The organism is Spirillospora sp. NPDC127506 (assembly GCF_040302145.1).
GTDB lineage: Bacteria > Actinomycetota > Actinomycetes > Streptosporangiales > Streptosporangiaceae > Spirillospora.
In genome coordinates, this window is record NZ_JBEORG010000020.1 from 1 (window position 1) to 114,386 (window position 114,386).

The 114,386-nt window shown below is 73.4% G+C and carries 101 protein-coding genes and 1 pseudogene (1 of these 102 running past the window's edge); 43 read left to right on the plus strand and 59 right to left on the minus strand.

Translation table 11 applies throughout. The features are described 5' to 3' along the window. Positions 1–1,346: pseudogene (locus tag ABTW95_RS19760) on the minus strand (multicopper oxidase domain-containing protein); the annotation flags it as partial. A gap of 148 nt (positions 1,347–1,494) precedes the next feature. Here ABTW95_RS19760 and ABTW95_RS19765 point away from each other — a divergent pair. From ABTW95_RS19765 to ABTW95_RS19790, 6 genes are all read left to right on the plus strand, one after another. Beyond that, positions 1,495–2,463: an Acg family FMN-binding oxidoreductase gene (locus tag ABTW95_RS19765; protein ID WP_396445025.1), complete on the plus strand. Its 969-nt coding sequence runs from the start codon at positions 1,495–1,497 to the stop codon at positions 2,461–2,463. Positions 2,464–2,579: 116 nt separating this feature from the next. Next, the gene (locus ABTW95_RS19770; protein WP_500227027.1) at positions 2,580–3,077 is read left to right on the plus strand and encodes a hemerythrin domain-containing protein; all 498 of its coding nucleotides are present in this window, start codon (positions 2,580–2,582) and stop codon (positions 3,075–3,077) included. Beyond that, positions 3,070–4,482 carry a beta/alpha barrel domain-containing protein gene (locus ABTW95_RS19775; RefSeq protein ID WP_396445027.1) on the plus strand — a complete coding sequence of 471 codons (1,413 nt, stop codon included), beginning with the start codon at positions 3,070–3,072 and terminating at the stop codon, positions 4,480–4,482. The genes ABTW95_RS19770 and ABTW95_RS19775 overlap by 8 nt, the downstream gene beginning before the upstream one ends. 14 nt (positions 4,483–4,496) lie before the next feature. Beyond that, positions 4,497–5,693: a TIGR04053 family radical SAM/SPASM domain-containing protein gene (locus ABTW95_RS19780; RefSeq protein WP_396453776.1), complete on the plus strand. Its 1,197-nt coding sequence runs from the start codon at positions 4,497–4,499 to the stop codon at positions 5,691–5,693. Positions 5,694–5,784: 91 nt separating this feature from the next. Then, complete coding sequence (locus ABTW95_RS19785) at positions 5,785–6,138, plus strand: PRC-barrel domain-containing protein (RefSeq protein WP_396445029.1); 354 nt, start codon at positions 5,785–5,787, stop codon at positions 6,136–6,138. 29 nt (positions 6,139–6,167) lie between these two features. Beyond that, positions 6,168–6,338 (plus strand): hypothetical protein, encoded by a 171-nt coding sequence (locus tag ABTW95_RS19790; RefSeq protein ID WP_396445030.1) that lies wholly within the window; start codon positions 6,168–6,170, stop codon positions 6,336–6,338. Between the two features lie 13 nt (positions 6,339–6,351). Here ABTW95_RS19790 and ABTW95_RS19795 read toward each other — a convergent pair whose 3' ends face one another. Then, positions 6,352–6,771 carry a hypothetical protein gene (locus ABTW95_RS19795; protein WP_500227028.1) on the minus strand — a complete coding sequence of 140 codons (420 nt, stop codon included), beginning with the start codon at positions 6,769–6,771 and terminating at the stop codon, positions 6,352–6,354. A 138-nt stretch (positions 6,772–6,909) separates the two neighbouring features. On the opposite strand from ABTW95_RS19795, the gene ABTW95_RS19800 reads away from it, so the two are divergent. From ABTW95_RS19800 to ABTW95_RS19820, 5 genes are all read left to right on the plus strand, one after another. Then, positions 6,910–7,107 carry a hypothetical protein gene (locus ABTW95_RS19800; protein WP_500227029.1) on the plus strand — a complete coding sequence of 66 codons (198 nt, stop codon included), beginning with the start codon at positions 6,910–6,912 and terminating at the stop codon, positions 7,105–7,107. Positions 7,108–7,265: 158 nt separating this feature from the next. Then, a complete protein-coding gene (chvE, locus tag ABTW95_RS19805; RefSeq protein ID WP_500227030.1) occupies positions 7,266–8,396 on the plus strand; it encodes a multiple monosaccharide ABC transporter substrate-binding protein in 1,131 nt (376 codons plus the stop codon). A gap of 73 nt (positions 8,397–8,469) precedes the next feature. Next, complete coding sequence (gene mmsA, locus ABTW95_RS19810) at positions 8,470–10,008, plus strand: multiple monosaccharide ABC transporter ATP-binding protein (protein ID WP_500227031.1); 1,539 nt, start codon at positions 8,470–8,472, stop codon at positions 10,006–10,008. Continuing rightward, complete coding sequence (gene mmsB, locus ABTW95_RS19815) at positions 10,005–11,246, plus strand: multiple monosaccharide ABC transporter permease (protein WP_500227032.1); 1,242 nt, start codon at positions 10,005–10,007, stop codon at positions 11,244–11,246. Before mmsA ends, mmsB begins: the two co-directional genes overlap by 4 nt. A gap of 44 nt (positions 11,247–11,290) precedes the next feature. Then, positions 11,291–12,301, plus strand: coding sequence for a LacI family DNA-binding transcriptional regulator (locus ABTW95_RS19820; protein WP_500227033.1), 1,011 nt, complete (start codon positions 11,291–11,293; stop codon positions 12,299–12,301). 50 nt (positions 12,302–12,351) lie between these two features. On the opposite strand, the gene araB is transcribed toward ABTW95_RS19820, so the two are convergent. From araB to ABTW95_RS19840, 4 genes are all read right to left on the minus strand, one after another. After that, entirely contained in the window at positions 12,352–13,980 is a 1,629-nt protein-coding gene (gene araB / locus ABTW95_RS19825) for a ribulokinase (protein ID WP_500227034.1), read from the minus strand. A 10-nt stretch (positions 13,981–13,990) separates the two neighbouring features. Further along, on the minus strand, positions 13,991–15,487 hold the full coding sequence (gene araA / locus ABTW95_RS19830) for an L-arabinose isomerase (protein ID WP_500227035.1): 1,497 nt from the start codon (positions 15,485–15,487) through the stop codon (positions 13,991–13,993). Positions 15,488–15,491: 4 nt separating this feature from the next. After that, the gene (locus ABTW95_RS19835) at positions 15,492–16,157 is read right to left on the minus strand and encodes an L-ribulose-5-phosphate 4-epimerase (RefSeq protein WP_396445038.1); all 666 of its coding nucleotides are present in this window, start codon (positions 16,155–16,157) and stop codon (positions 15,492–15,494) included. Between the two features lie 68 nt (positions 16,158–16,225). Beyond that, positions 16,226–17,230, minus strand: coding sequence for a LacI family DNA-binding transcriptional regulator (locus ABTW95_RS19840; protein ID WP_396445164.1), 1,005 nt, complete (start codon positions 17,228–17,230; stop codon positions 16,226–16,228). 230 nt (positions 17,231–17,460) lie between these two features. Between ABTW95_RS19840 and ABTW95_RS19845 the strand changes: the two genes are divergently transcribed. From ABTW95_RS19845 to fdh, 3 genes are all read left to right on the plus strand, one after another. Beyond that, the gene (locus ABTW95_RS19845; RefSeq protein WP_500227036.1) at positions 17,461–18,198 is read left to right on the plus strand and encodes an SCO6745 family protein; all 738 of its coding nucleotides are present in this window, start codon (positions 17,461–17,463) and stop codon (positions 18,196–18,198) included. A 119-nt stretch (positions 18,199–18,317) separates the two neighbouring features. Beyond that, complete coding sequence (locus ABTW95_RS19850) at positions 18,318–20,075, plus strand: hypothetical protein (protein ID WP_500227037.1); 1,758 nt, start codon at positions 18,318–18,320, stop codon at positions 20,073–20,075. Positions 20,076–20,145: 70 nt separating this feature from the next. Continuing rightward, a complete protein-coding gene (gene fdh / locus ABTW95_RS19855; protein ID WP_500227038.1) occupies positions 20,146–23,397 on the plus strand; it encodes a formate dehydrogenase in 3,252 nt (1,083 codons plus the stop codon). 8 nt (positions 23,398–23,405) lie between these two features. Here fdh and selD read toward each other — a convergent pair whose 3' ends face one another. The 3 genes from selD to selA are packed head-to-tail and all read right to left on the minus strand — an operon-like array spanning position 23,406 to position 27,489. Then, complete coding sequence (selD, locus tag ABTW95_RS19860) at positions 23,406–24,401, minus strand: selenide, water dikinase SelD (RefSeq protein WP_500227039.1); 996 nt, start codon at positions 24,399–24,401, stop codon at positions 23,406–23,408. After that, a complete protein-coding gene (locus ABTW95_RS19865; protein ID WP_500227040.1) occupies positions 24,398–26,173 on the minus strand; it encodes a SelB domain-containing protein in 1,776 nt (591 codons plus the stop codon). The genes selD and ABTW95_RS19865 overlap by 4 nt, the downstream gene beginning before the upstream one ends. Then, positions 26,170–27,489: an L-seryl-tRNA(Sec) selenium transferase gene (gene selA / locus ABTW95_RS19870; RefSeq protein WP_500227041.1), complete on the minus strand. Its 1,320-nt coding sequence runs from the start codon at positions 27,487–27,489 to the stop codon at positions 26,170–26,172. Before selA ends, ABTW95_RS19865 begins: the two co-directional genes overlap by 4 nt. Positions 27,490–27,725: 236 nt before the next feature. On the opposite strand from selA, the gene ABTW95_RS19875 reads away from it, so the two are divergent. Then, positions 27,726–28,967, plus strand: coding sequence for a PucR family transcriptional regulator (locus ABTW95_RS19875; RefSeq protein ID WP_500227042.1), 1,242 nt, complete (start codon positions 27,726–27,728; stop codon positions 28,965–28,967). Between the two features lie 3 nt (positions 28,968–28,970). On the opposite strand, the gene ABTW95_RS19880 is transcribed toward ABTW95_RS19875, so the two are convergent. From ABTW95_RS19880 to ABTW95_RS19890, 3 genes are read right to left on the minus strand one after another with little or no spacing between them, the layout of a single operon-like run. Further along, positions 28,971–30,731, minus strand: a complete 1,761-nt coding sequence (locus tag ABTW95_RS19880; RefSeq protein ID WP_500227043.1) for a fatty acyl-AMP ligase — start codon at positions 30,729–30,731, stop codon at positions 28,971–28,973. Continuing rightward, positions 30,728–31,690, minus strand: a complete 963-nt coding sequence (locus ABTW95_RS19885) for an acyl-CoA desaturase (protein WP_500227044.1) — start codon at positions 31,688–31,690, stop codon at positions 30,728–30,730. The genes ABTW95_RS19880 and ABTW95_RS19885 overlap by 4 nt, the downstream gene beginning before the upstream one ends. An 18-nt stretch (positions 31,691–31,708) precedes the next feature. After that, positions 31,709–32,980 (minus strand): lipase family protein, encoded by a 1,272-nt coding sequence (locus ABTW95_RS19890; protein WP_500227045.1) that lies wholly within the window; start codon positions 32,978–32,980, stop codon positions 31,709–31,711. 187 nt (positions 32,981–33,167) lie between these two features. On the opposite strand from ABTW95_RS19890, the gene ABTW95_RS19895 reads away from it, so the two are divergent. Next, positions 33,168–34,376, plus strand: a complete 1,209-nt coding sequence (locus tag ABTW95_RS19895) for an MFS transporter (protein ID WP_500227046.1) — start codon at positions 33,168–33,170, stop codon at positions 34,374–34,376. A gap of 10 nt (positions 34,377–34,386) precedes the next feature. Here the strand turns inward: ABTW95_RS19895 and ABTW95_RS19900 are convergent, their stop codons facing one another. After that, on the minus strand, positions 34,387–35,067 hold the full coding sequence (locus ABTW95_RS19900; RefSeq protein ID WP_500227047.1) for a hypothetical protein: 681 nt from the start codon (positions 35,065–35,067) through the stop codon (positions 34,387–34,389). Positions 35,068–35,246: 179 nt separating this feature from the next. Between ABTW95_RS19900 and ABTW95_RS19905 the strand changes: the two genes are divergently transcribed. Further along, positions 35,247–36,686, plus strand: coding sequence for a hypothetical protein (locus ABTW95_RS19905; protein WP_500227048.1), 1,440 nt, complete (start codon positions 35,247–35,249; stop codon positions 36,684–36,686). On the opposite strand, the gene ABTW95_RS19910 is transcribed toward ABTW95_RS19905, so the two are convergent. Then, positions 36,679–37,524, minus strand: a complete 846-nt coding sequence (locus tag ABTW95_RS19910; RefSeq protein ID WP_500227049.1) for an IPT/TIG domain-containing protein — start codon at positions 37,522–37,524, stop codon at positions 36,679–36,681. The two genes, ABTW95_RS19905 and ABTW95_RS19910, sit on opposite strands and share 8 nt — an antisense overlap. A gap of 180 nt (positions 37,525–37,704) precedes the next feature. Here ABTW95_RS19910 and ABTW95_RS19915 point away from each other — a divergent pair, with 180 nt between their 5' ends. From ABTW95_RS19915 to ABTW95_RS19925, 3 genes are all read left to right on the plus strand, one after another. Continuing rightward, positions 37,705–39,396 carry an ExeM/NucH family extracellular endonuclease gene (locus ABTW95_RS19915; protein ID WP_500227050.1) on the plus strand — a complete coding sequence of 564 codons (1,692 nt, stop codon included), beginning with the start codon at positions 37,705–37,707 and terminating at the stop codon, positions 39,394–39,396. Positions 39,397–39,499: 103 nt separating this feature from the next. Next, positions 39,500–39,793: a hypothetical protein gene (locus tag ABTW95_RS19920; protein ID WP_396445054.1), complete on the plus strand. Its 294-nt coding sequence runs from the start codon at positions 39,500–39,502 to the stop codon at positions 39,791–39,793. A gap of 69 nt (positions 39,794–39,862) precedes the next feature. Continuing rightward, the gene (locus tag ABTW95_RS19925; RefSeq protein WP_500227051.1) at positions 39,863–40,849 is read left to right on the plus strand and encodes an LLM class flavin-dependent oxidoreductase; all 987 of its coding nucleotides are present in this window, start codon (positions 39,863–39,865) and stop codon (positions 40,847–40,849) included. 46 nt (positions 40,850–40,895) lie between these two features. Here ABTW95_RS19925 and gabT read toward each other — a convergent pair whose 3' ends face one another. Further along, on the minus strand, positions 40,896–42,245 hold the full coding sequence (gene gabT / locus ABTW95_RS19930) for a 4-aminobutyrate--2-oxoglutarate transaminase (RefSeq protein ID WP_500227052.1): 1,350 nt from the start codon (positions 42,243–42,245) through the stop codon (positions 40,896–40,898). A 91-nt stretch (positions 42,246–42,336) separates the two neighbouring features. On the opposite strand from gabT, the gene ABTW95_RS19935 reads away from it, so the two are divergent. Together ABTW95_RS19935 and ABTW95_RS19940 are read left to right on the plus strand one after the other, a co-directional pair. Beyond that, positions 42,337–43,800 carry a PucR family transcriptional regulator ligand-binding domain-containing protein gene (locus ABTW95_RS19935; RefSeq protein WP_500227053.1) on the plus strand — a complete coding sequence of 488 codons (1,464 nt, stop codon included), beginning with the start codon at positions 42,337–42,339 and terminating at the stop codon, positions 43,798–43,800. Between the two features lie 5 nt (positions 43,801–43,805). Then, positions 43,806–45,233 (plus strand): aldehyde dehydrogenase family protein, encoded by a 1,428-nt coding sequence (locus ABTW95_RS19940; RefSeq protein WP_396445058.1) that lies wholly within the window; start codon positions 43,806–43,808, stop codon positions 45,231–45,233. 6 nt (positions 45,234–45,239) lie between these two features. Here the strand turns inward: ABTW95_RS19940 and ABTW95_RS19945 are convergent, their stop codons facing one another. From ABTW95_RS19945 to ABTW95_RS19960, 4 genes are all read right to left on the minus strand, one after another. Next, positions 45,240–46,280: an alpha/beta hydrolase gene (locus tag ABTW95_RS19945; protein WP_396445059.1), complete on the minus strand. Its 1,041-nt coding sequence runs from the start codon at positions 46,278–46,280 to the stop codon at positions 45,240–45,242. Between the two features lie 39 nt (positions 46,281–46,319). Further along, entirely contained in the window at positions 46,320–46,967 is a 648-nt protein-coding gene (locus ABTW95_RS19950; protein ID WP_500227054.1) for a hypothetical protein, read from the minus strand. A gap of 181 nt (positions 46,968–47,148) precedes the next feature. Continuing rightward, positions 47,149–47,766, minus strand: a complete 618-nt coding sequence (locus ABTW95_RS19955) for a class I SAM-dependent DNA methyltransferase (RefSeq protein ID WP_500227055.1) — start codon at positions 47,764–47,766, stop codon at positions 47,149–47,151. Further along, positions 47,763–49,229, minus strand: coding sequence for a carboxyl transferase domain-containing protein (locus ABTW95_RS19960; RefSeq protein ID WP_500227056.1), 1,467 nt, complete (start codon positions 49,227–49,229; stop codon positions 47,763–47,765). Before ABTW95_RS19960 ends, ABTW95_RS19955 begins: the two co-directional genes overlap by 4 nt. A gap of 102 nt (positions 49,230–49,331) precedes the next feature. Between ABTW95_RS19960 and ABTW95_RS19965 the strand changes: the two genes are divergently transcribed. Continuing rightward, positions 49,332–50,753, plus strand: coding sequence for an amidase (locus ABTW95_RS19965; RefSeq protein WP_500227057.1), 1,422 nt, complete (start codon positions 49,332–49,334; stop codon positions 50,751–50,753). A 14-nt stretch (positions 50,754–50,767) separates the two neighbouring features. Here ABTW95_RS19965 and ABTW95_RS19970 read toward each other — a convergent pair whose 3' ends face one another. Continuing rightward, entirely contained in the window at positions 50,768–52,132 is a 1,365-nt protein-coding gene (locus ABTW95_RS19970; RefSeq protein ID WP_500227058.1) for a sensor histidine kinase, read from the minus strand. 379 nt (positions 52,133–52,511) lie between these two features. On the opposite strand from ABTW95_RS19970, the gene ABTW95_RS19975 reads away from it, so the two are divergent. Then, entirely contained in the window at positions 52,512–53,807 is a 1,296-nt protein-coding gene (locus ABTW95_RS19975) for a serine/threonine-protein kinase (protein WP_396445065.1), read from the plus strand. 15 nt (positions 53,808–53,822) lie between these two features. Here ABTW95_RS19975 and ABTW95_RS19980 read toward each other — a convergent pair whose 3' ends face one another. Next, positions 53,823–54,941, minus strand: a complete 1,119-nt coding sequence (locus ABTW95_RS19980) for a SpoIIE family protein phosphatase (protein WP_396445066.1) — start codon at positions 54,939–54,941, stop codon at positions 53,823–53,825. Between the two features lie 141 nt (positions 54,942–55,082). Here ABTW95_RS19980 and ABTW95_RS19985 point away from each other — a divergent pair, with 141 nt between their 5' ends. Then, positions 55,083–55,298 carry a hypothetical protein gene (locus tag ABTW95_RS19985; RefSeq protein WP_396445067.1) on the plus strand — a complete coding sequence of 72 codons (216 nt, stop codon included), beginning with the start codon at positions 55,083–55,085 and terminating at the stop codon, positions 55,296–55,298. Positions 55,299–55,365: 67 nt separating this feature from the next. Here ABTW95_RS19985 and ABTW95_RS19990 read toward each other — a convergent pair whose 3' ends face one another. The 8 genes from ABTW95_RS19990 to ABTW95_RS20025 all read right to left on the minus strand — a co-directional run bounded on the left by ABTW95_RS19990 (position 55,366) and on the right by ABTW95_RS20025 (position 61,439). Continuing rightward, the gene (locus tag ABTW95_RS19990) at positions 55,366–55,836 is read right to left on the minus strand and encodes a ribose-5-phosphate isomerase (protein WP_396445068.1); all 471 of its coding nucleotides are present in this window, start codon (positions 55,834–55,836) and stop codon (positions 55,366–55,368) included. Between the two features lie 76 nt (positions 55,837–55,912). Then, positions 55,913–56,965, minus strand: a complete 1,053-nt coding sequence (locus ABTW95_RS19995; RefSeq protein WP_500227059.1) for a hypothetical protein — start codon at positions 56,963–56,965, stop codon at positions 55,913–55,915. A 45-nt stretch (positions 56,966–57,010) separates the two neighbouring features. Next, on the minus strand, positions 57,011–57,970 hold the full coding sequence (locus tag ABTW95_RS20000) for an ATP-binding protein (RefSeq protein WP_396445070.1): 960 nt from the start codon (positions 57,968–57,970) through the stop codon (positions 57,011–57,013). Between the two features lie 100 nt (positions 57,971–58,070). Next, positions 58,071–58,823, minus strand: a complete 753-nt coding sequence (locus ABTW95_RS20005) for an energy-coupling factor ABC transporter ATP-binding protein (protein ID WP_396445071.1) — start codon at positions 58,821–58,823, stop codon at positions 58,071–58,073. Beyond that, positions 58,820–59,584, minus strand: a complete 765-nt coding sequence (gene cbiQ / locus ABTW95_RS20010) for a cobalt ECF transporter T component CbiQ (protein ID WP_396445072.1) — start codon at positions 59,582–59,584, stop codon at positions 58,820–58,822. Before cbiQ ends, ABTW95_RS20005 begins: the two co-directional genes overlap by 4 nt. Continuing rightward, complete coding sequence (locus ABTW95_RS20015) at positions 59,584–59,946, minus strand: PDGLE domain-containing protein (protein WP_500227060.1); 363 nt, start codon at positions 59,944–59,946, stop codon at positions 59,584–59,586. The genes cbiQ and ABTW95_RS20015 overlap by 1 nt, the downstream gene beginning before the upstream one ends. A 13-nt stretch (positions 59,947–59,959) precedes the next feature. Further along, positions 59,960–60,670: an energy-coupling factor ABC transporter permease gene (locus tag ABTW95_RS20020; protein WP_500227061.1), complete on the minus strand. Its 711-nt coding sequence runs from the start codon at positions 60,668–60,670 to the stop codon at positions 59,960–59,962. Positions 60,671–60,824: 154 nt separating this feature from the next. Next, complete coding sequence (locus tag ABTW95_RS20025) at positions 60,825–61,439, minus strand: mycothiol-dependent nitroreductase Rv2466c family protein (protein WP_396445075.1); 615 nt, start codon at positions 61,437–61,439, stop codon at positions 60,825–60,827. A 178-nt stretch (positions 61,440–61,617) separates the two neighbouring features. Between ABTW95_RS20025 and pepN the strand changes: the two genes are divergently transcribed. Together pepN and ABTW95_RS20035 are read left to right on the plus strand one after the other, a co-directional pair. Further along, complete coding sequence (pepN, locus tag ABTW95_RS20030) at positions 61,618–64,152, plus strand: aminopeptidase N (RefSeq protein ID WP_500227062.1); 2,535 nt, start codon at positions 61,618–61,620, stop codon at positions 64,150–64,152. A gap of 160 nt (positions 64,153–64,312) precedes the next feature. Continuing rightward, positions 64,313–65,308: a hypothetical protein gene (locus tag ABTW95_RS20035; RefSeq protein ID WP_396445077.1), complete on the plus strand. Its 996-nt coding sequence runs from the start codon at positions 64,313–64,315 to the stop codon at positions 65,306–65,308. A 21-nt stretch (positions 65,309–65,329) separates the two neighbouring features. Here ABTW95_RS20035 and malQ read toward each other — a convergent pair whose 3' ends face one another. Together malQ and ABTW95_RS20045 are read right to left on the minus strand one after the other, a co-directional pair. After that, a complete protein-coding gene (malQ, locus tag ABTW95_RS20040; protein ID WP_500227063.1) occupies positions 65,330–67,420 on the minus strand; it encodes a 4-alpha-glucanotransferase in 2,091 nt (696 codons plus the stop codon). A gap of 28 nt (positions 67,421–67,448) precedes the next feature. After that, positions 67,449–68,873 (minus strand): amidase, encoded by a 1,425-nt coding sequence (locus tag ABTW95_RS20045; protein ID WP_396445079.1) that lies wholly within the window; start codon positions 68,871–68,873, stop codon positions 67,449–67,451. A 348-nt stretch (positions 68,874–69,221) separates the two neighbouring features. Here ABTW95_RS20045 and ABTW95_RS20050 point away from each other — a divergent pair, with 348 nt between their 5' ends. From ABTW95_RS20050 to ABTW95_RS20060, 3 genes are all read left to right on the plus strand, one after another. After that, on the plus strand, positions 69,222–69,971 hold the full coding sequence (locus tag ABTW95_RS20050) for a nuclease-related domain-containing protein (RefSeq protein ID WP_396445080.1): 750 nt from the start codon (positions 69,222–69,224) through the stop codon (positions 69,969–69,971). 336 nt (positions 69,972–70,307) lie between these two features. After that, complete coding sequence (ilvD, locus tag ABTW95_RS20055; protein WP_396445081.1) at positions 70,308–72,161, plus strand: dihydroxy-acid dehydratase; 1,854 nt, start codon at positions 70,308–70,310, stop codon at positions 72,159–72,161. Positions 72,162–72,258: 97 nt separating this feature from the next. Next, positions 72,259–72,606, plus strand: coding sequence for a DUF1330 domain-containing protein (locus ABTW95_RS20060; protein WP_396453770.1), 348 nt, complete (start codon positions 72,259–72,261; stop codon positions 72,604–72,606). On the opposite strand, the gene ABTW95_RS20065 is transcribed toward ABTW95_RS20060, so the two are convergent. Then, the gene (locus ABTW95_RS20065; RefSeq protein WP_396453769.1) at positions 72,603–72,818 is read right to left on the minus strand and encodes an FmdB family zinc ribbon protein; all 216 of its coding nucleotides are present in this window, start codon (positions 72,816–72,818) and stop codon (positions 72,603–72,605) included. The two genes, ABTW95_RS20060 and ABTW95_RS20065, sit on opposite strands and share 4 nt — an antisense overlap. 22 nt (positions 72,819–72,840) lie before the next feature. Beyond that, positions 72,841–73,350, minus strand: a complete 510-nt coding sequence (locus ABTW95_RS20070) for an HNH endonuclease (RefSeq protein WP_396445084.1) — start codon at positions 73,348–73,350, stop codon at positions 72,841–72,843. Positions 73,351–73,618: 268 nt separating this feature from the next. On the opposite strand from ABTW95_RS20070, the gene ABTW95_RS20075 reads away from it, so the two are divergent. Together ABTW95_RS20075 and ABTW95_RS20080 are read left to right on the plus strand one after the other, a co-directional pair. Beyond that, entirely contained in the window at positions 73,619–75,730 is a 2,112-nt protein-coding gene (locus ABTW95_RS20075; RefSeq protein ID WP_500227064.1) for a prolyl oligopeptidase family serine peptidase, read from the plus strand. Continuing rightward, on the plus strand, positions 75,727–76,491 hold the full coding sequence (locus tag ABTW95_RS20080) for a class I SAM-dependent methyltransferase (RefSeq protein ID WP_396445086.1): 765 nt from the start codon (positions 75,727–75,729) through the stop codon (positions 76,489–76,491). The genes ABTW95_RS20075 and ABTW95_RS20080 overlap by 4 nt, the downstream gene beginning before the upstream one ends. A gap of 161 nt (positions 76,492–76,652) precedes the next feature. Here the strand turns inward: ABTW95_RS20080 and ABTW95_RS20085 are convergent, their stop codons facing one another. Beyond that, positions 76,653–77,243, minus strand: coding sequence for a GNAT family N-acetyltransferase (locus ABTW95_RS20085; protein ID WP_396445087.1), 591 nt, complete (start codon positions 77,241–77,243; stop codon positions 76,653–76,655). A 6-nt stretch (positions 77,244–77,249) separates the two neighbouring features. After that, positions 77,250–78,854, minus strand: coding sequence for an NsdA family TPR-like regulatory protein (locus ABTW95_RS20090; RefSeq protein ID WP_500227065.1), 1,605 nt, complete (start codon positions 78,852–78,854; stop codon positions 77,250–77,252). A 413-nt stretch (positions 78,855–79,267) separates the two neighbouring features. Here ABTW95_RS20090 and ABTW95_RS20095 point away from each other — a divergent pair, with 413 nt between their 5' ends. The 4 genes from ABTW95_RS20095 (at position 79,268) to ABTW95_RS20110 (ending at position 82,966) form a co-directional block, all read left to right on the plus strand. Beyond that, complete coding sequence (locus tag ABTW95_RS20095) at positions 79,268–79,552, plus strand: hypothetical protein (protein ID WP_396445089.1); 285 nt, start codon at positions 79,268–79,270, stop codon at positions 79,550–79,552. A 217-nt stretch (positions 79,553–79,769) separates the two neighbouring features. After that, positions 79,770–80,825 carry a mechanosensitive ion channel family protein gene (locus ABTW95_RS20100; RefSeq protein ID WP_396445090.1) on the plus strand — a complete coding sequence of 352 codons (1,056 nt, stop codon included), beginning with the start codon at positions 79,770–79,772 and terminating at the stop codon, positions 80,823–80,825. Between the two features lie 49 nt (positions 80,826–80,874). Beyond that, complete coding sequence (locus tag ABTW95_RS20105; protein ID WP_396445091.1) at positions 80,875–81,270, plus strand: globin; 396 nt, start codon at positions 80,875–80,877, stop codon at positions 81,268–81,270. A gap of 121 nt (positions 81,271–81,391) precedes the next feature. Then, positions 81,392–82,966, plus strand: a complete 1,575-nt coding sequence (locus ABTW95_RS20110) for a glycoside hydrolase family 13 protein (RefSeq protein ID WP_500227066.1) — start codon at positions 81,392–81,394, stop codon at positions 82,964–82,966. A gap of 135 nt (positions 82,967–83,101) precedes the next feature. On the opposite strand, the gene ABTW95_RS20115 is transcribed toward ABTW95_RS20110, so the two are convergent. The 20 genes from ABTW95_RS20115 to ABTW95_RS20210 all read right to left on the minus strand — a co-directional run bounded on the left by ABTW95_RS20115 (position 83,102) and on the right by ABTW95_RS20210 (position 105,266). Continuing rightward, positions 83,102–84,496 carry a S28 family serine protease gene (locus tag ABTW95_RS20115; RefSeq protein ID WP_396445093.1) on the minus strand — a complete coding sequence of 465 codons (1,395 nt, stop codon included), beginning with the start codon at positions 84,494–84,496 and terminating at the stop codon, positions 83,102–83,104. Positions 84,497–84,657: 161 nt separating this feature from the next. Beyond that, a complete protein-coding gene (locus tag ABTW95_RS20120; protein WP_396445094.1) occupies positions 84,658–85,251 on the minus strand; it encodes a GNAT family N-acetyltransferase in 594 nt (197 codons plus the stop codon). Then, the gene (locus ABTW95_RS20125) at positions 85,248–85,679 is read right to left on the minus strand and encodes an acyl-CoA thioesterase (protein WP_396445095.1); all 432 of its coding nucleotides are present in this window, start codon (positions 85,677–85,679) and stop codon (positions 85,248–85,250) included. The genes ABTW95_RS20120 and ABTW95_RS20125 overlap by 4 nt, the downstream gene beginning before the upstream one ends. Before the next feature lie 54 nt (positions 85,680–85,733). Beyond that, complete coding sequence (locus ABTW95_RS20130) at positions 85,734–87,062, minus strand: enolase C-terminal domain-like protein (protein WP_396445096.1); 1,329 nt, start codon at positions 87,060–87,062, stop codon at positions 85,734–85,736. Next, on the minus strand, positions 87,059–88,570 hold the full coding sequence (locus tag ABTW95_RS20135) for an aldehyde dehydrogenase (NADP(+)) (protein ID WP_500227067.1): 1,512 nt from the start codon (positions 88,568–88,570) through the stop codon (positions 87,059–87,061). The genes ABTW95_RS20130 and ABTW95_RS20135 overlap by 4 nt, the downstream gene beginning before the upstream one ends. A 97-nt stretch (positions 88,571–88,667) precedes the next feature. Beyond that, positions 88,668–89,315 (minus strand): hypothetical protein, encoded by a 648-nt coding sequence (locus tag ABTW95_RS20140; RefSeq protein WP_500227068.1) that lies wholly within the window; start codon positions 89,313–89,315, stop codon positions 88,668–88,670. Then, complete coding sequence (locus tag ABTW95_RS20145) at positions 89,299–89,787, minus strand: RNA polymerase sigma factor (protein WP_396445099.1); 489 nt, start codon at positions 89,785–89,787, stop codon at positions 89,299–89,301. Before ABTW95_RS20145 ends, ABTW95_RS20140 begins: the two co-directional genes overlap by 17 nt. Before the next feature lie 339 nt (positions 89,788–90,126). Beyond that, positions 90,127–90,309: a hypothetical protein gene (locus ABTW95_RS20150; RefSeq protein WP_500227069.1), complete on the minus strand. Its 183-nt coding sequence runs from the start codon at positions 90,307–90,309 to the stop codon at positions 90,127–90,129. 445 nt (positions 90,310–90,754) lie between these two features. Further along, on the minus strand, positions 90,755–92,419 hold the full coding sequence (ettA, locus tag ABTW95_RS20155) for an energy-dependent translational throttle protein EttA (RefSeq protein ID WP_396445100.1): 1,665 nt from the start codon (positions 92,417–92,419) through the stop codon (positions 90,755–90,757). A gap of 145 nt (positions 92,420–92,564) precedes the next feature. Continuing rightward, complete coding sequence (locus tag ABTW95_RS20160) at positions 92,565–93,857, minus strand: sensor domain-containing diguanylate cyclase (RefSeq protein ID WP_396445101.1); 1,293 nt, start codon at positions 93,855–93,857, stop codon at positions 92,565–92,567. A gap of 421 nt (positions 93,858–94,278) precedes the next feature. Further along, positions 94,279–94,743 (minus strand): single-stranded DNA-binding protein, encoded by a 465-nt coding sequence (locus ABTW95_RS20165; protein ID WP_396445102.1) that lies wholly within the window; start codon positions 94,741–94,743, stop codon positions 94,279–94,281. Between the two features lie 83 nt (positions 94,744–94,826). Further along, complete coding sequence (locus ABTW95_RS20170) at positions 94,827–96,524, minus strand: GTPase family protein (protein ID WP_500227070.1); 1,698 nt, start codon at positions 96,522–96,524, stop codon at positions 94,827–94,829. After that, positions 96,521–98,503 carry a GTPase family protein gene (locus ABTW95_RS20175; RefSeq protein ID WP_500227071.1) on the minus strand — a complete coding sequence of 661 codons (1,983 nt, stop codon included), beginning with the start codon at positions 98,501–98,503 and terminating at the stop codon, positions 96,521–96,523. Before ABTW95_RS20175 ends, ABTW95_RS20170 begins: the two co-directional genes overlap by 4 nt. Next, entirely contained in the window at positions 98,500–99,738 is a 1,239-nt protein-coding gene (gene cobA / locus ABTW95_RS20180; protein ID WP_500227072.1) for a uroporphyrinogen-III C-methyltransferase, read from the minus strand. The genes ABTW95_RS20175 and cobA overlap by 4 nt, the downstream gene beginning before the upstream one ends. Positions 99,739–99,893: 155 nt before the next feature. Next, positions 99,894–100,970 (minus strand): nicotinate-nucleotide--dimethylbenzimidazole phosphoribosyltransferase, encoded by a 1,077-nt coding sequence (cobT, locus tag ABTW95_RS20185; protein ID WP_396445106.1) that lies wholly within the window; start codon positions 100,968–100,970, stop codon positions 99,894–99,896. A 60-nt stretch (positions 100,971–101,030) separates the two neighbouring features. Then, entirely contained in the window at positions 101,031–102,044 is a 1,014-nt protein-coding gene (gene cobC / locus ABTW95_RS20190) for an Rv2231c family histidinol phosphate aminotransferase CobC (RefSeq protein ID WP_500227073.1), read from the minus strand. Continuing rightward, positions 102,041–102,727, minus strand: coding sequence for a precorrin-8X methylmutase (locus ABTW95_RS20195; RefSeq protein ID WP_500227074.1), 687 nt, complete (start codon positions 102,725–102,727; stop codon positions 102,041–102,043). Before ABTW95_RS20195 ends, cobC begins: the two co-directional genes overlap by 4 nt. 52 nt (positions 102,728–102,779) lie before the next feature. Next, complete coding sequence (gene cbiE, locus ABTW95_RS20200) at positions 102,780–104,054, minus strand: precorrin-6y C5,15-methyltransferase (decarboxylating) subunit CbiE (RefSeq protein WP_500227075.1); 1,275 nt, start codon at positions 104,052–104,054, stop codon at positions 102,780–102,782. A gap of 97 nt (positions 104,055–104,151) precedes the next feature. Next, positions 104,152–104,637, minus strand: coding sequence for a hypothetical protein (locus ABTW95_RS20205; protein WP_396445110.1), 486 nt, complete (start codon positions 104,635–104,637; stop codon positions 104,152–104,154). Next, positions 104,634–105,266, minus strand: coding sequence for a GNAT family N-acetyltransferase (locus tag ABTW95_RS20210; RefSeq protein ID WP_500227076.1), 633 nt, complete (start codon positions 105,264–105,266; stop codon positions 104,634–104,636). Before ABTW95_RS20210 ends, ABTW95_RS20205 begins: the two co-directional genes overlap by 4 nt. 60 nt (positions 105,267–105,326) lie before the next feature. Here ABTW95_RS20210 and ABTW95_RS20215 point away from each other — a divergent pair, with 60 nt between their 5' ends. Beyond that, positions 105,327–105,956, plus strand: coding sequence for a TetR/AcrR family transcriptional regulator (locus ABTW95_RS20215; RefSeq protein WP_396445112.1), 630 nt, complete (start codon positions 105,327–105,329; stop codon positions 105,954–105,956). Here ABTW95_RS20215 and ABTW95_RS20220 read toward each other — a convergent pair. Beyond that, positions 105,953–106,591 (minus strand): ATP-binding protein, encoded by a 639-nt coding sequence (locus ABTW95_RS20220; RefSeq protein ID WP_500227077.1) that lies wholly within the window; start codon positions 106,589–106,591, stop codon positions 105,953–105,955. The genes ABTW95_RS20215 and ABTW95_RS20220 overlap by 4 nt on opposite strands. 229 nt (positions 106,592–106,820) lie before the next feature. Between ABTW95_RS20220 and ABTW95_RS20225 the strand changes: the two genes are divergently transcribed. The 5 genes from ABTW95_RS20225 to ABTW95_RS20245 all read left to right on the plus strand — a co-directional run bounded on the left by ABTW95_RS20225 (position 106,821) and on the right by ABTW95_RS20245 (position 112,122). After that, entirely contained in the window at positions 106,821–107,666 is an 846-nt protein-coding gene (locus ABTW95_RS20225) for a helix-turn-helix domain-containing protein (protein ID WP_500227078.1), read from the plus strand. Then, positions 107,663–107,863, plus strand: a complete 201-nt coding sequence (locus ABTW95_RS20230) for a DUF397 domain-containing protein (RefSeq protein ID WP_500227079.1) — start codon at positions 107,663–107,665, stop codon at positions 107,861–107,863. Before ABTW95_RS20225 ends, ABTW95_RS20230 begins: the two co-directional genes overlap by 4 nt. A gap of 116 nt (positions 107,864–107,979) precedes the next feature. Beyond that, positions 107,980–108,999 carry an LLM class F420-dependent oxidoreductase gene (locus tag ABTW95_RS20235; RefSeq protein WP_500227080.1) on the plus strand — a complete coding sequence of 340 codons (1,020 nt, stop codon included), beginning with the start codon at positions 107,980–107,982 and terminating at the stop codon, positions 108,997–108,999. 93 nt (positions 109,000–109,092) lie between these two features. After that, positions 109,093–110,802 carry an acetolactate synthase large subunit gene (locus tag ABTW95_RS20240; protein ID WP_500227081.1) on the plus strand — a complete coding sequence of 570 codons (1,710 nt, stop codon included), beginning with the start codon at positions 109,093–109,095 and terminating at the stop codon, positions 110,800–110,802. Positions 110,803–110,946: 144 nt separating this feature from the next. After that, positions 110,947–112,122, plus strand: a complete 1,176-nt coding sequence (locus tag ABTW95_RS20245) for a cytochrome P450 (RefSeq protein ID WP_396445118.1) — start codon at positions 110,947–110,949, stop codon at positions 112,120–112,122. Here the strand turns inward: ABTW95_RS20245 and ABTW95_RS20250 are convergent, their stop codons facing one another. The 3 genes from ABTW95_RS20250 to ABTW95_RS20260 all read right to left on the minus strand — a co-directional run bounded on the left by ABTW95_RS20250 (position 112,123) and on the right by ABTW95_RS20260 (position 114,113). Beyond that, on the minus strand, positions 112,123–112,923 hold the full coding sequence (locus ABTW95_RS20250; protein WP_500227082.1) for an SAM-dependent methyltransferase: 801 nt from the start codon (positions 112,921–112,923) through the stop codon (positions 112,123–112,125). It abuts the gene before it with no gap. 55 nt (positions 112,924–112,978) lie between these two features. Next, positions 112,979–113,770: a methyltransferase domain-containing protein gene (locus ABTW95_RS20255; protein WP_500227083.1), complete on the minus strand. Its 792-nt coding sequence runs from the start codon at positions 113,768–113,770 to the stop codon at positions 112,979–112,981. Between the two features lie 139 nt (positions 113,771–113,909). Further along, complete coding sequence (locus tag ABTW95_RS20260; RefSeq protein ID WP_396445121.1) at positions 113,910–114,113, minus strand: hypothetical protein; 204 nt, start codon at positions 114,111–114,113, stop codon at positions 113,910–113,912. Positions 114,114–114,374: 261 nt separating this feature from the next. Between ABTW95_RS20260 and ABTW95_RS20265 the strand changes: the two genes are divergently transcribed. Further along, on the plus strand, positions 114,375–114,386 hold the start of the coding sequence (locus ABTW95_RS20265) for a sensor histidine kinase (protein WP_500227084.1). It continues 1,182 nt past the right edge of the window; 12 of the gene's 1,194 nt are visible here — the first part of the coding sequence; it begins with the start codon at positions 114,375–114,377; its stop codon lies off the right edge, out of view.

Here is a 114,386-nt window from a genome sequence, read left to right on the forward strand (position 1 = left end):
CGCGTCCCCGGCGCCGCCTCGATCGTCTTCGGGGAGATGCGCATGTTGACCAGGCTCACCTCCACCACCCGCGTCCCCGACGCGGCCACCGTCTGCACCGGCGACGCGGTCTGGCCGCTGGCCGCGAACACGACCGCGGCCGCGGTCAGCAGGCAGCCGGCCGCCGTGCCGGCGATCGCCGGGGACACCCGGACGCCCAGCGACCGGACGAGGGCGGCGCCGGCGAGCAGCACGAACGCGGCCAGCGCGACGAGCAGCAGGATCCAGCCGGTGCGCGACAGCCATCCGGGCACGGGCAGCGCGAGCAGCGGCACCGCGACGTTGATCATGCCGACGTGGATCGTCCAGCCGCGGGCCGGCGGCGCCGGGAGCAGATGGGTGAAGACGCCGAGGAGCGTCTGCCCGACGAACCCGGCGAGGACGAACGGCATCAGCGGCTCGATGCCCTGGGCGACCTCGGCCGGCGGGCGGGTCGCGACGATGGACAGGTCGGCGGCCAGCGCCACGAGGAACCAGCCGGTCCCGGCGGCGAGCAGCCACGCGGCCGGGCTGCGCGGGCGCCGCCGCCGCAGGGCGCGGGCGAACGGGACGAGCGACACCGCGGTCCCCGCCGTGTAGAGCAGCAGCCCGGCCAGGGCCGCCCACCGCGCGTCCGCGGCGAGCCCCGCCACGGCGACGGCCAGGCCCGGCGCGGCCAGGCGCAGGGACAGCCGCGCGATCGCCGGGGTGTGCTCGGTGGCCGGGGTGCGCAGCACCGCGGGCCACAGCGTGAACAGGGTGCCGAGCACGGCCAGGCCGACCCAGCCGAGCAGGTTCGCGTGGATGTGCGCGGCCTCCAGGCGCATGTGCCACATGGCCGGGGCATGGCCCGAGGCCATCCACCCGCCGAGCGTCCCGCCGGCGATCAGGGCGAGGCCCGAGCAGGCGTACCAGGGCACCACGTGCCCGAACCGGCCGGGCCGCGCGCGCCGCGACCGGACGACCAGCACGGCGACATGGGCGCACACGACGCCGACGACGAGCACGGCCCCGGCCGTCGCCAGCTCCGGGTGCCCGTCGGTGGCGCCGCGCAGCACGGCGGCGACCCCGGCGTTGAGGGCGGCGAGCCGGACCGCCGGCCACCACCGGGGCGGGGCGGGCAGCCGCAGCACGGCGATGGCGAACTGGTCCGTCCAGGCGACGACGGCGTTGGTCACCGCGCCGAGCAGGAACACGTGGATGAGCAGCCACTGCGGGGCGGGCAGCCGGTCGCGGGCGACCACGGCGAGGGCGGTCAGGACGAGCCAGGCGAGCACGACGGCGTGCGCGGCGGCGTACCGGGGCGCGCGCAGACGATGAACGATCACGGCCCCAGAGTTCCGGGCGGGCGCGCGGCGTCAGGAGGGCCCAAGGTCCCGTCCTTGGTCCCCACCGGGCGGGACCTTCGGCCCTGTGTCGCACGCGCCGCAGGCCGGAAGCCTGTGAGGGCACAGCGGCAGCACGTGGAGGTGCGCCATGCCCCATCCGTTCGCGACCCGTGTCGGTGTCCGACGCCTGGTGACCGCGGCCATCGCGGCGCCGTCGGTGCACAACACGCAGCCCTGGTTCTTCCGGCTGGACGGGAGCGCGGCGGTACTGGAACTCCACGCCGACCCCGACCGCGCGCTGCCGGTGATCGACCCGCACGGCCGCGCCCTGCACATCAGCTGCGGCGCGGCGCTGTTCAACCTGCGGCTCGCGATCCGGGTGACCGGGCACCGGCCGCTGGTCGAGCCCCTCCCGGACCCCGCGCGGCGGCCGACCCTGCTCGCCGCCGTCCGGGCCGAGCCGGCGCCGATGCCGTCGCCGAGCCAGTCGGAGCTGTACGCGACGATCCCGCACCGGCGCACCAACCGCAGGCCGTTCGCCAAGCGGCGGGTGCCGCAGGTCGTCCGGGACGAGCTGATGGCCGCGGCCCGGGAGGAGGGCGCGGTGCTGAGCCTGCCCGGCCCGCAGACCACGGCGTACCTGCTCAGCCTCATCGCCGCGGCGGACGCCAAGCTCGTCGCCGACCCCGCCTACCTCGCCGAGCTGGCCCGCTGGACACCGGACCGCACCCGCGGCGACGGCGTCCCGTGGTACGCGTTCGGACCGCGGCCGAGCGGCCGGGGCCTGCCGCTGCGCGACTTCGGCCCGGCGGCGCCGTCCGCCGGGCGGGACGTCGACGACTTCGCCGCCCGCCCGCAGCTCGCCGTCCTGCTCACCCGCGGCGACGGGCCCGCGGACTGGCTGCGGGCCGGGCAGGCGCTGCAGCGGGTCCTGCTCACCGCCGCGCGGCGCGGCGTGTCGAGCTCGCTGATGACCCAGCTGCTGGACGTGCGCGGGTCAGGGAGGGACGAGCACCGGTCGCACGGCCACATCCAGTCGATCATCCGGTTCGGCTACGGGCCGGTCGTGCCCGGCACGCCCCGCCGCCCCTACCCGGAAGTCCTCGAACGCGTCTGACCCCGCACACAGAGCCCGCACACAGAGCCCGCACACAGAGCCCGCACACAGAGCCCGCACACAGAGCCGGCACAAAGACCCCGCACACAGAGATTCCGCACCCAGAGAGGCGAACGATGCCCACACCCGTCCAAGAGTTCACCGACGCGTTCCGTACGGAGCACCGCGGTGTCCGCGACCTCCTGCTCGACCTCGTGGAGGCGTTCCGGGCCCGCGACACCGGGCGCGTCCGCGAGCTGGTCGCGGCGGTCGACGCCGCCACCGGCCCGCACTTCCGGTACGAGGAGGAGTCGATGTACCCGCGGCTCGTCGACATCTTCGGCGACGAGTACGTGGACAAGCTGCTCGCCGACCACGACGGCGCGATCCGCAACGTCCGGAGCCTCTACTCGCTCGCCGAGCACGACCGGCTGACGCCCCGGCAGGCCGAGGACGGCATCGAGCTGACCCGGCGGATCCTCCCGCACGTCAGCGACTGCGACGGGCTGTCGATCATGGTGGAGACGCTCCCCGAGGACACGGTGAACGCCATCCTGGCCACCCGGCGCGACGCCCGCGCCGCCGGCCTCGACCTGCTGACGTGGGCGGAGACCGCGCGGGAGCGGGATGTCTGAGCCGGAGCGGCCCCGCATCATCCAGGGCGGCATGGGCGCAGGCGTGTCCGGGTGGCGGCTGGCGAACGCCGTCGCCCGGACGGGCCAGCTCGGCGTGGTCTCGGGGGTGGCGCTGGACGCCCTGCTCGCCCGCGGCCTGCAGGCGGGCGACGAGGGCGGCCACCTGCGCCGCGCCCTCGCGCACCTCCCGCTGCCGGGGGTGAGCGAGCGGATCCTGGAGCGCTACTTCGTCCCCGGCGGGCTCGAGCCGGGGCAGCGGTTCCGGCCGGTGCCGAAGCTCGGCCTGCGGCCGAACCGGACCCGCGACGAGCTGACCGTCGCCGGCAACTTCGCCGAGGTGTGGCTCGCGAAGGAGGGGCACGGCGGCCCGGTCGGGATCAACTACCTGGAGAAGATCCAGCTCGCCACCCCGCCCGCCGCCTACGGGGCGATGCTGGCCGGCGTGGACTACGTCCTGATGGGCGCCGGGATCCCCAGCGAGATCCCGGCGCTGCTGGACGCGCTGGCCGCCGGGTCGCCCGGGCGGGTGACGGTGGCGGTCGCGGGCGCCGCGGAGGGCCGCCCGTTCTCCTTCGACCCGGCGTCGCTGTCCGGGGTCACGACGAAGCGGCCGCAGTTCCTGGCGATCGTGTCGTCGTCCGTCCTCGCCATGTATCTGCACCGGTCCCCGGCCACCCGCCCGGACGGGTTCGTGCTGGAGACGGCCGTCGCGGGCGGGCACAGCGCGCCGCCGCGCGGCCGGCTGCGCCTGGACGAGGGCGGCGAGCCCGTCTACGGGCAGCGGGACCGGATCGACCCGGCCAAGGTCGCCGCGCTCGGCCTGCCGTTCTGGCTGGCGGGCGGCTACGCCCGGCCCGGCACGCTCGCCGAGGCGCGCGCCGCCGGCGCCGAGGGCGTCCAGGCGGGCAGCGTCTTCGCGCTGTGCCGCGAGTCCGGCCTGGAACCCGGCCTGCGCAAGGAGCTCATCGGGCGGGCGCTGGACGGCACGCTCCGGGTCCGCAACGACCCGCGCGCCTCGCCGACCGGGTTCCCGTTCAAGGTCGCCGCGCTGCCGGGCACGCTCTCCGAGCCGGAGGTCTACAACAGGCGGCCCCGGCTGTGCGACCTGAGCTACCTGCGGACCCCCTACCTGAAGGAGAACGGGACGGTCGGCTACCGCTGCCCGGCCGAACCCGTGGACGCCTACGTCCGCAAGGGCGGGGCCATCGAGGACACCGACGGCCGCCGCTGCCTGTGCAACGCCCTCGTCGCGAACATCGGCTACGGCCAGCACCGGCCGGACGGCTACGTCGAGCAGCCCCTGCTCACCCTCGGCCAGGACCTCGGCTTCCTGCCCGACCTCGTCCGCACCGCCGGCGACGACTACTCCGCCGCCGACGCCGTCGACTACCTGCTGCGCACATGAGAGCCGCCGGAACCATGAGACACATCCGCGTGCCCCGCCACGACACCGCCGACCGGCCGTTCATCGTCATCTGGGAGGCGACGCAGGCGTGCCCGCTCGCCTGCCGGCACTGCCGCGCCGAGGCCAGGCCGGACCGGGACCCCGGCGAGCTGAGCACCGCCGAGGCGTTCGGCCTGATGGAGCAGGTCGCCGCGTTCGGCAGCCCGCCGCCGGTGTTCGTCATCACCGGAGGCGACCCGTTCCAGCGGCCCGACCTGACCGCCCTCGTGCGGCACGGCACCCGGATCGGCCTGCCCGTCGCGGTCTCCCCGTCGGGCACGCCGACGCTCACCGAGACCGGCCTCACCGCCCTGCGGGACGCGGGCGCGCGGGCCATCTCGCTGAGCCTGGACGGGTCGGACGCGCGGATCCACGACGACTTCCGGGCGACCCCCGGCGTCTACCGGTGGACGCTCGACGCCTGGCGGGCCGCCCGCGACCTCGGGCTGAAGGTGCAGATCAACACCACCGTCACCGGGCACAACCTGACCGACCTGCCGGAGATCGTGCGGATCGTCCACGAGATGGGCGCGCTCACCTGGAGCGCGTTCCTGCTCGTCCCGACCGGGCGCGGCAGGCTGCTGCCCGCCCTCGACGCGGACCAGGTCGAAGACGTCCTCAACTTCGTCTACGACGCGGGGGCGCACGTCCCCGCCCGGACGACCGAGGCCCACCACTTCCGCCGGATCGTGGTCCAGCGGGACATCCTGCGGCGGCACGGCGCCGACCACGTCGCAGCGCTCGGCCTCGGCCCGCTCTACAAGGAGCTGCGCGAGCGCCTCGCCGAGCTGGACCTGCCGGTGCGGCGCGCCCGGCGCGCGCCCATGGACGTCGGCTCGGCGCGCGGGTTCGTGTTCGTCTCGCACCGGGGCAGCGTCCATCCCAGCGGTTTCCTGCCGACGCCCGCCGGGAACGTCCGCACCGGGCGGCTGACCGACATCTACCGGACGTCGCCGCTGTTCACCGGGCTGCGCGACCCCGACAACCTCAAGGGGAAGTGCGGCGCGTGCGAGTTCCGGACGATCTGCGGCGGCTCCCGCTCGCGCGCGCTGGCCACGTCGGGCGACCCCTTCGCGGCCGAGCCCTGGTGCTCCTACGTCCCCGGCTCGTTCCCCTACCAGGAGGAACTCGCCGCCTACGGGGCCGTCGCGCCCCGCGAGCGGCGCGCGTGAGAACGGAATCTCAACGTCCCGGACATATCCGCCGTGAGCTGGGTAGACGACGTTTGAGAAGGCTTTCCGACGCAAACGGCTGGACAGTGACATGTTCGAGATCGAGGACATCCGGGACTGGCGCGGCCGGGCGGTGATCGACGAGGCCGGGAGCAAGATCGGTCAGCTGGAGGCCGTCTACGTCGACACCCTCACCGACCAGCCCATCTTCGCGACCGTGAAGACCGGCATGCCGATGCGGCAGCGGCTGGTGTTCGCGCCGCTCGACGGCGCGACGCTGGGGCCGGAGCACCTGCGCGTCGCCCGCCCGAAGAAGCAGATCAAGAACGCGCCCGCCATCGACATGGACGGGGAGCTCCTCGCCGGCGACGAGAGCGCGGTCTTCGCCCACTACGACCTGGCCTACGAGGCCGCGCCGGACGAGCGCCGGCTCGCCCGCCGCTGACGCGGCCGCCCCCTCCGGGAGGGATCACCATGGCCCTGTTCCTGTTCATCCTGCTCGTCGCGGTGGCGCTCGGCATCATCGGCGTCGTCGTGAAGGGCCTGTTCTACCTGCTGATCATCGGCATCGTGCTGTTCCTCATCAGCCTCGTGCTGAGCGGGATCCGGATGGGCCACCGCCGCGGCTCCCGCCCCGCCCGGTAGGCCGGACGGGGCGTCAGACCCGCCGCACGAAGCCGTGCCGGACCAGCAGCTCGGTGAGCTGCCGCCCGGCGGCGGTCAGCTCCCGGCCCATGCCCGCGCAGGCCGCGCAGTCGTCATCCTCGGGCTCGGCCGGGCGCGCCCGCATGTGGTCCTCGATGGCGCGGTCCACCGCGGCCACGATCGCCGGCTCGGCGGACGCGTCGGGCTGGGTGGGCGCGGGCGCGCCGCCGGAGGGCGGCCCCGGCGCGACCACGCGCAGCTCGTGGGCGCGGCGCGCCGCCTGCGCGACCGCGACCAGCTCGGCCGCCCGCCGGTGCCACGCCAGCCACCGCGGGTTGGCCGTCCGGCCGGTCCCGCCGCACGCCGCGCAGTCGGCCTCCAGCGCCGCCGGCAGCAGCGCCGGCCGGTCACCGCTCCCGCTCGGGTCGCTCACACGGACCACCCCTGCAGCTCGTACGCACGCTGACCTCGCCGGGTTCGGGGAGGCGGGGCTTAACGCCGGCGCCGCCGGGTAGCCCGTAGCGCGACCGCCGGACCCGCCGGCGGGCCAGTCGACAGATCGGGGGCACGGATGACCACGCCCGAGGAGAACGCGCCGAAGACCGACGACGCCGATCAGGTGGTCATGGAACCGGGCGGCGCACCGGACCGGGACGCGGGACGCAAGAAGCCCCGCCGGGGTCCCGACACGCGCAACGAGCTCGGCGCCGAACTCGAGGACAAGATGGCGGAGAAGGGGCTCTCCCGGGACGACTTCAGCGAGTCCTGACCGGCGCGGGCCGGCCGCGGGCACGCCTCCACGTCCGCGCCCGGTGCCCGGTGTCCGCGAGGTCACGGTTGTGGCGCGGCCCGCTCTACCCTCTTGACATGGCAGTGTGACCGGTAACAGTGTATCCGGGGACACCGGCACCACCCCCGAGGTGAGACGTGAAGCGTAGGAAGTTCGTCAGCCTGGCGCTGGGCCTCGGCCTCGCGCTCGGCATGACCGCGTGCGGCTCGACGCAGAAGACCGTCGACAAGGAGAAGGCGGAGAAGAAGCCGGCGGCGGGCGCGCTCGTCGGCGTCACGATGCCGACCCGCTCGTCGGAGCGCTGGATCCACGACGGCGACAACCTCAAGAAGCAGCTGGAGCAGCTCGGCTACAAGGTCGACCTCCAGTACGCCGAGAACGACATCCCGACCCAGGCCAACCAGATCGACAACCAGATCACCAAGGGCGCCCGGCTGCTGATCATCGCGTCCATCGACGGCACCGCGCTGACGACGCAGCTGCAGAAGGCGGCCGACAAGGGCGTCCCGGTCATCTCCTACGACCGGCTGATCCGCAACTCCCCGAACGTCGACTACTACGCCACCTTCGACAACTACAAGGTCGGCGTGCAGCAGGCGACGTCCCTCCTCGTCGGCCTCGGGCTGAAGAAGGAGGACGGCTCGGAGGGCTCGGCGAAGGGCCCGTTCAACATCGAGGTGTTCGCGGGCTCGCCCGACGACAACAACGCGACGTTCTTCTACAACGGCGCGATGGACACCCTGAAGCCGTACCTGGACAAGAAGACCCTCGTCGTCAAGAGCGGCCAGACCGAGTTCAAGACGATCGCGACGCTGCGCTGGGACCCCGAGCGCGCGCAGAAGCGCATGGAGGACGTCCTCACCCGCTACTACCGCGGCGGGACGAAGGTCCAGGGCGTCCTGTCCCCCTACGACGGCCTGTCGATCGGCATCCTGTCGGCGCTGAAGTCCAACGGCTACGGCACGCCCGGCCAGCCGTACCCGATCGTGACCGGCCAGGACGCCGAGGTCGCGTCGGTCAAGTCGATCATCGCGGGCGAGCAGTACTCGACCATCTACAAGGACACGCGGCAGCTCGCCGCCGTCACGGTGAAGATGGCCGACGCCGTGCTGAAGGGCGAGAAGCCCGAGGTGAACAACACCAAGGACTACGACAACGGCGAGAAGGTCGTCCCGTCCTACCTGCTCAACCCGGTGATCGTGAACAAGGACAACTACAAGAAGGAACTCATCGACACCGGCTACTACACCGAGGCCCAGCTGAAGTAACGCCTCGGGTGGGGCGGTCCGCCGGCTAATCCTCCCCCGGCGGGCCGCCCCGCCCCTCCCCGCGAGGAGCACCATGAGCGACGTGATTCTGCGGATGCGCGGCATCACCAAGACCTTCCCCGCGGTCAAGGCCCTCCAGGACGTGAACCTGGAGGTGCGGCGGGGCGAGATCCACGCGATCTGCGGCGAGAACGGGGCCGGCAAGTCGACCCTGATGAAGGTGCTGTCCGGCGTCTACCCGCACGGCGAGTACAGCGGCGAGATCGAGTTCGAGGGCGAGCCGTGCCGGTTCTCCGGCATCCGCGACAGCGAGCAGCGCGGGATCGTCATCATCCACCAGGAGCTGGCGCTCAGCCCGTACCTGTCGATCGCGGAGAACATCTACCTCGGCAACGAGCGGCGCGGCCGGTTCGGGCTCATCGACTGGAACCGGACCAACGCCGACGCGGCGAAGCTGCTGGAGCGGGTCGGGCTGAAGGAGAACCCGGTGACGCCGGCGATGGAGCTCGGCGTCGGCAAGCAGCAGCTCGTGGAGATCGCCAAGGCGCTGTCGAAGCGGGTGAAGCTGCTCATCCTGGACGAGCCGACCGCCGCGCTGAACGACGCCGACTCCGCGCACCTGCTCGACCTGCTGCGCGGGCTCCGCGACGAGGGCATCACCTGCGTGATCATCTCGCACAAGCTGAACGAGATCCGCGCGATCGCCGACTCCACCACGATCCTGCGCGACGGCCGGACGATCGAGACGCTCGACATGAGCGGCGACGTGTCCGAGGACCGCATCATCTCCGGCATGGTCGGCCGCGACCTGGACCACCGGTTCCCCGACCGCGTCCCCGACATCGGCGACGAGGTGCTGCGCATCGAGGACTGGACCGTCCACTCCCCCACCCAGCACGACCGGATCGTCGTGGACCGCGCCTCGCTCACCCTGCGCCGCGGCGAGATCGTCGGGCTCGCGGGGCTGATGGGCGCGGGCCGCACCGAACTGGCGATGAGCGTGTTCGGCCGCAGCTACGGCACCGGGATCAGCGGCCGGATCTACAAGGACGGCAAGGAGATCTCGGTCCGCACGGTCACCGACGCGATCCGGCACGGGATCGCCTACGCCACCGAGGACCGCAAGACCTACGGGCTGAACCTCATCGAGGACGTCAAGCGCAACGTCTCCGCCGCCGGGCTGCGCAGCCTCGCGAAGGCCGGCTGGGTGAACGACAACCGCGAGTACGAGGTCGCCGAGCGGTTCCGCAAGGAGATGAACATCAAGACGCCGAGCGTCCTGGCCCCGACCGGGCAGCTGAGCGGCGGCAACCAGCAGAAGGTCGTCCTGTCCAAGTGGATCTTCACGGACGCGGACGTGCTGATCCTGGACGAGCCGACCCGCGGCATCGACGTCGGCGCCAAGTACGAGATCTACTCGATCATCAACCGGATGGCCGACCAGGGCCGCGCGGTGCTGGTGATCTCGTCCGAGCTGCCGGAGCTGATCGGGATCTGCGACCGCCTCTACGCGATGGCGGAGGGCCGCATCACCGGCGAGGTGAGCCGCGCGGACGCGACGCCGGAGCGCCTCATGCAGTACATGACCCAGACCGAGGAGACCAGAGCATGAGCAGCGTCGTGTCGGCCGACAAGGCCGTGTCACCGCCGCCTGCCGAGCGGCCGAAGCCGGGCCGGACCCTGCCGGTCAACCTGCGGCAGAGCGGGATCTACATCGCGTTCGCGCTGATCGTGGCGCTGTTCGCGGCGCTCACCGGCGGGCAGCTGCTGTCGCCGCAGAACATCTCCAACATCATCGTCCAGAACTCCTACATCCTGATCCTGTCCATCGGGATGATCCTGATCATCATCGGCGGGCACATCGACCTGTCGGTGGGGTCGGTGGTGGCGGTGACGGGCGCCATCGCGGCCGTGCTGATGGTCGAGCACGACGTGCCGTGGCCGCTCGCGGTGCTGCTGACGATCCTCGCGGGCGCCGCGATCGGGGCGTGGCAGGGCTACTGGATCGCCTACTTCGAGATCCCGGCGTTCATCGTGACGCTGGCCGGGATGCTGGTGTTCCGGGCGCTGACGCTGACCGTCCTCGGCAACCAGGGCATCGGCCCGTTCCCCGACGAGGTGCGGACGATCGCCAACGGCTTCCTGTCCGGCTACCTCGGCAACATCGGGCTCGGGCCGCTCGGCGGCGCCGACCTGTTCACGCTGCTGGTCGCGCTGGCGCTGGTCGGCGGCTACGTCGGGCTCGGCTGGCGGAACCGGCAGGGGCGCATCCGCTACGGCCAGAAGGTCGAGCCCCTCACCCTGTTCGCGCTGAAGTACGGCCTCGGCGTCGTGGTCGTCATGTTCATGGCCGTGCAGCTCGCCCGGTTCAAGAACATGCCGTGGGTGCTCGTCCTGCTGGGCGTGCTCGTGCTCGGCTCCACGCTGGTCATGAACCGGGCCGTGTTCGGCCGGCACGTCTACGCCCTCGGCGGCAACCCCCTCGCGGCGCGGCTGTCCGGCATCAAGGTGAAGTCGGTGTCGTTCTGGCTGTTCGTCAACATGGGCGTGCTGTCGGCCATCGCCGGGATCGTGTTCGCCGGGCGGCTCAACCAGGCCGGTCCGACCGCCGGGAACATGTTCGAGCTGGACGCGATCGCGGCGGCGTTCATCGGCGGCGCGGCCGTGCAGGGCGGCGTCGGCAAGGTGGTCGGCGCGATCACCGGCGGCCTCATCATGGGCGTGATCAACAACGGCATGTCGCTGCTCGGCGCGCCGAGCGAGCGGGTCATGCTGATCAAGGGCCTGGTCCTGCTGGCGGCCGTCGCGTTCGACATCTGGGCCAAGCGGCGCGCCGGGACGTCCCGCTGACCGGGCGGCCCGGGGACGGCGGACCCGGTATGTTCCGAGGTGACATGACCTCCACACCACCCGCCAGACCCGGGCTCCGCGACGTCGCCCGGCTCGCAGGGGTCTCCCACCAGACCGTGTCGCGGGTGTTCAAGAACCATCCGATGGTCAGCCAGAAGACCCGCGACCGGGTGCTGGCCGCCGCCGCGCAGCTGGACTTCCGGCCGAACGCGGCGGCGCGGGCGCTCGCCACCGGCCGGTCCCGGACGCTCGGCGTCGTCAGCTTCGACACCGCGCTGCACGGCCCCGCGTCGATCATCGCGGCGATCGAGCGGAACGCGCGCGCGGCCGACTTCTTCACCAGCGTCGCCAGCCTGGAGTCGCCAGGGCACGGCGCGGTCGCCGGAGCGGTCGACCGGTTCCGCGACCAGGGCGTGGACGGCATCATCATGATCCCGGGGCACGTCCCGCCGGACGAGGCGCTGCGGCACCTGCCCGGCGACCTGCCGACCGTCCTGCTCGGGCCGCCGGCCGCCGTCCCGACCGTGTCCGCCGACCACTACCTGGCGCCGCGCGAGGCGACCCGGTACCTGCTGGAGCTCGGGCACCGCACCGTCCACCACCTGCCCGGCCCGGACGACTGGTCGGAGGCGACCGAGCGGACCCGCGGCTGGCGGGACGCCCTCATCGAGGCGGGCGCGGACGTCCCCGACTGCGCGCCCGGCGACTGGAGCGCCCGGTCCGGCTACGAGCGCGGCCGGCTGCTCGCCGCCGACGGCGACGTGACGGCGGTGTTCGCGGCCAACGACCAGATCGCGCTCGGGCTGCTGTGGGCGATCCACGAGAGCGGCCGCCGGGTGCCGGACGACGTCAGCGTCATCGGGTTCGACGACATACCGGAGGCGGCGTTCCTCACCCCGCCGCTCACCACCGTCCGGCAGGACTTCACCGCCCTCGGCCGGCACCTCGTGGAGCTGCTCATCAGCCGGCTCACCGGCGAGGCCGCCGAGCCGGACGACCCGAAGCTGGTGCCCAGCAAGCTGATCGTCCGGCGCAGCACGGGGCCCGCCTCCTGACCGGCGGCCCCTGACCGGGCGCCCCCTGACCGGCGGCGCCCGGCCGGGCGCTACCGCAGCGCGCGGAGGCGGTGCATGATCGCGCCGTCCGCGAAGTGGTCGTGCAGGCTCAGGTAGATCTCGTAGAGGTCGTCGTAGGCGTCGGCGCGGGCCCGGTCCGGGACGTAGGCGGACGGGATCCGGCGCCCCATCGCCGCGGCGGCCGAGGTGATGTCGGGGTGCGCCCCGGCGGCGACGGCGGCGTGGATCGCCGAGCCGAGCGCCGGTCCCTGGGCGGACCCGATGACCGACAGCGGCCGGCGCAGCACGTCGGCGTACACCTGCATCAGGAAGGTGTTCTTCATCAGGCCGCCCGCCACGACCAGCTCCTCGACGGGCACGCCGGACGCCTCGAACGTCTCCACGATCTTGCGCGCGCCGAACGCGGTCGCCTCGATGAGCGCGCGGTAGACGTCCTCGGGCCGGGTCGCGAGGGTCTGGCCGACGATCAGGCCGGACAGGTCGTGGTCGACGAGGACCGACCGGTTCCCGTTGTGCCAGTCGAGCGCGACCAGCCCGTGCCGCCCCACCGGCTGGGCCTCGGCGAGGGCGGTGAGGTGCTCGTGCACGGTCCGCCCCTCGGCCGCGGCGACCTGGCTGTAGTAGCCGGGCACGCAGTTGTCGACGAACCAGGCGAAGATGTCGCCGACGCCCGACTGGCCGGCCTCGTAGCCCCACAGGCCCGGCACGATGCCGTCGGCCACGACGCCGCACATGCCGGGGACCTCGGCGAGCGAGTCCGACGACATGACGTGGCAGGTGGACGTGCCCATGATCGCGACCATCTGGCCGGGCCGGACGGCATCGGCGGCCGCGGCGGTGACGTGTGCGTCGACGTTGCCGACCGCGACCGCGATGCCCTCGGGGAGGCCCGTCCATCCGGCGGCCCGCGCGGTCAGCCTCCCGGCGAGGCCGCCGAGCGGCGCGAGATCGTGGCCGAGCTTCGCCGGGAAGCCGGCGAAGTCCGGGTGGAGCGCGGTGAGGAACTCGCCGGACGGGTACCGGCCGTCCTGGTAGATGCCCTTGTAGCCGGCCGTGCAGATGTTGCGGGACTCGGTGCCGGTCAGCTGCCAGATGATCCAGTCGGCGGCCTCGATCCAGCGTTCGGCCTCCGCGTACAGCGCGGGGTCCTCTTCGAGGAGCTGGAGCCCCTTCGCGAACTGCCACTCCGAGGAGATCTTCCCGCCGTAGCGGCGCAGCCAGGGCTCCCCGCGCTCGGCGGCGAGCGCGTTGATCCGGTCGGCCTGCGGCTGCGCGGCGTGGTGCTTCCAGAGCTTCGGCCAGGCGTGCGGGCGGTCCGGGTACCGCTCGCAGAGGGGCGTGCCGTCGGCCGTCGCCGGCAGGACGGTGCAGGCGGTGAAGTCCGTCCCGATGCCGATCACCTGCGACGCCGGGACGCCCGCCACCGCCAGCGCCTTGGGCACGGCGTAGCGCAGCACGTCGATCCAGTCCTGCGGCGCCTGGAGGGCCCAGTCGGGACCGAGGCGGGTCCCGGAGGGCAGCGCCTCGTCGATCACCCCGTGGCCGTACTCGTGCACGCCGTCGCCGAGCTCGGCGCCGTCCCGGACGCGGACGACCACCGCGCGCCCGGACAGCGTCCCGAAGTCGATCCCGACGACGTACCGCTCGTCCCCGCTCATAGGGCTCCTCTCATAGGCCCTGGGCCAGGCGGTGGTACGCCTGGTTCCAGCGGATCTCCTTGGTGAACTGCCGCAGCGTGGTGCCGGCGTCGATGGTGAGCAGCTCGACCCCGGCCATCTCGGCGAGGTCGGCCAGCTCCTCGGTGCCCAGCGCGGCGGACAGGACGGTGTGGTGCGGCGCCCCGGCCGTCAGCCACGCCTCGGTGGACGTGCGCAGGTCGGGCAGCGGGCGCCACACGGCGCGGGCGACCGGCAGCATCGGCAGCGGCTCCGGCGGCGCGACGACCTCGATCTCGTTCGCGACGATCCGGAACCGGTCCCCCATGTCGGCGAGCCCGGCCACGATGGCGCGCCCCGGCTCGGCGTCGAACACCAGCCGCACCGGGTCCTCGCGGGCGCCGATGGAGAGCGGGTGGATCTCCAGCGACGGCCGCCCCGCCGCGATCGACGGGCAGACCTCCAGCATGTGGGCGCCGAGGATCAGCTCGTTGCCGGGCTCCAGGTGGTAGGTGTAGTCCTCCATGAACGACGTGCCGCCGGGCAGCCCGGCGGCCGCGGCCTTCAGCGTGCGCAGCAGCGTCGCCGTCTTCCAGTCGCCCTCGCCGCCGAACCCGTAGCCGTCCGCCATCAGCCGCTGCACGGCGAGGCCGGGCAGCTGCCGCAGCCCGCCGAGGTCCTCGAAGTTCGTCGTGAACGCCTTGAAGCCGCCCTCGCCGAGGAACGTCCGCAGGCCCAGCTCGATCCGCGCGCCGTAGCGGAGCGACTCGTGCCGGTCGCCGCCCGCCCGCAGCTCGGGGGCGACGTCGTAGACGTCCTCGTACTCCTTGACCAGCTCGGTGACCTCGACGTCGGGGACGGCGTCCACCACGTCCACCAGGTCGTTCACGCCGTAGGTGTTGACGGAGACGCCGAACCGCAGCTGCGCCTCGACCTTGTCGCCCTCGGTCACCGCGACGTCCCGCATGTTGTCGCCGAACCGGGCCAGCTTCAGCGTGCGCAGCTCGTGGTAGCCCGCCGCCGCGCGCGCCCACCCGGCGATGCGGGAGCCCACGGACGGGTCGGTGACGTGCCCGGCGACCGTCTTGCGGGCGACGCCGATCCGCGACTGGATGTAGCCGAACTCCCGGTCGCCGTGCGCGGCCTGGTTCAGGTTCATGAAGTCCATGTCGATCGAGTGCCAGGGCAGCTCGACGTTCGCCTGCGTGTGCAGGTGCAGCAGCGGCTTGGTCAGCACGTCCAGGCCCGCGATCCACATCTTCGCCGGGGAGAAGGTGTGCATCCACGCGATCACGCCGATGCAGGAGTCGTCGGAGCTCGCGTCCAGGCAGACCCGGCGGATCGCCTCCGCGTCGGTCAGCACGGGCGTCCAGCGCAGCGCGACGGGCAGCGCCCCGCCGAGGCGCGCGGCGATCGCACCCGACTGCTCGGCGACCTGGCGGAGGGTCTCCTCGCCGTACAGGCCCTGGCTGCCGGTGAGGAACCAGATCTCGCGGTTCGGAAAGCTCATGTGGTCAGCCCCTCTGCCCGTAGACGTTCTGGTAGCGGTCGTACAAGCGGTCGATGTCGCCCGCGTCCATCGGCAGCGGTTCGCCGAGCTGGCGGGACAGGTGGACGGTGCGGGCGACGTCCTCGCACATCACGGCCGCCTTCACCGCGGCGCGCGCGTCGGCGCCGATCGTGAAGACGCCGTGGTTGCGCATGAGGACGGCCGGGCTGCGGTGCCCGTCGAGCGTCTCGACGATGCCCCGGCCGATGTCGTCGCCGCCGATCAGCGCGAACGGGCCGACGGGGATCTCCCCGCCGAACTCGTCCGCCATCGCGGTCAGCACGCACGGGATGGGCTCGTTGCGCGCCGCCCACGCGGTCGCATAGGTCGAATGGGTGTGCACGACTCCGCCGACGTCGGCGCGGTGCCGGTACACGTACGCGTGCGCGAACACGTCGCTGGACGGCTTGAGCGGCTGGTCGCCGATCGGCTTGCCCTCAAGGTCGCACAGCACCATCGAGTCGGGGGTGAGGTCCTCGTAGGGGACGCCGCTCGGCTTGATCAGGAAGGCGTCGCCGCTGACCCGGGCGGACACGTTCCCGGCCGTCCACACCACCAGCCCGCCCTCGACGAGCAGCTGATGCAGGACGGCGAGTTCGGTGCGGAGCGCGGCGGTCTCCTGGGCTGTCATGTCCGCTCCTTTGTTAGCGCTAACATCAATGGCCGACGAACGGGATCTCCGGTTCCGGTCATCAGTGGTCAGGTACCGCGGCGCACCCCGGTGCTCTCCCGGACCACGAGCTCGGGTTCCACCACGCGGCGGGTGCCGGCCGGCTCGGGAACCGGCCGGGAGGCTCCCTCGATCCGGTCCAGGAGCAGGCGGAACGCGCGCCGCCCCACCTCGCCGAAGTTCTGCCGGACGGTCGTCAGCGGCGGCGGGAAGTAGGCGGCCTCGGGCACGTCGTCGAAGCCGACGACGCTCACCTCGCCGGGCACGTCGCGGCCGGCCTCGCGCAGCGCGCGCAGCAGCCCGAGCGCCATCGCGTCGTTGGCCGCGAACACGGCGGTGACCTCGGGATCGGCGGCGATCTGCCGGCCGTGCTCGTACCCGGACCGGGCGCTCCAGTCGCCCGAGGGGCCCTCCGGGACCTCCCGCCCGGCGGCCTCCAGCGCGGCCCGCCAGCCGTCCGCGCGGCCGCTCGCGTCCACCCAGTCGGCGGGCCCGGCCAGGTGCACGACGGTCTCGTGGCCGAGGCTGAGCAGGTGCCGGACGGCCCGCTCGGCGCCGGCCCGGTGGTCGACCGCCACCACGGGGAACGGCACGTCGCCGCCCGCGCCGACCGCGACCAGCGGGGTGTCGGACGGCAGCTCCTTCAGCCCGTCGGCGGCCGACTCGTGCGGCGCCACGACCATGATCCCGTCGGCGGACTGGGCGCGCAGCCGCTCCACGCCCTCCCCGATCGACCGCCGGTTCAGCGAGCTGAGGCTGACGATGCTGACGTTGTAGCCGTGCTCGCGGGCGGCCTGCTCGATGCTGAACACCGTGGACGCGGGCCCGTAGAGCGTGGTGTCGAAGCTGACCACGCCGAGCACGCCGGACCGCCCGGTGGCGAGCACCCGGGCCGCGGAGTTGGGCCGGTAGTCGAGGGCCTGCACGGCCGCCATCACCCGGGCGCGCGTCTGCGGCCGCACCTTCTCCGGGGTGTTGAGCACGCGCGACACGGTCATCGCGGAAACGCCCGCCATCGCGGCCACGTCCTCCATCACCGCCAGCCGCCGGCCGTCGGGCGCCTCCGGTGATTCGGCCGCCACATCGCCTCCCCGAAGTCATTGCTACGCCCCGAATGTTTGCGCTAACTCCCGCGAATGTCAACAGCCGGTCGACCCGCCCGCCGCACCGCCCGGCGCCGCGCCGATCCGCCCCCGGATGGCACGGTCTCGCAGGCAGGAGGTAACCTCCCGCTTACCTCACCCCCCGGAGCCGAGGAGCGCCCATGCCGGACCTGACCGCCGCCGAGACCGTCCGCGCCGCCGACGAGATCGTCCACGACATCGGCTCGAAATGGATGCTGGACCCGGCGGTCTCCGAACACGGGAGGGAACTCGGCTACGCCAACCCGTTCGCCTTCTACTTCGCGGGGCGCGGCGGGGTGCTCGGCGACGTCGACGGCGGCGTGGTCTGGGCCGCGCTCGGCTTCTTCGAGGCCGGGGTCGTGCGTGCCATGTGGGACGAGGGCGTCGCGGTCGCCGGGGCGCGGGAGGCGGCGCGCCGGTACGCCAAGGCGTTCCGGGCCTGGGGCGAGGAGCACCTCCCCGACGACCCGCGCCTGTGCGAGCTGGCCGAGCGGGTCGCGAACGCGGCCGACGGCGCGGGGCTGCCGCTGTTCTGCGGCTGGCGCGCCGAGCCGCTGCCGGAGCGCGGGCCGGGCCGGCTGGTGCAGGTGCTCCAGGTGCTGCGCGAGCTGCGCGGCGGGCAGCACCTGGTCGCGACGACGGCCGTCGGCCTGTCGCCGCTGGAGGCGATCCTGATCCACGAGGGGGAGGGCAAGGCCAGGTTCTGCGGCTGGCAGGGCGACTTGCCCGACTGCTCCGACCGCGAGCCCCTGCGCGCGGAGGCCGAGGAGATCACCGACCGCCTGTCGGCCGCGGTGTACGAGAAGGCGCTGTCGCCGTCCGAGCGCGCGGAGTTCGCGGAGCTGGTGGAGAAGGCCGGCTCGGCCGTCCTCGGCTGACCGGTTTGTCAGCCGGAGACAAGAGCCGCGCGGAGATTGCGCAAACAAACGACTGTCGTAACAAGAACGACTGAGTTCATTGTTGCCCCATCACTCGACCGCTCCGAAAGGAGTCCGCGATGGGGCGACCCACCCTGTCGGCCGCGGGGGGACGACCCCGCGGCCCGCTTCGCTCGTTCGTGCCCCTCACCGTCCTCGCGGCTTCGGCCCTGGCCGCCGGGGCGCTCGCCGGCCCGGTGAGCGCGCGCGAGGCCGGCCGGTCCGAGACGCCCGTCCCGTCCGGCTCGCCCGTCACCGACGTCGTCGAGTCGGCGGTGCGCGTCAAGGTGCCGCTCCCGGCCTCCGCCGGCCCCCATCCCGAAGCCTGCGACTGGCTGTCCTACCTGCGGTTCCGGCACGAGGACGGGCCCGCCGAACCGGCGCGGGCCGACAGGATCCTGGTCGCCCAGCCCGGCATCCTCGAAGGCGCGGGCGCGTTCGACAGCGTCGCGCGGAACACGGTGTCGGCCGCGGCGAAGCGCGGGAAGCACATCGAGTTCTGGGCGCTCGACCGGCGCTCCAACTGCCTTGAGGACCGCACCGGGCTCCAGGCCGGGCTCAGGGCGAAGGACGTCCACCTCGCCGTGGACTACTACTACCGGCAGAAAGAGGTGGACGGCCGCAAATTCGCCGGATACCAGTCGAACGACCAGGTGAAATGGCTGCAGAATGTCGGGCTCGAACAGACCGTGCGCGACCAGTACGACCTGATGGTCCATGAGCTTCCGGACCAGGCGGCCCGAAAGCAGAAGATGCTGTGCGGCGGCCATTCCCTCGGCGGCGTCCTGACCGCCTACTTCGCCGAATGGGACTTCGACGGGAACCACGCCACCACGGACGACGCCGGCTACAACCAGTGCTCCGGCTACTTCGCGCTCGACACCCGCATCGCGAAGGGGCTGCCGGGGATGGGCGGCGAGGTCCCGGAGGACTGGGTTCCCCTCGTCGAGTTCGGCGCGGGCGCCGTCCAGGCCGGGCTGGAGACGGGCGTGATCCCGCGCGCGCTGTCGGCCCCGGCCGTGGTCAACACCGAGACGATGAACCTGCTGGGCATCGCCGGTCTCGCGGCCAACCTCGACCCGGACGGCGTCTCCGACCTCGCGGCCTACGTCCCGTCCGGGTTCAACCAGGACATGACGTACCGGCTGCTGTTCTCCAAGGACTACCCGACGTTCCTCAAGGGCTCCCCGACGGTGAAGGACTTCCGCTTCACCAACGCCGCGGCGCTCGGCGGGCTGCTGGACGACAACTCCCAGCCGCTCGCGTTCATGCAGGCCAGCGTCGGCTTCTGGGACGGCGGCAGGATCGTCGACAAGGAGTTCCCGGCGCCGAACAACCTGGACGAGCTGGGGCTCGGCGGCCTGTCCCGGCTGCTCGGCAAGGAGAAGAAGGCGATCCCCGACGAGCCGGGCGGCCCGCTCTACACGTGGCGTAACTACGACCGCGTCGGCGCGCCCGACGACCCGGTGTACAAGTCGAAGGACGGCACCCCGTTCACGTCCGCCGGCAAGGAGGTCACCGACATCGCCGAGCTGGCGCGCAGCCTGTCGGAGCACCCGCTCGACTTCACCGAGCACTACTTCCCCACGAAGATGGTCACCGACATCGCGCTGGCGGGCGCGCCCGGCATCGCGGACGACGCCGTCCACGAGGGAGGCATCGCGGCCAACCCGATCCTCAACCTGGAGGCGGGCGACGGCCTCGGGTTCAGCGACCCGCAGCCCGGCGACGTCGTCGCGCCCGGCTACCAGCACCTCGACGTGCTGACGGCCTCCGCCGTGCAGAACGGCGGCGAGCCGGAACCCGTCTCCACCGCGCTGGCCGCCTTCGCGGGTTAGCGCAGCGGTTTGTTTTGCCGGACGGGCGCCGGGTAGGTGGACGGCGCGCGAAGGTGAAGGGTGGTGTGACGTGGGCGTTCGTACATGGATCGGGTCATGGCCCGTCTACCGCCAGTTCACCGGCGACGATCCGCTCGGCCGCGGCTCCGCGGCGAAGAGCGCGGGGACCGAGCGGATCAAAGCCAGGGTGGGCACCGCCGACCAGGTCGTGAAGTCCGTCTGCCCGTACTGCGCGGTCGGCTGCGGGCAGGACGTGTACGTCAAGGACGGCGAGGTCACCCAGATCGAGGGCGACCCGGACTCGCCGGTCAGCCGGGGGCGGCTGTGCCCGAAGGGCTCGGCCAGCCTCCAGCTGACCACCGGGCCGGCCCGCGAGCACCAGGTCCTCTACCGGCGCCCGCACGGCACCGAGTGGGAGCGCCTCGACCTCGGCACGGCGATGGACATGATCGCCGACCGGGTCGTCGCGGCCCGCCGGCACGGCTGGCAGTGGGAGCAGGACGGCCTGCGGGTGCGGCGCACGCTGGGCTTCGCGAGCCTCGGCGGCGCCACGCTCGACAACGAGGAGAACTACCTGATCAAGAAGCTGTTCACCGCGCTCGGCGCGGTGCAGATCGAGAACCAGGCGCGCGTTTGACACTCCTCCACCGTTCCCAGTCTGGGAACCTCGTTCGGCCGCGGCGGCGCGACCACCTTCCAGCAGGACCTGCAGAACTCGGACTGCATCGTCATCCAGGGCTCGAACATGGCCGAGTGCCACCCGGTCGGGTTCCAGTGGGTGATGGAGGCGAAGGCGCGCGGCGCGAAGCTGATCCACGTGGACCCGCGGTTCACCCGGACCAGCGCGCTCGCGGACGCGCACGTCCCGCTGCGCGCGGGCAGTGACATCGCCTTCCTCGGCGGGATCGTCAACTACGTCCTGGAGAACGACAAGTACTTCCGCGACTACGTGGTGGCCTACACCAACGCGCCGGTGATCCTCACCGAGGACTTCCGCGACACCGAGGACCTCGACGGCGTGTTCTCCGGCCTCGACCCGGAGAACCGCAGCTACGACTTCAGGACGTGGCAGTACGAGGGAATGCAGGTGCAGGCCGCGTCCGGCCGGCGGGACATGGAGTACGAGGAGCGCGCCGGGTCGGTCGCGGAGGCGGGGCGCGGCGAGGCGCACGGCTCCGGCGGCGCGGCGATCGGCACGGGCGCCCCGGAGCGGGACCCGACCCTGCGGCACCCGCGCTGCGTGTTCCAGGTGCTCAAGCGGCACTACTCCCGGTACACGCCGGAGATGGTGGAGCGGATCTGCGGCGTCCCGCGCGACCAGTTCCTGCAGGTGTGCGAGATGCTCACCGAGAACTCGGGGCGGGACCGGACGTCCGCGTTCGTCTACGCGGTGGGCTGGACGCAGCACACGGTCGGCGTCCAGTACATCCGGACGGCGGCGGTCCTGCAGAGCCTGCTCGGCAACATCGGCCGGCCCGGCGGCGGCATCATGGCGCTGCGCGGCCACGCGTCCATCCAGGGGTCGACGGACATCCCGACGCTGTTCAACCTGCTGCCCGGCTACATCCCGATGCCGCACGCGCACAGCAACGAGGACCTGGACGCGTTCGTCAAGGCGGAGGCGGCGAAGAAGGGCTTCTGGGGCAACATGCGGGCCTACACCGTGAGCCTGCTGAAGTCGTACTGGGGCGACGCGGCGACCGCCGAGAACGACTACTGCTTCGACTACCTGCCCCGGCTGACCGGCTCGCACAGCACGTACGAGACGGCGATGGCGCAGATCGGCGGCCAGTGCAAGGGCTACTTCCTGATGGGCGAGAACCCGGCCGTCGGGTCCGCGAACGCCAAGATCCAGCGGCTCGGGATGGCGAACCTGGACTGGCTCGTCGTCCGCGACTTCTCGCTGATCGAGTCGGCGACGTGGTGGAAGGACGGCCCGGAGATCGAGTCGGGCGAGATGCGCACCGAGGACATCGGCACCGAGGTGTTCTTCCTGCCCGCCGCCGCGCACACCGAGAAGGACGGCAGCTTCACCAACACCCAGCGCATGCTGCAGTGGCACCACCAGGCCGTGGAGCCCGCCGGGGACGCGCGCAGCGACCTGTGGTTCATGTACCACCTGGGCCGCATCATCCGGGAGAAGCTCGCCGGGTCGGACGACGAGATGGACCGCCCGGTCCTCGACCTGACGTGGGACTACCCGACGCGCGGCCGGCTGGACGAGCCGGACGCGGAGGCGGTGCTCGCCGAGATCAACGGCTTCGACGCCGACGGGAACCCGCTGTCGTCCTACACGCAGCTGAAGGACGACGGGTCGACCAGGTGCGGCTGCTGGATCTACTGCGGCTGCTACGCCGACGGCGTCAACCAGCCCGCCCGCCGCAAGCCCGGCAAGGACCAGCACTGGGTCGCGCCCGAGTGGGGGTGGGCGTGGCCGTCGAACCGGCGCATCCTCTACAACCGGGCGTCCGCCGACACGGACGGCAACCCCTGGAGCGATCGCAAGGCGTACGTCTGGTGGGACGCCGAGCAGGGGAAGTGGACAGGCCACGACGTGCCCGACTTCATCGCCGACCGCCCGCCCGACTACAAGCCGCCGAGGGACGCCACTGGCCCGGACGCGCTCGCCGGCGACGACCCGTTCATCATGCAGGCGGACGGGAAGGCGTGGCTGTTCGCGCCGGCGGGGCTGACCGACGGCCCGCTCCCGACGCACTACGAGCCGCAGGAGTCGCCGTTTACGAACCCGCTGTACAAGCAGCAGCGCAACCCCGTCCGGCACCTGCTGCCGCCGCATCCCGACAACCGGTACGCGCCGGCGGACGGGGCGCCGGGCGCGGAGGTGTACCCGTTCGTGACGACGACCTACCGGCTCACCGAGCACCACACGGCGGGCGGCATGTCGCGCTGGCAGCCGTACCTGGCCGAGCTGCAGCCGGAGTTCTTCTGCGAGGTGTCCCCGGAGCTGGCGGCCGAGCGGGGCCTGGAGCACGGCGGCTGGGCGACGATCGTCAGCCCGCGCGCCGTCATCGAGGCCCGCGTCCTGGTCACCGACCGGATGCAGCCGCTCGTCGTGGACGGCCGGACGGTGCACCAGATCGGCCTGCCGTACCACTGGGGCCCGAACGGCTACAGCACCGGCGACGCGGCGAACGAGCTGCTGCACCTGTCCCTGGACCCGAACACCCACATCCAGGAGGCGAAGGCGCTGTCGGTCGACATCCGCCCGGGGCGCCGCCCGCGCGGCCCGGCCGCCGTTGCGCTGGTCCGGGAGTACCGGGAGCGGGCCGGCATCACCGCGGAGACCGGCACCGAGGTCTAGCCGGGCGGCTAGCGGACGACGAGCGGGTGCTGCCCGGCGGGGACGAGCTCGCCGATGACCGGCTCGCCGGGGATCTCGCCGGCGACGAGGAGGCCGCCTGACGTCTGCGCGTCGGCGAGGAGCAGCCGGTCCTCCTCGGACGTGCCGCGGAAATCGGTGTGCGGGGCGACCCAGCCGAGGTTGCGGCGGGTGCCGCCGCTGACGTACCCGGCGCGCAGGGACTCGCGGGCGCCGTCCAGGTAGGGGACGGCGGCGGCGTCCACCACGGCGGTGACGGCGGACGCGCGGGCCAGCTTGTACAGGTGCCCGAGCAGCCCGAAGCCGGTCACGTCGGTGGCGCAGACGGCTCCGGCGTCGAGCGCGGCGGCGGACGCGTCCCGGTTCAGCCGCGTCATGGCGGCGACGGCGTGCGGGAACACCTCCCCGGTCGCCTTGTGCCGGTTGTTCAGGACGCCGAGGCCGAGCGGCTTGGTCAGGGTGAGCGGCACGCCCGGCTTGCCGGTGTCGTTGCGGAGCAGCGCGGCGGGGTCGGCGACCCCGGTGACGGCCATGCCGTACTTGGGCTCGGGGTCGTCGACGCTGTGGCCGCCGCCGACATGGCAGCCCGCCTCGGCGGCGACGTCCAGCCCGCCGCGCAGCACCTCCCGGGCCAGGTCGAACGGCAGCACCTCGCGGGGCCAGGCGAGCAGGTTCACCGCGACGAGCGGCCGGCCGCCGACGGCGTAGACGTCCGACAGCGCGTTCGCGGCGGCGATCCGCCCCCAGTCGTAGGGGTCGTCGACGACGGGGGTGAAGAAGTCGGCGGTGGCGACGGCGGCGAGGCCGCCGCGGGAGCCCGGCAGCCGGACGACGGCCGCGTCGTCGCCGGTGTCGAGGCCGACGATCATCTCGGTGTTGGGCGCCTCCGGGACGGTGCTCAGCCCGGCGAGGACGTCCTCCAGCTCGCCGGGCGGGATCTTGCAGGCGCAGCCGCCGCCGTGCGCGTACTTGGTCAGCCTCTTCATCCCGCCTCCTCGGTGCAGCGCCGCCGGAGGTCGTCCACCCGGACCGTGTAGCCCTTCGCGTCCAGGTGCTCCAGGAGCGGGACGGCGACGCGGCGGGTGGTGCCGAGCGCGCGGCGCGCCTCGCTCAGCGTGAACGGGCCGCCGAGGCCCGCGAGCAGCGCGGCGGCGCGGGCGTCGTCGCCGGGCAGCAGCACGATGCCGTCGCCGACCTTCAGCAGCTCGCCGGCCGCGACCGCGGCGGCGAGCATCCGCGGCGTCAGCCCGAGGTCGGCGAGCCGGTGCGCGTCCGGCGCCCGGAACGGCGCGCCGGCCAGCTCGCGGCGCACCGCGTCGACGGCCCGCCGGACCGGCGGGGGCAGTTCGGGCGCGGTCGCCCGCCCGTAGATACGGCCGTTCCGCCGCCGCAGGCCGGCGCCGGCCTCGGCCAGCGCCTCGACGAGGGCGCGGTCGGGCAGGCCGAGGGCGCGGCGGGCGGCGTCGGCGGGCAGGCCGGGGTCGGCGGGGTGGGCGGCGGCGTGCTCCTCGACGGCCGCGGTGAGGCGTTCGCGGAGGTCCGCCCAGTGGCCGGGGTCGGCGAGCCAGTCCCCCGCGACCGGCTCGGACGGGGCGGGCACGCCCATCGCGGCCAGCTCCGCCCGCGTGATCAGCCCGCGGCGGCGCAGCTCGGCGGCGCCGTCGGGGCGGCCGCTCATCGAGGCCAGCTCGCGGGCCCGCGCCGCCGCCGCGCCGCGCCGCCGGAACGGCTCCGGGCGGACGTCCAGCACGGTGACCCCGGCGGGGACGCGGTGGGCGCCGGGGTCGCGCAGCAGCGCGACGTCGCCGACGCGCAGCGGCAGCGGCCGGCGCAACGCCAGGCGCGCGGTGTCGTCGCCGAGCGGGCGCACGTGCACCGGCACCGCCGCCGTCCCGACGTGCAGGGTCAGCTCGCGCGGCAGGTCGTGCGCCGGCTCCCCGCGCAGCCGCACGTCGACGAGGCCGGCGGCGAGCCAGCGCCCGGGCGCGAGCAGGGCGCGGCCCCGGCGCAGCTCCCGCACGTCCCCGTGCAGGTTGAGGGCGACGCGGGCGACGGCGCCGACGCGGTCGCGGTCCTCCTTGAGGCTCTGCAGGCCGCGCACCCGCACGAGGCCGCCGCCGGCGGCGAGGCGGTCGCCGGCGGCGATCGTCCCGGCGCCGAGGGTTCCGGTCACGACGGTGCCCCTGCCCCGGACGGTGAAGACGCGGTCGATCCACAGCCGCACGTCGGCGTCCGCGTCGGGCGCGGGCAGGGACGCGGTGAGCCGTTCCAGCGCGGCGCGCAGCCCGTCCAGCCCGTCCCCGGTGGCGCCGCTGACCATGACCGGCTCGACCTCGCCGAGCGAGGTGGCCGCGATGCGGGCGAGCGCCTCCTCCCGGGCGAGGGCGGCCGTCCCGGGGCCGGCGAGGTCGCAGCGGGTCACGGCGAGGAGGCCGTGCCGGACGCCGAGCGCGTCCAGCACCGCGAGGTGCTCCTCCGACTGCCGCTGCCAGCCCTGGTCGGCGGCCACCACGAACATGACCGCGGGGACGGGGCCGACGCCGGCGAGCATCGTGCCGACGAGCCGCTCGTGCCCGGGGACGTCGACGAACGCGAGGCGGTCGCCGCCGGGCAGGGCCGTCCAGGCGAAGCCCAGCTCGATCGTCAGGCCGCGCCGCCGCTCCTCCTCCAGCCGGTCGGGCTCCATCCCGGTCAGGGCGCGGACGAGGGTGGACTTGCCGTGGTCCACGTGCCCGGCGGTGGCGACGACGTGGGTCATCGGGCCGCCGCCCGGACCGCCTCGGCCAGCTCGCCGTCCCGCGCGGGCGGCACCGCCCGCAGGTCGAGCAGGCACCGCCCGTCCTCGACCCGCCCCAGCACGGCCGGGACGCCGCGCCGCAGCCGGGCCGCGCAGCGCTCGGGCACCGACACGGCCGCGCTCGGCAGGACGACGCCGGGCGCTCCGCCGCCCCCGACCGCCGCGTCGCTGTCCACGGCCGCCGCGTCGACCCCGCCGTCCCGCAGCCGCGCGGCGATCCGCTCGGCCCGCTCCCGCAGGCCCGCCGCGCCGGCGCGCAGGGCCTCCTCGGTGGGGGTGCGCGGCCCGCGGACGGTCGCCTCCAGCGCCGCGAGCGTCGTCTTGCCGACCCGCAGCGCCCGCGCGAGCGGATGCCGCGCCAGCCGGCGCACCAGGTCCTCCCGCCCGAGGACGAGCCCGCACTGCGGGCCGCCGAGGAGCTTGTCGCCGCTCGCCGTGACGAGGTGCGCGCCCGCCTTGAGCATGGACGCGGCGTCGGGCTCGTCCGGCAGGAGCGGCTCGTGCGCGAGCAGCCCGGACCCGATGTCGGAGACGACCGGGACCCCGAGCCCGGCCAGCTCCGCGACGCCGGCGCTCCGCGTGAACCCCTCGATCCGGAAGTTCGAGGGATGCACCTTCAGGATGAACCCGGTCTCCTCGCCGACGGCCGCCGCGTAGTCGTCCGGCGCGGTCCGGTTGGTGGTCCCCACCTCCCGCAGCCGCGCGCCCGTCGCCGCGAGCAGTTCGGGGATGCGGAAGCCGTCGCCGATCTCCACCATCTCGCCGCGGCTGATGACGATCTCCCTGCCGGGCGCGAGCGCGGTCGCGGCCAGCACGAGCGCCGCCGCCCCGTTGTTGACGACGTGGGCGGCCTCCGCCTGCGGCACCCGCTCCAGCAGCGCCGCCAGCGCGGACCGTCCCCGGCGCGCCCGCCGCCCGGTCTCCAGATCGAGCTCCACGTCGGTGGCGCCCGACGCGCGGGCCGCGGCCTCGCGCGCCGCGTCCGACAGGGGCGCCCGCCCGAGGTTCGTGTGCAGCAGGACGCCGGTCGCGTTGATCACGGGACGCAGCCCGGAGGCGGTCGCCGGCAGCGACGCCACGGCGGCGTCCGCCACCGCGTCCGGCGGGATCTCGCCGTCGCGCGCCCGCCGCTGGGCCGCGACCACCGCCGCCTTGACCACGCCGCGCCCGAGCCGCTGCACCGGCCCGGCGAGCCGCGGATCGGCGAGCAGCACGTCAGTGCGGGGGATTCGCCGCCGCCCGTCCTCCCCCGCGCCGGGTGCGGCTCCGCGATCCATCAGGCGACCTCCGAACACCAGCGTTACCCGCCGGCATCGCACGCAAACGGGGCCGCGCCGGGGCGGACCGGAAGCCGGTGCCCGGCCCTCGCCCGGCCCCGGGTCGTGACGGCGGAGCAGAATTCCATACGCCGCGCATGAAAGGAAGCCGGGCGCCTTGTCACCGGGGTGAGTGTCGCGTGTGATTCCTCTTACCTAGCCTGGCGGCCCGGGTGTTCGCTGACGGAGGTGGCACTTTGACGGAGCTGTACGAGGGAGCCGCGGAGACCGGCGAACTGTCCGGGGAGCCCTGGCGGGACGTACCGCGCGAGGAGGCGCAGTGGATGCGCCCGCACCTTCCCGCGCTGGTCGACTCCATGGTGGAGGGAGTGCTGCGGCACGTCCCCGAGTACGCCCGGCCCGACGACCCCGTCTACACCGAGACGATCCGGGTCGCGATCGAGCGCGGCATGGGGCACTTCGTGCAGATGATCGCCGACCCGGACGTGTCCTGGAAGGAGGTCCACCAGGTCTTCTTCGACGTCGGGTACGGCGAGGCGATGGAGGGGCGCTCGCTGGAGCACCTGCAGAACGCGCTGCGCGTCGCGTCCCGGACGGCCTGGCGGTACCTGTCGCGGGAGGCCGACCGGCTGCAGAAGCCGCGCGAGCTGGCGATCGCGCTGACCGAGGTGAACTTCGCCTACCTGGACCTGCTGGCGTCCGCCGCCGCGCAGGGCTACGCGCGGGCGCGGGAGAAGGCGGCGGGCGAGCGGGAGCAGCGGCGCGGCCGGCTGCTCAGCCTGCTGCTGACGGAACCGGCGGCGCCCAAGGAGATCGTCGTCGAGCAGGCGAACCTGGCCGGGTGGGCGCTGCCCGAACGGCTCGCGGTGATCGTGCTGAGCCCGCGCCCCGGCAGCGGCGGCGAGGGGCCCGCGGGGCTGCCGCCGTTCCTGCTGAGCGGCCTCGACCGGGGCCGGCCGTGCCTGGTGATGCCCGACCCCGACCGCCCCGGCGGTCCCGACCGGCTCACCGCCGTCCTCAGCGGCTGGACCGGAGCGGTGGGGCCGTCGGTGCCGACGGACCAGGCCGGCGTGTCGCTGCACTGGGCGCACCGGACGCTGGACCTGCTCGCGGCCGGGCGGCTCGGCCGCACCGGGCCGGGCCTCGTGCACGCCGACCGGCACATGCCTGACCTGCTGCTGCAGGAGGGGTGGACGCTCGCGGAGGCGGCGGCCAGGCGGCGGCTGGCGCCGCTCACCGAACTCGGCGCGCACCGCGGGTCCCGGCTCGCGGTCACGCTGCTGGAGTGCCTCAAGCACGGCTTCAACGCGACGGACGCCGCCGAGGCGCTGTGCGTCCACCCGCAGACCGTCCGGTACCGGCTCGCGCAGCTCCACGAGCTGTTCGACTACGACATCGAGGACCCGGCGATCCGGCTGGAGCTGATGCTGCTGCTCCCCGTCTGGCTGCGGGACAACGCGGACGGGGAGCAGCCGTGAGCGTCACTCGCTCCTTGCGGGGACCCCGGTGACCGGCAGCTTCCCGTCGAGGTAGGCCCGCCGGCAGGCGGACCTGGCGATCTTCCCGCTGCTGGTGCGGAGCAGCCCGCCCGGCTCGATCAGCACGAAGTCGTGGACGCGCAGGTCGTGCGCCTGCTTGACGGCCGTCCGCACCGCCTGCGCCACCTCCTCCGGGTCGAGGAGCGCGATCGGCACCCGCCGGTTCCGCTCGGCGATCACCACGAGCCCCTCGGTGTCGCCCGTGTCGACCGACACCGCGCACGTGTACTCGCGGCGGATCCCCTTGTGCGCGCCGGACACGGTGAACTCGATGTCCTGCGGGTAGTGGTTGCGGCCGTCGACGATGACGAGGTCCTTGATCCGGCCGGTGACGAACAGCTCGCCGCCGTGCACGACGCCGAGGTCCCCGGTGCGCAGCCACGGCCCGCGCGGCAGGTCGCCGATCGTCCCGGACAGCTCCGCCTTGAACGTCTCCTTGGTCGCCTCCGGGCGCCCCCAGTAGCCCGCGGCGACGTTCGGGCCGTGCACCCAGATCTCCCCGACCTTCCCGTCGGGGAGACGGACGCCGGTCTCCGGGTCGGCGATGACGGTGTGCTGGCCGTAGGACGTCCCGCACGCGATCAGCTGGATCGAGCCGGGCGCGTCCGCGTCGCACGGCTCGGCGGAGCCGCGGCGCAGCCGCTCGTGGTCGAACGCGACGCGGGTCGGCGGCCGGAACCGCGACGACGCCGACACGTAGACGGTGGCCTCCGCCAGGCCGTAGGCGCACACCTGCGCCTCGGGCCGCAGCCCGCAGTCCTTGAACGCCTCGTAGAAGCCGGTGAGCGTGCTCTCCCGGATCGGCTCCGCGCCGTTCATGAAGACCTGCACGCCGCTCAGGTCGAGCTTCTCCTTCTCCTCCTCGGTGACCTGCGCGGTGAGGTACTCGTAGGCGAAGTTCGGGCCGCCGGTGAACGCGTGCTTCTGCTCGCTGAGCAGCTCCAGCCAGCGGACGGGGCGCATGATGAACGCCACCGGGTCCATGATCACGCCCGGGTTGCCGTAGACGAGCGGCAGCGCGACCGTGGTGACGAGGCCCATGTCGTGGAACACCGGCAGCCAGTTCACGCCGGACGACTCGCGCGGGATGCCCTCGAACGCCCGCCACAGCTGCTCGGCGTTCGTCGCGAAGTTGCCGTGCGTGATGATGACGCCGGCCGGGGTGCGGGTCGAGCCGGACGTGTACTGCAGGTAGGCGATGTCGTCCGGGTCGATCGGCTCGGACGTCCAGTCGAGCGCCGGGTCCACCCGGTCCGCGACGATGACCTCCAGCGGCGGGCGCACGAACTCGCCGCTCAGGAACGACTCGACGGCGGGCAGCGACGCGCTCGTGGTGACGACGACGTCGGGCTCGGCGTCCTGGTAGACGGCGAGCAGCCGGTCCCCGTGGCCGGGCAGGTCCGGGGAGAACAGCGGGACGCCGATGGCGCGGGCGTACATCGCGCCGAGGAACCCGGTGACGTAGTGCAGGTCCTGCGGGGCGAGCAGCGCGACCCGCCGCCCCGGCCCGGTGGCGTCGCGGATCGCGGCGGCGATCGAGCGGGCGCGCCGGTCCAGCTCGCCCCACGTGACGTGCGCGGCGACGCCGTCCGGGTCGGACACGTAGTCCATGAACGTGTACGCGCGGTCGCCGGGGAAGTCCTTGGCGAACCGGGCGAGCCGCTCGATCAGCGGGGTCCGGTCGAGTTCGGGGAGGTCCTTCATGCCGTTTCTCCAGGGGAGGTGACGCGCCGGGACGCGAGGCGCTCGGGGTCGGGCCAGCGCACGTCCCAGACCCAGCCGAGCTTCTCGAAGAGCCAGATGACGCGGGCGCTGATGTCGATCTGGCCTTTGAGGACGCCGTGCCGCGCGCAGGTCGGGTCGGCGTGGTGCAGGTTGTGCCAGGACTCCCCGAACGACGGGATGGCCAGCCACCACACGTTGCGGGCCTTGTCGCGGGTCCTGAAGTCCTCCTTGCCGAACACGTGGCAGATCGAGTTGATCGAGAAGGTGACGTGCTCGCCGACGAACACCCGCATCAGGCCCGCCCAGAACAGGGCGGTGACGGCCCCGTGCCAGGAGAGCGTGAGCAGCGCGCCCAGCCCCATCGGGACGAGGAACGTCGACAGCACGATCACCGCGTACACCGGGTCGAGCGACAGGAACCGGATGTCCCGGTCCTTGAGCAGGTCGGGCGCGTACTTGCTGCGCGAGGTGCGGTCCTTGCTGAACAGCCAGCCGATGTGCGCGTGGTACAGGCCCTTGGTGAGCCCCCAGACGCCCGGCCCGTACGCCCACGGCGAGTGGGGGTCGCCCTCCTGGTCGGAGTACTTGTGGTGGCGGCGGTGGTCGGCGACCCACCGGACCACCGACCCCTGCATCGCCTGCCCGCCGAGGACGGCGAGCACGATCCGCAGCCACCGCTTGGCCTTGAAGCCGCCGTGCGTGAAGTGCCGGTGGTAGCCGACCGTGATGCCCAGCGCGTTGAGCGGATAGAGGAACGCGAAGATGGCCACATCCGTCCAGCCGATCCCCCAGCCCCACAGGAAGGGGACGGCCGCCAGCAGCCCGAGGATCGGCGCGACGACGAACACCACGACCGCGATGCGCTCGGGCAGCGGGACGGTTCCGGAGATGTCCGGCTGGGGGGTGCGGCCGCCGATGTCGGCGACGCCCGCTGTCATGTCGTAGTTCTCCTTGGCTCAGCAGTTGCCGGTGACGGGCTTGCCCTGGAAGCGGTCGCCGAGGAAGTTCGTCACGTCCCCCGCGGCGCCCCAGTCGGTCGACAGGTGCTCGGTCGGGTAGGTGTTCTTCCAGGTCGTGTTGATGCCGGCCGCGCAGTACGCCTGGCGGGTGCCGTCCTCGGTCTCGTGCGGGATGATCTCCTCCAGCCAGCCGCGGTACTGGAACACCGGGAAGCCGATCTCGTACCTGGCCCCGGACGACGGCGGGCCGACGTCCACGCCGAGCTTCTGCCGGTCGACGACCTCTCCCCAGGTCACTCCGCCCGGCCCCTTCACCGCGTACAGCTGGTCGAGGGTGAGCTTGTCCGTGGAGAAGTTCTCGACGCGGGCGCCGAGGAACACCGCGAGCGTCCCGAACAGGCAGTTGGACCGGACGTCCTTCACCGCCTGCGCGCCCCGGTCGTTCATCAGCTCGGTGAACGGCATCTCCGGGTAGGCGGCGTTCAGGCCGACGAGCGCGTCGGCGAGGAAGCCCGCGAAGAAGCTGCCGTTCAGCTGCTTCGCGGTCAGCCTCAGGTCGCCGGGCACGCCGCCCGCCGCGGCGCCGGCCACGTCCAGCTCCGGCGCGTAGGACGAGGCGAGCTGCGCGCCCCACAGCGCGGCGGCGCCGCCCTCGGAGTAGCCGGAGATGCCGACCTTGCCGTCCGCGGTGAGCGTTCCGCCCGGGATCTGGCGGGACGTCCGGACGACGTCGAGCAGCGCGTGCCCCGCGTTCGCGCCGATCATGTACGTGTGGACCTGCCCGTCCAGGTACCCGACCCCGTCGGTCGCGGCGACCGCGAACCCCGCCTTGAGGAACAGCTGCAGGTTGCCGCCCTCGTACATGTCGACGTACTGGCCGGCGAGCTGCTTGGAGAAGGCGCACTGCGGGCCGGAGCCGAGCGTCCCGGGGTTGAACGCGACGGTCGGGCGGGAGCCGCCCTTCGTCCAGGCCGCCTCCGGGATCGCGACCGTGCCCGTCACGACGTTCTTCGCGCCCTTGACGTCCGTCGACACGTACCGGACCTTCCACGCCTTCATCGGGACGTCGCCGGGGATGTTCGTCAGCTTCACCGGCCGGCACGCGAGCAGGTCGCCCGGCTCGCCCGGGACGGTCGCCGGCGGCGCCGCGTAGATGTCGGCGTCGGTGGCGTCGCAGCCCGGCGGCGCGGCCAGGGCATGGGGCGCGGTGACGGGAACGGCCAGGGCGGCGCCGAGCACGGCGGCGCCGAGGAGGGGGCGAAGGCGCATTCTCGCTCCAGGGGTGGGCTGGAAACCGAATGCTGACGACTGTGCCGATCACGCTCCGGGCGCGGAATGAAGTCTCCTCACATGGTCGGGCCGCGTTCTTAGCAACGAACTCAACAACGGCCCCGCCGTCCCGCCGCCGGCCCCGCCGCCGATCGAGATGTCCGGCCGGTCACCTAATGTCGGCCTCATGAGCGAGTCGCTACGGGACGCCGGCCGGGCGGCCGGGCCGCGCCCGCGCCTGGTCACCCGGCCGCTGGCGCTGGTGTTCGCGGCCACCGTCACCAGCCTGACGGGGGTCTTCCTGCTGCTGTCGGTCGTCCCGATGTACGCGGTGGACGGCGGGGCGGGCCGCGCGGGCGCGGGCCTCGCCACCGGCGCGCTGATGCTGACGACCGTCCTCGCCGAGCTCGCCCTCCCCCGGCTGCTCACCCGGTTCGGCTACCGGACGGTGCTCACGGCGGGGACCCTGCTGCTCGCCCTGCCGCCGCTCGCGCTGCCGTTCTCGTCCGGGACGGCGATGGTCGTGCTGACGAGCCTGGTGCGCGGCCTCGGCTTCGGCGTCGCCGTGGTCGCGCCCAACGCGCTGGTGGCGGCGCTCGCGCCGGCGGAGCGGCGCGGCGAGGCGCTCGGGGTGTTCGGCATCACCGCCGGGGCGCCCTCGGTGCTCGCGCTGCCGCTCGGCGTGTGGCTCGCCGACCGGATCGGCTATACCCCCGTGTTCGTGGCGAGCGCGGCGGTCGCGCTCGCCACGCTCGCGGTGCTGCCCGGCATCCCGAACCGGCCGCCGCGGCCGTCAGCGCCCCCATCAGCGTCTGCGTCGGCGTCGGCGTCCCCGCCGGCGGAGGGGCGGCCGCTGGGGATGGTCGCGGCGCTGCGGTCGCCGGCGCTGCTGCGCCCGGCCCTGGCCTTCGCCTCGACCGCGATGGCGGCGGGCATCCTGATCACCTTCCTGCCCCAGGCGGTGCCCGGCGGGGCCGTCGCGGCGGCGGCGCTGTTCGTCCAGCCCGCCGCGACCACGGCGGCCCGCTGGTGGGCGGGGCGGGCCGGCGACCGGCGCGGCGCCGCGCGCCTGCTGCCGCCCGCGCTCGCCCTCGCCGCGGCCGGGATCGCGCTGCTGGTCGCCGTCCCGCACCCGGCGGCGGTGTTCGCCTCGATGGCGCTGTTCGGCACGGGCTTCGGCATCACGCAGAACGCGAGCCTCTCGATGATGTACGAGCGGACGCCGGCGTCCGGCTACGGGACGGTCAGCGCGCTGTGGAACATCGGCTACGACGGCGGCATGGGCGTGGGCGGCGCCGCGTTCGGCGTGGCCGCCGCCGGCGCCGGCTACCCGGCCGCGTTCGCCATGACCGCCGCGGTGATCCTGCTCGCGCTGCCGCTGGCCCGCCGCTCCTGATCCCGCGCGGTCAGCCCCGCGCGGGCCGCGGGCGGTCGCGCGGCCCGGCCCGGCGGGCCGGTTCCGCGCCGCGCGGGACGGCGTCCGCGTCGGCCGAGCGCCGGGGCCGCTCGGCGGGGCGGTCCGGATCGGGGTCGGCGGGCATCAGCCCCGAGGTCTCCAGGTAGTGGCGCCCCCGGGGGGTGAGGTCCCAGGCGTTGTGGCGCCACTCCTTGCGCCGCCACACCACGCCCGCGGACAGCAGCTTGCGGCCGACCCGGCTGATCTCGGTCTCGTCGGTGCCGAGCTCGGCGGCCAGCTGCTGGTTGGACAGGCCCTGGCGGCGGGCCACGGCCACGAGGAAGCGCGCCGCGTACCCGTCGGGCTGCAGCGCGAGCTGGAGGCCGGACGGGAGCCGCTTCAGCGCCCAGTGCACGACGTCGATCAAGCCGAGGATGCGGCCGCGCTGCTCGCGCTGCGCGCCGTCGAGGGCGTCGACGTCGAGATAGTGGCGGTGCAGCCACTGGAGCCCGTCCTGGCATTCGGTGAGGGCGGGCTCGTCGGCGCTCAGCGAGGCATCGGTGATCAGCATGCCGAGCGCTGAGAAGTGGCCGTCGCTGATGACCTTGGCGTTCTCCATGGCGTCGATGAGGCGCCGGATCTCGGTCCGCCGATCGCGGCGGTCGGGGGCGGTGTCGGTGGACGGGTTCACGGCTCACTCCTCGGCGACGGGCATCCCCGGACATGTCCAGCGTGCGCCCATGCCAAGTGAATGTCAAGTGACGCGCGTCTCTGTTGCGGACGACACGGTGTCCCCGGCCCGCGAGCGTTAGCATCGAGCCACTAGCCGTGACCGTGCCTTGACCCCCGGGGGCGCTGATGGAGGATCAGTTGGCCGCAGCCGTGCATCCGGCAGAACCAGCTGATCTCTTCGTCCGGCTCTACGACGCCATGCCGGACGAGGTGTTCCGCGGCTGGACCGCCACCCGCTGGTACGAGGACGCCCAGGTGCGGCGGCGCGCGAACGAGATCGGCGAGATCGTGCTGGAGCACGGCGTCCTCGACCCGGCGATCACCGAGGAGATGATCGCCGAGTACGGGGACCGCGGCCGGTTCATGATCCTCCTCGGCCTCGACACCGCGCTCGCGCACGCCAGCCCGTACTCCCCGTACCACGGCGCGCCCGCGCTGGCCGGGGTGCTCGTCACCTACCTGACCGAGGGCAAGTTCAACGGGCCGGGCACGACGGGCGCGCTGCTCCCCCGCTGCGCCTACCCGGGCCGGCCCCGCGGGCTGCGGTCCAAGGCGGAGTTCTTCGGCGTCCACCGCGTCCCGCAGGCGGAATGGGACATGATCGAGCACTCGGTCCTGCCCGCCGCGCACGACCCGCACTTCAGCCGGGACGAGCCGGTCGCCGTCGGCTGCGCGCCGGTGCTGGAGACCTACGACGACGTCGAGATCGAGTTCGCCGAGCGGGACGGCACGACCGTGTACCGGCTGCGCCCGATGGACTCCTCCGGGCTGCGCAGCCGGATCAAGGCGATCGTCCGGCGGCTGGACGAGTCCGGCGCGCAGCTCGCCGTGATGCCGGAGGCGTCGCTGTCGGACGCGCTGCTGGAGCACTGGAAGGAGGTCGCGTTCGACACCGCCGGGCGCGACCGGAGCCGGCGCCCGCTGCGGTTCATCCTGCTCGGCAGCGGCCCGCTCGGCGGCGGCGACCCGCCGCCGAACCGCGCCGTCCTGCTCGACCGGTGGACGGGGCGGGAGCTGCTGGTCCAGGACAAGCTGTCCGGCTTCACGCTGGACGCCGCGCAGATGCGGCTGTGGCGGCTGCCGGACGCGCCGGACGCGGGCACCGCCGCCGAGCACATCCGGCCCGGCCGCAAGATCAGCGTGCTCGACTCGTCCCTGGGCCGGCTCGCCGTGCTCATCTGCGAGGACCTCGGCCGCTCGATCCGCTGGGAGCGCGAGCTGCTGGCGTGCGGGGTGTCGCACCTGCTCGTCCCGATCTTCTCCAAGCCGATCCTGGAGTACCGCTGGGAGGACCAGGGCGCCGAGCGGCAGGTCGCGGAGCTGGGCGCCTGGGTCACGGTGTCCAACAGCCTCGCGGTCGGCGCCGCGATCCCGGACATCGACCTGCCCGGCCCCCGCTACACGTGCCTGGTCGCGGGGCCGCGGAGCCTGCGCCGCACCGCCTACGCCGGCGACCGGCAGTTCGGCGTCGCGCGGACGGGCGCCGAGCTGGGGCGGCTGCCGACGTCCGAGCTGCCGCGCGTGTACCCCGGCGCCGCCTACGACGCCTGGCACGACCACTGGCAGGACGCTAAGTAGCGGCCCGTCCGGCGGGGTCCTCGACGGTGAACGTCTCCGGGCTCGCCACGCTGCCCGCCGGCATGTACACGATGGGGCAGCCGGAGGCGGCGCCCACCGGGACGGTCGTCCGGAGCCGGGTGTCGGTCACGTCGGAGACCGCCGCGCGGGCCGGGCCGAAGCGGACGCCCATCGCCGCCGCGAGGCCGGTGCCGTGGACCGTGACGGCCGTGCCCGGCGGGCCGCCGAGCGGCTCGATCGCGGTGACCGTCGCCGCGGGGGCGTGGTCGCGGCCCTGCGGCGCGGGCGCCAGCAGGGTCGAGAAGACGCTGTGGAACTTCTCCGCGGTCTCCCGCGAGAACTGCCCGACGAGCGCGGCGATGGCGGTGATCCCGTACGGGTTGATGTCGGCCGCACCGCCGGCCGGCGAGGTCAGGCCGCCCCGCACGACCAGGTACACGATCAGCCCGAAGAGCGCGCCGACGAAGGGCAGCAGCAGGTACATCGGCAGCCAGCTCCGGCGCAGCGCCCGGTTCCCGATGTACCAGTAGAACGAGCGCAGGACGTGCGCGATGCCGCCGAGCGCGCCCGCGGCCATGACGATCACGAACAGGCTCGTCTCCCGCGACAGCGTCGGCGACCAGCCCGGGAAGCGGGCCGTCTTGGCGGCCGGGGTGATCTCGGTCCGCCCGTCCGGGCCGATCCGGGGGCTCGCCGGCCACGCCTGGACGAGCACGATCACCAGCACCGCCGTGACGATCAGCAGGACGGCGAACACGGCGACGATGTCGCGCGTGCGGGCGTACGTCCCGCCGGGCGACTCCGATTCGGCGGACGGTTCGGCGGACGGTTCGGTCACGGCCCTCCTTCGGGGGGTTCGGTTCGCGCGGGCCTCCAGCCGGTTATCCGCCCGGGCCCGCGCGCCGTTTCGCGAAGGGCGGGCCGGGCGCCGCCCACAATTACGACAATCCGTTGCAAATTGGTGGAGTCTTCATTAATGGTTCGCCGGCCCGCCGGCGCCCCGCCCTACGCTCCGCCCATGCGCCGAACAGCAGCAGCACTCGCGACCGCCCTGACCGCCGGCCTGGCAGCCGGCGCGCAGCCGGCCGCCGCGGCGGAGCCGCCGCCCACCTGCGGCACACCCGCCGACCACCAGATCGCCGACGTCCAGGGCGACGGGGAGGCGAGCCCCCTGGCCGGGCGGACCGTCCGGGTCGAGGGCGTCGTCACCGCGGACTTCCAGCGGCCCGACCAGCTCAAGGGCTTCTTCGTCCAGGACCCGACGCCCGACCGTGATCCGCGTACGTCCGACGGGCTCTTCGTCTACTCCACCGAGGAGGTCGCGGTCGGCGACCGGGTCCTCGTGACCGGCAAGGCCGTCGAGTTCAACGGGCTCACCGAACTGTCGCCGGTCTCGGCCGTGGACGTGTGCGGGAAGGGGCGGATCGCGCCGACCCCCGTCCGGCTCCCGCTGCGCGGCGGCGCGACCCTGGAGCGGTACGAGGGCATGCTGCTGCGGTTCGGGCAGCGCCTCACCGCCACCGAGGTCTACACGCTCGGACGGTACGGCGAGGTCACCGTCTCCGCCGGGGGCCGGCTCTTCCAGCCGACCGACGGGCACGGCTCCACGCAGGCGGGCAACGACGCGCGCAAGCTGCTCGTCGACGACGCGTCGAACGTCCAGAACCCGGACACGATCCCGTACACCGACCCGCGCGTCCTGCGGATCGGCGACTCGGCCGCCGGGCTCACCGGCGTCCTCGACTACGGGTTCGGCGAGTACCGGCTCGAACCCACCGAGACGGCGCACTTCGCGAACACGAACCGGCAGCCGAAGAAGCCGCGGCACGTCGGCGGCGACGTGCGCGTGGCCAGTTTCAACACGCTGAACTGGTTCACGACGCTGAACCGGCGCGGCGCCGACACCGCGGAGGAGCAGGAGCGCCAGCTCGCCAAGCTGACCGCCGCGCTCAAGGGCCTGAACGCCGACGTCGTCGGGCTCATGGAGGTCGAGAACAACGGCGACACGGCGGTGAAGGCCATCGTCGACCGGCTGAACCAGGAGACCGGCGCCGGGACGTACGCGTGGGTGCGGCACCCGTACCCGGGCGCGGACGAGATCCACGTCGCCCTCATCTACAAGCCGGCGAAGGTCGTGCCGGCCGGCGCGGCGACCTCGTCGCAGGACCCGGTCTTCGACCGGCCGCCGCTGGTGCAGACGTTCCGGCCCGCCGCCGGCGGGACGGCGTTCACGATGATCGTGAACCACTTCAAGTCGAAGGGCTGCGGCGACGCCACCGGCCCCGACGAGGACCAGGGCGACGGGCAGGGCTGCTACAACGCGCGCCGCGTCGAGCAGGCCGAGGCGATCCGGGCGATCGCGGACGGCGTCGTCAACCCCCTCGTCGTCGGCGACCTCAACGCCTACACCGCCGAGGACCCGGTGAAGGTGCTCACCGCCGCCGGGCTCGTCTCGCAGACCCGGCGGTTCGTCCGTCCCGCCGACCGGTACAGCTACGTGTTCGACGGGCAGTCGGGCGAACTGGACCACGCCCTCGCCGGACGGTCCCTGTCGCGGCGCGTGACCGGCGCGACGATCTGGCACATCAACAGCGACGAGCCGGTGTTCCTCGACTACAACACCGAGTTCAACCCGCCGGAGTTCTACCGGCCGGACGCGTTCCGCTCGTCCGACCACGACCCCGTCCTGCTGGGTCTGAACCTGCGCTGACGCCCGTCGGGCCGGCCGCCCGGAAAGAGGCGGCCGGCCCCTCGCGCGGGGCGGACACGAAGCGTATGATCCGGGTCACATTTCTAGAGATCGGTGCGCTGAGATGACCGAAACCGCCCCCGCGGCACCCGCCCCCTCGCTCGCCTTCGGCATCGGTCCCGACGGGACGTACACCCTGGCGGGGCAGATCGCCGCCTTCGTCCTCGGCCTTCTCACGACGTTCGTGTTCCTGCCGCTGGTCGTGGTCGCCGCGCTCCTCTACACCCGCGCAGAGACCCGGTTCGCCGAGGACCCGGCGCGGGCGCGCACGCTCGTGAACTGGTCGTGGCTCTGCATCACGCTCCCCCTCCTGCTCGCCGTCGTCGCGTTCAACGCCGCCTGGTTCCTGATGCGCTGAGTCCCCGGCGCGGCCGGTCCCGGGGCGGCGGCGGGAAGACGACCGCCGCCCGGCGGGTTGGCACAGGGTATGAGCGTGCGCTTCTCCGTCCTCGACCTCGCCCCCGTCGTCAGCGGCTCCACGTCCGGCCAGGCCCTGCGCAACACCCTCGACCTGGCCCGGCACGCCGAACGCCTCGGCTACCACCGGTACTGGCTCGCCGAGCACCACGCGATGCCCGGCATCGCCAGCTCCGCGACGGCCGTGCTGATCGGGCAGGTCGCGGCGGCCACGTCCCGGATGCGGGTCGGGTCCGGCGGGGTCATGCTGCCGAACCACGCGCCGATGGTGATCGCCGAGCAGTTCGGGACCCTTGAGGCGCTCTACCCGGGGCGCATCGACCTCGGCCTCGGCCGCGCGCCGGGCACCGACCAGGCGACGGCGCGGGCGCTGCGCCGCTCCCCGGACGCGCTGTCGGCGGACGACTTCCCCGAGCAGGTCATCGAGCTGCGCGGCTACTTCGGCGCGGACAGCAAGGTCACGCCCGCCGCCGGGAACGAGCCGCCGATCTGGCTGCTCGGCTCCAGCGGCTACAGCGCCCGCCTCGCCGGGCTGCTCGGGATGCCGTTCGCGTTCGCGCACCACTTCAGCGCCGAGAACACCGTGCCCGCGCTGGCGCTCTACCGCGACTCGTTCCGCCCGGGCGCGCTGGAGGAGCCGTACTCGATGATCGGCGTGTCGGTGACGGCGGCCGCCTCCGACGAGCGGGCGCGCGAGCTGGCGGCCCCGCAGGCGCTGGCGTTCCTGCGGCTGCGGCAGGGCCGCCCGGGGCCGCTGCCGACGCCGGAGGAGACCGCCGCGCACCCGTACACGCCGCTGGAGCGGCAGATGATCGACGCGCGGCTCGCCGACCAGGTGATGGGCGGGCCGGAGACCGTCCGCAAGCAGCTGGACGCGCTGATCGAGCGCACCGCGGTGGACGAGGTCATGGCCGTCACGCAGGTCTTCGACCACGCCGACCGGCTGAGGTCCTACGAGATCCTCGCCGGCCTCTACCCGGAGAGCTTCCCGGCCTAGACCCCGCCGGCCCCGCGCGGGGCCGGCGGTTCCCGGTCCGGGCGGATCAGCCCTCGAAAGCCTCGGCAAGGATGTCCAGGCCCTCGTTCAGCAGGTCCTCGGGGATGACGAGCGGCGGCAGGAAGCGCAGCACGTTCCCGTACGTGCCGGTCGTCAGGACGAGCAGGCCGCGCTCGTGGCAGCGCCGCGCGACCCGCGCGGTCAGCTCGGGATCGGGCTCCTTGGTGCCCTCCCGCACCAGCTCGATCGCGATCATGGCGCCGCGGCCGCGGACGTCCCCGATCGCCGGGTGCCTGCCGGCGAGGTCGCGCAGCCGGGGCAGCATGATCTCGCCGATGCGGCGGGCCCGCTCGGTGAGCTTGCCCTCCTCGATCTCCTCCAGGACGGCGAGCGCCGCCGCGCAGGCGAGCGGGTTGCCGCCGTAGGTGCCGCCGAGGCCGCCGCCGTGCACCTTGTCCATGATGGCGGCGCGCCCGGTGACGGCGGCCAGCGGCAGCCCGCCCGCGATGCCCTTCGCGGTCGCGACGAGGTCGGGGACGACGCCCTCGTGCTCGCAGGCGAACATGTCGCCGGTGCGGGCGAAGCCGGTCTGCACCTCGTCGGCGACGAACAGGATGCCGTTCGCGCGGGCGAACTCCGCGAGCGCGGGCAGGAACCCGGGCGCCGGCTCGATGAACCCGCCCTCGCCCTGGATCGGCTCGATCAGCAGCGCCGCCACGTTCGTCGCGCCGATCTCCTTGGTGATCCGGCCGATGACCTGCGCCGCGGCCTCCGGCCCGCAGTTCTCCGGGCCGGTGGGCCAGCGGAACGGGTACGCCAGCGGCATCCGGTACACCTCGGGCGCGTACGGGCCGAACCCGTGCTTGTACGGCATGTTCTTCGCCGTCAGCGTCATGGTCAGCAGCGTCCGGCCGTGGTAGCCGTGCTCGAACACCACGACCGCCTGCCGCCCCGTCGCGTACCGGGCGATCTTGACCGCGTTCTCCACCGCCTCCGCGCCGCTGTTCACCAGGAACGACCGCTTCTCGTGGTCGCCGGGCGTGATCCGGTTGAGGTTCTCGCACACCGCGACGTACGACTCGTACGGCGCCACCATGAAGCAGGTGTGCGTGAACCGGTCGGCCTGCTCCTTCACCCGCGCGGCGACCCGCGGGTTCGCGTTGCCGACGTTCGTGACCGCGATGCCCGAACCGAAGTCGATCAGCGAGTTGCCGTCCACGTCGACGACCACGCCGCCGTCGGCGTCCGTCACGTAGACGGGCAGGACGCTGCCGACGCCCGGCGGCACCGCCGCGGTACGCCGTTCTTGCAGCTCCCGGGAGCGCGGCCCGGGGATCTCGGTGACGACGCGGCGTTCCTGCGGCAGGCGGGAAGTGCTGGAGTCTCGGCTGGTCATGGCCTGAACATAAGCCGGGCGCCGCCTACGATGAACCGTACGCGGCGGCGAAAACCGCCTCGCGAGATGGACACTTTGCACAGGGATTGCGATGCCGCCCACCCTGGCCGCCGTGGCGGCCCTCCCCCAGCTCGGCCTGCGGTCGCGCACCGGCCCGCTGCCGGACGCGCCCGTCGTGTGGGTCGCGGTCAGCGAGCTGGAGGACCCGACCCCGTTCCTGGAGGGCGGCGAGCTCGTCCTCACCACCGGCATGCGGCTCACGCCGGCGAACGCCGCCGCGTACGTGTCGCGCCTGGTGGGGCGCGGCGTCGCCGGGCTCGGGTTCGCGGTGGGCGTCATCCACGACGACGTCCCGCCCGAGCTGCTCGCGGCGGCGCGCGGCCAGGGGCTCGTGCTGCTGGAGGTGCCGCGCCCGACGCCGTTCATCGCCATCGGCAAGGCCGTGTCGCGGATGCTGGCCGCCGAGTGGTACGAGGACGTCACCCGCGCGTTCCAGGCCCAGCGGGAGCTGACCCGCGCCGCGCTCACCGGCACCGGCGCCCTCGTCGCCCGGCTGGCGCGGCTGCTCGGCGGGTGGGCGCTGCTGCTGGACGCGTCCGGGGACGTCCGGCACGCCGAGCCCGCGAGCGCCCGGGGCCGCGCCGCGGAGCTGGCGCCCGAGCTGGCGCGGCTGCGCCGCCGCCCCGCCGCGAGCGCCTCGCTGGCCCTCCCGGACGGCCACATCGCGGTGCAGCGGCTCGGGGTCGGCGGGCCGCCGCGCGGGTTCCTCGCCGTCGGGACGGACGCGCCGCTCCCGCCCGCCGCGCACACGATCGTCGGCGCGGCCGTCGCGTTGCTGACGCTGCACACGGAGACGCCGCGCACGGGCCGCGACCTGCGGGCCTCGCTCGCCGCGCTGCTGCTCGGCCGCCCGGACGCGGGGCCGCTCGTGCCGGACGGGCCGGTCCGCGTGCTGGCCTGCGCGGGCGGGGCGGCCGTGCTGGACGCGCTGGACTCCGAACCAGTCGGGGCGCGCTGCCTCGCGCTTCCGCTGGACGGGCGCACCGCGGTGATCGTCCCGGACGAGCCGGCCGGCGCGGTCGAGGCGCTGCTCGCCGGGACCGGCCCGATCGGCGTGAGCGCTCCGGCGGCCGGCGACCTGGCGGCCGCGCTGCGGCAGGCGGAGGAGGCGCTCGCCGCCGCCGAGCGGACGAACCGGGACGTGCTCCACTACACCGACCTTCCCGGGCAGGGCGTGCTCGGCCTGCTCGACCCCGGGATCGCGCACGCCTTCGCCGACACGCTTCTCGCACCGCTCCGCGAGGAGGACCTGGTCGAGACCGTCCGGGCGTACGTCGCGGCCAACGGGCAGGGAGAGGCGGCGGCGCGGGCGCTCGGCGTCCACCGGCACACGCTCCGCGCGCGGATGCGCAAGGCCGCGGAACTCCTGGGGCGCGACCCCGACGACCCGGCCGTCCGCGCCGAACTGTGGATCGCGCTCGCCGTCGCGTCCAATCAGGGCGGCCGGATTGGACACCGTGGAGACTCGAAATCGGGCGCGCCGCGACTAGCGTGAACGGTATGAACGTGACCCCATTCTGGCTGGCCGGCCGGCCCGAGACCGGCGACGGTGAGCTGACCGTTGCGCATCCCTACGACGGCCGCGTGGTCGGGACGGCGGCCGTCCCGACGCCCGCGCAGGTGGAGGAGGCGGTCGCCGCCGCGGACGCGGTCCGCCGGAAGGCCGCGGCGCTGCCCCTGCACGTGCGGGCCGAGGCGCTCGCGCACGTGTCCGCGCGGATCGCCGAGCGGGCCGAGGAGATCGCCCGGCTGATCACCGCGGAGAACGGCAAGCCGCTGCTGTGGGCGCGCGGCGAGGTGACCCGCGCGATCTCCACGTTCCGGTTCGCCGCCGAGGAGGCCCGCCGGTTCAGCGCCACCACGCAGCGGCTCGACACCGACCCGGCCGCCGAGGGCCGGATGGCCTACATCACCCGCGTGCCGAAGGGCCCGGTGCTCGGCATCTCGCCGTTCAACTTCCCGCTGAACCTCGCCGCGCACAAGATCGCCCCGGCGATCGCGGCGGGCACCCCGATCGTGCTGAAGCCGGCCCCCGCGACGCCGCTGTCCGCGCTCCTGCTGGGCGAGCTGCTCGCCGAGACCGACCTGCCCGCGGGGATGTTCTCCATCCTGCCGGTGCCGAACGACCGCGCGTCCGCCCTGGTGGACGACCCGCGCCTGCCGATCGTGTCGTTCACCGGCTCGGTCCCCGTCGGCTGGGCGATCAACGACCGGGCGCCGCGCAAGCACGTCACGCTCGAACTCGGCGGGAACGGCGCGGCCGTCGTGCTGCCGGACGCCGACCTCGACTGGGCCGCCAAGCGGATCGGGCTGTTCTCCAACTACCAGGCCGGGCAGAGCTGCATCGCCGTCCAGCGCGTCTACGTCGACCGCTCCGTCCACGACGAGTTCGTCCCGAAGCTGGTCGAGACGGTCGCGTCCCTCGTCACCGGCGACCCGTGGGACGACAAGACCCAGGTCGGCCCGCTCGTCAGCCAGGAGGCCGCCGAGCGCGTCGAAGCCTGGGTGGACGAGGCCGTCGCGGCGGGCGCGAAGGTCCTGACCGGCGGCACCCGCGAGGGCGCGGCGTACGCGCCCACGGTGCTGGCCGACGTCCCGCCCGACGCCAAGGTGTCCCGCGAGGAGGTGTTCGGGCCGGTCATGTTCGTCCAGCCCGTGGACGGCGTCGACGAGGCGTTCGCGCTGGTCAACGACTCCAAGTTCGGGCTGCAGGCGGGCGTGTTCACGCGCAGCCTCGACATCGCGTTCCGCGCGCACCGCGAGCTGGACGTCGGCGGCGTCGTGATCGGCGACGTCCCGTCCTACCGCGCCGACCAGATGCCGTACGGCGGCGTGAAGGACTCGGGCGTCGGCCGCGAGGGCCTGCGGTCGGCGATGGCCGACTACACCGAGGAGAAGGTCATGATCCTCACCGGCCTGCCCCTCTGACGCCCGCTAGCGGGGCCTTGCGTACAGCCCGGTGCGCAGGGCCCCGGCCGCCTCCGACAGCGCCTCCTGGAAGCGCCCGCCCAGCGACCACGTGTTCGCGAACCCGTGGATGAGGTCCTCCTGCCGGCGCAGCGCGACCCGCACCCCGGACTTCTCCAGCCGCTTCGCGAACTCCTCGCCCTCGTCCCGCAGCGGGTCGAAGCCCGCCGTGACCAGGTACGTCGCCGGGAACCCGCTGAGGTCGCCGGCGAGCAGCGGCGACGCCTTCACCTCGGCGCGCCGTTCCTCCGGGCAGTAGCGGTCGCCGAACCACGTCATGTCGTCGTCGGTCAGGTAGAACCCCTCGGCGAACAGGTCCCGCGACCTCCGCCGGGCGGACAGGTCGGTCGCCGGGTAGAACAGCAGCGCGAAGTCGGGCGTGCGCTCGGCCAGCAGCCCGACGACCGCCGCGAGGTTGCCGCCCGCGCTGTCGCCGCCGACCGCGACGGCCGCGGGGTCGGCGCCGAGCTCCGCCGCGTGCGCGACCGCGTAGGCGTAGGCCGCGAGCGCGTCGTCCGGCGCCGCCGGATACGGGTGCTCGGGGGCGAGCCGGTACTCGACCGTCAGCACCCGCACCTCGGCGTGCACCGCCAGATACCGGCAGACGGTGTCGTGCGTGTCGATGTCGCCGATGACCCAGCCGCCGCCGTGGTAGAAGACGAGCAGCGGCGACCCCTCGGGCAGGCCCTGCGGCGTGTAGAGCCGCGCCGGCACGCCGCCCGCGTCGACGTCCCGCGTCCGCACCGGCCGCCTGGGCCGCTTCGTCAGGTACACCTTCGACCTGGCGAGCCCGCGGCGCGCGTCCTCGACGGTGCCCCCGGCGAGCCTCCGCTCGCCCTCCAGCCGCATCATCAGGAGCAGCAGCTGCGCGTCCACCGACAGCTCCTGCCCGTCCCGGCGCACCGGCGGCCCGACGATCAGGCGCTTGACGGGCTCCGGCAGCGCGAAGACCCCTCGCAGCATCCGCCCCGCCACCGAGGGCGGCACCAGCTCGACCAAGGACGCCATGTGATCCTCCAAGCCCACGGGTTGCGCACACCGTACCCCTCAGTTGCCTCCGCGTCCCGCGCCGGGGGAGCCCGCCCGCGTCCGCCGCCGGTAGTACGCCACGGTCACGGCGCCGAGCAGCGGCCCCCACGCCACCAGCGGCAGGTAGGCGACGACCCCGAGAACGCCTTCCCAGCTCCCGAAATGTATGGGGAACCCGTCCGGCAACGGCCGCCCCTGGATCGTCTCCCTGAAGACCAGCACGTTGACGGTGGACACCGTCCACAACACGGTGAGGAACGCCGCACCCAGCGCCGCGGGTATCACCGCCGCCATGACCGGCACCCGCCGGCCCCGTACCCACGGCACCCACCGGGGGAACACCTCGCCCCACCGCGCGATCAACCCGACCGCGGTGAAGGCGGCCAACTCCGAGAAGACCGACAGCAGCACGACGTAGATCTCCATGGGGAACCAGCCCGGCAGGTCCCCCTGCGCGTCCGCCGACCCCAGGTCGCTCTCCCCGATGATCGGAAGATGGACGGCGAACGCCGCGATCCGCCACACCCCGGACGGCAGCACGGTGAACGGCACGGCCAAGGCCGCGATCCGCGCCCACCGCGGCACCCCCTCGACCGCCTCATGCGCCACGCGCCAGCCGCCCCGCAACCGCCCGAACGGCCTCGCGGCCACAGCACCAACGGTCATGCCTGCCTCCCTCATCGCGCACGTACGAACGCCACGATCACACCCGGGCACCGCCCTCCGAATCCCCCGCGGGCACCGCCCGCCTCCCCCGCGAGGGTGAATCCAGCAGGCTCAAATCCAGCGTGCTCAGGGGAAGCATCGGCTCAACGCCCCCGAAGTCCTCGCGGCGGCGGCGCGTCGCCTATGCCTTGCGGAGGAGGAGGTGGCCGGCCGGGGAGTGCTCGGTCTCCGTCGGGCGGCGCAGGAGGCGGGCGACTTCGGCCAGGCCGGTCCGGCGGGCGACGTCGGCGATGTGGTCGATCGGCCAGCGGTGGGCGCGGACGACCTTGTGGTCGAACGGGTCGGGGACGTCGCCGTCGGTCGACTGGAAGGCCAGGAGCAGGTGGCCGCCGGGGGCCAGGACGCGGTGGAGCTGGGCGAAGGCGTCCGGCAGCTCGGCCGGGTCCAGGTGGATGATCGAGTACCAGGCCAGGACGCCGGCCAGGGATGCGTCCGGGAACGCGAGCGCCTTCATGGTGCCCTCGGCGAAGCGCAGGTGCGGGTGGTCCGCGCGGGCCCTGGCGATCATGGCGGGCGACAGGTCGACGCCGGACGCGTCGAGGCCGAGCGCGTGCAGGCGCGCGGTCACCTGGCCGGGGCCGCAGCCCACGTCGGCGACCGGTCCGCGGCCCCGCACGAGGTCCGCGAACGCGGAGATCAGCGCGCGGTCGACGGGCAGGCCGTCGAGATGGTCGCGGAACATGTCGGCGTAGAGCCCGGCGACGGCGTCGTAGGCGGCTCGCGTGGCGGCATCGGTCATGGGCTCCGACGGTAGCGGGCCTGGCGGGCGGCGGGCCCGGTCGGCGCGAGGCCGGACAGGCCGGCCTCGATCGCGGCGGCGGCGCGGCGGCAGAACGCCTCGGGCTCGTCGGCGGCGTCCGGACGCTCGTCCACCAGGGCGTCCGCGATGCCGGCGCGGAGCAGGTCGGCGGAGCGAACGCCCTGGGACGCGGCCATCTCGGCCGCGCGGGACGGGGTCCGGTGGACGATCACCGACGCGCCCTCCGGCGGGAGCGGGGACAGCCAGCCGTGCCGGGCCACCAGGACGCGGTCGGCGGGCAGCAGCGCCAGCGCCGCGCCGCCGGTGCCCTCGCCGAGGAGGAGGCAGAGCGTCGGCGCGGACAGCGTGATCAGGTCGGCGAGGCAGCGGGCGATCTCGCCGGCCAGGCCGCGCTCCTCGGCCTCGGCGGACAGCACGGCGCCGGGCGTGTCGACCACGGTGACCAGCGGCAGGCCGAGCTGGGCGGCCAGCCGCATCCCGCGCCGCGCGACGCGCAGGCCGGCCGGGCCGAGCGGACGGCCGTCGCGCTGGCTGGCGCGGTCCTGGCCGACGAGGACGCAGGGCGCCGCGCCGAACCGGGCGAGGGCGAGCTCCAGGCCGGGGTCGGCCTCCCCCTGGCCGGTGCCCGACAGCAGGGTCACGTCGGCGGCCCCGTACCGGAGCAGCTCGCGGACGCCCGGACGGTCCCGGCGGCGGGACCGCTCGATCGACTCCCAGGCCGTCCCGCCGGGCGCCGCCCCCGAAGGCAGGGGCGCCGGCGCCGCGGGCGGCCGCCCGCACAGGACGCTCAGCGCCCGCGACGCGGCCTCGGCGAGGTCGTCGATGGCGACCACGGCGTCCAGCAGACCCTTGGCCGCGAGGTTCTCGGCCACCTGCACGCCCGGCGGGAACGGCTCCCCGTAGAGGCCCTCGTACACGCGCGGGCCCAGGAAGCCGATCAGCGCGCCCGGCTCGGCGGCCGTCACGTGGCCGAGCGACCCCCACGACGCGAACACCCCGCCGGTCGTGGGGTGCCGCAGGTAGACCAGGTACGGCAGCCCGGCGGCGCGGTGCGCGGCGACCGCCGCCGTTATCCGGGCCATCTGGACGAACGCCGCCGTCCCCTCCTGCATGCGCGTGCCGCCCGAACACGGCGCGGCCAGCAGCGGGAGCCGCTCGGCGGTGGCGCGCTCGACGGCCGCGACGATCCGGTCGGCGGTGGCGAGGCCGATCGAGCCGGCGAGGAAGCGGAACTCCGACACGACGAACGCGACGCGGCGGCCCCGCAGCAGCCCCTCGCCGGTGAGGACGGCCTCGTCGCAGCCGCTGCGCTCCCGGGCCGCGGCCAGATCCCGGCCGTAGGAGGACGAAGGCTCTTCCGCCGGCGGCTCGTCCCAGGACGTCCAGGCGCCGCCGTCCAGCACGCGGCGCAGCAGTTCCCGCGCCCCGACCCGTTCCGTCACGCGGCCCCTTCCCTCGGTCTTCCCAGCATGATGGCCGCAAGCGGGGCCCTCCCGGCAGCCGGGGGTGGACACTGGGAGGAACCCGGCAGAAGGGAAGCGCACATGTCCGAGGAGATCTGTTTCGCGTCCGCCCGGGAGCTGGCCCGCAGGATCCGCGCCCGCGAGCTGTCGGCGCGCGAGGTCCTGCAGGCGCATCTCGACCGGATCGAGCGGACGAACCCGCAGGTCAACGCCATCGTCACGCTCGTCGCGGAGCAGGCGGCCGAGCAGGCGCGGCAGGCCGACGAGCGGCTCGCCGCCGGGGAGCCGCCGGGCCCCCTGCACGGCCTGCCCGTCGCGCACAAGGACACGCACGCCACGAAGGGCATCCGCACGACGTCCGGCTCGCCGATCTTCGCCGACCACGTGCCGGACGAGGACGAACTGGTCATCGAACGGATCCGCGCCGCCGGCGCCGTCACGCTCGGCAAGACGAACGTGCCGGAGTTCGCCGCCGGGTCGCACACGTTCAACCCGGTCTTCGGCCTGACCCGCAACCCCTACGACCTCTCCCGGTCGGCGGGCGGCAGCAGCGGCGGCGCGGCCGCGGCGCTGGCGTGCGGGATGCATCCGCTCGCGGACGGCAGCGACATGGGCGGGTCGCTGCGCAACCCCGCCTCGTTCTGCAACGTCGTCGGGTTCCGCCCGTCCCCCGGGCGGGTGCCGTCCTGGCCGGTGCCGGCGGGCTGGGCGACGCTCGGCGTGCAGGGCCCGATGGCCCGCGAGGTCGCGGACGCGGCGCTGCTGCTGTCCGTGCTGGCCGGTCCCGACCCGCGCAGCCCCATCGCGCTGGAGACGCCCGGCTCGGTGTTCGCCGGGCCGCTCGACCGCGACCTGCGCGGGCTGCGCGTCGCCTGGTCCCCCGACCTCGGCGGGGCGGTCCCGGTCGACCCGGCCGTCACCGGTGTCCTCGAACCGGCCGTCAAGGTGTTCGAGGAGCTGGGCTGCGGGGTCGAGGAGGCGTGCCCCGACCTGGCCGGCGCCGACGAAGTGTTCCGGACGCTGCGCGCCTGGCACTGGGACATCGCCCTCCGCCCCCTGCTGGACGAGCGCCCCGGCGACTTCAAGCGGTCCCTCGCCGAGAACATCGAGGCGGGCCGGTCCCTCACCGGCGCCGACCTCGGGCGGGCCGAGGTCCTGCACACCGCGCTGTTCCACCGCGTCCGGAAGTTCTTCGAGCGGTACGACGCGCTGCTCCTGCCGGTCAGCCAGGTGCCGCCGTTCGACGCCGGCGCCGAGTACCCGGACGAGGTCGCCGGGCAGCCCATGCACGACTACCTGGAGTGGATGCGCTCCTGCTTCCTCGTGTCGGCGACCGGGTGCCCCGCCCTGTCGGTCCCGGCCGGGTTCACCTCGGGCGGCCTGCCGATCGGGCTGCAGATCGTCGGCCCCCACCACGCCGACCTCGCCGTCCTGCAGATCGGGCACGCGTTCGAGCAGGCCACCCGGCACGCGGCGCGCCGTCCGCCGGTCGCCGCGGGCTAGCCCGCACCCGCCGCCTAGCGCGGGTGGAGCGGGAGGCGCAGAACGAACCGGGCGCCCTCGTCGGTCTCCGCGGCGACGAGCGTCCCGCCGTGCGCGCGGGCGATGTCGCGGGAGATGGTCAGGCCGAGCCCGGTGCCGGCGGCGTCCCGCGCCCGGCCCTCGGGGAGCCGCTGGAACCGCCAGAAGATGCGCTCGCGGTCCTCGGGCGCGATGCCCGAGCCGTCGTCGCGGACCTCCAGCACGGCGTCCGGCCCGTCCTCCGCCACCGTCACCCAGACCCGCGACGCCGCGTGCCGCTCGGCGTTGTCCAGCAGGTTCGTCAGCACCCGCGCCAGATGGTGCGGGGTGGCCCGCACCGTGACGCCCGCCGCCGCGTCGACCTCGACGGGGACGCGGCGGGCGCGCCGGCTCGCCTCCGCACGCGCCAGCTCGCCGAGGTCGACGCGCTCCCGGTCGACGTGCACGCCGGCGCCCAGCCTCGCCAGGATGAGCAGGTCGCTGACGATCCCCTGCAGCCGGTCGGCGTCGCCGAGCGCGGCCCGCGCGACCGCCGGCCAGTCCTCGTCCTCCGGATGCTCCAGCGCGACCTCCAGCTGGGCGCGCAGCCCGGTCAGCGGGCTGCGCAGCTCGTGCGTGACGTCCGCGACGAACGCGCGCTGCCGGCCGAGGACCTCCGCCAGCCGGTCCAGCGTCACGTTCACCGACTCGGCCAGGTCGGACACCTCGTCGTTCGGGCCGGGGACGGTGACCCGGCGGTCCGACTCGCCGCCGGTGATCTCCGCCAGCTGGGCGCTCATCACCCGCACCGGCCGCAGCGCCCGCCGCACCGACAGCGACACGATCCAGCCGACCCCGGCCGTCGCGATCAGCGCCATCGCCACGAGCAGGCTGATGAAGGCGCCCTTGTACCGCGTGAACTCGTTGATGGCCGCGCCGGCGTACAGGATCCGGACGCCCTCGCGGGTGTTCACCCTCTCCGAGACGAGGTAGACGTCGGCCTTCCCCGGAACCCGCACCGTGCGGTACTCCGGCCTGCCCGGCACCTTCGGCTCGGGCACGGCCAGCGGCCCGCGCCCGGACAGCGCCTCGCTCGACGCCAGCACGCCGCCCTGCCCGTCGACGACCTGCAACAGGGTGAAGTCGGGGTCCTGGACGTGCAGTATCCCGCGCGGGTCGGTCTCCTGGACGATCGTGACCAGATCGGTCATGACGAGGCCGCCCCGGTCGTGCAGCCCGTTCAACACCGTCTCCCGGACGACCTGGTAGAACAGCAGGACGCCGACCACGAGGAGCAGGCCGACGAGAAGGGTCGCGGCGGCGGTCACGCGGGTCCGCACCGACCAGCATGACGGCGACAGCAAGTCCCCGAAGATCCGCACCCGGGCGATCCTCCCCCTCTGCGCACGGCGCCCCGGGGGGAAGACGCAGAGAGGGTTGTTCCTGGTGGGGCGTCCGCGAAACCTCGCCGGAGGCGCGGACCGGCGCCCGCGCGGACGGCGCCTCCCACCCCTAGGGGAGCCGCCCGCACGGGCACCGCCCTCGGTGCCGCCGGAGGCCGCCGGCCCCCGCGCCGAGGAGGAACGCGGAGGGGACCGGGCCGTCCCGCCGGACGCTCTCCACGATGCACCGCCCCGATGCCCGCGGTGCTAAATCCGCGTGACGAATACGTTTCCGCACTTCTCTGCAGATCCCGCCCATAATCTGCCGCCGAACGGGGATGGACGGACGGGAGAGAACCGAGGGAGCCAGGAACGCCGCATGGACGGAGACATCAGGCCGCTCGAACCGGCCGACCCGCGCCAGGTCGCCGGGCACACGCTCCTCGGCCGGCTCGGGTCGGGCGGCATGGGGACGGTCTACCTCGGCGCCGACCCGGTGTCCGGGGGCCGCGTCGCGGTGAAGACGATCCATCCGCACCTGGCCGGCGACCCCGTCTACCGCCGCCGGTTCAAGGACGAGGCGCACCTCGCGAGCCGGGTGGCGTCGTTCTGCACCGCGCGGGTCCTCGCGCACGGCGAGGAGGACGGCCGCCCCTACCTGGTCACCGACTACGTCGGCGGCGTCTCGCTGCAGGACCGGCTCGCCGCCGAGGGCCCGCTGCCGCCCGCCGACCTGCACGGCGTCGCCGTCGGCGTCGCGTCCGCGCTCGCCGCGATCCACGCCGCGGGGCTCGTGCACCGCGACCTGAAGCCCGCCAACGTGATGCTCACGCTGTCCGGCTGCCGCGTCATCGACTTCGGCATCGCCAGCGGCCAGGACGCCGCCGCCGGCACCGACGCGTCCGGGAAGGTACTCGGCACGCCCGGCTGGATGGCGCCGGAGCTGCTCACCGGCGGCCGCGCGACCCCGGCCGCCGACATCTTCGCCTGGGGCTGCCTCATCGCCCACGCGGGGACGGGCCAGATGCCGATCGGCGGCGACCCGGCGACGCTCCGCACCGGGGAGCCCGAGCTGTCCCGGCTGCCGGAGCCGCTGGTGCCCGCGGTCCGGTCCGCGCTCGCCCCGGACCCCGCCGACCGTCCCACCGCGTGCGACCTGCTGCTCGCGCTCGTCGAGCAGCCGCAGTCCCGGCCGCACGTCGGCGGCTGGCCGGAGGCCGACCCGGCGCCGCGGCCGCGGCGCGCCGCCGCGCCGCCGCCGTCCGGCCGTCCCGCCTGGGAGGAGACCGAGACCCGGGCGTTCACGCCGCCCGACATGAACGGTCCGGGCGGTCCGGGCGGTCTGGGCGGGCCGGGCGGTCTGGGGGGCGCGCTGTCGTTCACCCGGGCGCGGCTGCTGGCGGGCGTCGGCGCCGCCGCCGGGACGGTCCTGATCGGCGCCATCATCGCCGGGCTCACGCAGGGCAGGAGCGCGGCGCCCGCGGCGCCGTCCGCGCCGCTCGCGCCGTCCCCGACGGCGTCGGCGACGCCGCCGAAGCGGGCGAGCGCCGTCAAGCCGGGCGCGGCCAAGCGCCCGCCGGGGAAGGCGCACAGGCCGAAGCACACGAAACACAAGCCGAAGCACGGCAAGCACCCGAAGCACGGCGGGCACAAGGGCGGGCACAAGCGCGGCTGAGCCGCCGCCGGACGGTCAGGTGCGCCAGATCAGCACGAGGGCGCAGTCGTCGTCGCGGGCCGCCGCCATCGTCTCGACCAGTTCCCGCGCGCCGCGGCCGAAGCCCTGCGGGACGAGCCGCTCCGCCTCGCCGAGCAGCCGGTCGATCCCCGCGTCCAGGTCGCTGCCGGGGGACTCCACCAGCCCGTCGGTGTAGAGCAGGAGGGCGTCGCCGGGCCGGAGCTTCCCGCGCTCGGGGACGCAGTTCAGGTCGGGCACCACGCCGAGCACCACGCCCTTGGCGGAGCTGACCTTCCACTCCCCGCTGCCCGCGTCGAACTGGACGGCCGGGGGATGCCCGGCCGACTCGACCGTGTACTCCCCCGACGCCAGGTCGACGACGACGTGCACGGCGGTGACGAACCCCTCGTCCCACCGCTGGCGCTGCAGGTAGCCGTTGCAGGCGGGCAGGAACCGGTCGGCCTGGACCGATCCAAGAAGCCCGCCGAACGCGCCCGACAGCATCAGCGCGCGGGTCCCCGCGTCGGTGCCCTTCCCGGAGACGTCGACGAGCGCGACCTCCAGCGTGTCGCCGTCGCAGTGCGACACCACGAAGTCGCCGCCGAAGGACGACCCGCCGGCCTGCAGCATCACGACCTGCGAGCCCCAGCCGTCCGGCAGCGCCGGCATCTCGCCCTGCCGCCGCAGCCGGTCGCGCAGCTCCAGCAGCATCGAGTCGCCGCGCAGCCCCTGCACGCCGAGCTGCTGCCGCGTCCTCGCCAGGGTCAGCGCGAGCACCGCGGTGATGGTCAGCGTGGCGATCATGCCGGGGCCGATCGCGGCGGCGTCCTGCCAGCCGTTGTAGGCGGCCATCGCGACCACGACGCCGAGCAGCGCGACGAGGCTGCGCACCTTGAGCAGCAGCCCGCCGCCGAGCACGATCAGCACGAGCGCGCCGGACGGGGCCAGGCCGCGCGAGTCGCTGGTGGTGGCGAGCCCGATCGCGATCGCGAGGATCGCGAGCACCGCGAAGACGTTCCGCTCCCGGGTCAGCTTCCCCTGCCTCGCCCACCGGTACAGCGCCACGAGCAGGGGGATCCTGCGCAGCACGGCCCGCACTCGCGGCGGAAGGAGCTGCACCAGTCGTTGAAGCATGACCCAGGCACTGTATCGAGCAATCACCCCTGCTGGTCGCCATCCGGGGACCCGGTGACTCTTTGCAACGGTCCAGCTCCGTTTCCCATGGGTATGTGTCACCGGAGAGACATCTGGTCCCGCGGTGAGAGGAGACGGTGCATGGTCCAGCCCGGCATGCGGATCACGGTGGACGCGGCGATGCGCGCGCGGGACGTGTCGCGCCTCCGGCCCGAGGGCGAGGAGCCGCCGGCCGCGGGGCCGGGTCCGGCCAAGGCCGCCGAACCGGCGAAGCGGACGAAGGCCGCCAAGAACGAGCGCCGCCGCCAGGGCAAGCGCGGCGCCGCCGCCCGCAGGACGCCGCAGAACGGCCTGTGACCCGGCGCCGCGCCCGGCGGCGCCGCGCCCGGCCCCGGTCGCGGCCCCGGTGCGGGAAGCGTCCGGCCTAGTGCGGGAGCGGCGGGAGGTCGCCGGTGCGCTCGTACTCGCTGAGCATCTCGATCCGGCGGGTGTGGCGCGGTTCCCCGGAGTAGGGCGTCCCGAGGAACAGCTCGACGAACCGGGTCGCGGCGGCCAGGTCGTGCTGGCGGGCGCCCAGCGCGATGACGTTGGCGTCGTTGTGCTCGCGGGCGAGCTTCGCGGTGTCCTCGTTCCAGACCAGCGCGGCCCGCACCCCCTTGACCTTGTTGGCCGCGATCGCCTCGCCGTTGCCGGAACCGCCGACGACGATGCCGAGCGTCCCCGGCTCGTCGGCCGTGCGCTGAGCGGCCCGCAGGACGAACGGCGGGTAGTCGTCCGCGGCGTCGTACTCGAACGCGCCGCAGTCGACGGCCTCGTGCCCGTTCTCCTTCAGCCAGGAGACCAGGTGCTCCTTCAGCTCGAAGCCGGCATGGTCGGTTCCAAGAAACACGCGCATGCGGCGATTCTCGCAGGGCGGCGGCCGCCGCTCGCGCGGGGGTCGGGTCGCCGCGCTGGGGCGCCGCGCCGCCCGGTCAGCCGTCCTCGGCGTCCCGCTTGCGGTCGACGATGGTCCGGTCGGCGAGGTTGAGGTCGTCGTCCGACGCGTCCTTGGGCGCGTCCTTGGGCGCGTCCTCCGGCGTCTCCTCGGGGGCGTCCTGCTTCGCCTCGCCCGGCGTCTCCGGGGCCGCCGGGGGCGCCTGCTCGGCGGGCGGCGCGGACGGCTGCTGCGGGACGGACGGCTGCTGCGGCGCGGGAGCGGCCCCGTACTGCTGCGGCGCGCCCGGCTGCTGGGGAACGCTCGGCTGCTGGGGAACGCCCGGCTGCTGCTGCGGGTACTGCTGCTGCGGGTACTGCTGCTGCGGGTACTGCTGCTGGGGCACGCCGCCCCAGGGCTGCTGCGGCTGCCCCTGCGGCGGCACGTACGGCTGCTGCATCGGCTGCTGCATCGGCTGCTGCGCCATCGGCTGCCCGTAGGGCTGCTGCATCGGCATGCCCTGCTGCGGCATGCCCTGCTGCTGCGGCGCGTACTGCCCGGGCTGCTGCCCGAACTGCTGCTGCGGGGTCGCCGCGGTGCGGCGCGTGACGATGTACCCCAGCAGCATGCCGATCCCCGCGAGCCAGCCGTAGAGGAACCCGAAGGACACCCCCGAGGGGATCGAGAGGAGCAGACTGGGGCCGCCGCTGTCGGGGATGTCGAGCGCCCACTTCGACAGGACGCCCCGGACGAGGCCGGCGACGCCGCCCGCGATCGCCGTCGCCCACCAGCCGGTCACGACCACGCCGAGCGCGCCGCGCTCCGGGTCGAGGGCGCGGGCGCCCGCCACCGCGAGCAGGATCAGCAGGACGAAGAACAGCACCGTGCTGACGTCGAGCGCGACGGTGAACTTCCAGTCGATGTCGCCGCCGGTCACCCGCCATCTCGGGAACAGCAGCCAGGACACGAGGGGCGCGATGCCCCTGCCGTTCTGGAAGTCACCGGATTTGTTGATCGCATCGGCCACCCACTGGTTGCCCAGCAGGATCGAGATGAGGGCGATGGGAACCACCGCGCCGCCCGCCATGACCAGCATCCGCCGCATCGTCATGGCGGGCAGGGTAGTGGGGATCGCTCTCCGCCGGTAGGGCGGGAGCTACCCCGCGTAGGCGGTGCCGGCCGCGGCCGGGAAGCGGAAGCCGGGGTCGACCTGCGTCTCCAGGTCTTCGCCGGCCGCGCGGCTGGCCCATTTGCGCGCGTTCTTCACGTGGAACTCGACGGCCTGCCGCTGGAACTTGTCCCAGTCTTTGGGGCGCCCGTCGACCTCGGCGAGCATGCGGTCGAGGGCGGCGGTGGCGCCCTCCTCCAGCGGGACGCCGTGCCGGCCCTGCTCCAGCGCCCGGACGGCGGCGGACTGCCCGACCCACGTCAGCAGGTCGCCGCCGACGTGCTCGCGCAGGTAGGCGACGTCCTCCTCGCTCTGGACCTTGTTGCCGACGACGCGGATCGCGACGTCGTAGTCGCTGGCGTACTCGGTGTACTGCCGGTAGACGCCGACGCCCTTGCGGGTGGGCTCGGCGACCAGGAACATCAGGTCGAACCGCGTGAACAGCCCGGACGCGAACGTGTCGGCGCCGGCGGTCATGTCGACGACGACGTACTCGCCGGGCCCGTCGACGAGGTGGTTGAGGTAGAGCTCGACCGCGCCGGTCTTGGAGTGGTAGCAGGCCACGCCGAGGTCGTCGTCGTTGAACGGGCCGGTGGCGAGCAGCGTGATGCCGTCGACCTCCTGCCCGGCCTCGTGGAAGGGGTCGTCGCCGCGGAACCGCAGCAGCCGCGAGCCGGCGCCGGGCGGGGTCGTCTTGACCATCGCGGCCGCGGACGGGATGCGCGGGTTGTCGCCGCGCAGGTGCTCCTTGATCTCGGTGAGCCGGTCGCCGAGCGCGGGGATCTTCGCGGCGCGCGCCTCGTCCAGGCCGAGCGCGACGCCGAGGTGCTGGTTGATGTCGGCGTCGATGGCGACCACCGGCAGCCCGCGCCCGGCCAGGTGCCGGGCGAACAGCGACGAGAGCGTGGTCTTGCCGCTGCCGCCCTTGCCGACGAACGCAACCTTCACGAATGCCTCATTTCGGATATGAAAACCGTTACCAGTGTCGGGATCCGAGTGTCGCGGAGGCGGCGCGGCGAGGCAAGCGGAACGGCCGAAGAGCCGCGATTCAGCGGACGGCGGCGGCCGGGTCGAACCCGAACGGCAGCTCCAGCCGGTGCGCGGCCAGCAGGCCGGCGTCCATGAGCAGGTCCCTGGTGGGGCGGTCCGCCGCGATGACGCCGCCGGAGAGGATCACCGAGCGCGGGCACAGCTCCGCCGCGTACGGGAGGTCGTGCGTGACCATCAGGACGGTCACGTCCAGGCCCAGCAGGATCTCGGCCAGCTCGCGGCGGCTCGCCGGGTCCAGGTTCGAGGACGGCTCGTCCAGCACCAGGATCTCCGGCTCCATGGCCAGGACGGTGGCGACGGCGACGCGGCGGCGCTGCCCGAAGCTGAGGTGCTGCGGCGGCCGGTCGGCGACGTGCGCCATGCCGACGCGGTCCAGCGCGTCCATGACCCGGCGGTCGAGTTCGGCGCCGCGCATGCCGAGGTTGGCGGGCCCGAACGCGACGTCCTCGCGGACGGTCGGCATGAACAGCTGGTCGTCGGGGTCCTGGAAGACGATGCCGACGCGGCGGCGGATCTCCCGCAGGGCCTTCCTGTCCCCGGGGTCGACCGCGAGGCCGCCGACCCTGACCTCGCCCAGGCCGCCGTGCAGGATGCCGTTCAGGTGCAGGACGAGCGTCGTCTTCCCGGCGCCGTTCGGCCCGAGCAGCGCGACGCGCTCGCCGCGCCCGATCGTCAGGTCGACGCCGAAGAGGGCCTGCGTGCCGTCCGGATACGCGTACGCGAGGCCCCTCACTTCCAGCGACGGAGTCATGGCGCCGTCCAAGCGGCCAGTGCCACGAGGGCGGCGGCGCAGGGCAGCGCGGCGGCGGCCGTCCACTGCGCGGCGGTGGCGCCGACGTCGTGCACCGGCGGCATGCGCCCGTCGTAGCCGCGGCTCACCATGGCCAGGTGGACGCGCTCGCCGCGCTCGTAGGAGCGCAGGAACAGCGCGCCGACCGACTTGGCCAGCACGCCGGTAGCGCGGATGTCGCGCGCCTCGAACCCGCGGGAGGCGCGCGCCACCTTCATCCGGTGCAGCTCCGCCGCGACGACGTCGCCGTACCGCAGCATGAACGTGGCGATCTGCGTGATGAGCTGCGGCATCCGCAGCCGCTCGATGCCGAGCAGCAGCAGCCGCGGCTCGGTGGTCGCGGCCAGCAGGATCGACGCGACGACGCCGAGCGTCCCCTTGGCGAGGATGTTCCAGGCGCCCCACAGCCCGCTCTCGCTCAGCCGCAGCCCGAGCACCGTGATCTTCTCTCCTTCCGCGACGAACGGCAGCAGGAACGCGAACGCGACGAAGGGGACCTCGATGACGACGCGCCGCGCCACCGTCCGGAACGGGATCCGCGCGGCCGCCGCGACGGCCGCGAGCAGCAGCGCGTAGACGCCGAACGCCCAGATCCGCTCCCGCGGCGTGGCGACGACCAGCAGCACGAACGCCAGGACGGCGACGAGCTTGCACTGCGGCGGCAGCCGGTGCACCGGCGACGCGCCCGGCACGTGGAGCCGGTGCGCGTGACCCGCGCCCATCAGCCCTTCCGCGCCGGCTCGGACGGCGCCCGCTCGGTCCGCTCATCCTGCTCGCCGGCCGCGTCCCGGTGGGGACCGCGCCGGCGGACGCCCCAGAACAGCGCGCCGCCGACGAGGAGGACCGCGCCGACGCCGATCACTCCGGACAGCCCGCCGGACAGCCGCGTGTTCTCGATGCCCTTGACCCCGTAGTCGCCGAACGGGGAGTCCTTGAGCGAGTGGTCCTTCTCCTTGGCGCTGATGCCCTTGTCCGCGGCGACCTTCTCCAGCCCGTCGGGGTCACCGGACGCGTAGTGGCTGACGACCCCGGCGAGAACGAACGAGACGAGAAGGAACCCGATGAAGAAGCGCTTGGTGGTCATGTGCGTCCCCCTCTCAGACCCTTGTCGGCTCGGTGCCCGCGTTCCGCGCGGCGGCGGTGCGCAGCTCCGGCGGCTTCATCAGGCCGCGCGCACCGTGCACGAGGTCGGGACGGACGGCCAGCACGCTCGACACGGTCACCGCGGTGATCAGCGCCTCGCCGATGCCGATCAGCACGTGCACGCCGATCATCGCGGTGGCGACCTTGGCGATCGACACGTCCGCCGTCCCGCCGACCGCGTATATGGCCGTGAACGCGACCGCCGCGGCGGGCACCGACACGACCGCGGCCGCGAACGACGCCGCGGACACCGACGCCTTCGTCCTGGGCAGGACCCGCAGCAGGAGCCGGAAGAGCCCGTACCCGACGACCACCGTGACGAGCGCCATCGTGGTGATGTTGACGCCGAGCGCGGTGAGGCCGCCGTCCGCGAACAGGAGCGCCTGCAGGAGCAGGACGACCGAGACGCACAGGATGCCGGTGTACGGCCCGACGAGGATCGCCGCAAGCGTCCCGCCGAGCAGGTGCCCGCTCGTCCCGGACGCGACCGGGAAGTTCAGCATCTGCGCGGCGAACACGAAGGCGGCGGTCAGCCCGGCGAGCGGCGCGGTGCGGTCGTCCAGCTCCCGCCGGGCTCCGCGCAGCGCGATACCGACCCCGGCCACCGCGACCGCGCCGGCCGCGATGGACACCGGGGCGTCGATGAATCCATCCGGTACGTGCACGCCATCACCCTCCCTGCCCGTTTTCACCAGCGAGACCAGTTTGGCGGCACATGGCTAGTAGTTGCAACATGCTCGCAATAGCAAGTCATATGTGGCTTGCGGGTGAGTGCACACGGCACGACCGCTCGATTACGCGCCGCGCTTCCCCTGCTGCTCAGTCGAAAATGGGATCCCTCGTCCGGGTCCGCTTCAGCTCGAAGAAGCCGTCCGTGCTCGCGACGGCGCGGACGCCGTCCCAGAGCTTGACCGCCGCCTCGCCGCGCGGGATCGGCGTCACGACGGGGCCGAAGAAGGCGCTGCCCTCGACCTCGATGACCGGGGTGCCGACTTCCTGGCCGACGCGGTCGATGCCGTCCTTGTGGGACGCGCGCAGCGCCTCGTCGTAGGCGGTGGAGTCGGCGGCGTCCGCGAGCGCCGGGTCGAGGCCGGCGGCGGTGAGCGCGGCCTCGTAGTAGGGGCGGCCGAACTTCTGCTTCTCGTGGTGGCGGCGGATGCCGAGTTCGGTGTAGAGGCGGCCGAGCACCTCCGGCCCGTACTTCTGCTCGGCGGCGATGCAGACGCGCACCGGTCCCCAGGCGCCCTCAAGGCCGCGCCGGTACTCCTCGGGGATGTCCTTGTCCTCGTTGAGCACGGCGAGGCTCATCACGTGCCAGCGCACCTCGATCGGGCGCTGCTTCTCCACTTCCAGGATCCAGCGGGACGTGATCCACGCCCAGGGACAAAGAGGGTCGAACCAGAAGTCCACGGGGGTGCGCTCGGTCTCAGTCAACGTCGCCTCCTAGAGCGTGAAACGGGTGCCTTAGAGCGACAACCGGGTCGCGCCCCTTCCGATTCCCCGGACGGAGAGGCCGTCGAAGCCCGTCCCTAAGGCCGTGGCGGACGGACCCGGACGGCGTCCGGTTGGTAGACATGACTTCACCAAGTGAATGAGCGACCAAGGAGTACATGTGGCAGGCAACCTCACGCGCGACGAGGCGCGGGAACGCGCCCGGCTGCTCAACGTCGAGTCCTACACGGTCGAACTTGACCTCACCCAGGGCGCTGAGCGTTTCGGATCCACCACCGTGGTGAGGTTCGGCAGCACCGAGGCGGGCGCGGACACGTTCGTCGACCTGCACGGCGCCGTCGTGCGGGAGGCGACGCTGAACGGCAAGGCCCTGGCCCCCTCCACCTATGACGCGGACAAGGGGCGCCTCCCGCTGCCCGGCCTGGCCGCGGAGAACGAGCTCCGGGTCGTGGCCGACTGCGAGTACTCGCGGTCCGGTGAGGGCCTGCACCGGTTCGTGGACCCGGTTGACGACAGCGTGTACCTGTACACGCAGTTCGAGACCGCCGACGCGCACCGCATGTACACCTGCTTCGACCAGCCCGACCTGAAGGCCACCTTCGAGTTCACCGTGAAGGCGCCGGAGGAGTGGGAGGTCGTCACCAACGAGCCGGCCGAGTCCGCCGGCGGCGGTACGTGGCACTTCATGCCGACCCCGCAGATCTCCACCTACATCACCGCGCTCATCGCGGGGCCGTACCACGTCGTCCGGGACGAGTACCGCCGCGACGACGGCACCGTCATCCCGCTCGGCGTGTACTGCCGCGCCTCGCTCGCCGAGCACCTCGACACGCCCGCGATCGTGGACGTGACCCGCCAGGGCTTCGCCTACTTCGAGAAGGTCTTCGGCCGCCCTTACCCGTTCACCAAGTACGACCAGCTGTTCGTCCCCGAGTTCAACGCGGGCGCCATGGAGAACGCGGGCGCCGTCACGTTCCTGGAGGACTACGTCTTCCGGTCGCGGGTCACCGACGCCGCCTACGAGCGGCGCGCTGAGACGATCCTGCACGAGATGGCGCACATGTGGTTCGGCGACCTCGTCACCATGCGCTGGTGGGACGACCTGTGGCTCAACGAGTCGTTCGCCACCTACATGAGCGTCCTGTGCCAGGCCGAGGCCACCAAGTGGAAGGGCTCCTGGACGACGTTCGCGAACCTGGAGAAGGCGTGGGCGTACCGGCAGGACCAGCTGCCGTCCACGCACCCGATCTCCGCCGACATCCCCGACATCCGCGCGGTCGAGGTGAACTTCGACGGCATCACCTACGCCAAGGGCGCGTCCGTCCTGAAGCAGCTCGTGGCCTATGTCGGCCTCGACAACTTCCTGGAGGGCGTGCGGCGGTACTTCGACCGGCACGCGTGGGGCAACACCGTCCTGACCGACCTGCTGGGAGCGCTGGAGGAGACGTCCGGCCGCGACCTGGCGTCGTGGTCGAAGGAGTGGCTGGAGACGGCCGGCGTCAACACGATGCGGCCCGAGTACGAGGTGGACGCCGACGGGAACTTCACATCGTTCGCCGTCCTGCAGGAGGCCAAGACCGACTACCCGACGCTGCGTTCGCACCGCCTCGCCATCGGGCTGTACGACCTGACCGGCGACGGGCTCGTCCGCCGCGAGCGGGTCGAGCTGGACGTCGTCGGCGCGCGCACCGAGGTCCCGCAGCTCACCGGGAAGAAGCGCCCCGACCTCGTCCTGGTGAACGACGACGACCTCACCTACGCCAAGATCCGGCTGGACGAGCACTCGCAGAAGACGCTGATCGAGCACATCGGCGACATCAGGGAGAGCCTGCCGCGCGCGCTGTGCTGGTCGGCGGCGTGGGACATGACGCGCGACGCCGAGATGGCCACCCGCGACTACGTCCGGCTCGTCGCGAAGGGCATCCGCGGCGTCACCGACATCTCGGTCACGCAGACGCTGCTCCGGCAGGCGCGCACCGCCGTCCAGCAGTACGCGGACCCGGCGTGGCGCGAGGAGGGCCTCACCCTGCTCGCCGACACGCTGCTGGAACTGGCCCGCGAGGCCGAGCCCGGCTCGGACCTCCAGCTTGCCTACACGCAGGCGTTCACCGCGTCGGCGGTGACCGACGAGCACCTGGCGTTCGTCCAGGGCCTGCTGGACGGCTCGCAGACGCTCGACGGCCTCACCGTCGACACCGACCTGCGCTGGACGCTGCTGCGCCGCCTCGTCGTCACCGGCCGGGCCGGCGAGGCCGAGATCGACGCCGAGCACGAGCGGGACTGCACCGCCGCCGGCGAGCGGCACGCCGCCGCCTGCAAGGCCGCGATCCCGACCGCGGAGGCGAAGGCGGCCGCGTGGGAGCGGATCGTGTCCGGCGACCTGCCGAACGCCGTCTACCGGTCGACGCTGAGCGGCTTCGTCGAGCCCGACCAGGTCGACCTGCTGCGCCCCTACGTCGACCGGTACTTCGCCGAGGTCGGCCGGGTGTGGAAGGAGTGGACGAGCGACATGTCGCAGACGTTCGCCGAGGTCGCCTACCCGTTCCTGGTGATCGAGCAGTCCACGATCGACCGCACCGACTCCTACATCGCCGAGAACGACCCGCCGGCCGCCCTCACCCGGCTGCTGTCGGAGGGCCGCGACGGCGTCGCCCGCGCGCTGCGCGCCCGCGCGAAGGACGCCGCCTCCGCCTGACGCCCGGCGGGGACCCGCCCGGGAACCCGGCACTGTCCAGGAACCCCGTGGCCGTGCAACGATCGCATGGTCACGGGGTGGGGGCTGGGGCTGGGGGCTGGAGGACGGTGCCGAGCGGAGCTCGTCCGTTGAATGGCGGCCGGGTGGGGGCTGGAGGACGGTGGAGACGGCTCAGGACGTGCTGACGGCGCTGGCGCGGCGGTACGCGTTCGGCGACCTGGAGGCGCTGATCACGCAGGGGACGCTCGCCGCGGACGGCCGCTCGGCGGCGATCGCGGCGCTGTGCGCGTTCGGGCAGCGCGTCCTCGACCTGGACGCCGAGGACTTCGGGATGCCGGAGGCCGCCGGCGAGGTGCCGCGCGACCTGCTCGACCGGGCGCGGGCCAGCCGGATGCCGCAGACGGCCCGGGAGCGCCCGCGCGGCGCCCTCGCCAGCCTGCGGCCCGCCTACGCGCTGCTGCTGGAGGTCATCGCGATCCGCTGGTACCGGCGCGACATGGCCGCGCTGGTCGCCGCCGTGCACATCGCGAGCGAGTACCTGCCGATGCTGGCGTGGGAGCCCGTCCTCGGCCACGCCGGCGACCCGGCCCTCATCGGCGCGGCGGTGAGCGGCGAGGGCAGCCGGTTCGGCGTGCCCGTCGAGCCGGGCTCGGCGCGGATGTGCGACCACACCCGCCCGGAGCGCTCCGCGTGCGAGCGGACGCTGCGCGTCGCCCGCGAGCCGGGGCCGGGCTGGCGCGCCTACCTCGACCGCCAGCACAGCCAGGTCGCGTCCGCGCTGGGCGACTGCGCGGCCCGCTGCCGCACGCCCTGCACGGTCGTGACCCGGCTGGACGACCCGGTGCGCGCCGCGCTCACCGACCGGTGCAGGCTCGCCGCCGACTTCACCGGCAGCGCCCTGGTCAAGCTGCGCCACGCGGCGCCGGTCGGCCACGGCTTCGGCGTCCCGTCCCCGGAGGAGGTCCAGACGGCCTGGACGCGCGCCCGCAAGTCGCTCTCCCACCACCCGCTGGGCCGCAAGGCCCTGGCCGGCGCCGACGACTCCTACCCCCTGCCCGGGCTTCCCGCGCTCTTCTCGGCGATCGCCGACGCAGAACTGCGTCCCGACACGCTCCTGCACGACGTGACGGTGCGCATCACGTCGACGCTCGCCTGACCCGCCGGCGCCTGCTCGCGCTCACTGCGGGGGCTCCCGCAGGACGGCGAGGCGGTCGGCCAGCGCCGGCAGGTCGTCGAGGAGGACGGGGGCTCCGTGCGCGTCGGCGAGCGGGATGCGCCAGTTGGGGTACTCGTCGGTGGTGCCCGGCTGGTTCTGGGTGCGGCGTTCGCCCACGGCGTCGGCGAGGGAGATGCCGGTCAGGAGGGCGGGCGTGCGCCCCAGGAAGGCGTGCAGGGCCGCCACGATCTCGTCGTCGTGGGTGGTCTCGCCGTCCGCCAGCGCCCGCATGATCTCGCCGGGCGGGGTGGGCAGCAGGCCCTCGCCGTGGAGGAGGGCCAGCCAGTCGGCGAGCTGGCGGCGGTGGTCGGCCTCCTCCTCGGCGCGGGGGCGGGTCAGCAGGCCGAGGCGGTCGCGCAGGGCGATGTGGTCGCCGTGGACGAAACCCGTGATCGGCGGCATGTCGTGGGTGCCGACCGTGGCCAGGGAGAGCTCGCGCCACTTCTCCGGGGGCTTGGGACGTCCCCCGTCGTCGCGCTCGAACCAGAGCAGGGACGTGCCGAGCACGCCCCGTCCGGCCAGGACCTCGCGCAGGTCCGGCTCCACCGTGCCGAGGTCCTCGCCGACGACCACGGCGCCGAAGCGCTCGGCCTCCCAGGTCAGGCAGCCGAGCAGCGCGTCGCGGTCGTAGCGCACGTACGTCCCGTCGGCCGGGGACGCCCCCTCGGGCACCCACCACAGGCGCGACACCTGCATGGCGTGGTCCAGCCGGACTCCGCCGGCGTGCCGCAGGACGGCCGCCGTCATCTCGCGGAACGGCCGGTAGCATGCGGCGGCGAGCGCGTCCGGCCGCCACGGCTGCTGCCCCCAGTCCTGGCCGCGCTGGTTGAACTCGTCCGGGGGCGCCCCGACGCTCATCCCCGGCGCGTACAGGTTCCGGTACATCCAGGTGTCGGCGCTGCCGTGCGGCACCCCGACCGCGAGGTCGTGGACGATCCCGACCGGCATGCCGGCGTCGCGCGCGGCCCGCTGCGCCGCGGAGAGCTGGCCGTCCAGCCGCCACTGGAGCCACTCGTGGAACTCCGCGCGGTCGCGGCGGCCGGCCGCGCCGGCGGGGTCGCGGGCGTCGCGCAGCGCGGGCGGCCAGCGCCGCCAGTCCGTCGTCCCCTGCTCCTCGCTGATCGCGCACCACAGGGCGTACCGGGCGAGCGCCGCGCCCTCGCGCCTGCGGAACGCCTCGAAGTCCGGGTCGCTCCGGCCCGCGCGTAGCCGGTGCATCGCCTCGAACGCCTCCAGCTTGGCCGCCCACACCGCGTCCCGGTCGAGGAGCCCCTCCCCGGCGCGCAGCTTCGCCGCGAGGCCGGCGAACCGCTCCCGGTCCCCGGCGGGGAGCGCGGCGTACTCCGGCATGTCCTCGACGCGCAGGTAGAGCGGCGAGGGGAAGCGGCGGCTCATCGGCGAGTAGGGCGACGGCCCGACCGGCGGCACCAGCTCGGTCGCGTGCAGCGGGTTCACCAGCAGGAAGCCGGCGCCGCGGTCCCGGGCGCTCCAGGCCGCGAGATCCGCCAGGTCGCGCAGGTCTCCGAGGCCCCAGGACGCGGCGGAGCGCACCGAGTACAGCTGCGCGGTCAGCCCCCGCGCGCGGGGCGGGCGGCGCAGCGCGGCGGGCGCGACCAGCAGCGGCGGCTCGGCGGCGCGACCGCCGCGCCGGACGCGCAGGCGGTGCCAGCCCGGCGGCGCGTCGGCGCCTTCCGGCAGCGGCTCGAACGGCCGGCCGGCGGCTCCGGGCGGCGCCAGGACCTCCTCCGCGCCGACCGCGATCTCCACGTCCCCGCCCGGGTCGAGGCAGCGGCGCAGCGCCGCGCGGACCCGGCCGCCGGCCGGGCCGCTCCCCCGCCGGACGACGAGGCACGGCGGCAGCGCGCGCTCCCGCTCCCGCCCGCGTTCCAGCTCCGCCGCGACGGCGGCCGGCGTCGACGCGTCGACGCCGAGCGCCGCCAGGACGGCGACGAGCGTGTCCGGCGCGACCGCCGCCTCCCGGCCCCGCCAGTCGGTGTACCCGGTCGCGACCCCGTGCCGGCCCGCCAGCCTGATCAGTCCGTCGTCGCCCACGCCTGCACCATGCCCGGTGCGGGCGGGCTCACGCCGTCCAGATCTCCGGCTTGCGGCCGATCCACGGGCGGGCCTCCTCCAGCTGCGCGGACAGCGAGATCAGCGTGCCCTCGCCGCCGAGCCGCCCGGCCAGCATGATCCCGATCGGCAGGCCGTCGTCGTTCCAGTGCAGCGGGACGTTCACCGCGGGCTGCCCCGAGATGTTGTACACGGCGGTGAACGGCGTGAAGTTCGCCTGCCGCCGGAAGTTCTCCTCGGGCTCCTGGTCGTGGAAGTACCCGACGGGGACGGGCGGCATGGCGAGCGTCGGGTGCAGGACGGCGTCGAACTCGTCCATGACCGGGAACGCCTTGCGCAGCTCGCCCTGGAGCACGGCGTGCGCCTGGAGCAGCTGCGGCGCGGACGTGGCCTCGCCGAGCCCGCGCAGCCAGCGGGTGAGCGGCTGGAGCTTGTCCTGGTCCTCGTCCGCGACGGGCGTCATCGTCGCCATCGCGCCCCACAGCGTGACGAAGTGCGCGACGAGGTCGGCGCCGAGCACCTGCGGCAGGTCCACGACCTCGTGGCCCAGCTCCTCCAGCAGCGCGGACGCGGCCTCGTAGGCGGCGACGCAGTCGGGGTGGACCTCGGCGCCCGGCACCGGCGGCTCCAGGCTGCGCGCGATCCGCAGCCGGCCCGGCGCGCGGTCGGCGAAGGACAGGAACGAGCCGTCCACCTGCGGCGCGCGGTACAGGTCGCCGGGCATGTGGCCGGCCATCACGTCCAGCATGAGGGCCGCGTCGCGGACGGTCCGCGCGATCGGGCCGTTGGTCGCCAGCCCGAACAGGTCGGGGATGATCGGGCCGGAGGACACCCGGCCCCGGGTCGGCTTGATCCCGAACAGCCCGCACGCGCTGCTCGGGATGCGGATCGAGCCGCCGCCGTCGCTGCCCTGCGCGATCGGCGCCAGCCCGGACGCGACCGCCGCCGCGGCGCCGCCGCTGGAGCCGCCCGCCGACCGGGTGAGATCCCACGGCGTGCGGGCCGGGGGCGCGACGTCACCCTCCGTGTAGCAGGGCAGGCCGAACTCCGGCGTCGTCGTCTTGCCCAGCAGCACAGTCCCCGCTTGCGCCAGCTTTGTCACCACATGGTCGTCCGCGAACCCGGTCATCTCGGCGTAGGCGGCCGAGCCGAACGTCATCCGGACGCCCTGGACCATGTTGAGGTCCTTGATCGGGACGGGGACGCCGTGCAGCGGCGGCAGCTCCGCCGGGTCGGCGGCGTCCAGCACCGCCTTCTCGGCCCGCCGCGCCTCCTCGCGGGCCCGTTCGGCGGTCACCGTCACATAGGCGCCGACCTGCTCGTTCAGCCGTTCGATGCGGGCCAGATAGTGGTCGGCGAGCTCGACCGGAGATACTTCCCTGGAGCGGACGGCCGCGGCCATCCGGGTGGCGCTGAGGTCATGGGTTTGTGTCACAAAACGGAACGCTAGACGCCGTGTGCGCGGGCATCAAAGAGGGCAGGGACTCTACGGCGCCGAAGGGAGAAGAATATCGTCCTACCCGTCCGTCGCGTAAGTTACTCACTGACCTGGGGGCGACAAAATTATTAACCCCGCATCACTAGTCGCCGACCGGCCGGATGATTACTCTGCGCACGGAGGATCATGCCCCCGATGGGAAAGGAATACGGAGCGTCACTTATGGCGATCATGGAGCGGGGCAACACGCAGGGCACCCGGGGCCACCCCCGGGCCGAATCGGATGAGACGAGGCCGCGGCCGGCGCGGCCGGAGGAGACGCGTGAGCACCATGACCCGGGTCCGGTGAAGGAGCGCCCCGACGAGCACGCGGGCGAGCACCCCGCCGAACGCACCGCCGCGGCGATGCTGGACGACCCCCGCGTCCGCCGCTGGGCGTTCCGGGCGGGCGCGGCCGCCGTCGCCGGGGTCGCCGTCCTGATCCTGCTCGGCTGGCAGGCCGGGCTCGCCGTCGCGATCCTCGTGGTCGTCGGCGACGCCGTCCGGTGCGCCCGCAAGAGCTCCTCCGTCCCGGCCTGGCAGAAGTCGTCGGCCGCCGAACGGCGCACCGAGCGGCAGCTGAAGGCCCTGGAGCGCAGCGGCTACCTCGTCCTGCACGCCCGGGCCGTGCCGCGCGACGACGACGGCGTCAGCGACGGCCGCATCGACCACCTGGTGATCGGGCCGAGCGGCGTCTACGCCATCGACTCCGAGAAGTGGGACAAGCGTCTCCCCGTGCGCACCATGTCCCACATGAAGCTCTTCCACGGGCCCTTCAACAAGAAGGACCGGCTTGACGAGGCCCGGTGGGAGGCCCAGATGGCGAGCAGCATCCTCGCCGAGCGGGTCGGCTTCGAGGTGCCGGTGCAGCCCTCCGTGGCGATCTACGGCCCGTCCATCCCGTGGAAGGTCATGCGGGTGCGGGACGTCGACGTCTACGCGGGCAACCGGGCCCGCGCCTACCTGCGGCGCCGCCCGAAGATCCTCACCGACGGCGACGTGCAGCGCATCTTCTCGGCGGCCGAGAAGGCCCTGCCGCCGAAGTACCCCGACTGACCGGCCCTCCCCTCGGCCTTCCGCCCGGCCCGGCGCACGACCGGCCACCGGGCACGGAGAGGGCCCGGCCACCGCGAGGGGCGGCCTCCTTCCCCGGGCCGCCCGCACCACGGCTCGACGACGAGCCCCGCCGGGATGCCGCCTTGCCGGGCTCACCACCTGCCGGGACGGCTGCGTCCCGGCTTTTCTCATGCCGCCGCGCCGGTTGGTAGCATCGGTGGAGTCACAGGCCGGCCCGCGCGCGACCTCCGCTGAGCCGGCGGCAGCGCCGCGATCCGCCGCTGCGGGCACGCTCCCAGAATCCGGCTCGGCACGTCACACGTTAGAGAGGTCCCCATGCCACCGCTCAGGTCACGCACGGTCACGCACGGCAGGAACATGGCGGGCGCCCGCGCCCTCATGCGCGCCAGCGGCGTGCAACGCGAGGACTTCGGCAAGCCGATCGTCGCGGTGGCCAACAGCTTCACCCAGTTCGTGCCCGGCCACGTCCACCTGGACGAGGTCGGCAAGGTCGTCGCGGGCGCGGTCCGCGAGGCCGGCGGCGTGCCCCGCGAGTTCAACACCATCGCCGTGGACGACGGCATCGCGATGGGCCACGACGGCATGCTGTACTCGCTGCCGTCCCGCGAGATCATCGCCGACGCGATCGAGTACATGGTCAACGCGCACTGCGCCGACGCGCTCGTCTGCGTCTCCAACTGCGACAAGATCACCCCGGGCATGCTGCTGGCCGCGCTGCGGCTCAACATCCCGACCGTGTTCGTCTCCGGCGGCCCGATGGAGGCCGGCAAGCCGGTCGAGGGCGTCATGGGCGGCAACAAGCTCGACCTCATCGACCCGATCATCGCCTCCGCGGACGGCTCGATCGCCGAGGACAAGCTCCTCCAGATGGAGGAGAGCGCCTGCCCGACCTGCGGGTCCTGCTCCGGCATGTTCACCGCCAACTCGATGAACTGCCTCACCGAGGCGATCGGGCTGGCGCTGCCCGGCAACGGCACCGTCCTCGCCACGCACACCGCCCGCCGCGGCCTCTACGAGGACGCCGGCCGCACCGTCGTCGAGATCGCCAAGCGCTACTACGAGGGCGACGACGAGTCGGTTCTGCCGCTGAGCATCGCCACCCGCGACGCGTTCGAGAACGCCATGGTGCTGGACGTCGCCATGGGCGGCTCCACCAACACGATCCTGCACCTGCTCGCCGCCGCGACCGAGGCGCGCGTCGACTTCGGCCTCGCCGACATCGACGCCGTCTCCCGCCGCGTCCCGTGCATCTGCAAGCTGGCCCCGGCGACCGGCCGGTACCACGTCGAGGACTGCCACCGCGCCGGCGGCATCCCCGCCCTGCTCGGCGAGCTGAACCGGGCCGGGCTGCTGAACCGCACCGCGCACTCGATCCACTCCGCGTCGCTGGACGAGTTCGTCGCCAAGTGGGACGTCCGCTCCCCCGACGTCATCCCCGAGGCCGTCGAGCTGTACCACGCGGCGCCCGGCGGCGTCCGCACCACCTCGGCGTTCTCGCAGAGCGCCCGGTGGGAGTCGCTCGACCTCGACCGCGAGAACGGCTGCATCCGCTCCGTCGAGCACGCCTACACCGCCGACGGCGGCCTCGCCGTCCTGCGCGGCAACATCGCCCCCGACGGCGCGATCGTGAAGACCGCCGGCGTCGACGAGGAGCTGTGGACCTTCACCGGCCCCGCCGTCGTCTTCGAGTCGCAGGACGACGCCGTCGAGGGCATCCTCAGCGGCAGGGTCAAGGCCGGCGACGTCGTCGTGATCCGCTACGAGGGCCCGAAGGGCGGCCCCGGCATGCAGGAGATGCTGTACCCGACGAGCTTCCTCAAGGGCCGCGGGCTCGGCAAGGCGTGCGCGCTGATCACCGACGGCCGGTTCTCCGGCGGCACCTCGGGCCTGTCCATCGGGCACGCCTCCCCGGAGGCCGCCGGCGGCGGGATCATCGCCCTCGTCGAGGACGGCGACCGCGTGGTGATCGACATCCCGAACCGCGTCCTCGAACTGGACGTCCCGGCCGACGAGCTGGAGATCCGGCGCGAGAAGCTGCTCGCCGACCTCGGCGGCTACCGCCCCCGCGACCGGCACCGCCCGGTGAGCGCCGCGCTCCGCGCCTACGCCGCGATGGCCACGTCCGCCTCCACCGGCGCCGCCCGCGACGTCTCCCAGCTCGAGCGCTGAGCATTACCCGGCGGGTAATCGCCTCCGTTCCCCGCAGCGGGAAGAGTGGTGGTCGTCAGGGCGGACCGCCCGGCGACCACCACCGAAGGAGATCGCGATGACCGCCTACGCACTCGCCCACCTGCGTCCCCAGCCGCCGCTGCACGAGGACGTCTTCACCTACATGGAGCGCATCCAGGACACCATGGACCCGTTCGGCGGCCGGTTCCTCGTCCACGGGACCGCCCCGGACGTGATCGAGGGCCCGCTGGAGGGCGCCTACGTCCTCATCGAGTTCCCCGACATGGACAAGGCCCGCGCCTGGTACGAGTCGGACGCCTACCAGGCGATCCTGCCGATGCGCACCGACAACATCGACGGCACCGCCGTCCTGCTGCAGGGCGTTCCGCCGGGCTACGACGCGGCCGCCACCGCGAAGGCGATGCGCGCCGCCCAGAACGGCTAGGAGCAGCAGCCTCCGCCGCAGCAGCCGCCGCCGGCCGGCTTCGGCGGGGGCGCGGCCCCCCGCGACGTGCCGGTCACGGCGACCGTGGACAGCAGCTTCACCGTGTCGTCGTGCCCCTCGGGGCACGGCGCCGGGTCGGACGCGTTGATCATCGGACGGGAGACCTCGAAGGTCGACCCGCACGCGCGGCAGCGGTAGTCATAACGAGGCACGCCCCAAGGATAAGCCCCCGGGTCACGCGGCGGGTTCGGTCACGTACGGCGCCCACTGCGGGTCGCCGTCGTGGACGAGGCCGATGAGGCGCCAGTGGGCGCCGCGCGGCACGGCGGGCGTGATGCTCAGCGTCCAGCCCAGCTCGGACAGGAGCCGGTCGGCCTTGCGGTGGTTGCAGGACATGCAGGAGGCGACGCAGTTCTCCCACACGTGCTTGCCGCCGCGGCTGCGCGGATGGACGTGGTCGATGGTCTCGGCGCGGCGGCCGCAGTAGACGCAGCGGAAGTTGTCGCGGCGCATCAGCGCGGCGCGGGTCAGCGGGACGCGGGTACGGAACGGGATGCGGACGTAGCGGCGCAGCCGGATCACCGACGGCACCTCGACCGTCATCGTGGCGGAATGCAGCACCGCGCCCGAGGCGTCATGGTGGACGATCTCGGCCTTCTCCCGGAGCACGAGGCAGACCGCCCGCCGCAGCGGCAGCGTGGTGAGGGGTTCGTACGTCGCGTTCAGGAGGAGGACCTGCCGCATCAGACGGCCTCCACCGGGATGTGGTTCGCCTCGGCGGGCGCGGTCGTCCGCGCCTCGGACCGAGGCCCGGTTATTGTCTCCGGTTCCTGCGCACTCGCCATGAGGACCTCCCCAGGGGCGAACCGACCTTCATCAGTGTGGCGTCTGATGGAGTCCGTTCGCTACCCCAATAATCCCCCTTCGGAGGTCGGATCGAACGCGGGGCCGCGTTCGGGGCGGTTCGCAGCGTCCGGGGCGGACAGCCCGGAACAGCCAATACAGTGCGTTCATGACGCCGTATCCGCCCGCGCATCGCCAGGACATCGTCGAGGACATCCACGGTCACCGGGTCGCGGACCCGTACCGCTGGCTGGAGGACGCCGAGAGCGACGAGACCAGGGAGTGGCTCGCCGCACAGGACCGGCTCTTCCACAAGGTCGTGGACGCGCTCCCGGGCCGGGACCGGCTGCGCGAGCGGCTCGGCGAGCTGCTCGGCGCGGGCAGCGTCGGCTCCCCCGTCTGGCGGGGCGGGCGGCGGTTCTTCACCCGGCGCGCCGCCGGCCAGGAGCATCCCGTCCTCTACACGGTGGACCCGGACGGCGCCGAGCGCGTCCTCATCGACCCCATGGCGCTCGACCCGGACGGGACGACGACGCTCGACGGATGGCAGCCCGACAAGGAGGGGCGCCGGCTCGCGTACAAGATCTCCACCGGCGGGGACGAGGAGTCCCTGCTGTACGTGATGGACGTCGCGACCGGCGAGCGGGTCGAGGGGCCGATCGACCGGGCGCGGTACTCGCCGGTCGCGTGGCTGCCCGGAGGCGAGGCGTACTACTACGCGCGGCGGCTGCCCGCGCGGGACGTCCCCGAGGGCGAGGAGCAGTACCACCGGCGCGTCTACCTGCACCGGGTCGGCACCGAACCCGACACCGACGACGTGCTGATCTTCGGCGAGGGGATGGACAAGACCAACTACTACGGGGTCGGGGTCAGCCGGGACGGGCGCTGGCTGACGGTCTCGGCGTCGCAGGGCACGGCGCCGCGCAACGACCTGTGGATCGCGGACCTGTCCGCGTCGTCCCCGGAGGCCCCCGCCCTGCGGGCGGTGCAGGAGGGCGTCGACGCCGGCACCGGCCTGCACGTCGGGCGCGACGGCCGCGCCTACATCTTCACCGACCGGGACGCACCCCGCTCCCGCCTCTGCGTGGCCGACCCGGCCGACCCGTCCTACGAGCGGTGGCGCGACCTCATCCCGGAGGACCCCGAGGCCGTCCTCACCGACTTCGCGATCCTGGAGGACCTGGACCGCCCCGTCCTGCTGGCCGGGTGGACGCGGCACGCGGTCGGCGAGATCACCGTCCACGACCTGGAGACGGGCGAGCGGATCGGCGCCGTGCCCACGCCCGGCCTCGGCTCGATCGGCGGCATCGTCGAGCGCCCGGAGGGCGGGCACGAGGCGTGGTTCGGCTACACCGACAACGTCACGCCGTCGTCGGTGATGCGGTACGACGCGCGCACCGGCGAGACGACGCTGTGGGCGTCCGCGCCGGGCACGGTCGCCGTCCCCGAGATCGAGACGCGCCAGCTCGCCTACACCTCCCGGGACGGCACCGAGGTGCGGATGCTGGTCGCGTCCCGCCCCGGGATCTCCGGCCCGCGCCCCGCGATCCTGTACGGCTACGGCGGCTTCAACATCTCGCTGACGCCGTCCTACTCGGCCAGCGTGCTGGCCTGGGTGGAGGCGGGCGGCGTCTACGCGGTCGCGAACCTGCGCGGCGGGTCCGAGGAGGGCGAGGAATGGCACCGCGCGGGGATGCGCGAGCGCAAGCAGAACGTGTTCGACGACTTCCACGCCGCCGCCGAGAAGCTGATCGCGGACGGCCTGACCACGCCCGCGCAGCTCGCCATCTCCGGCGGCTCCAACGGCGGGCTGCTCGTCGGCGCGGCCCTCACCCAGCGTCCCGATCTGTACCGCGCGGCGGTGTGCTCGGCGCCGCTCCTCGACATGGCGCGCTACGAGCGGTTCGGCCTGGGGCAGACCTGGAACGACGAGTACGGGACGGCGGACGACCCCGAGGAGTTCGGCTGGCTGATCGGGTACTCCCCGTACCACCACGTCCACGCCGGCACCGCGTACCCGGCCGTCCTGTTCACGACGTTCGGCAGCGACACCCGCGTGGACCCGCTGCACGCCCGCAAGATGTGCGCGGCGCTCCAGCACGCGACCGCGTCCGACGCGCCGGTACTGCTGCGCGACGAGGCGGACGTCGGCCACGCCGCCCGCTCGGTGAGCCGCTCGGTCGACCTGATGACCGACACCCTCTCGTTCCTGGCCGCGCACACCGGTCTGGCCTTCCCCGACAGCCCGGACGAATTGGCCGGTGATCTAATAGCCGGGTGAGCGAGACGCTGCAGACCACCATGGCGCGGGTCCTCGGGCTGCTCCGCGAGCCGCCCGAGGCGCCCGACACGTCCGCCGGCTACCTCGACCTGTTCGGGCCTCCGGCGAAGCCGTCCCTCGCGCAGTCCGTCATGGAGTCGGCGTTCCTGCCGCGGATCTACGAGAAGGTCTGGCGGCCCGTCGGGTTCAACCTGGCCAAGGGCTGGCCCTTCGGCCCGGACACCGCCGCGGAGCACGCGCTCGCCCGCGAATGGCTCGGCCTCACCGACCGGCGGCCCGCGACGGTCCTGGACGTGGCGTGCGGCCCCGGCAACGTCACCCGCGCCCTCGCCGAGGGCGTCGCCCTCGACGGCCTCGTCGTCGGCCTCGACGCGTCCGAGACGATGCTCGCCCAGGCCGTAGGCGACCCCCGGGCCAACGTCGCCTACGTGCGCGGCGACGCCGTGGACCTGCCGTTCCGCGACGGCGTGTTCGACGCCGTCTGCTGCTTCGGCGCCCTCTACCTGTTCGACGATCCGTGGGCCGCGGTGGACGGCATGACCCGCGTCCTGAAGCCGGGCGGGCGGCTCGTCATCCTCACGTCCCGCCGCCCGACGCCGCTGCCGGCCGCCCGGATCGCCGGCGAGCTGCTCCGCCGCACCACCGGCTTCACCGTCTTCGGTGACCGCGAGGTCACCCGAGCCCTCGCCTCCCGCGGTTTCACCGATGTCCGCCGGCGCCGCTACCCGCTGATGCAGATGGTCGGGGGGCGGCGTCCCTGAATCTTTCCTGAACCCGGCCTCTAGGACGCGACCGGCTGCTCGCGCTACGCTCCCCCAAGAACACGCACGGGGTACCCCGTGCGGATGATCGGCCCCCTCCTGGGGTTGGGAAGCCTCCAGGAGGGGGTCGCGTTCGTTGCGGCCCCGAGGGCTCCGGGGGGTCAGCGGAGGGGTTTCTCCAGGTAGATGTTGACGATGCCGCCTATGGTCTCGCGGCGGGTCTCCGTCCAGCCGAACTTGCGGTAGAGGGCCAGGGCGGGGGCCTGGAGCTCGGTGGTGTCGGCGCGGAGGACGCGGTAGCCGTACTCGGCGGCGCGCTCCTCCAGGGCGCGCACGACGGCGGCGCCGTAGCCGCGGCGCTGCACGGCGGGCAGGACGCGCAGGCGGACCATCTCGACGGCGTCCAGGGCGGGCGCGCCGGGGGCGTAGCCGCCGAACGCGCGGGCGTGGCCTCCGGGGATGAGGTCGGCGCGGCGCAGGCCGCCCATCGCGACGATGCCGTCGCCGAGCTCGCCGACGAGGAACTCGCCGTCGTTGCGGAGATAGATGTCCTCCATGCGGAAGAAGTCGTGGTCGTAGTAGACGCCGTCGCCGGGGCGCAGGCCGACCTGGGCCAGGCCCTCCCGGTGCAGGGCCAGGACGACGCCGTGGTCGGCGGGGCGGTACCGGCGGATCCGCAGGTCGCCGAAGCGCCACACGGGGGGCTCGTCCTGGAGCCGGTCGAGGTGGCCTTGCGAGAACGTGCTGCTCATCCTGGGTCAGACCTGCTCGGACGGGGGGACGGCGGCCGGGCTCTTGACCGAGGGGCCGGCGAGCGCCTCGTAGAAGTCCTTGAGCTCCGTGATCTCGCCGTACTTGGCCGAGACGGCCGCGCCGATCTGGCGGGCGCGGTGGACGAGGATGTCGGAGCGGTGGTCGGGCGGCAGGTCGTGGATGGCCTCGCGCCCGGCCGTCAGCGCGGCGTCGGGATGGCCCGCGTGGAGTTTGCACATCGCGCGGTCGAGGCGCACCAGGGTCAGGTCGACGCGGTCGGTGGGCGCATAGAGGGTGAGGGCGTGGCTGAGCACCTCGTCGCCGTGCTTGTGGTCGCCGAGGTTGGTGAAGGTGTCGCCCTCGTAGAAGGCCATCTGCCGGTCGGTGAACCCGAACACGAGGTCGGAGGTGTCGGTCTTGGACAACTGGTCGAAAACCGAGCGTCCGCGCACGAGGGCGCGGCGCGCGCTGGGGGCGGCGTCGCCGCGTCCGCGCATGGCGAGCATGCCGAGCGCGCGGGCCTCCACGGCGGGGGCCATGGCGGCAGCGACGCCGGGCGTCCGGCCGGCGAGGTCCTGGGCCTTGCGGGCCAGGTGCAGGGCCTCGCGCGGGTCGCCGTAGTACATCGGCACGAGGGACTCGCGGACGGTCACCCAGGCGCGCAGCTGCCGGTCGCCGGTCTCGTCGGCGGCGGTGCGCGCGGTGCGGAAGAACGAGCGGGCCAGCCGGTGGTCGCCCAGATTGATCATGATCAGGCCGGACAGCCCGGACAGCTGCGCGGCGACCCGGCACAGCCGCTCCTGGAGTTCGACCGGCTGCCGCTTGTCGCACATGCGCCGCACCTCGCTGAAGTCCAGCAGGACGTCGCAGAGCATACGCAGCGAAGGGGTCGCCTGATACTGCCGGCCGTAGCCGTAGGTCGTCTCCTCCCACTGGTCGAGCATGGTCGGCGAGACGGTCGCGCCGACGAGGGTGTCGTCCATCTTGCGGCGCAGGTTGTCGACGGCCCCGAGGAACTGGCCGTCGAGCGCCACGCCCGCTCCGGCCAGGAGTTGCAGAAGGGTTCTGCGAAGCACGATGTCCTCCTCTCCCACATCAATGGTCTGGGGGCCTTCGGCGCGGTCGGGGCCCCGTAAATCGGTCACGGTTACCCAGGGCCGGTCGTCGGCCCTGGGGACGATCGCCCCGACGAGCGCGTCGGGGTCGGGCGCCGCACGCCCTTCCGGGGCGCGCGGCCGGGGGACGCTCGGGGCGGCCGTGCGGCCGGCGTGGCCGCGGCCGCAGATGCAGGGGCTCCGGTAGTCGAGCGCGTCCGGCTCGACCCGGTAGACGGCGCACAGGTAGTGCAGGTACTCGGGACCGGGTCTTTTGTACCCGCTCTCGTAGGCGGACAGCAGCGTCTCCCCCAGCCGGGGCGGCGGCTTGCCGTCCACCTCGTAGAGCGCCCTGACCTGCGCGACGATGTCGGACAGCGCGACGCCGTGGGCGAGGCGGTGCGCCTTGATCCGGCTGGTGCCGAACAGCGGCGCGCACTGCTCGTGGATCTCCTGCGCGATCTGTACCGGGGTGCGGCCGCGGGCCAGAGCGTGCGCGCGGATCCGACGGGCCACTTCCGTCTCTTTACGGGGGGGATCCGACATCGACTCCGGCCTCCTCACCGTCGTGCCGGGACGCCGCCCCCGGGGGGGAGGGGGTCGTCCCTGCCACGGCGACCGGTCACTAGATGGCCACGACAGATAATCTCTCGCGCACGCAGCGTAACCCCCGTCACGGGGGCCGCCAAGCGGTTTCGGTGAAGAGGTGAGGGCCGGGAGACACCCCGCCCCCCGCGGGTAGAGATTCTTCCTCCACGGGAGAGGACCCTTCCCCTGAGGTGGGGTAATCCGGTACTTCGCCGGACGGCCGCTCTCTTGACCCGCCAGTGTGAGAGTTGCAATTCTCGCCGGGAGTGACCGGACGGATCCGGAGAGTCGATCTTTCCGCCCGGTCCGGTCCGCGCACGGTGCTCGCCCATGGAGGGGGTGTGAAGGTGGTCAGCGACAGACGCGTCGGCTACCTCGAAGAGCTGGAGCACGCACTCGACACGCAGGGCCTCGTCGCCCGCGTCGTCCGCACCCGTTCCGGGCCGGCCTTCCTGCGGGTCGTGAACCCGGAGGCCGCGAGCCTCGCGGAGGACGTCACCTGCGCACCGGCCCCCGAGACGAAGGACCACTACTTCTGGTGGTCGTGGGGCGAGCGCATGCACCGCGTGGACGACGTGGGCGGCGCCGCCATGAAACTGGCGCGCGTGCTCCAGCCGCTCCCCTGAGACCGGGCGTGTCCCGCGGTCCGCGGCCGGAACGGCGCGGCAGCCGCCGGCCCGCGGGACACGCTCGCCCGACAGCCCCTCCCCGGCCGGTCCGCGCCGCCGCGGCCGGCACCGCGCGAAGCGGTCGGAACCGTCCCCTGCGATCGGCCTCGTTTCGGTGCCGCGAGTCCACGGTCGTGGCGGCCATGCACCAGAATGGCCGGGGAGGGTCTGCACAATGTCACTCGCCGCGTCGTCCTTAGCCGGATCGCCGCTCGCCGTATCGCTCGCCTCGCACGTCCCGGCGCTCGCCGGAGGGGCGCTGCCCTGGGCCGACAAGGGCACCCCGGAGACCGCCTGCGGGGACCCCACGCCGACCACCGCGTGCCGGCTCGTGTGGAACGTCTCACACAACAGGGGCTTCACGAAGTTCTTCGCCACGTGGCTCGACAAGCCGCTCACCACGCTTCTGTGGATCATCGTCACGTTCGTCGTCGCGCTGATCGTGAAGAACATCGCGCACCGCATGATCACCAAGATCACGCTGCGGATGGCCGAGGGGACGATGTCGGAGCGGGCCCGCGAGCGCGCCCGGACGGTCTTCGACGGCAGCCCCGCCCTGCTGAACAAGCGGCGCGCCCAGCGCGCGCAGACGCTCGGCTCGGTGCTGCGCTCGATCGCGTCCGTCCTGATCATGGGGACGGCGCTGTTCAGCATCCTCGGCTCGCTCGGCCTCAACCTGGCGCCCATCCTGGCCAGCGCCAGCGTGATCGGCGTCGCGGTCGGGTTCGGCGCGCAGAACATCGTCAAGGACCTGCTCGCCGGGCTGTTCATGCTGCTGGAGGACCAGTACGGCGTCGGCGACTACATCGACGTGGGCAGCGCCAAGGGGACGGTCGAGGCCGTCACGCTGCGGGTCACCCGGATGCGGGACGTCGACGGCGTCGTCTGGTACGTCCCCAACGGCGAGATCAAGCAGGTCGGCAACGAGTCGCAGAACTGGGGGCGGGCCGTCCTCGACATCCCCGTCGACATCCACGAGGACACCGAGAAGGTCAAGGAGATCCTCCAGACCACCGCCGACGGGATGGCCGGCGACCCCGCGTGGAAGGACCTCATCCTGGAGGAGCCGTCGGTGTGGGGCGTGCAGGCCCTCGCCGGCGACGCCATCGTGATCAGGGTGGTGCTCAAGACCGCGCCCGGCAAGCAGGGCGAGATCGCCCGCGCGCTGCGCGAGCGCGTGAAGCGGTCGTTCGACGAGGCGGGCATCGCGGTGGCCAAGCCGGCGTCGTAAGCGATCAAGGTGAGGACCGGGACGCATCTCACATATGGTGGGGAGCGCTATGGCTGAACAGGTGACTTTCTACGAGGCGGTCGGCGGTGAGCCGACCTTCCGCCGGCTGGTGCACCGCTTCTACCAGGGCGTCGCGGAAGATCCCGACCTGCGGCCCATGTACCCGGAGGAGGACCTCGGCCCCGCGGAGGAGCGGCTGCGCCTGTTCCTGATGCAGTACTGGGGCGGCCCGAACACCTACAGCCGGCGGCGCGGGCATCCGCGGCTGCGGATGCGGCACGTGCCGTTCGTCATCGACGAGGCCCAGCGCGACCGGTGGCTGAAGCACATGCGGGTCGCGGTGGACGAGCTCGGCCTGCCCGAGCCGCTGGAGAAGCAGCTCTGGGACTACTTCCTGATGGCGGCGCGGAGCCTGGTGAACGCGCCCAGCCAGGCGCCCATGTGACACGCCCGCACGGCGCGCCCGTATGACGCGCCCGGCCGGGCGCCCGTGTACGCGCCCGCGCGGCGCGCGCATGTGACGCGGTCACGTGACCGGTCCCGCGTATCCGGGTAGATCGGGCTGTATGACGCGAATCCCGTGGTGGCGCAACGCCGTCGTGTACGAGGTCTACGTCCGCAGCTTCGCCGACTCCGACGGGAACGGCGAGGGCGACCTCCAGGGGATCCGGTCGCGGCTCGGCCACCTGCGCGACCTCGGCGTGGACGCGCTCTGGCTCACCCCCTTCTACACGTCCCCGCTCGCGGACGGCGGCTACGACGTGGCCGACTACCGCGACGTCGACCCCCGGTTCGGCACGCTCGACGACTTCGACGCCCTCGTCGCGGACGTCCACGCGCACGGCCTGCGGCTGATCATCGACATCGTCCCGAACCACTCGTCCGACCGGCACCGCTGGTTCCAGGAGGCGCTGGCCGCGCCGCCCGGGTCGGCCGAACGGTCGCGCTACATCTTCCGCCCCGGCAAGCCGGGCGGGCGCCCCGGCGAGGAGCGGCCGCCGAACGACTGGCCGTCGGCGTTCGGCGGCCCGGCCTGGACTCAGGTGGACGACGGCGAGTGGTACCTGCACCTGTACGCGCGCGAGCAGCCCGACTTCAACTGGCGCAACCCGGAGATCCGGCAGGAGTTCGAGGACGTCCTGCGGTTCTGGCTCGACCGCGGCGTGGACGGCTTCCGCATCGACGTGGCCGCCGGCCTGTTCAAGGACGAATCGCTCCGCGACCTCGGCCCGAACGACCGCCGCGTCCTCAACGGACCGATCTACAGCCGTCCCGAAGTCCACGACGTGTACCGCCGCTGGCGCCGGATCCTGGACGGGTACGACGGCGACCGCATGGCCATCGGCGAGGTGTGGACGGACGGCCCCGAGGACCTCGCGCTCTACCTGCGCCCGGACGAACTGCACCAGGTCTTCCAGTTCGACCTGCAACTGGCTCCGTGGTCGGCGCCGGCGTTCCATGACGTGATAGTCGCCGCGTTGAAGGCCGTCGCGCCCACCGGCGCCGCGCCCACATGGGTGCTGTCCAGCCACGACTCCATCCGGCACGTGACCCGCTACGAGCAGCCGGGAAGCTTCCCCGGGATCGGCCGCGCCAGGGCCAGGGCGGCGCTCCTGCTGCTCTTGGCGCTCCCGGGGTCGGCGTACCTGTACCAGGGCGAGGAACTCGGCCTGCCGGAGGTGAAGGACCTCCCGGACGAGGCCAGGCAGGACCCGATCTTCGAGCGCACGAACGGGGAGCTCGCCGGGCGGGACGGCTGCCGCGTCCCGCTGCCGTGGTCGGGCCGGGCCGAGCCGTACGGGTTCTCTCCCGGCGGCGTCCGGCCGTGGCTGCCGATGCCGCGCGACTGGGCGTCCATGACGGTGGAGGCGCAGGCGTCCGACCCGTCCTCCATGCTGGCGTACTACCGCGGCGCGCTGGCGATGCGCCGCCGCCTCGCGGGCGACCTGCCGGAGGAACTGGAGTGGCTCGACTCCCCCGACACGGCCCTGTTCTTCCGGCGCGGCCCGCTCACGTGCGCGCTCAACTGCGGGGAGAACCCGGTGCGGCTCCCGCCGGGCACCCCGCTCCTGACGAGCGCCCCGCTCTACGGCGACCTGCTCCCCGGCAACACCTCGGCCTGGCTCGCACCGCCCGAGTAGCACCGCGCGTGCGGCACCGGCCGAGTGAGCACCACGGGTCCGGCGGCGCTCCGGAGACGGCGACGCGGTGCGCCGGCTGTGCCAGGGGTCAGCGCACAGCCGGCGCACCGCGAGCTTCGCCGGTGCGACGTCCTGCTACAGCGGCGGGCGCTGCAGCTGGAGCGGGTCGTCGGCGCGCGGGGCCGCCTTGAAGGTCTGGACGCCGGCTTCGACGCCCGCCCAGCGCTTGACGTCCGCGACCGCCGCGGCCTGCTCGTCGGCGGGCAGCCTGGCGATGAGGCGGGCGCTGTGGTTCATGCCGGGCGCGACGTAGACGGCCGAGTCGCGGGCGCCCCGGCCGAGGGTGAACGGCTCGGCGCCCCACGGGTCGTTCGCCCCGTACAGGAACAGCATGTGGTCGGAGTTGTGGCGCACCCAGCGGTCGATGTCGCGCATGGCGCGGCCGCGGTCGAACCGCATGGGGATGTCACGCGGGACGTAGGTGCGCGGCTGGTAGCTGCTCTCGTACCGCAGCAGCGGCCTCAGGTGCTTGAACTTCGGCGACGGCCAGCCGAGCTGCGTGCCCGCCTGGTAGTAGTACGGGATGTACGGCGCGAGGCCCTGGTCGCTGTAGAACGACAGCCCGGAGATGGTGTCGAGCGTCTGGTACAGCTCGTCGTCCGAGGCGTCCACCGGCGGCAGTGACGCGCAGTCGGACTGGAGGCTGTACTGCCAGAACGCCCACTCGTAGTCCATCACCGAGTTCTCGAACGCGCGGTCCTGCGTGCGCAGGATCGTGAAGGTCAGGCCCTGCTCGTCGGCGGCGGCCTTGAAGCGCTTGAGCATCGCGGGGCGGCGCTTGAGGAACTCGCGGGCGAGCGCCTTGACGTGCGCGCGGCACTTCGGGTCGTCGCCGACGGTCTTGAAGAACTGGTCGTAGGCGTGGTCGTCGTTGTTGTTGACGTCGTTGGGCGCGACGTACACGACGCTGCCGTCCACGTCATGGGGGTAGAAGCGCTTGTGGTAGACGGCCGTCATGCCGCCCTTGCTCGCGCCCGTCGAGATCCACTTGCCCTTGTAGATGGTCTTGAGCGCGCGGATCAGCCGGTGCTCGTCGGTGGCGGCCTGCCAGATCGTGTCCTTCTTCCAGTCCGTCGGCTCCGGGCGGGACGGGGTGAAGTAGCGGTACTCGACCGAGATCTGGTTGCCGTCGACCAGCGCCGTCGGCTCGGAGGTGAACATCACCTCCGGCGTGTTGTAGCCGCTGGTGTAGAGCACCATGGGCTTGTCCGCCGACTTGTGCTGCAGCATGATGCGCTGCTCGAACCACTGGCCCGACGGCCTGCGGTGGTCGACGGGCTGGCGGTACTCCAGCCAGAACCAGCGGTAGCCGGGAATCGTCGAGGCCTTCTCCGTCACCTGCATTCCGGGAATCGCCTTGAGCTGGGCGAGAATGTCGCCCGCCTGGGCCGCACCCGCCCGCGCGGTGATCGACGCCTGCGCAGCCGTGGCGCCCGCCCCGGTCATTCCGGCGGCGAGCAGCAGTGCCATCGCTCCTCGTGAGACGCGCCGCATTGTGCCCCTTTCACGTGGGTTCTCCACATTCGCGTCGCGACACTAGAGGGAGAAGAGGGCCTAAAACGGATTGCTGTATCGCTTGTTATCTATCCGTGACGCGCCGGTTGTCACCGGACGGGTGGCCGGAACACCGCTCAGGCCGGCGGATTCGGGGACACTCCGTCGTCCCACGGCGCCAGGCATTCGAAAAGGCGCTCGTCATGCCAGCGTCCGTCCAGGTGAATGTGGCGGCGGGCCGTTCCGACGGCGGTGAAACCGTTCTTCAGCAGGACGCGCTGGGACGCATGGTTGTCGACCCGCGTGAACGCCTCGACGCGGTGCAGGCGCAGCGCCCCGAAGGCGGCGTCCAGCGCCTGCCTCAACGCCTCCGTGGCGACGCCGTGGCCGGCGTGCGCGCGCGCCACCCAGTAACCGACGAAGCAGCTCTGGAGGGGACCGCGCAGGATGTTGTTGAGCGTGATCCGCCCGGCGATCTCACCGTCGACCAGGATGACGCCCGGCCACATCTCCTCCATCGCGTACGCCTCGATGAGGTCGTGCAGGTTGTCGCGCTGGCCGTCGAGGGTGAAGTACGACTCGTCCCGTTCCGGTTCCCAGGGGCGCAGGTACTCGCGGTTCTCCCGGACCAGCGCCGCGAGCGCGTCCGCGTCCGCCATCCGGACGACGCGGATCCGCACCCCGGTCCGGCGCCGGTCCAGCGCGGGCGGCTGCCCGGCCAGCGCCGTCATGCGCGGGGCGCCACGTAGCGTCCGATGAACTCCCGCTCCTGCGGCGTCCAGCGCCGCAGCCGGTTCGCCTCCACGTCGAACGCGACGAGCGTCGAGGTCGCCTCCGCGTACACGTTCTCGTCGTCCCGCACCTCGTAGGCGAGCTTGACGGACGCGGCGCGGGCCTCGGTCACCCACGTCTCCACCCTGATCGGGTACACGGTCGGCAGCAGCGGCATCCGGTAGTCGATCTCGTGCCGCGAGATCACCATGCCGCGGACGGGCTGCTCCCCCTTGCGCACCGGGTCGCCGTGGAACATCTCCAGCCGCGCGTCCTCCAGGTAGCCGAGGAACTTGACGTTGTTCACGTGGCCCTGGGAGTCGATGTCGCCGAACCGGATGTTGAACTCGTAGACGTGCCGGTACTCGGCCGGGGGCGTCCGCTGCATGTCCTCGCCTGGGATATAGGGAACCGGGGTCGGCCCGATGCTACCCGCGAGGGTTCAGTCCCGGACGAGGCAGGGGCGCTTGCGGTCGAACGTCCAGCCGGGGATGAGGTACCGCATCGCCGCGGCGTCGTCGCGATCGCCCAGCCCGTGCTCGACGTAGAGCCGGTGCGCCTCCTCCACCCGCTCCTCGTCGATCTCGACGCCGAGCCCGGGGCGGTCGGGCAGGTCGATCGCGCCGTCCACGATCTGGAGCGGGTCCCGGGTGAGGCGCTGGCCGTCCTGCCAGATCCAGTGCGTGTCGATCGCGGTGATCTCGCCGGGGGCCGCGGCGGCGACGTGCGTGAACATCGCCAGCGACACGTCGAAGTGGTTGTTGGAGTGCGAGCCCCAGGTCAGGCCCCATGCCTCGCAGAGCTGCGCCACGCGGACCGAGCCGCGCATCGTCCAGAAGTGCGGGTCGGCGAGCGGGATGTCGACCGCGTCCAGCCGGATCGCGTGGCCCAGCTCGCGCCAGTCGATCGCGATCATGTTGGTGGCGGTGCGCAGGCCGGTCGCGCGGCGGAACTCCGCCATCGTCTCGCGTCCGGAATAGCCGAGTTCGGCGCCGCACGGGTCTTCCGCGTAGGCGAGGACGTCCTTCAGCGCGGTGCCGATCCGGATCGCCTCGTCGAGCGACCACGCGCCGTTCGGGTCGAGGTTGATGCGGGCGCCGGGGAACCGCTCGGCCAGCGCGCGGACGGCCTCGGCCTCCTCGTCGCCGCGCAGGACGCCGCCCTTGAGCTTGAAGTCGGCGAACCCGTACCGCTCCTGCGCCGCCTCCGCCTGGCGGACGATCGCGTCCGGCGTCATGGCCTCCTCGCGCCGGACGCGGAACCAGCCGTCCGCGCCCTCCGGGGGAGCTTCGTACGGAAGGTCGGTCTTGTTCCGGTCGCCGATGTAGAAGAGGTAGCCGAGCATCGGGATCGTCCGGCGCTGGACGCCGTCGCCGAGCAGCGCCGCCACGGGCACGCCGAGGAACCGGCCCATCAGGTCGAGCAGCGCCGACTCGATCGCGGTCAGCGCGTGCACGGTGATCCGCGTGTCGTGCGTGAGGGGGCCGCGCCCGCCCGCGTCGAGGTGGCCGAACGCCGCCCGGACGGAGTTCAGGATCTCGTCCGACCGCCCGATGGGCTTGCCGACGATCAGCTCCCGCGCGTCCTCCAGCGTCCGCCGGATGCCCTCGCCGCCCGGCACCTCGCCGACGCCCGTGCCGCCCGACGAGTCGGTGAGCAGCAGCAGGTTCCGCGTGAAGAACGGCCCGTGCGCGCCGCCCAGGTTGAGCAGCATGCTGTCGCGGCCGGCGACGGGCACGACCCGCATCCCGGTGACGACCGGCGTGCTCATCGGGGAACCCCCTGGTAGGCGATCGGCCGCTGGAACCGCTCGACGGCCAGGCTCCCCACCGATGTCGTGCGCGCGTCGGACGTCGCCGGGAACGGCCCGCCGTGGACCATCGCGTGCCCGACCCGCACGCCGGTGGGCCAGCCGTCCCACACGATGCGCCCGGCCAGGCGCTCCAGGACGGGCAGCAGCCGCGCCGCGTCGTCACCCGCGCCGTGGATCGTCGCGGTGAGCTGCCCTTCCAGCCCGCGCGCCGTCTCGATGACCTGGTCGAGGTCGGCGCAGCGCACGACCAGCGAGCAGGCGCCGAAGATCTCCTGCTCCAGATCCGGGCCGAAGTCCGCGGCGTCCACCGCGGCGAGCGCGGCCCGGCAGCCGGCCGCCGCGCCGGGCGCCCGCCCGCGCGCGACGATCTCCACGCCGGGACGGCCCTCCAGCCGCCGGACGCCTTCGGCGTAGGCGCTCGCGATGCCCGGGGTGAGCATCGGCGCGCCGGGGTCGGCCGCGATCCTCTTCGCGGCCTCGTCCAGGAACGCGTCGAGGTGCGGGCCCTTGACCGCGAAGACGAGCCCGGGGTTGGTGCAGAACTGCCCGGCGCCGAGCGTCACCGACCCGGCGAACCCCTCGGCCAGCTCGCGGGCGCGGGCCGCCAGGGCGTCCGGGAGCAGGAACACCGGGTTGACGCTGCTCATCTCCGCGTAGACCGGGATCGGGCGCGGCCGGTTCGCCGCCGCCCGCGCGATCGCGAGGCCCGCTTTGCGCGACCCGGTGAACCCGACGGCCTGGATGCGCGGATCGGTGACGAGCGCGATGCCGAGCGTGGGGCCGTCCCCGTACAGCATCGAGAACACGCCCTCGGGCAGGCCCGCCTCCCGGACGGCCTCGGAGACCGCCTCCCCGACCAGCTCGCACGTCCCGGGGTGGGCGTCGTGCGCCTTCACGACAACGGGGCATCCCGCCGCCAGCGCCGACGCGGTGTCTCCCCCCGCCACCGAGAACGCGAACGGGAAGTTGCTCGCGCCGAAGACGGCGACCGGCCCCAGCGGCACCCGCCCCTGCCTGATCTCGGGCCCGCCCTCGTTCGCGGGGTCGGTGCTCAGGACCGGCCGGTCGCCTTCGCGGAGACCGTCCAGCGAACCGTTCACGGCAGCGGCGCGCAGATCGTCGGCGAAGAGCCTCAGCTGCCCGGTGGTGCGGCCGACCTCCCCGGTCAGCCGCGCCTCGGGGAGGCCCGTCTCGGACATGGCTCGCTCGACGAGCACACCGGTGAGGCCGTCCAGCCTGCCCGCGACCGCATCGAGGAGGGCGGCACGCCGGTCGGCGCTCGTCGCGCGGTAGGCGTCGAACGCCTCCTCCGCCAGGGCGCAGGCGCGGGCCACATCGCCTTCGTCGCCGTAGCGGTATTCGGGACCGAGGCCGTCACCGGTCCGGGGATCGACCGCGGTGATCGCCCTCCCCGTGCCGGCGACGCGGTCGAAGCCGATCACCATGCGTCCGGTGAGCTGCGGCAAGGGTCCGTCCTCCTCCGTGGGGTCCGAATCGGACGATAGGAGACGGAATCGATACCTGTCCAACACGAAAAACGCATTGTTCGATGCGCGGCGGGCATCATTCGTACGGGTCGACCACTCCACCGGACGGCAGCGCGGCCGAGGCGCTCTTCAGCAGCGCGACGAACTCCGCCAGGCAGGGCACGCACCGCGCGGCGTGCCGGCTGAGCTCCCGGATCCGCTCCTCGCTGAGCACCCCGTCCACCGCCGCGAGATCGTGGACCCGGTGGCACGCCATCGCCTGCGGCGGGGACTCCCGCCCGCACGCGTATCCGGCGAGCATCTCGTCGATCCGGTCGGCGGCCTCGGGATACCCGGCCGCGTAGGACTCGGCGTACGCCTGCGCCGCCTCGGTGACCAGGTGCAGCTCCGCGCGGCCCCGGGCGCGCGCGAGCCGGTCGAGCGTCCGCCCCAGCCGCAGCGCGGCGTCCGCGTGATCGTTGCCGGCCGCGATCCGGTACCACCGGACCGCCTCCCCGAGCTCCCCGTCCGCCTCATGGCGGCACGCCAGCTCGTAGGCGGCCCGGTCCAGTTCGAGCGACTCCACGAACGACGCGTGCCGCGCCCGCGCGATGTCGTCGCGCTGCCGGCGCCGGAACTCCTCCTCCACCTCGGCGAGCCCGACGGCGAACTCGCCGTCGTCCAGCGCCGCCGCCTCGGCCGCCAGGACCGCGTCCAACCCGCCGGGCTCACAACGCCGACTCACGGCACACCTCGCGGACCAGCCCGTCCAGCCTCCGCCGCCCCCGGTCGACATGGAGCGCCGCGGCGTCCTCGCTCACATCGAGGATGGCCGCGACGTCCGGCACGGGGAACTCCAGCAGGCAGTGCAGCGCGACGGCCTCCCGCTGCCGCCGCGGCAGGCTCCGCACCGCGGCCATGACGCCCGTCTCCGGCGCCTCGCCCGCGACCATCTCGTCCAGCGACGTGCACTGCTCCCGCGCCTTCGCCTGCCAGCGCCGCAGCATGGTGGTCGCGATCCGGAACAGCCAGACGCCGGGCCGCTCGCACGTGACCAGCTCGTCCCACCGGCACCGCGCGGCGAGCAGGCTCTCCCGCACGATGTCCTCGACCCACCGCCCGTCCGCCGTCTGGGCCCGCAGATACCCGGTGAGCCGCGGCGTCCAGTGCCGGTGGAACGCGGGAAACGACGTCACCGACTCCCGCTCATCGTTCACTGCGCCTCCCCCACGAAAGCTCCTTGTGGAACGCGGGAACAACGTTCACCCCAGTCTTACGCATATGGCTGCCACCGGAGCTCACAATCGCCAACATCACCTCAAAGGCACCGGCGACCTGCACCCTCACCACTGATCACCCTCAGCAATGACCAACAGGTCACCCCCTACCCCCGCCCACCAGCCCTGATACTCCCGAGTAAAGATCATCACAAAATTGGCAAACAACCCCCGAACCCGACATTCCCCCAACTCCACCCCAAACCATTTCCCCACCCCAAATACCACCCATCAACCAACACGACCTTGGGGCGCCATGCCGCACCGAAGCCCAGCAGTTCAGGTCAGAATCGCCCAAGCGGCGGCATTCCACAGCATCACCACAGCGAGACGGCCGAGTTCGCTCGCGCCCATTGGCCACACGATCAGCTGAATACCCCCACGACCACCAAGACCGCCGGTCACAAGTGGATCGACAACACGGCCAAGCACGCAGCATGCGACCACCAGCGCGACCCCCACCTGGCTAGCCAACCCGTCCACAGCATCACCACTCTGGGATGCCAGAGATGCTGCGTGCACGGCCGACCGCACAGCGAGCTGAATACCCCACGACCACCAAGACCGCCGGTCAGCGGTCGATTGGCGACACGGCAGTGCGGGCGGCAACGGCACCGCGAGCGCGGCCGGCACTTGGCGGCCCGGCCACGGAGAACCGCAGTGGGCGGGTGTGGGCGCTTCGCACACGCTGGCCGCGGGTGGTTCCGGCGAATCCCGTGAACACCGGGGTGGTCGGTGCGGGTGGATGTGCCCCCCGGAGCGGCCGGCATCAGATCGCGGGCGCGTGATAGCCGTCGGCGGGCGGGACGGCATGCGGTGAAGGGGGTGGGCTCTCGCGGCGCGTCGCCGGGGGGTGGTGCGGTGCGGCGGCCGCGTGGTCTCGGGGATCACGCGGCCGCCGGCGCGGTCAGTCGCGGGTGAGCTTGCGGTGGGTCACGCGGTGCGGGCGGGCCGCGTCGGCGCCCAGGCGCTCGATCTTGTTCTTCTCGTAGTCGGCGAAGTTGCCCTCGAACCAGAACCAGTTCGCGCCCTCTTCCCACGCGAGGATGTGGGTGGCGATGCGGTCCAGGAACCACCGGTCGTGCGAGGTGATCACGGCGCAGCCGGGGAATTCGAGGAGCGCGTTCTCCAGGCTGGAGAGGGTCTCGGTGTCCAGGTCGTTGGTCGGCTCGTCCAGCAGCAGGACGTTGCCGCCCTGCTTGAGGGTCAGCGCCAGGTTGAGGCGGTTGCGCTCGCCACCGGACAGGACGCCGGCGGGCTTCTGCTGGTCGGGGCCCTTGAAGCCGAACGCGGCGACGTAGGCGCGGGACGGCATCTCGACCTGCCCGACGTTGATGTGGTCGAGACCGTCCGAGACGACCTCCCACACCGTCTTGTTCGGGTCGATGCCGCCGCGGCCCTGGTCGACGTAGGCGATCTTGACGGTCTCGCCGAGCCGCAGCTCGCCCGCGTCCGGCTGCTCCTCACCGACGATCATGCGGAACAGCGTGGTCTTGCCGACGCCGTTCGGGCCGATGATGCCGACGATGCCGTTCGGGGGCAGGTTGAACGACAGGTCGTCGATGAGGACGCGGTCGCCGAAGCCCTTCCTCAGCTTCTCGGCGACGATCACCGTGTTGCCGAGGCGCGGACCCGGCGGGATCTGGATCTCCTCGAAGTCGAGCTTGCGGGTCTTGGCGGCCTCGGCGGCCATCTCCTCGTAGCGCTCCAGACGGGCCTTGCTCTTCGTCTGCCGCGCCTTCGGGTTGGAGCGGACCCACTCCAGCTCTTCCTGCAGGCGCTTCTTGCGCTTGGCGTCCTTGTTGCCCTCGACCTTCAGCCGGTCGGCCTTCTTCTCCAGGTACGTGGAGTAGTTGCCCTCATAGGGGTAGCAGCGGCCCCGGTCCAGTTCCAGGATCCAGGTCGCGACGTTGTCGAGGAAGTACCGGTCGTGGGTGACCGCCAGGACAGTGCCCTCGTACTTGGCGAGGAACTGCTCCAGCCACTGGACGCTCTCCGCGTCCAGGTGGTTGGTGGGCTCGTCCAGCAGCAGCAGGTCGGGAGCCTCAAGCAGCAGCTTGCACAGCGCGACACGCCGACGCTCACCACCGGACAGCTTCGTGACGTCGGCGTCGCCGGGCGGGCAGCGCAGCGCGTCCATCGCCTGCTCGAGCTGGCTGTCGAGGTCCCACGCGTTGCGATGGTCGAGCTGCTCCTGCAGCTTGCCCATCTCCTCCATCAGCTCGTCGGAGTAGTCCGTCGCCATCTTCTCGGCGATCTCGTTGAACCGGTCGAGCATCGCCTTGGTCTCGGCGACGCCCTCCTGCACGTTCCCGAGGACGGTCTTCTCCTCGTTCAGCGGGGGCTCCTGCTGGAGCATGCCGACGGTGTAACCCGGCATGAGACGCGCGTCGCCGTTGGAGGGCTGTTCAAGACCGGCCATCATCCGCAGCAGCGTCGACTTACCGGTGCCGTTCGGCCCCAAGACGCCGATCTTCGCGCCCGGTAGGAAATGCAGGGTAACGTCGTCCAGGACGACCTTGTCGCCATGTGCCTTGCGCACACGCTGCATCGTGTAGATGTACTCGGCCATATCCCCAAGACTAGGGGGTTCCGAGCACCGCTTGGTCGCCTCAAGCCCAGGCACCCCCCGTACCGGGGACCGTCACCGAGGCTGGAGAGCATGCGGACCCCGCACGCCGGACGTGCTTCGCGCGGGTCCGGCCGAGCGGCGGGGGTCAGGGGCTGCCGGAGGCCCTGGGGCCCTCCAGGGCCGGTAGGCAGACTCGGTCGCGGCCGGACGACTTGGCGCGGTAGAGGGCCAGGTCGGCGGCGGCCAGCAGTTCCAGCAGGTCTTGCCCGTGGGTGCGGAACAGCGCGACGCCGACCGACACCGTGACCGTGACCGTGCCCTCCTCGGCCGGTACCGCCAGCCTGCGGACGCGGCCGCGGAGGCGTTCCGCGACGCGGCACGCCTCGACGGTGTCGGCGCCCGGCAGCAGCACCACGAACTCCTCACCGCCGAAGCGTCCCACCACGTCGTAGTCGCGCAGCTGGTGGCAGAGGGTGCTGGCCACCCCCACGAGGACCTGGTCGCCGATCAGGTGGCCGTGCGTGTCGTTGACCCGCTTGAAGTGGTCGATGTCGATCAGGAGCAGCGCCACGGCGTCGTGGGTGCGCTGCGCCCTGGACAGCTCGGTGTCGGCCTCGCGCTGCCAGGCCGCCGCGTTCAGCAGGCCGGTCTTGGCGTCGGTGCGGGCCGCGGCCTGCAACTGCTGGTGCATCAGGCTGCGCTGCAGCAGCATCACCGGCGGCAGCGCCAGGAACAGCAGGCCCAGCGACAGGGCGCTGGTGATCGCGACGAGGATGCCGACGCAGAGTTCCACGATGTCCAGCAGCAGGCTCTCGCGCGTCCACAGGACGTCCCGCCAGCGGCTCTCGGGGTTCGCCGCGTGCGCCGCGACCGCGACGATCGCCGTGTTCACCACCGTGAACAGCGCCGCGCAGCCGACGGCGGCCGGGATGCCCGGGTACGCCTCGACGACCCACTGCGGCACCCCCTCCAGCGGCTCGGGCACCACGACGTGGAACACCGCCGACGCGCACGCCCCGGCGATGCCGAGCGCCGCGGCGACCACCGCCCGCCGGTAGATCAGCGTCCGGCGCACCCGGAACTGGAGCAGCGCCTGCACCGGCAGCGGGATCAGCAGCGCGTACACCGGCGGCAGCAGCAGCGCGACCGGCAGCCACCACGCCGACAGCAGGTCGCGGGCGACGCCGGCCGGCATGCCGAGCCGCCGGGTCGCCTCGATGCACACCGCCCCGGACGCCAGCAGCGCCGCGAACGTCATCAGGTCGTAGCCCCGGAACGGGGTGTCCACCAGCCCCGCGACGGCGAGCCCCAGATGGACGGCGACGACCACCGGCACGTAGACCGCGAGCAGGGACGGACGCCCCAGTCGCGCCCGGCGCCCGGGCCCGCGGGCCAGCTCCCCACCACGGTCCTCGGCGGACGACTGCACTGCCGTCATCCTTCCCCCTTACGCGAATCACGTTGTGTAACACGATAGTTGCAACCTGTGCGGAAGGGGCGTGAAACAGGTACGTTCGGGAAGGCACATGCGGGTGACCGCTCCGGTCAGCCGCATCAGGGCCCGCGGAATCGCGGTGCTCGGCACATCCTGAGGGGGAAATCGCCATGCGCGGCATTTCCTGGATCTGACCAGGCCGCAAAACCCCGATGGCGCGGGGGCGCAGACCGGCGACCGCGCCGGCCACGCCCCCGCTCCCCCGATCCCTTGCCCCTCCGGCGAGCCCCGCCGGGCAACGCACCAGAGGTCGTCGACGGCCCGGCATCGGAAATCCCTCAGGGGTGCGCCGGCGGGTAGCGGGCACGTCGTCAGCAGTGGCGGCGGTCGGGTGCCGTTCTTCTTTCGGGGCGCCGCCCGGGGGTCAGGCGGCTTTGGGTTCGTCTTCTTCCGCCGGGGCGGTCAGGGCCCATTGGTCGGCGGTTTCTCGGGCCAGGCGGCGGTCTTCTTCGGTCAGGGGGCCGCTGCGTTGGGCCGGGCGGAAGTCGACGGTGCCCCGGTTCAGGTCGGGGCCGAGGGTGATGGCCTCGACCTCGGCGGAGAAGCGCCACTGGTCGTCGCGTTCGTACTGGCGGATGCGCAGGCGGCCGGTCAGGACGACCGGCGTGCCGCGCTGGAGTTCGGACGCGTTGACGTTCTCCGCGAGGTTGCGCCAGCAGTTCACCGTCACGTGGAGGGGCTCGTCGTCCTGCCACTGGTTGGTCTGGCGGTCGAAGCGGCGGGGCGTGCAGCCCACCCTGAGGGAGAGGAAAGGGGTTCCGTTGGACGTGACGGCGTAGCGGGGCTCCGCCGCGACCCAGCCGGTGATGGTCACGTGCGCCTCGTTCACTGTGGCCTCCGTTGTCTCGCGTACGAGTCAACGGTGGCGCGGCGGAGGCGGGCGGCGCCGGGAGTCGCGGAACTGTGGATAACTCAGCCCAGCGCTATGGTCACGTCCTGGCGGAAGCGGGCGTAGACGTCCAGGTCGTCCTCGATGGGCTCGATGACCTTCTGGAAGGCGACGCGCTCGATGCCCCGGCGCATGTGGTGCTCCATCTTCTCGCCGTGTTTGGCGGACGACAGGGCCACCAGGTTGCGGCACGCCGAGGAGGTCAGCCAGCCCATCCCCAGGGTGCAGACGACCAGGACGGCCACATAGGGGATCAGGCCCGCCTGGCCGATGAGGCCGTCGGAGTCGCCGTCGCCGAAGAGGCCGAAGGCGACGAGGAAGCCGATCCACACGACGCTGAGGACGGCGACCAGGACGAGGAAGTACTGCCAGGTCTTGACCAGCCACCACCAGCGCGGCACCGCGTTGAAGGTGGGCAGGGCCTCCCGCAGCGACTCGCCGAGCGCCTCGGGGATCTCGGTCGCGTGGGAGCGGGCCGCCGCGCGGACGGAGCGCCCCCAGTGGGTCGGGAGCTGCGGGGTGATGCCCTCGGTGACGCTCTGCAGCGCGTTGTCGACGTCGCCCTGCTGGGCGCCGATCGGGCCGGTGAAGGCGTTGCGGAGCTCCTCGCGCAGCTCGGTGAGGCGCATGCGGCGCAGCGGGTCCGAGCGGAGCCGGGCGACGATCGCGGCGACGGGCCAGCCGACGAAGTCGGAGGCGCGCAGCTCGTAGGCGCTCTCCATGGCCTCGGCGACGGCGGGCGCGCCGGCCGCGTCGGTGAGCGCCTGGATCAGCTCGGCGCGGTGGGCCTCGTCGACCGTGCTGGGCGGCTCGGCGTCGAAGCGGTAGGCGGTGAAGCGCTCGGCGACCCGGTCGACGTCGGCGGACAGCCGCTCGGTGCGGGCGCGGCGGGCGGCGACGGTGTCGACGAGGATGTCGCGGAACCCGGTCACGCCGTCCTCGGCGACGGCGGAGGTGGTGACGATCCGCGGGTCGGCGAGGCCCTCGGCCTCCAGGAGGCGGCGCAGGTCGGCGACGCAGTCGTCGATCTCGTGCGGGGCGAGCCGGTCGACCTGGTTGAGGACGATCAGGGTGACGCCGGTGTGCCGGGCGAACGGGACGATGTAGTTGCGGTGCAGCGCGGCGTCGGCGTACTTCTGCGGGTCGACGACCCAGACGAGCAGGTCGGCGATCGTGACGAACCGGTCGACCTCGGCGCGGTGCACGGCCTGGATGGAGTCGTGGTCGGGCAGGTCGATCAGCACGAGGCCCTGCAGTCCGGCGTCGGCGCGCTCCATGTCCAGGGCGCTGGCGCGGGCGTAGCGGTGCCGCTTGTCGACGTCGAGCCAGTCGAGCAGCGGCCCGGCGCCGTCCAGCCCCCAGACGCAGGAGTGGGCCTGGGACGTCATCGGGCGGCGCAGCCCGGTCGGCGACAGTTCGAGCCCGCAGATGGCGTTGAACAGCGAGGACTTGCCGCTGCCGGTGCCGCCGGCGAGGGTCACGACGGTGTGGTCGCCGGATAGCCGCAGCCGCTGGCCGGCCCGGTCGAGCAGCGCGCCGGCGTCGTCCAGCACGGGCTGCTCCAGCCGCCCGTAGCCGGCCTGCACGAGCCGGTCGAGGGCGTTCAGCCGGTCGACCAGCGCGGGCGGGCCGGTGGGGACGGCGGCGGGCGCGGGCTCGCCGAGCGTCGGGATCCCGCCGGTTCCCGCCGGCGAGTTCGCGGGGATGGCCGAGGTGGTCATCGGGCAACCTCGAGGTTGTAGGTGGCCTGGTACAGCTGGACGGGGACGGTCTCGTCCGGGATGCCCGCCGAGTCGAGCACCTGCCCGAACCGGATGGCCTCCTCGTCGAACAGCATCCCGATGCGGCTGCGCAGGTCGGCGCGGGCCTTGGCGCCCATGCCGCGCAGCGACTCGGCGCCGAACAGCGCCTTCAGCAGCCGCTGCGGGACGGCGCTGTTGCCGCCCTCCACGGCCACGTCGGACGTGCCGTAGCCGAGCAGGCCGATCATCAGGACGAGGGAGACCGCCTCGGTGTCGAACGAGACCAGCTTCGCGACCGAGCGCTTGGTGACGCCCTCGGTGCGGATCAGCTCCTGGACGTGGTCCTGCCAGGAGCTGACGGCCCGGGTGACGCGGCGCGACAGCTCCGGGGAGACGTGCGCGAGGTCGGCGTCCGTCCCGGCGAGGACCTGGCGTCCGGCCGGGTGGTCGCGCCACCGCGCGATGACCTGCTCCGCCCCGTGCTCGGCGGACGACATGATCAGCGATTCGAGCCCGCTGCGCAGCGCGGCCTTCAGCGCGCGCACCCGGGCGGGGCTGCGCCGCCCCGCGCGCCGGCCGGCCGCCCGGCCGCGCCGGGACCGCTGGACGTGCAGCGACTTCAGCAGGTCGCCGGTGCCGGCGAAGTCCTGCCAGCGGGCGAGCACCTCGCCGCGCAGCAGCGAGCCGTTGCGGGTGGCCTCGTCCAGCTCGGCGAGCGCGGTGCCGTACCCGGCCTCGACCTCGCGGGCCAGCTCGGCGCGCTGCTCGACCTGCGCCTCGACCTGCCGGGCCACCTCCGGGACGCGGGTGCGGAGGCTGTCCAGGACGGCGGCGAGGGTGTCGCTGATGACGATCTCGCGGTCCTCGGCGTCCTCGGCGACGCCGATCAGCCATTCGCGGATGTCCTCGACGGTCTCCTCGGGAAGCCGGCTGTTCTCGATGCGGGTCTCGGGGATGGTGAAGCGCTGCGCGTCGCCGACCTCGTGCTCGTCCAGCATCTGGCCGAAGTGCTCGACGACCTCCTCGCCGGCGCCGTCGGGGACGCGGGACAGGACGACGCCGATCGTGGCGCCGTTCTCCCTGGCGCGCTGCAGCATCTGCCAGACCTGCGCGTCGGCGTACCGGGCGGCGGTGGTGACGCACAGCCACAGGTCGGCGGCGGCCATCAGCTTGGCCGCGAACTCGTAGTGGTCTTCGAAGACCGAGTCGAAGTCGGGGCTGTCGAGCAGGGCGAGGCCGGGCGGCAGGACGTCGCTGCCGATGATGACGAGCTGGTCGCCGGCGATGGCGTCGGGCGCGGGGCCGCGGACGCGCCCCATGCCGGGCAGCATCGGCCCGTTCATGAACCACTCGGTGTGGTCGGGGTGGCAGACGAGGATGGGGCTGCTGGTGGTGGGGCGCAGCACGCCGGTGGCGCTCACCCGCGCCCCGACGAGCGTGTTGACCAGCGTGGACTTGCCGGCGCCGGTCGACCCGCCGAGCACCACGAGCATGGGGGCGCCGGCGGCCTGGATGCGCGGGAGGACGTAGTCCTCCAGCTGGGCGCGCAGCTCGTCGCGGGCCTCGCGGGCCTCCTGGACGCCGGGCACGTCCAGCAGCAGGTCGAAGGAGCCGAGCTGGTCGCGCAGCGCGGTCAGCGCGCGGATCAGCTCGCCCCGCCGGACCGTCCCGCCGCCGGTCGCGGCGCCGGTGCGGGGGGCGCGCCGCCGGCCGCCCTTGGCCTTGCCGGACGCGGCGGGCTTCTCGGCGGTCTCGGGAGTCTCGGCGGCGTCGGGAGTCTCGGCGGTCTCGGGGGTGTCGGTGCTCTGGGGGGCGTCCTTCTCTGGCACGGCGTCCTTCCGGGGCGCGGCCTTCCGGGGCACGGCGCCCCGGCCGGGCGTCGCGGAGTCCTCGATCCCGCGTCCCTGGCCGGCGGCCTCCTCGTCGTGGACCGCGCTTCGCTCTGCCGGGGGTGTCACGGATCCCGTCCCATGTCCGCTCGAATCATGTCGATCTCTCGTGCCACGTTGACCACGTCGCCGACGACCACGATCGCCGGGGGCCGGACCTCGGCGGCGGCCATCTCGTCGGCCACCGTGTCCAGCGTCGCCGTCAGCGCGCGCTGGCCGGGGAGCGTGCCGTCCTGTACCACGGCCACCGGGGTGTCGGACGATCGACCATAGCGCATGAGCGCCGATGCGATGAGCGCCATGCGCTCCACCGCCATGAGCAGGACGATCGTGCCCTTCGCGCGCCCGAGCGCCGCCCAGTCGACGGTCGAGTCGGGGTGGCCGGGCGGGACGTGCGCGGAGATCACGTGGAACTCCTGCGACACCCCCCGGTGGGTGACGGGGATGCCCGCGGCGGACGGCACGGCGACGGCGCTGGTGATGCCGGGGACGACCGTGACCGGGACGCCGTGGCGGGCGCAGTACAGGGCCTCCTCACCGCCGCGCCCGAACACGAACGGGTCGCCGCCCTTCAACCGGACGACGAAGCGCCCGGCCTTCGCGTGCTCGACGAGGCTTTCGTTGATGCGGTCCTGCGCGACCGTCCGCCCGTAGGGGATCTTGGCGGCGTCGATCACCTCGACGTCGGCGGCCAGCTCGTCCAGCAGGCCGCCGGGAGCGAGCCGGTCGGTGACGACGACGTCGGCCATGGCGAGCAGCTGCCGCCCGCGCACGGTGATCAGGCCGGGGTCGCCGGGGCCGCCGCCGACGAGCGCGACGCCGGCGGGCTTCTGCCGGGAGTGCCGGGACTCCAGGCCGCCGTCGCGGAGCCCCTCCACCACGGCGTCGCGGATGCCCGCGGCGCGGCGCGGGTCGCCGCCGAGCAGGACGCCGACGGTCGCGTCGCCCGCGTGCCCGCTCGCGGGCGTCCAGGCCGGGGACGACTCGGCGTCGTCGGCCCGCACCGCCCAGATGCGCGCGGCGTCGGCCTCCGCGACCACGTCCCCGTTGACCTTGGCGTCGTCGGTGACGGCCTGGACGAGCCAGGCGCCCGCGCAGTCGCCGCGCCGGTAGGGCCGCCGGTGCCAGGTGATGCGGCCGCGCTCGGCCAGGCCCTCCAGGGTGGCGGTGACGGAGGGCGAGACGAGGGCGACGTCGGCGCCCGCGTCCAGCAGCGCGGGGACGCGCCGCTGGGCGACCCGGCCCCCGCCGACGACGAGGACGCGTCGCCCGGCGAGTCGCAGGCCTAGCAGGTACGGGGGCACGTGGTGGTTCTCTCAGCTGTTCGCATGCGGATGGCTTGCGGACGACGGTGACCGGCAAGTGTCTTTGTGGAACAAAGGTACTCGGGATATGGAGTTCATGGAGAGGGGCTCCGCTCGTTCGATAGCCGAGCGTGACTCAACCCGTGATCACGCCGTTACGGGTGCCCGGCGTCCTTCTCGCTGACGCCCGCCGAGTCGAACGTGGCGACCTCGTGCAGGACCCGCACCGACCCCTGGACCAGCGGCAACGCCAGCAGCGCGCCGGTCCCCTCGCCGAGCCGGAGCTCCAGGTCGACCAGCGGCCGCAGCCCGAGCGCCTCGACGGCGGCGGCGTGGCCGGGCTCGGCCGAGCGGTGCCCGGCGACGCACCCGCCGAGGGCGTCCGGGCACAGCGCCGCGGCGGCCAGCGCGGCGGCCCCGGCGATCACCCCGTCGAGGACGACCGGGACGCGCAGCGCGGCCGCGCCGAGGACGAACCCGGCGAGCGCGGCGTGCTCCAGCCCGCCGACCGCGGCGAGGACCTCCAGCGGCGGCGCGGACCCGTCCGGGAGCCCGTGCCGGGCGAGGGCCGCGCGGACGACCTCGACCTTGTGCGCGTGCGTGGCGTCGTCGATGCCGGTGCCGCGGCCGGTGACCCGCTCCGGCGGCAGGCCGGTGAACGCGGCGATCAGCGCGGCGGACGCGGTGGTGTTGGCGATCCCCATGTCCCCGGTGATCAGGCAGCGGGCGCCCTCGGCGGCCAGCTCGCGGGCCACCTCGATGCCGGTCTCGGCGGCGCGGCGGGCCTGCGCGGCGGTCATCGCGGGTCCGGCGGTCATGTCCGCGGTGCCGGGCGCGATCTTGCGCCGGAGCAGGCCGGGGGCGGCGTCCAGCTCGGCGGCGACGCCGACGTCGACCACGCTGACCCGGGCGCCGACCTGGGCGGCGAACGCGTTGACCACGGCGCCGCCGGCCAGGAAGTTGGCCACCATCTGCGCGGTGACCTCCTGCGGCCACGGGGTGACGCCCTGGGCGTGGACGCCGTGGTCGGCGGCGAACACGGCCACGGCGGCGGGCTCGGGCAGCGGCGGCGGGCACCGCCCGGCCAGCCCGGCGAGCCTGACCGACACCTCCTCCAGGACGCCGAGGGACCCCGGCGGCTTGGTGAGCCGCGCCTGGTGGTCGCGGGCGTCCCGCATGGCCGCCTCGTCCAGCGGGCCGATGGCGGCGATGGTCTCGTCGATCAGGTTCACAGCGTCCTTTCCAGGGTCAGATGCTCCAGGGTCAGAGCTCCAGGGTCAGATGCTCCAGGGTCAGATGCCGAGCTCGCGGAGCACGTGCAGGAGCCGGTCGTTGGACGGACGGTCGCGCACGGCGATCCGGAGCCAGTCGGAGCCGAGCCCGGGGAAGGTGTCGCCGCGCCGCACGGCGTAGCCGCGCTGCCTGAGCAGGGCCCTGATGCCGAGGGCGTCCGGCACGCACAGGCACAGGAACGACGCACGCGCCTCGGGGACGACGTAGAGGCCGCGTCCGGTCAGCTCCGCGGCCAGGCGGTCGCGCTCCTCGCCGAGTTCGACCGCCCATGCCTCGGCCTCGGCGACGGCCTCCGGCGAGCAGCACGCTTCGATGGCGACGAGCGCGGGCGTGGACACCGCCCAGAGCGGCTGCGCTTCCGCGAGCCGCCCCACCATGTGGGGGTCGGCCAAGACGTACCCCGCGCGGAGCCCGGCGAGCCCCCATGTCTTGGTCAGGGAGCGGATGACCACGGTCCCGGTGGGCAGCCGGCCGGCGAGGGACTCCGGTTCGCCCGGGACGACGTCCATGAACGCCTCGTCCACGACGACCGTCCGGCCGGGCCTGGCGAGCGCGGCGACGGACTCGGACGGGTGCAGCACCGATGTGGGATTGGTCGGGTTGCCGACCACGACGAGGTCGGCGTCCTCCGGGACGAGCGCGGGGTCGAGGGTGAAGTCCTTGCTGAGGATCACCCGCTCCACCTCGTGCCCGGCGGCCCGCAGCGCGGCCTCCGGCTCGGTGAACTGCGGGTGCACGACCACCGCGCGGCGCGGCGCGAGGACCCGCGCGAGCAGCACGAACGCCTCCGCGGCGCCGGCGGTCAGCAGCACCTCGTCCGCCGACCTGCCGTGCCGCCGCGCGACCGCCCGGCGCGCCGGGCGCGGGTCGGGGTAGGCGGCGAGGTCCGCGACGGACGCCCTGATCCGCTCGGCCAGCCACTCCGGCGGCGTGCCCGTCCGGACGTTGACGGCGAAGTCGGCGAGCCCGCCGCCGACCTCCGCGTCCCCGTGATGGCGCAGGTCGACGTTCATGGGCGTCCCGCCTCGTGGTGCCCCGCCTCGTGGTGCCCCGCCTCACGGTGGCCCGGTTCGTAGCGCCCCGGTTCGCGGCGTCCCGTCTCGCCGGGTCCCGCCTCGTAGTACAGGAGCGCGTTGACGGCCGCCGCCGCGACCGCGGAGCCGCCCTTCTCCGAGACGTTGCTGAGCTGCGGCAGCCCGCTGGCGCGCAGCGCCTCCTTGGCCTCGCGGGCGCCGACGAAGCCGACCGGCATGCCGACGACCAGCGCGGGAGTCACCCGGCGCTCGATGATCTCGAAGATCGCCTCGGGGGCGGAGCCGACCACCCAGACCGCGCCAGGACCGACCTCGGAGTAGGCGAGCCGGACGGCCGCGGCGGAGCGGGTGATGCCGGCGGCGCGAGCCATCCGGCCGGCGGCCGGGTCGGCGGCGTGGCAGACCGTCTCGCGGGCGGTGATCCCGGCCGCGACCATGCCCTCGTCGGTGACGATCGGCGCCCCGCCGTGCAGCGCGGCCCAGCCCTGGCGGAGGTGCTCCTCACTGGTCAGCAGGTCCACCGCGTACTCCAGGTCGGCGGTGGCGTGGATCACCCGCTCGGCGACGGCGCGCCACAGCGGCGGCATCGGCGACAGGTCGACGCGGGACCGCAGGATCTCATACGACCGGACCTCGATCGGGTGGGGTTGACGGACGGTCAACTGCGCTCCTCCAGTGCTCCGGATCCTTGCTTCCGGACGGGTTACCAGGGTTTCACGCCTTGCGGGGAGATACGTCCGGGCCAGGAAGTACGTCCGGCTCGCCGGGCGGCGCGGGGATTGTCTCGATGGGACGGCTCGTCCGTGACGTCCGCGGTGCGGGGGTCCGGGCGTTCCGCTCGCCCCACACGACGATCACCGGGTCCTCTGGCTGCTCCGGCCGGTCGAGCCGGGTCGCCTGAAGCCGGACGGCACCGGGGGTGAAGCCCTGCTCGTCCAGGAGGTCCAGTATGGCCTGCGCTTCGGCGGGCGCCGCCACGGCGACGATGCGGGCCGGCGTGAGCGCGGCGCACACCCGCACGGCCTCCGGCCCGCCCTGCCCGAGGAACACCGCGTCCGGCCTGGGCAGATGCCCGGCGGTCGACCGGACGTCCCCGGACGCCATGGCGACCTTGACCCCGTGCAGCCGCACGTTCTGCCTGACGCGCTCGCACGTCGCGTGGTCGCGCTCGACGGCGACGACGGCGGCGCCGAAGCGCGCGCACTCGATGCCCACCGAGCCGTCGCCGGACTCCACGTCCCACACCATGTCGCCGATCCCGGGACCGAGCTTCGCCAGCGCGAACGCCCGGACGTCCGGACGCGGGCCGGGGCCCTCGCCGAACGCCTCCGCCGGCAGCGCCCATCCCTCGGGCGCGCGCGGAGGCCCCGAGGCCCAGCCCGTTTCGCCCAGGGCATGGCGGTTGTCCAGGACGAGCACCACGTCGGGCTCGTTCCACGGGCGCGTGGTGGCCTCCGCCGGACGCACGTACACGACCCGCTCCTTGGGTCCGCCCAGGTCCTCGCAGACCACGAACGAACGCGGCGTGACCGGGAACAGGGCGCGCGCCAGTTCCGCTGGCCCCGCCCCAGGACCGGTCAGCACGGCCACCTTCGGGTGGGCCCGGCACGCGTTCACGGCCTGCCGCAGATGCCCGTCCCTGGCGGAGACGACCAGAGCGTCCTCCCAGGGCAGCCCCGCGTGGGCGAAGGCCCGCGCCACCAGCGGCGCCGCGGGCACGATCTCCGGCGCGTGCCCTCGCTCAAGCAGTTCGCGCACAATGCCGAAGTAGCCGGGGTCGCCGTCCACAACGACGACGACGTCCTGGTCGGTGACATCGACACCTTGCAGCGCCTCTACGGGATCCGTCGTGGCGATCTGGTGAACGTCCGGCGGCAAGGGCGCCCTCTCCAGCAGACGGGCCTCGCCCACCACCAGCGCGGCGCTCTCCAGAGCCGCCTCGGCCGCTTCGGAAAGCGGCGAACCGTCGCAGCCGACGACCGTGAGCATCGCCCTGCCCTGCCAATCGCCTACCGCGCCACGCGCGTGCCGGACCGCGGGACCGGCCGGCCCCCGCCCGCCGGAAGAACGCTCACCAAGACGGCGCTCATCGGGCCGTCCGGCCGTACATGCCGATCACGCGGTCGTCCTCCGGGTCGACGAGGACGACCTGCACGGCGACCGGGCTGCGGGGGGCGCCCGCGGCCTCGGCGGCGAGCCGCTCCAGCTCGCCGGCCGCCCGGCGGCACAGCTCCCGCCCGCACGGCCCGAGCCTGCCCGCCGCCTCCCACAGCGCACGGACCTCCTGGAAGGTCGCCGCCCGCGACACCTCGCCGGCCAGCCCGACCCCGAGGTCCATGTCGAGCGTGATCGACTCCAGCAGGCCCGCGGCGCCGCCCAGCACGGCGACCTGCTCCGCCATGCCCGCCACCAGGACGAGCTGGGCGACCCCGTCCTTCACCGCCTTCCCGGCCGCCTCGCGGACCGCCCCCGCCGGGACGAAGCACGCGTCCGGCAGTTTCGGCAGCATCCGGCGGGCGGCCTCGCGCGCGCCCTCCCCGTACAGCACGAGCGTCCGATCACCAGCGGTCACGGATACCGTCCCTCCTCGTCGTCGTAGAGCCTCGCGGAGGCGCCGTCCGGATGGGCGGGCGGCGCGCCGGAAAGCGGCGGATCGGTCGCGATCCGGCTGAAAACGATCATGTCGCGGCTGACCCCCTCCGCGTCGCGCTCGGCCCCGCGGGCGACGCCCTCGCGGACGTAGCCGGCCTTCTCGGCGACGCGGACGGAGGCGCGGTTGGTGACCATCGCGCGCAGTTCCACCCGGAAGAGCCCGCAATCGCGCAGCGCCCAGTCGGACACCAGGCGGAGCGCCTCGGTGGCGTAGCCGCGCCCGCGCGCGGCGGGCCGCATCCCGTAGCCGACCTCGGAGGTCAGGTGCGTCCAGTCCACCTTGAACAGGCCGATGGTGCCGACGAGGTCGCCGGTGTACCGCTCTGTCACCGCGAGATGGACGCCCAGGCCGAAACGCTGGACCTTGTGGACGCCCTCCCGCAGGAACCAGGCGATGGGCTCGGCCTCCAGGACCGTCGGGAAGTTGGGCGGCAGGAAGTCCTCGCGGGCGCGGATCACCTCGATCAGCGTGCCGGCGTCGTCCAGCGCGAACGGGCGGAGGACGAGCCGTTCGCCCACCAGGCGCACGGTCCCCTCGAAGGCGTTCACGCGCGCTCCCCTCACGCCGCCCGCACGGCGCGGGCCGCCCGCACAGAATAGGCTGTCGAGGTGAGCTACCAGCGCCTGTCCCCGGACGAACGGCGTGCCCAGATCCTGGACGTCGCTCGGCGGATGTTCACCGAGCTGCCCTACGCCGAGGTGTCCACGGCCGCGATCGCCCGCGAGACGGGCGTGCAGCGCGGCCTGATCCACTACTACTTCGGGACCAAGCGCGAGCTCTTCCTCAAGGTCGTCAAGAGCCTGACCGCGTCCGCGGCGATGCGGGTCCCTCCGCCGGACGACCGGCTGACGCAGCCCGAGGCGGTCGAGCTGCTGGTGAACGTGTTCCTCGACACCGCCGAGCAGAACGCGACGACCTGGTTCGCGGCGCTGGACGCCGAGGGCTTCGGGCAGGACCCCGAGCTCCTGCGCATCGTCAACCGGTTCAAGGACGAGGCGGTCGAGCACATGGTCGCCATACTGCGGGTTCCGGAGCCGACCGAGACGCTGCGGGCCGTCCTGCGCGTCTACACCGGGCTGGTGGACGCGGCGACGCGGCAGTGGCTGCAGGAGAAGACGCTCGACCGCGAGCAGGTGCACACCCTGCTCGCCCGGTCGCTGCTGGCGATGGTCGGCGACATCGCCCCCGCCCTGGAGCGGGCCGGCGCCGGAGAGGAACCGGTGCTGGAGAAGGACTAGCGCCCGGACTGGCGCCCGGACTGGCGCCCGGGGGGCACGCCGGGGACGGCGAACCAGACGGCCTTGCCGCGGACGGGCGGCCCCAGCCGCGACAGCGTGCGGCGCAGCCCCCAGCGGCCGCCGGACAGCTCCCGGACGATGCCGAGCCCCCGGCCGCAGTCGCCGGACGTCCACGAGTAGCAGGGCAGCGCGGCGTCGGCGAACGCGTCGAAGACCGCGCAGCGGACCTCGCGGGCCCGCCCCCCGCCGCGGTAGAGCCACAGCTCGTGGGGGCCGTGCTCGCCGGCGTGCTGGTGGGCGTTGGTCGCCAGCTCGCTCACCATGAGCTGGGCGTCCGCGATCGCGTCGGGCGCCGCGCCGAGCGAGGCGAGCGCGTCGCGCAGGAGGCGGCGGGCGTGGGCGGCGCAGCCCGGGCCGCCCGGCAGGGCCCACACCAGTGCGGGCGCGCGGTCGCCCGCGGCCGGGCCGCCGTCCCGCGCGGCGCCCGGCAGGACATCGGCGCCGGGCACGGCCTCCGCATCCGGCAGAGCCTCCACCGCGGGCAGGGCCTCCGCGCCCGGCACGGGCGCCGCCGGGGGGACGGCCGCCGCGTAGGGCACGGCCGCCACATCGGTCTCGGTCAACGCGTCGCTCACGGCGTCCGCCGCAATATCGGCCGGCGTGCTCTTCACGGGTCCTCCCGCGGTCTACGTGCCCGGTGCGCGGCCGCCCGGCCCGTCACTGTCGGTCTCCGGACGGTCACGCATTCAAGACTCTCCTGAGATTCTCACGATCGCAAGCGTCTTCGTGGAATTCCCCAGCCCTTCCTGCGGGCTTCGTCAATCGCGTTGTGACGCGCGTCAAGAGTCGCAAGACTCCACTCCCATGACTTACCGCCCCACCGTCCGTGGCCGCCGCCTAGCGCGGGAGCTCCGCAAGCTGCGCGAGGAGCAGGGCCTGACCCTGCAGGAGGTGGCGGACCGGCTCGACTGGTCGCGAGCCACCGTCTCCCGCCTCGAGACCAGCCAGACCCGCCCGAAACCGGGCGACATCGCCGACATCCTCGATCTCTACGGCGTCCCGAGCCCCGACCGCGACGCGCTCATCACCCTCGCCCGGCAGGCCGGCCAGCGCGGCTGGTGGACGGCCTACCAGGACGTCTTCGCCGGCAGCTACGTCGCGCTGGAGGACGAGGCGTCCCACATCCGCACCTGGGACCCCCAGCTCGTCCACGGGCTGCTGCAGACCGAGCCGTACTCCCGCGCCGTGATCACGGCGGGCCGGCTGCTGCCCGCCCAGGAGGACATCGAGCGGCGCATCGCCGCCCGCAAGATCAGGCAGGCGCTGCTGGACCGCACCGACGCGCCCCGGTTCCACGTCATCTTCGACGAGGCGGTGCTGCACCGGCCGATCGGCGGCGCGGACGTGATGCGCGGGCAGTTGGAGGCCCTCGCGGAGGCCGCGAAAACCCGCCCAAACGTGACGATTCAGGTACTTCCGTTTACAGCAGAGGCGCATGCGGGCCTCGACGGACGTTTCACCATATTGTCGTATCCAGACCCCGCAGACCCCGATATCGCCTACGTAGAGGGCACCATGGGCGACGTTTACCTTGAGAGTACGGAGGCAATAGCAAAACATAGGGACCGCTTCGATCGGATCGTGGCGGCCGCACTGTCCCCCGAGGATTCCGCGCACCTCATAGCCGAGGCAGCAAGGAGCAGCCCGTGACCAACCTGCAGCGCGAACTCACCGGTGCCCCCTGGCGCAAGTCGTCCCGCAGCGGAAGCGGCGACCAGTGCGTCGAGGTGGCGCCCCTGTCCAGCGACCTCCGCGCGGTGCGCGACTCCAAGGACCCGAACGGCCCGGCGCTGGTGCTGACGCCGTCCGCCTGGCGGGGCCTGCTGGACGAGATCAAGGAGGGATAGCGGCGAACCGGGGGCCGCGGCGCCGCGCCGCGGCCCCCGCGCATGCCCGGCCCGCCCTTCCGGGAAACTAGAACCTGTTCTAGTATCGCGGTGCGTCGACAACCGGAGGGTGCAACGTGACCGCGGAACTCAAGCTCGGCATCAACGTCGGCTACTGGCAGCGCGAGCCCGACGACCAGACCGAGACCGTGCTGGCCGCCGAGCGCTGCGGCTACGACTCGGTGTTCACCGCCGAGGCGTACGGCTCGGACGCGTTCACCCCGCTTGCCTGGTACGCGGCCCGCACGTCCCGGATCAAGCTCGGCACGGCCGTGGTCCAGATGTCGGCGCGCACCCCCGCGGCCACCGCGATGCACGCGCTCACCCTGGACGCGCTGTCCGGCGGCCGGGTGATCCTGGGGCTCGGCGCGTCGGGCCCGCAGGTCGTCGAGGGCTGGTACGGGCAGCCGTTCCCGAAGCCGCTCGCCCGCACCCGCGAGTACCTCGACATCGTCCGGCAGGTGTGGCGCCGCGAGGGTCCGGTGACCAGCGAGGGCCCGCACTACCCGCTGCCGTACCCGGGCGGCGCCGGCCTCGGCAAGCCGCTGAAGTCGATCGTGCACCCCGTCCGCCCCGACATCCCCGTCTACCTCGGCGCGGAGGGCCCGAAGAACGTCGCGCTGTCCACCGAGGTGGCGCAGGGCTGGCTGCCGCTGTTCGTCGACCCGCGGCAGATCGACTCGGTGTTCGGCGCGTCGCTCGCGAACCGGCCGGACGGCTTCGAGATCGCCGCGACCGTCACCACGATCGTCACCGACGACGTCGACTCGGCGCTGGAGTTCGCCAAGATCCCGCTCGCCTTCTACATCGGCGGCATGGGCGCCAAGGACCGCAACTTCCACCTCGACCTGATCGGCCGGCTCGGCTACGCGGAGGAGGCCGAGCGCGTCCAGGAGCTGTTCCTGTCCGGCCGCCGGGACGAGGCGATCAAGGCGGTGCCGGCCGGGCTGGCCGACGCCATCTCCCTGCTCGGCCCGCTCGGCCGCATCAAGGAGCGGCTCCAGCTCTGGCGCGACAGCCCGGTCACGACCCTGCTGATCGCCGGCGTGCGGGACGAGCCGACCCTCCGCGCCATCAAGGACATGGCCGACTCGTGAGATCGACTCCACATCGCGGCGAGGAATGGGGGTATCCCTCCGGGTGCTGCACAGAAGGCACCCAGAGAAACGCGACTGGAGATGGGACACACGATGTCCGCGCAGCAAGACGCCGCCCGCCTGCTCGTCAGGACCCTTGAGGCGGAGGGCGTCGAATACGTCTTCGGCATCCCGGGCGAGGAGAACATCCATTTCGTCCATGCCCTCACCGACTCGTCCATCCGCTACATCCTCGTCCGGCACGAGCAGGCCGCGGCGTTCATGGCCGAGGTCTACGGCCGGCTGACCGGCCGCGCGGGCGTGGCGTCCGCGACGCTCGGCCCCGGCGCGATCAACCTCCAGCTCGGCGTCGCCGACGCCACCACCAACAGCACGCCCGTCGTCGCGATCTCCGCGCAGGTGGGCCTGGACCGCATCTACAAGGAGTCGCACCAGATCATCGACCTGGTGTCGCTGTTCCGCCCGATCACCAAGTGGGCGGAGCTGGCGCCGCGGGCGGAGGCGCTGCCCGAGATGGTGCGCAAGGCGTTCAAGACCGCGCAGACCGAACGCCCCGGCGCCGTCTACCTGGCCATCCCGGAGGACGTCGAGGCGGCCGAGGTCGCCGCCGATCTCGCGCCGCTGCCGGTGAACATCGTCCGGACGCAGGAGCCGTCGCCGTCCCAGATCGCCCGCGCCGCCGACGTGCTCGCCCTCGCCCGGCGGCCGATCGTCCTCGCCGGGCACGGCGCGACCCGCGCGGGCGCGAGCGACGCGCTGGTCTCCTTCTCCGAGCGGCTCGGCCTGCCGGTCGCGACCACCTTCAACGGCAAGGGCGTCTTCCCCGACGACCACCGCAACGCCCTCGGCGCCGTCGGCTTCATGCGGCACGACTACGTCAACTTCGGGTTCGACGAGGCGGACGTCCTCATCGCCGTCGGGTACGAGCTGCAGGAGTTCGACCCCGTCAAGGTCAACCCGGCGGCCGACAAGAAGATCATCCACATCCACCAGTTCCCCGCCGAGGTCGACGACCACTACCCGGTCGCGGTCGGCGTGCAGGGCGACATCTCCCGGAGCCTGCGCGCGCTCGCCGACTCCGTCCACCGCCGCTTCGACGCCGCCGGCCCGGACCGGCCCGCGGCCTCCGCCCGCGGCCGTTCGGCGGACGAGCTGCACTCGACGGGCCGCAGGATCCGCGAGATGCTCCGCGAGGAGCTCGCCGACGGCGCCACCGACGACGGCTACCCGCTGTCGCCGCGCCGCATCGTCGCCGACGTCCGCGCCGCCATGGGACGCGAGGACATCGTCCTCGCCGACACCGGCGCGGTGAAGATGTGGATGGCCCGCATGTACCCGACGTACGAGCCGAACACGCTGATCGTGTCCAACGGCCTGTCGTCGATGGGCTTCTCCGTGCCGGGCGCGATCGCCGCCAAGCTCGCGCACCCCGACCGCGCCGTCCTCGCCGCGACGGGCGACGGCGCGTTCCTGATGAACTCCCAGGAGCTGGAGACGGCCGTCCGCGAGAACATCCCGATCACCGTGCTGATCTGGGACGACTCCGCCTACGGGCTCATCGAGTGGAAGATGGACCTCGATCTCGGCACCAGCTCCAACACCCGGTTCGGCAACCCCGACTTCGTCGCGTACGCGGAGAGCTTCGGCGCCCGCGGCCACCGGGTGGAGTCCGCCGGCGAGCTGCTGCCCACGCTCCGCAAGGCCCTGGCCGAGGACGCGGTCTCCGTCGTCACCGTCCCCGTCGACTACTCCCACAACCTGCAGCTGACCGACAAGCTGGGCGACCTCACCGGCCCCTTCTAGCCACCGGCCCCTTCCAGCGGCCGGCCCCGCCCGGTAAGTGGCCGCTTCCGGCCCTGGGGCGATCTTGGTCTGTCCTCGCGGGGACATCCGGGCGAAGCTGTGGGCGGGGCGTCGTCGACGCGGCAGGGAGGCCCGGCGGTGGGCGTGGAGTTCAGTCCGTACGACTTCCACCAGGTGGACGCGGACCCGTACCCGGTGTACGCGCGGCTGCGGGACGAGGCGCCCGTATACCGCAACGAGGAGCTGGACTTCTGGGCCCTGTCCCGGCACGCCGACGTCGTGGCGGCGTTCCGCGACGCGGCGCGGTTCTCCAGCGCCAACGGGCCGCTGCTGGAGAAGCGCGCCTGGGGGCCGCAGGCGCAGGAGGCGCTGTCCTTCATCGCGATGGACCCGCCCCGCCACACGCGGATGCGCAGGCTGGTGTCGCGCGCGTTCACCCCCCGGCGGATCGCCGAGCTGGAGCCCCGCATCCGCGTGATCGCCCGGGGCCATGTCGAGGCGGCCTTCGGCCTGGGCGAGTTCGACCTGGTCGCCGAGATCGCCGCGCGGCTGCCCACCGACGTCATCTCGGAGCTGGTCGGCGTCCCCGAGGCGGACCGGGCCGAGGTGCGCCGGCTGGCGGACACGGCGATGCACCGCGAGCCGGGCACGCGGGAGATCGGCCCGGAGGGCCTCGCGGCCCTGCTGGAGCTGGTCGGGCACTTCGCGGAGATCGTGGCCGACCGGCGCCGCCGGCGGCGCGACGACCTGGCCTCGGCGCTGCTGGACGCCGCCGTGGACGAGGAGCCGCTGACCGACGACGAGATCATCGCGTTCCTGCACCTGCTGGTCGGGGCGGGCAACGAGACCACGGCCAACCTGATCGGCAACGCCTGGTACTGGGCGTGGCGGCATCCCGGGCAGCGGGCCAAGGCGTTCGCGGGCCGGATCCCCGACTGGATCGAGGAGACGCTGCGCTACGACACCGCGGCCCCGACGCAGCTGCGGACCCTCACCGAGGACATCGAGCTGCACGGCGTCGCGGTGCCCGCCGGAGCGCGGATCGTGCTGCTCCCCGGCGCCGCCAACCGGGATCCGCGCGTCTTCGAGCGCCCCGAGGAGTTCGACCTCGACCGCGACACGTCCCGGATGGTGACGTTCGGGAGCGGCCCGCACTACTGCCTCGGCGCCTCGCTGGCGCGGCTGGAGACGCGGATCGTCCTGGAGGAGATGGTGGCCCGGCTGGCGGACTTCGAACTCGACCCGTCCCGGGCGCGGCGCCCCCACTCCCCCTACATCCGGGGGTTCGCGTCCCTGCCGATGGCGGTCGCGCCGCGCTGATCAGGGCTTGCGCGCCACGCCCGCGAGCCACACGTCGCGCAGGTCCTCCCGGATGACCGACGGGTCCGGGGCCCGCCATTCCGAAATGCACACGATGCCCGGATCGTGGACGTCCAGGCCGTCCAGGAAGCGCGCGATGTCGGCGCGGCTGCGGCAGTGCATGGGGGCGTTGCTCTTCGCGAACACCTCCATCCCGGAACGGTTGTCGGACGGGCGGGTTTCCCGCACGGTTTCGTCTGTTATATGGGAAATGGCCAGGTAACTCCCGGAGCACATCGCGCCGGCCAGAACCCCGAGTGACCGGAACGGGTCATCGGCGTCCGGAACGAAATGCAGAACACCGGTGACCAGAATGCCGACCGGCGCCCCGAAATCGATCAATCGCCGGGTGTCGGGGTGGTCGATGATCCGCTCCGGGCGGCGCAGGTCCTCCTCGACCACCGCGACGGTCCCCGGGTCGTCCGCCAGCAGCGCGCGGGCGTGCGCGCAGACGTTCGCGTCGTTGTCGACGTACACCACGTGCGAGCCCGGCGCGTGCCGGTGGGCGATCTGGTGGACGTTCTCCATGGTGGGCAGGCCCGTGCCGATGTCGAGGAACTGGCGGACCCCGTACCCCGCCATCAGGCGCACCGCCCGCCCGATGTACCTGCGGTGCTCGCGCGCGTACAGGGGCGAGAGCGGCTCCAGCTCGGTCAGCCGGTCGGCGGCCTCCCTGTCGGCGGCGAAATTGTCCTTGCCGCCGAGCATCGCGTCATAGATGCGCGCGATGTTGGGCACCGCGGTGTCGAAGGTCGATGGCACGGAATCTCCGTGGGGCTAGGAAGGAAAGCCACCTTATCCCCGGAATCCCCCTGCGTCAGGCGCGGCACACGATTTCGCCATGGGTCACCGAGAACCAGCCGTCCTCGGCGGCGGCCCACTCCTTCCAGCCCTCGTAGATCCTCCGCAGTTCCTCGCGGGTCGCGTGGCCGCCCGCGACGGCGTGGTCCGCGACGGACGATCCGACCATGCGGCCGCCCCAGGACTCGCTCCACCATTCGCGTTCCTCCGGGGTGGCGTAGCACCAGGCGGACGCGGACGCGGCGACGTCGGCGAAGCCGGCGGCGCGGGCCCAGGAGACCAGGCGGCGGCCGGCGTCGGGCTCGCCGCCGTTGCCGCGGGCCACCCGGTAGTAGACCGGCAGCCAGGCGTCCATGGCGGGCGGCTCCGGGTACCAGATCATCGTGCCGAAGTCGGCGTCGCGGGCGGCGACGATCCCGCCGGGCCTGGCGACCCGGCGCATCTCGCGCAGCGCCCGCACGGGGTCGGCGACGTGCTGCAGCACCTGGTGGGCGTGGACGACGTCGAAGGTGTCATCGGGGAAGTCCAGGGCGTGGACGTCCGCGACGGCGAACTCGACGTTGTCCAGGGCGGCGGTGCTCTTGCGGGCCTCGTCCAGGACGGCCTCGGCGGAGTCGGCGGCGACGACCCGGCCGGGCGCGACGCGTTCCGCCAGGCCGGCGGTGATCGTGCCGGGGCCGCAGCCCACGTCCAGGACGCTCTGCCCGGCCCGCAGGTGCTCGACCAGGTAGGCGGCGGAGTTCTCGACCGTCCGCCACTGGTGCGAGCTCAGGACGGTCCTGTGGTGGCCGTGGGTGTAGGTCGGCATCGGGATCACCTCTCTGTCCGGTGATTCCCACCGTACGACGACTTCTCAGACTTTGAGAACTAGATCTCAATATATGAGACAGGTGATCAAAGGAAAAGGGGACCGAGGCAGAACCTCGGTCCCCTTCTTCGCTGGTGCGTCAGGCCGCGGCGGCGATGCGCCGGCGGGCGGGCAGCTGCCGGACGGGCAGGGCCTCGACCGGGGCCAGGGCGGGCGCGGGCTCGGCGTAGGCGTTCAGCGACGCGTGGGAAAGCTCGGTGAGCCACGGCTCCACGATGGTCCGCTCGGCGGGCCCGTCGAGCCGCGGGTGGGAGAGATGGAACGTGCCGGTCGCTGCGCTCATGCCCAACACCCCTTCCTTGAACCCCGGTGGGCCGCTCCTGTGCGGGTGCCACCGGTTGTCACATACCCCAAGTACGTGATTACAAGCCCCTGGGTTCGACGCCTGTTCCCGGGTGTCGCTCAAATCACGTGGTCAACGCTACGGGGCGGGTCTGACATTCTCGAATGTTCATTCGACCCACGGGACCGTCCGGACGAGCTGCGGCGGGCACCGGATCGGCCGTTCGGCCGATCCGGTGCCCGCCCGGGGGCCGTACCCTCCATGGACGTGAGC

Coding starts and splice junctions, on each gene's coding strand:
- ABTW95_RS19765 (WP_396445025.1), top strand. CDS start 1,495: ATGCCCCATCCGTTCGCGACCCGTGTCGGTGTCCGACGCCTGGTGACC.
- ABTW95_RS19770 (WP_500227027.1), top strand. CDS start 2,580: ATGCCCACACCCGTCCAAGAGTTCACCGACGCGTTCCGTACGGAGCAC.
- ABTW95_RS19775 (WP_396445027.1), top strand. CDS start 3,070: ATGTCTGAGCCGGAGCGGCCCCGCATCATCCAGGGCGGCATGGGCGCA.
- ABTW95_RS19780 (WP_396453776.1), top strand. CDS start 4,497: ATGAGACACATCCGCGTGCCCCGCCACGACACCGCCGACCGGCCGTTC.
- ABTW95_RS19785 (WP_396445029.1), top strand. CDS start 5,785: ATGTTCGAGATCGAGGACATCCGGGACTGGCGCGGCCGGGCGGTGATC.
- ABTW95_RS19790 (WP_396445030.1), top strand. CDS start 6,168: ATGGCCCTGTTCCTGTTCATCCTGCTCGTCGCGGTGGCGCTCGGCATC.
- ABTW95_RS19800 (WP_500227029.1), top strand. CDS start 6,910: ATGACCACGCCCGAGGAGAACGCGCCGAAGACCGACGACGCCGATCAG.
- mmsA (WP_500227031.1), top strand. CDS start 8,470: ATGAGCGACGTGATTCTGCGGATGCGCGGCATCACCAAGACCTTCCCC.
- mmsB (WP_500227032.1), top strand. CDS start 10,005: ATGAGCAGCGTCGTGTCGGCCGACAAGGCCGTGTCACCGCCGCCTGCC.
- ABTW95_RS19820 (WP_500227033.1), top strand. CDS start 11,291: ATGACCTCCACACCACCCGCCAGACCCGGGCTCCGCGACGTCGCCCGG.
- araB (WP_500227034.1), bottom strand. CDS start 13,980: ATGAGCGGGGACGAGCGGTACGTCGTCGGGATCGACTTCGGGACGCTG.
- araA (WP_500227035.1), bottom strand. CDS start 15,487: ATGAGCTTTCCGAACCGCGAGATCTGGTTCCTCACCGGCAGCCAGGGC.
- ABTW95_RS19835 (WP_396445038.1), bottom strand. CDS start 16,157: ATGACAGCCCAGGAGACCGCCGCGCTCCGCACCGAACTCGCCGTCCTG.
- ABTW95_RS19840 (WP_396445164.1), bottom strand. CDS start 17,230: ATGGAGGACGTGGCCGCGATGGCGGGCGTTTCCGCGATGACCGTGTCG.
- ABTW95_RS19845 (WP_500227036.1), top strand. CDS start 17,461: ATGCCGGACCTGACCGCCGCCGAGACCGTCCGCGCCGCCGACGAGATC.
- ABTW95_RS19850 (WP_500227037.1), top strand. CDS start 18,318: ATGGGGCGACCCACCCTGTCGGCCGCGGGGGGACGACCCCGCGGCCCG.
- selD (WP_500227039.1), bottom strand. CDS start 24,401: ATGAAGAGGCTGACCAAGTACGCGCACGGCGGCGGCTGCGCCTGCAAG.
- ABTW95_RS19865 (WP_500227040.1), bottom strand. CDS start 26,173: ATGACCCACGTCGTCGCCACCGCCGGGCACGTGGACCACGGCAAGTCC.
- selA (WP_500227041.1), bottom strand. CDS start 27,489: ATGGATCGCGGAGCCGCACCCGGCGCGGGGGAGGACGGGCGGCGGCGA.
- ABTW95_RS19880 (WP_500227043.1), bottom strand. CDS start 30,731: ATGAAGGACCTCCCCGAACTCGACCGGACCCCGCTGATCGAGCGGCTC.
- ABTW95_RS19885 (WP_500227044.1), bottom strand. CDS start 31,690: ATGACAGCGGGCGTCGCCGACATCGGCGGCCGCACCCCCCAGCCGGAC.
- ABTW95_RS19890 (WP_500227045.1), bottom strand. CDS start 32,980: ATGCGCCTTCGCCCCCTCCTCGGCGCCGCCGTGCTCGGCGCCGCCCTG.
- ABTW95_RS19895 (WP_500227046.1), top strand. CDS start 33,168: ATGAGCGAGTCGCTACGGGACGCCGGCCGGGCGGCCGGGCCGCGCCCG.
- ABTW95_RS19915 (WP_500227050.1), top strand. CDS start 37,705: ATGCGCCGAACAGCAGCAGCACTCGCGACCGCCCTGACCGCCGGCCTG.
- ABTW95_RS19920 (WP_396445054.1), top strand. CDS start 39,500: ATGACCGAAACCGCCCCCGCGGCACCCGCCCCCTCGCTCGCCTTCGGC.
- ABTW95_RS19925 (WP_500227051.1), top strand. CDS start 39,863: ATGAGCGTGCGCTTCTCCGTCCTCGACCTCGCCCCCGTCGTCAGCGGC.
- gabT (WP_500227052.1), bottom strand. CDS start 42,245: ATGACCAGCCGAGACTCCAGCACTTCCCGCCTGCCGCAGGAACGCCGC.
- ABTW95_RS19935 (WP_500227053.1), top strand. CDS start 42,337: ATGCCGCCCACCCTGGCCGCCGTGGCGGCCCTCCCCCAGCTCGGCCTG.
- ABTW95_RS19940 (WP_396445058.1), top strand. CDS start 43,806: ATGAACGTGACCCCATTCTGGCTGGCCGGCCGGCCCGAGACCGGCGAC.
- ABTW95_RS19945 (WP_396445059.1), bottom strand. CDS start 46,280: ATGGCGTCCTTGGTCGAGCTGGTGCCGCCCTCGGTGGCGGGGCGGATG.
- ABTW95_RS19950 (WP_500227054.1), bottom strand. CDS start 46,967: ATGACCGTTGGTGCTGTGGCCGCGAGGCCGTTCGGGCGGTTGCGGGGC.
- ABTW95_RS19955 (WP_500227055.1), bottom strand. CDS start 47,766: ATGACCGATGCCGCCACGCGAGCCGCCTACGACGCCGTCGCCGGGCTC.
- ABTW95_RS19965 (WP_500227057.1), top strand. CDS start 49,332: ATGTCCGAGGAGATCTGTTTCGCGTCCGCCCGGGAGCTGGCCCGCAGG.
- ABTW95_RS19975 (WP_396445065.1), top strand. CDS start 52,512: ATGGACGGAGACATCAGGCCGCTCGAACCGGCCGACCCGCGCCAGGTC.
- ABTW95_RS19980 (WP_396445066.1), bottom strand. CDS start 54,941: ATGCTTCAACGACTGGTGCAGCTCCTTCCGCCGCGAGTGCGGGCCGTG.
- ABTW95_RS19985 (WP_396445067.1), top strand. CDS start 55,083: ATGGTCCAGCCCGGCATGCGGATCACGGTGGACGCGGCGATGCGCGCG.
- ABTW95_RS19990 (WP_396445068.1), bottom strand. CDS start 55,836: ATGCGCGTGTTTCTTGGAACCGACCATGCCGGCTTCGAGCTGAAGGAG.
- ABTW95_RS19995 (WP_500227059.1), bottom strand. CDS start 56,965: ATGACGATGCGGCGGATGCTGGTCATGGCGGGCGGCGCGGTGGTTCCC.
- ABTW95_RS20005 (WP_396445071.1), bottom strand. CDS start 58,823: ATGACTCCGTCGCTGGAAGTGAGGGGCCTCGCGTACGCGTATCCGGAC.
- cbiQ (WP_396445072.1), bottom strand. CDS start 59,584: ATGGGCGCGGGTCACGCGCACCGGCTCCACGTGCCGGGCGCGTCGCCG.
- ABTW95_RS20015 (WP_500227060.1), bottom strand. CDS start 59,946: ATGACCACCAAGCGCTTCTTCATCGGGTTCCTTCTCGTCTCGTTCGTT.
- ilvD (WP_396445081.1), top strand. CDS start 70,308: ATGCCACCGCTCAGGTCACGCACGGTCACGCACGGCAGGAACATGGCG.
- ABTW95_RS20060 (WP_396453770.1), top strand. CDS start 72,259: ATGACCGCCTACGCACTCGCCCACCTGCGTCCCCAGCCGCCGCTGCAC.
- ABTW95_RS20070 (WP_396445084.1), bottom strand. CDS start 73,350: ATGCGGCAGGTCCTCCTCCTGAACGCGACGTACGAACCCCTCACCACG.
- ABTW95_RS20075 (WP_500227064.1), top strand. CDS start 73,619: ATGACGCCGTATCCGCCCGCGCATCGCCAGGACATCGTCGAGGACATC.
- ABTW95_RS20085 (WP_396445087.1), bottom strand. CDS start 77,243: ATGAGCAGCACGTTCTCGCAAGGCCACCTCGACCGGCTCCAGGACGAG.
- ABTW95_RS20100 (WP_396445090.1), top strand. CDS start 79,770: ATGTCACTCGCCGCGTCGTCCTTAGCCGGATCGCCGCTCGCCGTATCG.
- ABTW95_RS20105 (WP_396445091.1), top strand. CDS start 80,875: ATGGCTGAACAGGTGACTTTCTACGAGGCGGTCGGCGGTGAGCCGACC.
- ABTW95_RS20110 (WP_500227066.1), top strand. CDS start 81,392: ATGACGCGAATCCCGTGGTGGCGCAACGCCGTCGTGTACGAGGTCTAC.
- ABTW95_RS20115 (WP_396445093.1), bottom strand. CDS start 84,496: ATGGCACTGCTGCTCGCCGCCGGAATGACCGGGGCGGGCGCCACGGCT.
- ABTW95_RS20120 (WP_396445094.1), bottom strand. CDS start 85,251: ATGACGGCGCTGGCCGGGCAGCCGCCCGCGCTGGACCGGCGCCGGACC.
- ABTW95_RS20125 (WP_396445095.1), bottom strand. CDS start 85,679: ATGCAGCGGACGCCCCCGGCCGAGTACCGGCACGTCTACGAGTTCAAC.
- ABTW95_RS20130 (WP_396445096.1), bottom strand. CDS start 87,062: ATGAGCACGCCGGTCGTCACCGGGATGCGGGTCGTGCCCGTCGCCGGC.
- ettA (WP_396445100.1), bottom strand. CDS start 92,419: ATGGCCGAGTACATCTACACGATGCAGCGTGTGCGCAAGGCACATGGC.
- ABTW95_RS20160 (WP_396445101.1), bottom strand. CDS start 93,857: ATGACGGCAGTGCAGTCGTCCGCCGAGGACCGTGGTGGGGAGCTGGCC.
- ABTW95_RS20170 (WP_500227070.1), bottom strand. CDS start 96,524: ATGACCACCTCGGCCATCCCCGCGAACTCGCCGGCGGGAACCGGCGGG.
- cobC (WP_500227073.1), bottom strand. CDS start 102,044: ATGAACGTCGACCTGCGCCATCACGGGGACGCGGAGGTCGGCGGCGGG.
- cbiE (WP_500227075.1), bottom strand. CDS start 104,054: ATGCTCACGGTCGTCGGCTGCGACGGTTCGCCGCTTTCCGAAGCGGCC.
- ABTW95_RS20225 (WP_500227078.1), top strand. CDS start 106,821: ATGACTTACCGCCCCACCGTCCGTGGCCGCCGCCTAGCGCGGGAGCTC.
- ABTW95_RS20240 (WP_500227081.1), top strand. CDS start 109,093: ATGTCCGCGCAGCAAGACGCCGCCCGCCTGCTCGTCAGGACCCTTGAG.
- ABTW95_RS20255 (WP_500227083.1), bottom strand. CDS start 113,770: ATGCCGACCTACACCCACGGCCACCACAGGACCGTCCTGAGCTCGCAC.
- ABTW95_RS20260 (WP_396445121.1), bottom strand. CDS start 114,113: ATGAGCGCAGCGACCGGCACGTTCCATCTCTCCCACCCGCGGCTCGAC.